Source organism: Flagellimonas yonaguniensis (assembly GCF_029193885.1).
Lineage (GTDB): Bacteria > Bacteroidota > Bacteroidia > Flavobacteriales > Flavobacteriaceae > Flagellimonas > Flagellimonas yonaguniensis.
Genome location: NZ_JARFVB010000003.1, coordinates 230,687 through 346,029, shown reverse-complemented (window position 1 = coordinate 346,029; position 115,343 = coordinate 230,687). Strand labels below are relative to the sequence as shown.

The 115,343-nt window shown below is 42.0% G+C and carries 108 protein-coding genes, 2 tRNA genes and 1 other RNA gene (2 of these 111 running past the window's edge); 57 read left to right on the top strand and 54 right to left on the bottom strand.

Going from position 1 to position 115,343, the window contains the following annotated elements:
• Window positions 1–1,710: the 5' portion of an aminotransferase class I/II-fold pyridoxal phosphate-dependent enzyme gene (locus PY092_RS07945; RefSeq protein WP_275615310.1), read on the bottom strand. Its footprint begins 696 nt before the window's first position; the window shows 1,710 of its 2,406 coding nt (coding positions 1–1,710); the start codon lies at window positions 1,708–1,710; its stop codon lies beyond the left edge, outside the window.
• A gap of 198 nt (window positions 1,711–1,908) precedes the next feature.
• Here PY092_RS07945 and PY092_RS07940 point away from each other — a divergent pair, with 198 nt between their 5' ends.
• From PY092_RS07940 to PY092_RS07925, 4 genes are all read left to right on the top strand, one after another.
• Window positions 1,909–2,307: a DUF7793 family protein gene (locus PY092_RS07940; RefSeq protein WP_275615309.1), complete on the top strand. Its 399-nt coding sequence runs from the start codon at window positions 1,909–1,911 to the stop codon at window positions 2,305–2,307.
• A 6-nt stretch (window positions 2,308–2,313) separates the two neighbouring features.
• The gene (locus PY092_RS07935) at window positions 2,314–3,240 is read left to right on the top strand and encodes a helix-turn-helix domain-containing protein (protein WP_275615308.1); all 927 of its coding nucleotides are present in this window, start codon (window positions 2,314–2,316) and stop codon (window positions 3,238–3,240) included.
• A gap of 96 nt (window positions 3,241–3,336) precedes the next feature.
• The gene (locus PY092_RS07930) at window positions 3,337–3,786 is read left to right on the top strand and encodes a MauE/DoxX family redox-associated membrane protein (protein ID WP_275615307.1); all 450 of its coding nucleotides are present in this window, start codon (window positions 3,337–3,339) and stop codon (window positions 3,784–3,786) included.
• Between the two features lie 58 nt (window positions 3,787–3,844).
• Window positions 3,845–4,090: a DUF6520 family protein gene (locus PY092_RS07925; RefSeq protein WP_275615306.1), complete on the top strand. Its 246-nt coding sequence runs from the start codon at window positions 3,845–3,847 to the stop codon at window positions 4,088–4,090.
• A gap of 116 nt (window positions 4,091–4,206) precedes the next feature.
• Here the strand turns inward: PY092_RS07925 and PY092_RS07920 are convergent, their stop codons facing one another.
• From PY092_RS07920 to PY092_RS07910, 3 genes are all read right to left on the bottom strand, one after another.
• A complete protein-coding gene (locus PY092_RS07920; protein WP_275615305.1) occupies window positions 4,207–6,525 on the bottom strand; it encodes a zinc-dependent metalloprotease in 2,319 nt (772 codons plus the stop codon).
• 82 nt (window positions 6,526–6,607) lie between these two features.
• Window positions 6,608–8,047: a RagB/SusD family nutrient uptake outer membrane protein gene (locus PY092_RS07915; RefSeq protein WP_275615304.1), complete on the bottom strand. Its 1,440-nt coding sequence runs from the start codon at window positions 8,045–8,047 to the stop codon at window positions 6,608–6,610.
• 15 nt (window positions 8,048–8,062) lie between these two features.
• Entirely contained in the window at window positions 8,063–11,092 is a 3,030-nt protein-coding gene (locus PY092_RS07910; protein WP_275615303.1) for a SusC/RagA family TonB-linked outer membrane protein, read from the bottom strand.
• A 769-nt stretch (window positions 11,093–11,861) separates the two neighbouring features.
• On the opposite strand from PY092_RS07910, the gene PY092_RS07905 reads away from it, so the two are divergent.
• The gene (locus tag PY092_RS07905; RefSeq protein ID WP_275615302.1) at window positions 11,862–12,341 is read left to right on the top strand and encodes a helix-turn-helix domain-containing protein; all 480 of its coding nucleotides are present in this window, start codon (window positions 11,862–11,864) and stop codon (window positions 12,339–12,341) included.
• A gap of 245 nt (window positions 12,342–12,586) precedes the next feature.
• Here PY092_RS07905 and PY092_RS07900 read toward each other — a convergent pair whose 3' ends face one another.
• The 3 genes from PY092_RS07900 to PY092_RS07890 are packed head-to-tail and all read right to left on the bottom strand — an operon-like array spanning window position 12,587 to window position 14,323.
• A complete protein-coding gene (locus PY092_RS07900) occupies window positions 12,587–13,381 on the bottom strand; it encodes an ImmA/IrrE family metallo-endopeptidase (protein ID WP_275615301.1) in 795 nt (264 codons plus the stop codon).
• Complete coding sequence (locus PY092_RS07895; RefSeq protein WP_275615300.1) at window positions 13,368–13,733, bottom strand: hypothetical protein; 366 nt, start codon at window positions 13,731–13,733, stop codon at window positions 13,368–13,370. Before PY092_RS07895 ends, PY092_RS07900 begins: the two co-directional genes overlap by 14 nt.
• A 2-nt stretch (window positions 13,734–13,735) precedes the next feature.
• A complete protein-coding gene (locus tag PY092_RS07890) occupies window positions 13,736–14,323 on the bottom strand; it encodes a hypothetical protein (RefSeq protein ID WP_275615299.1) in 588 nt (195 codons plus the stop codon).
• A gap of 85 nt (window positions 14,324–14,408) precedes the next feature.
• Between PY092_RS07890 and PY092_RS07885 the strand changes: the two genes are divergently transcribed.
• Genes PY092_RS07885 through PY092_RS07875 form a run of 3 tightly spaced genes read left to right on the top strand, consistent with a single transcriptional unit; the run spans window position 14,409 to window position 16,827 of the window.
• The gene (locus PY092_RS07885; protein WP_275615298.1) at window positions 14,409–15,368 is read left to right on the top strand and encodes a nucleotidyltransferase family protein; all 960 of its coding nucleotides are present in this window, start codon (window positions 14,409–14,411) and stop codon (window positions 15,366–15,368) included.
• Window positions 15,369–16,016, top strand: a complete 648-nt coding sequence (locus PY092_RS07880) for an SEC-C domain-containing protein (RefSeq protein WP_275615297.1) — start codon at window positions 15,369–15,371, stop codon at window positions 16,014–16,016.
• Window positions 16,003–16,827, top strand: coding sequence for a DUF6602 domain-containing protein (locus tag PY092_RS07875; protein ID WP_275615296.1), 825 nt, complete (start codon window positions 16,003–16,005; stop codon window positions 16,825–16,827). The genes PY092_RS07880 and PY092_RS07875 overlap by 14 nt, the downstream gene beginning before the upstream one ends.
• A gap of 202 nt (window positions 16,828–17,029) precedes the next feature.
• Here the strand turns inward: PY092_RS07875 and PY092_RS07870 are convergent, their stop codons facing one another.
• The 3 genes from PY092_RS07870 to ssrA form a co-directional block, all read right to left on the bottom strand.
• A complete protein-coding gene (locus tag PY092_RS07870) occupies window positions 17,030–17,266 on the bottom strand; it encodes a tyrosine-type recombinase/integrase (RefSeq protein WP_417958153.1) in 237 nt (78 codons plus the stop codon).
• Window positions 17,267–17,304: 38 nt separating this feature from the next.
• Window positions 17,305–18,546, bottom strand: a complete 1,242-nt coding sequence (locus PY092_RS07865; protein ID WP_275615295.1) for a site-specific integrase — start codon at window positions 18,544–18,546, stop codon at window positions 17,305–17,307.
• A 235-nt stretch (window positions 18,547–18,781) separates the two neighbouring features.
• Window positions 18,782–19,181, bottom strand: a transfer-messenger RNA (tmRNA) gene (gene ssrA / locus PY092_RS07860).
• Window positions 19,182–19,480: 299 nt separating this feature from the next.
• On the opposite strand from ssrA, the gene PY092_RS07855 reads away from it, so the two are divergent.
• The 5 genes from PY092_RS07855 (at window position 19,481) to PY092_RS07835 (ending at window position 22,976) form a co-directional block, all read left to right on the top strand.
• On the top strand, window positions 19,481–20,686 hold the full coding sequence (locus PY092_RS07855) for an NAD(P)-dependent oxidoreductase (protein ID WP_275615294.1): 1,206 nt from the start codon (window positions 19,481–19,483) through the stop codon (window positions 20,684–20,686).
• A gap of 80 nt (window positions 20,687–20,766) precedes the next feature.
• Complete coding sequence (locus PY092_RS07850) at window positions 20,767–21,036, top strand: hypothetical protein (RefSeq protein ID WP_275615293.1); 270 nt, start codon at window positions 20,767–20,769, stop codon at window positions 21,034–21,036.
• 139 nt (window positions 21,037–21,175) lie between these two features.
• Window positions 21,176–21,631, top strand: coding sequence for a COG2426 family protein (locus PY092_RS07845; protein ID WP_275615292.1), 456 nt, complete (start codon window positions 21,176–21,178; stop codon window positions 21,629–21,631).
• 93 nt (window positions 21,632–21,724) lie between these two features.
• A complete protein-coding gene (locus PY092_RS07840) occupies window positions 21,725–22,594 on the top strand; it encodes a DUF808 domain-containing protein (protein WP_275615291.1) in 870 nt (289 codons plus the stop codon).
• Between the two features lie 16 nt (window positions 22,595–22,610).
• Window positions 22,611–22,976 (top strand): DUF1801 domain-containing protein, encoded by a 366-nt coding sequence (locus tag PY092_RS07835; protein WP_275615290.1) that lies wholly within the window; start codon window positions 22,611–22,613, stop codon window positions 22,974–22,976.
• On the opposite strand, the gene PY092_RS07830 is transcribed toward PY092_RS07835, so the two are convergent.
• The 6 genes from PY092_RS07830 to kdsA all read right to left on the bottom strand — a co-directional run bounded on the left by PY092_RS07830 (window position 22,977) and on the right by kdsA (window position 29,270).
• Window positions 22,977–24,548 (bottom strand): PepSY-associated TM helix domain-containing protein, encoded by a 1,572-nt coding sequence (locus tag PY092_RS07830; RefSeq protein ID WP_275615289.1) that lies wholly within the window; start codon window positions 24,546–24,548, stop codon window positions 22,977–22,979.
• A 3-nt stretch (window positions 24,549–24,551) separates the two neighbouring features.
• Complete coding sequence (locus PY092_RS07825; protein ID WP_275615288.1) at window positions 24,552–24,851, bottom strand: hypothetical protein; 300 nt, start codon at window positions 24,849–24,851, stop codon at window positions 24,552–24,554.
• 3 nt (window positions 24,852–24,854) lie between these two features.
• Window positions 24,855–25,187: a hypothetical protein gene (locus PY092_RS07820; protein ID WP_275615287.1), complete on the bottom strand. Its 333-nt coding sequence runs from the start codon at window positions 25,185–25,187 to the stop codon at window positions 24,855–24,857.
• Window positions 25,188–25,189: 2 nt separating this feature from the next.
• Complete coding sequence (locus PY092_RS07815; RefSeq protein WP_275615286.1) at window positions 25,190–25,906, bottom strand: DUF4198 domain-containing protein; 717 nt, start codon at window positions 25,904–25,906, stop codon at window positions 25,190–25,192.
• A gap of 61 nt (window positions 25,907–25,967) precedes the next feature.
• Window positions 25,968–28,289 carry a TonB-dependent siderophore receptor gene (locus PY092_RS07810; protein WP_275615285.1) on the bottom strand — a complete coding sequence of 774 codons (2,322 nt, stop codon included), beginning with the start codon at window positions 28,287–28,289 and terminating at the stop codon, window positions 25,968–25,970.
• A 162-nt stretch (window positions 28,290–28,451) separates the two neighbouring features.
• A complete protein-coding gene (gene kdsA, locus PY092_RS07805; RefSeq protein ID WP_275615284.1) occupies window positions 28,452–29,270 on the bottom strand; it encodes a 3-deoxy-8-phosphooctulonate synthase in 819 nt (272 codons plus the stop codon).
• Window positions 29,271–29,343: 73 nt separating this feature from the next.
• On the opposite strand from kdsA, the gene PY092_RS07800 reads away from it, so the two are divergent.
• The 3 genes from PY092_RS07800 to typA all read left to right on the top strand — a co-directional run bounded on the left by PY092_RS07800 (window position 29,344) and on the right by typA (window position 32,445).
• Window positions 29,344–29,925, top strand: coding sequence for a hypothetical protein (locus PY092_RS07800; RefSeq protein WP_275615283.1), 582 nt, complete (start codon window positions 29,344–29,346; stop codon window positions 29,923–29,925).
• A gap of 65 nt (window positions 29,926–29,990) precedes the next feature.
• Window positions 29,991–30,548, top strand: a complete 558-nt coding sequence (locus PY092_RS07795) for a hypothetical protein (protein ID WP_275615282.1) — start codon at window positions 29,991–29,993, stop codon at window positions 30,546–30,548.
• 97 nt (window positions 30,549–30,645) lie between these two features.
• On the top strand, window positions 30,646–32,445 hold the full coding sequence (gene typA / locus PY092_RS07790; RefSeq protein ID WP_275615281.1) for a translational GTPase TypA: 1,800 nt from the start codon (window positions 30,646–30,648) through the stop codon (window positions 32,443–32,445).
• Between the two features lie 186 nt (window positions 32,446–32,631).
• Here typA and ppgK read toward each other — a convergent pair whose 3' ends face one another.
• The 6 genes from ppgK to PY092_RS07760 form a co-directional block, all read right to left on the bottom strand.
• Window positions 32,632–33,390, bottom strand: a complete 759-nt coding sequence (gene ppgK / locus PY092_RS07785; RefSeq protein WP_275615280.1) for a polyphosphate--glucose phosphotransferase — start codon at window positions 33,388–33,390, stop codon at window positions 32,632–32,634.
• 149 nt (window positions 33,391–33,539) lie between these two features.
• Window positions 33,540–34,211, bottom strand: coding sequence for a pirin family protein (locus PY092_RS07780; protein WP_275615279.1), 672 nt, complete (start codon window positions 34,209–34,211; stop codon window positions 33,540–33,542).
• Window positions 34,212–34,222: 11 nt separating this feature from the next.
• The gene (locus PY092_RS07775; protein WP_275615278.1) at window positions 34,223–35,023 is read right to left on the bottom strand and encodes a dioxygenase family protein; all 801 of its coding nucleotides are present in this window, start codon (window positions 35,021–35,023) and stop codon (window positions 34,223–34,225) included.
• 99 nt (window positions 35,024–35,122) lie between these two features.
• The gene (locus PY092_RS07770) at window positions 35,123–35,806 is read right to left on the bottom strand and encodes a LytR/AlgR family response regulator transcription factor (protein WP_275615277.1); all 684 of its coding nucleotides are present in this window, start codon (window positions 35,804–35,806) and stop codon (window positions 35,123–35,125) included.
• Window position 35,807: 1 nt separating this feature from the next.
• On the bottom strand, window positions 35,808–36,890 hold the full coding sequence (locus PY092_RS07765) for a sensor histidine kinase (protein WP_275615276.1): 1,083 nt from the start codon (window positions 36,888–36,890) through the stop codon (window positions 35,808–35,810).
• 116 nt (window positions 36,891–37,006) lie between these two features.
• Window positions 37,007–37,690, bottom strand: coding sequence for a cell division ATP-binding protein FtsE (locus tag PY092_RS07760; protein WP_275615275.1), 684 nt, complete (start codon window positions 37,688–37,690; stop codon window positions 37,007–37,009).
• Window positions 37,691–37,837: 147 nt separating this feature from the next.
• On the opposite strand from PY092_RS07760, the gene PY092_RS07755 reads away from it, so the two are divergent.
• The 4 genes from PY092_RS07755 to PY092_RS07740 all read left to right on the top strand — a co-directional run bounded on the left by PY092_RS07755 (window position 37,838) and on the right by PY092_RS07740 (window position 45,478).
• On the top strand, window positions 37,838–40,861 hold the full coding sequence (locus PY092_RS07755) for a tetratricopeptide repeat protein (protein ID WP_275615274.1): 3,024 nt from the start codon (window positions 37,838–37,840) through the stop codon (window positions 40,859–40,861).
• Window positions 40,862–40,873: 12 nt separating this feature from the next.
• Entirely contained in the window at window positions 40,874–42,619 is a 1,746-nt protein-coding gene (locus tag PY092_RS07750) for a TonB-dependent receptor (protein WP_275615273.1), read from the top strand.
• A 225-nt stretch (window positions 42,620–42,844) separates the two neighbouring features.
• The gene (locus tag PY092_RS07745; RefSeq protein WP_275615272.1) at window positions 42,845–43,816 is read left to right on the top strand and encodes an OmpA family protein; all 972 of its coding nucleotides are present in this window, start codon (window positions 42,845–42,847) and stop codon (window positions 43,814–43,816) included.
• Window positions 43,817–43,858: 42 nt separating this feature from the next.
• Window positions 43,859–45,478, top strand: coding sequence for an amidohydrolase (locus PY092_RS07740; RefSeq protein ID WP_275615271.1), 1,620 nt, complete (start codon window positions 43,859–43,861; stop codon window positions 45,476–45,478).
• Between the two features lie 111 nt (window positions 45,479–45,589).
• On the opposite strand, the gene PY092_RS07735 is transcribed toward PY092_RS07740, so the two are convergent.
• Entirely contained in the window at window positions 45,590–46,123 is a 534-nt protein-coding gene (locus PY092_RS07735; RefSeq protein WP_275615270.1) for a DUF2911 domain-containing protein, read from the bottom strand.
• A 240-nt stretch (window positions 46,124–46,363) separates the two neighbouring features.
• On the opposite strand from PY092_RS07735, the gene asnB reads away from it, so the two are divergent.
• The 3 genes from asnB to PY092_RS07720 all read left to right on the top strand — a co-directional run bounded on the left by asnB (window position 46,364) and on the right by PY092_RS07720 (window position 51,315).
• Window positions 46,364–48,034 carry an asparagine synthase B gene (gene asnB / locus PY092_RS07730; protein WP_275615269.1) on the top strand — a complete coding sequence of 557 codons (1,671 nt, stop codon included), beginning with the start codon at window positions 46,364–46,366 and terminating at the stop codon, window positions 48,032–48,034.
• A gap of 257 nt (window positions 48,035–48,291) precedes the next feature.
• Window positions 48,292–50,232, top strand: coding sequence for a DNA topoisomerase (ATP-hydrolyzing) subunit B (gyrB, locus tag PY092_RS07725; RefSeq protein ID WP_275615268.1), 1,941 nt, complete (start codon window positions 48,292–48,294; stop codon window positions 50,230–50,232).
• 72 nt (window positions 50,233–50,304) lie between these two features.
• Window positions 50,305–51,315 (top strand): DUF6588 family protein, encoded by a 1,011-nt coding sequence (locus PY092_RS07720; protein WP_275615267.1) that lies wholly within the window; start codon window positions 50,305–50,307, stop codon window positions 51,313–51,315.
• 77 nt (window positions 51,316–51,392) lie between these two features.
• On the opposite strand, the gene PY092_RS07715 is transcribed toward PY092_RS07720, so the two are convergent.
• A complete protein-coding gene (locus PY092_RS07715; protein WP_275615266.1) occupies window positions 51,393–51,764 on the bottom strand; it encodes a hypothetical protein in 372 nt (123 codons plus the stop codon).
• A 245-nt stretch (window positions 51,765–52,009) separates the two neighbouring features.
• Here PY092_RS07715 and mdh point away from each other — a divergent pair, with 245 nt between their 5' ends.
• Window positions 52,010–52,936 carry a malate dehydrogenase gene (gene mdh / locus PY092_RS07710; protein ID WP_275615265.1) on the top strand — a complete coding sequence of 309 codons (927 nt, stop codon included), beginning with the start codon at window positions 52,010–52,012 and terminating at the stop codon, window positions 52,934–52,936.
• A gap of 224 nt (window positions 52,937–53,160) precedes the next feature.
• Window positions 53,161–56,127, top strand: a complete 2,967-nt coding sequence (gene secDF / locus PY092_RS07705) for a protein translocase subunit SecDF (protein ID WP_275615264.1) — start codon at window positions 53,161–53,163, stop codon at window positions 56,125–56,127.
• 70 nt (window positions 56,128–56,197) lie between these two features.
• On the opposite strand, the gene PY092_RS07700 is transcribed toward secDF, so the two are convergent.
• The 8 genes from PY092_RS07700 to exaC all read right to left on the bottom strand — a co-directional run bounded on the left by PY092_RS07700 (window position 56,198) and on the right by exaC (window position 63,455).
• Window positions 56,198–57,661, bottom strand: coding sequence for a glycosyltransferase (locus tag PY092_RS07700; RefSeq protein ID WP_275615263.1), 1,464 nt, complete (start codon window positions 57,659–57,661; stop codon window positions 56,198–56,200).
• 264 nt (window positions 57,662–57,925) lie between these two features.
• Window positions 57,926–59,176 (bottom strand): ATP-binding cassette domain-containing protein, encoded by a 1,251-nt coding sequence (locus tag PY092_RS07695; RefSeq protein ID WP_275615262.1) that lies wholly within the window; start codon window positions 59,174–59,176, stop codon window positions 57,926–57,928.
• 30 nt (window positions 59,177–59,206) lie between these two features.
• On the bottom strand, window positions 59,207–59,731 hold the full coding sequence (locus PY092_RS07690) for a GNAT family N-acetyltransferase (RefSeq protein WP_275615261.1): 525 nt from the start codon (window positions 59,729–59,731) through the stop codon (window positions 59,207–59,209).
• Window positions 59,732–60,223 (bottom strand): DUF192 domain-containing protein, encoded by a 492-nt coding sequence (locus tag PY092_RS07685; RefSeq protein WP_313790212.1) that lies wholly within the window; start codon window positions 60,221–60,223, stop codon window positions 59,732–59,734.
• A 4-nt stretch (window positions 60,224–60,227) separates the two neighbouring features.
• The gene (lgt, locus tag PY092_RS07680; protein ID WP_275615260.1) at window positions 60,228–61,190 is read right to left on the bottom strand and encodes a prolipoprotein diacylglyceryl transferase; all 963 of its coding nucleotides are present in this window, start codon (window positions 61,188–61,190) and stop codon (window positions 60,228–60,230) included.
• Window positions 61,191–61,258: 68 nt separating this feature from the next.
• Window positions 61,259–61,480, bottom strand: coding sequence for a membrane protein insertion efficiency factor YidD (gene yidD / locus PY092_RS07675; RefSeq protein ID WP_127139112.1), 222 nt, complete (start codon window positions 61,478–61,480; stop codon window positions 61,259–61,261).
• A 63-nt stretch (window positions 61,481–61,543) separates the two neighbouring features.
• On the bottom strand, window positions 61,544–61,930 hold the full coding sequence (locus tag PY092_RS07670; RefSeq protein WP_275615259.1) for a DUF779 domain-containing protein: 387 nt from the start codon (window positions 61,928–61,930) through the stop codon (window positions 61,544–61,546).
• Between the two features lies 1 nt (window position 61,931).
• Complete coding sequence (gene exaC / locus PY092_RS07665) at window positions 61,932–63,455, bottom strand: acetaldehyde dehydrogenase ExaC (protein ID WP_275615258.1); 1,524 nt, start codon at window positions 63,453–63,455, stop codon at window positions 61,932–61,934.
• Window positions 63,456–63,667: 212 nt separating this feature from the next.
• Here exaC and PY092_RS07660 point away from each other — a divergent pair, with 212 nt between their 5' ends.
• Window positions 63,668–64,576: an AraC family transcriptional regulator gene (locus PY092_RS07660; RefSeq protein WP_275615257.1), complete on the top strand. Its 909-nt coding sequence runs from the start codon at window positions 63,668–63,670 to the stop codon at window positions 64,574–64,576.
• Here the strand turns inward: PY092_RS07660 and cysS are convergent.
• Together cysS and folE are read right to left on the bottom strand one after the other, a co-directional pair.
• The gene (gene cysS, locus PY092_RS07655) at window positions 64,573–66,054 is read right to left on the bottom strand and encodes a cysteine--tRNA ligase (RefSeq protein WP_275615256.1); all 1,482 of its coding nucleotides are present in this window, start codon (window positions 66,052–66,054) and stop codon (window positions 64,573–64,575) included. The genes PY092_RS07660 and cysS overlap by 4 nt on opposite strands.
• A gap of 15 nt (window positions 66,055–66,069) precedes the next feature.
• Window positions 66,070–66,753 carry a GTP cyclohydrolase I FolE gene (folE, locus tag PY092_RS07650; protein WP_275615255.1) on the bottom strand — a complete coding sequence of 228 codons (684 nt, stop codon included), beginning with the start codon at window positions 66,751–66,753 and terminating at the stop codon, window positions 66,070–66,072.
• 133 nt (window positions 66,754–66,886) lie between these two features.
• Here folE and PY092_RS07645 point away from each other — a divergent pair, with 133 nt between their 5' ends.
• Both PY092_RS07645 and PY092_RS07640 read left to right on the top strand, forming a co-directional pair.
• Window positions 66,887–68,689: a T9SS type B sorting domain-containing protein gene (locus PY092_RS07645; protein ID WP_275615254.1), complete on the top strand. Its 1,803-nt coding sequence runs from the start codon at window positions 66,887–66,889 to the stop codon at window positions 68,687–68,689.
• Between the two features lie 113 nt (window positions 68,690–68,802).
• A complete protein-coding gene (locus tag PY092_RS07640; RefSeq protein WP_275615253.1) occupies window positions 68,803–70,239 on the top strand; it encodes a T9SS type B sorting domain-containing protein in 1,437 nt (478 codons plus the stop codon).
• Between the two features lie 139 nt (window positions 70,240–70,378).
• Here PY092_RS07640 and PY092_RS07635 read toward each other — a convergent pair whose 3' ends face one another.
• The gene (locus PY092_RS07635) at window positions 70,379–71,881 is read right to left on the bottom strand and encodes an OmpP1/FadL family transporter (protein ID WP_275615252.1); all 1,503 of its coding nucleotides are present in this window, start codon (window positions 71,879–71,881) and stop codon (window positions 70,379–70,381) included.
• Window positions 71,882–71,929: 48 nt separating this feature from the next.
• A complete protein-coding gene (locus PY092_RS07630) occupies window positions 71,930–73,171 on the bottom strand; it encodes a hypothetical protein (protein ID WP_275615251.1) in 1,242 nt (413 codons plus the stop codon).
• A gap of 94 nt (window positions 73,172–73,265) precedes the next feature.
• On the opposite strand from PY092_RS07630, the gene proS reads away from it, so the two are divergent.
• From proS to rpsT, 4 genes are all read left to right on the top strand, one after another.
• Window positions 73,266–74,741, top strand: a complete 1,476-nt coding sequence (proS, locus tag PY092_RS07625; protein ID WP_275615250.1) for a proline--tRNA ligase — start codon at window positions 73,266–73,268, stop codon at window positions 74,739–74,741.
• An 81-nt stretch (window positions 74,742–74,822) separates the two neighbouring features.
• Window positions 74,823–74,894: transfer RNA gene (locus tag PY092_RS07620), tRNA-Glu, on the top strand.
• Between the two features lie 71 nt (window positions 74,895–74,965).
• Window positions 74,966–75,037 (top strand) — tRNA-Glu (locus PY092_RS07615).
• A gap of 35 nt (window positions 75,038–75,072) precedes the next feature.
• Window positions 75,073–75,324 (top strand): 30S ribosomal protein S20, encoded by a 252-nt coding sequence (gene rpsT, locus PY092_RS07610; RefSeq protein ID WP_127141287.1) that lies wholly within the window; start codon window positions 75,073–75,075, stop codon window positions 75,322–75,324.
• A gap of 63 nt (window positions 75,325–75,387) precedes the next feature.
• Here the strand turns inward: rpsT and PY092_RS07605 are convergent, their stop codons facing one another.
• The 4 genes from PY092_RS07605 to rho form a co-directional block, all read right to left on the bottom strand.
• The gene (locus tag PY092_RS07605) at window positions 75,388–76,074 is read right to left on the bottom strand and encodes a hypothetical protein (RefSeq protein ID WP_275615249.1); all 687 of its coding nucleotides are present in this window, start codon (window positions 76,072–76,074) and stop codon (window positions 75,388–75,390) included.
• 87 nt (window positions 76,075–76,161) lie between these two features.
• Window positions 76,162–76,560, bottom strand: a complete 399-nt coding sequence (locus PY092_RS07600; RefSeq protein ID WP_275615248.1) for a hypothetical protein — start codon at window positions 76,558–76,560, stop codon at window positions 76,162–76,164.
• 299 nt (window positions 76,561–76,859) lie between these two features.
• On the bottom strand, window positions 76,860–77,525 hold the full coding sequence (locus PY092_RS07595; RefSeq protein ID WP_275615247.1) for a hypothetical protein: 666 nt from the start codon (window positions 77,523–77,525) through the stop codon (window positions 76,860–76,862).
• Window positions 77,526–77,655: 130 nt separating this feature from the next.
• Window positions 77,656–79,263, bottom strand: coding sequence for a transcription termination factor Rho (gene rho / locus PY092_RS07590; RefSeq protein ID WP_275615246.1), 1,608 nt, complete (start codon window positions 79,261–79,263; stop codon window positions 77,656–77,658).
• 189 nt (window positions 79,264–79,452) lie between these two features.
• On the opposite strand from rho, the gene PY092_RS07585 reads away from it, so the two are divergent.
• Window positions 79,453–79,863: a DUF4293 domain-containing protein gene (locus tag PY092_RS07585; RefSeq protein WP_275615245.1), complete on the top strand. Its 411-nt coding sequence runs from the start codon at window positions 79,453–79,455 to the stop codon at window positions 79,861–79,863.
• Window positions 79,864–79,934: 71 nt separating this feature from the next.
• On the opposite strand, the gene PY092_RS07580 is transcribed toward PY092_RS07585, so the two are convergent.
• Entirely contained in the window at window positions 79,935–80,891 is a 957-nt protein-coding gene (locus PY092_RS07580) for an MBL fold metallo-hydrolase (RefSeq protein ID WP_275615244.1), read from the bottom strand.
• Between the two features lie 2 nt (window positions 80,892–80,893).
• Window positions 80,894–81,388: a metallophosphoesterase family protein gene (locus PY092_RS07575; RefSeq protein ID WP_275615243.1), complete on the bottom strand. Its 495-nt coding sequence runs from the start codon at window positions 81,386–81,388 to the stop codon at window positions 80,894–80,896.
• Between the two features lie 88 nt (window positions 81,389–81,476).
• Between PY092_RS07575 and truA the strand changes: the two genes are divergently transcribed.
• Together truA and PY092_RS07565 are read left to right on the top strand one after the other, a co-directional pair.
• On the top strand, window positions 81,477–82,232 hold the full coding sequence (truA, locus tag PY092_RS07570; protein WP_275615242.1) for a tRNA pseudouridine(38-40) synthase TruA: 756 nt from the start codon (window positions 81,477–81,479) through the stop codon (window positions 82,230–82,232).
• Complete coding sequence (locus PY092_RS07565; protein ID WP_275615241.1) at window positions 82,216–83,988, top strand: ABC transporter ATP-binding protein; 1,773 nt, start codon at window positions 82,216–82,218, stop codon at window positions 83,986–83,988. The genes truA and PY092_RS07565 overlap by 17 nt, the downstream gene beginning before the upstream one ends.
• Here PY092_RS07565 and PY092_RS07560 read toward each other — a convergent pair whose 3' ends face one another.
• The 3 genes from PY092_RS07560 to folP are packed head-to-tail and all read right to left on the bottom strand — an operon-like array spanning window position 83,989 to window position 86,434.
• The gene (locus tag PY092_RS07560; protein WP_275615240.1) at window positions 83,989–84,771 is read right to left on the bottom strand and encodes a DUF3667 domain-containing protein; all 783 of its coding nucleotides are present in this window, start codon (window positions 84,769–84,771) and stop codon (window positions 83,989–83,991) included.
• Window positions 84,768–85,556 (bottom strand): diadenylate cyclase CdaA, encoded by a 789-nt coding sequence (cdaA, locus tag PY092_RS07555; protein ID WP_275615239.1) that lies wholly within the window; start codon window positions 85,554–85,556, stop codon window positions 84,768–84,770. The genes PY092_RS07560 and cdaA overlap by 4 nt, the downstream gene beginning before the upstream one ends.
• 44 nt (window positions 85,557–85,600) lie before the next feature.
• Window positions 85,601–86,434, bottom strand: a complete 834-nt coding sequence (folP, locus tag PY092_RS07550) for a dihydropteroate synthase (RefSeq protein WP_275615238.1) — start codon at window positions 86,432–86,434, stop codon at window positions 85,601–85,603.
• Between the two features lie 95 nt (window positions 86,435–86,529).
• On the opposite strand from folP, the gene PY092_RS07545 reads away from it, so the two are divergent.
• The 8 genes from PY092_RS07545 to PY092_RS07510 all read left to right on the top strand — a co-directional run bounded on the left by PY092_RS07545 (window position 86,530) and on the right by PY092_RS07510 (window position 91,306).
• Complete coding sequence (locus tag PY092_RS07545; RefSeq protein WP_275615237.1) at window positions 86,530–87,075, top strand: DUF1599 domain-containing protein; 546 nt, start codon at window positions 86,530–86,532, stop codon at window positions 87,073–87,075.
• Between the two features lie 27 nt (window positions 87,076–87,102).
• A complete protein-coding gene (locus PY092_RS19665) occupies window positions 87,103–87,297 on the top strand; it encodes a four helix bundle protein (RefSeq protein WP_313790210.1) in 195 nt (64 codons plus the stop codon).
• Window positions 87,267–87,443: a four helix bundle protein gene (locus PY092_RS07535; protein ID WP_289623235.1), complete on the top strand. Its 177-nt coding sequence runs from the start codon at window positions 87,267–87,269 to the stop codon at window positions 87,441–87,443. The genes PY092_RS19665 and PY092_RS07535 overlap by 31 nt, the downstream gene beginning before the upstream one ends.
• A gap of 55 nt (window positions 87,444–87,498) precedes the next feature.
• A complete protein-coding gene (locus tag PY092_RS07530; RefSeq protein WP_275615236.1) occupies window positions 87,499–88,593 on the top strand; it encodes a BT_3928 family protein in 1,095 nt (364 codons plus the stop codon).
• Between the two features lie 64 nt (window positions 88,594–88,657).
• Complete coding sequence (gene tpiA, locus PY092_RS07525) at window positions 88,658–89,407, top strand: triose-phosphate isomerase (RefSeq protein WP_275615235.1); 750 nt, start codon at window positions 88,658–88,660, stop codon at window positions 89,405–89,407.
• Between the two features lie 3 nt (window positions 89,408–89,410).
• Complete coding sequence (prmA, locus tag PY092_RS07520) at window positions 89,411–90,244, top strand: 50S ribosomal protein L11 methyltransferase (protein ID WP_275615234.1); 834 nt, start codon at window positions 89,411–89,413, stop codon at window positions 90,242–90,244.
• Between the two features lie 22 nt (window positions 90,245–90,266).
• Window positions 90,267–90,542 (top strand): ATP-dependent Clp protease adaptor ClpS, encoded by a 276-nt coding sequence (locus PY092_RS07515; protein ID WP_127139138.1) that lies wholly within the window; start codon window positions 90,267–90,269, stop codon window positions 90,540–90,542.
• 155 nt (window positions 90,543–90,697) lie between these two features.
• The gene (locus PY092_RS07510) at window positions 90,698–91,306 is read left to right on the top strand and encodes a hypothetical protein (RefSeq protein WP_275615233.1); all 609 of its coding nucleotides are present in this window, start codon (window positions 90,698–90,700) and stop codon (window positions 91,304–91,306) included.
• Between the two features lie 19 nt (window positions 91,307–91,325).
• Here the strand turns inward: PY092_RS07510 and pdxR are convergent, their stop codons facing one another.
• A complete protein-coding gene (pdxR, locus tag PY092_RS07505; RefSeq protein ID WP_275615232.1) occupies window positions 91,326–92,804 on the bottom strand; it encodes a MocR-like pyridoxine biosynthesis transcription factor PdxR in 1,479 nt (492 codons plus the stop codon).
• Window positions 92,805–92,891: 87 nt separating this feature from the next.
• On the opposite strand from pdxR, the gene PY092_RS07500 reads away from it, so the two are divergent.
• The 7 genes from PY092_RS07500 (at window position 92,892) to PY092_RS07470 (ending at window position 102,592) form a co-directional block, all read left to right on the top strand.
• Entirely contained in the window at window positions 92,892–93,125 is a 234-nt protein-coding gene (locus PY092_RS07500) for a hypothetical protein (RefSeq protein WP_275615231.1), read from the top strand.
• Entirely contained in the window at window positions 93,118–96,198 is a 3,081-nt protein-coding gene (locus PY092_RS07495; protein ID WP_275615230.1) for a SusC/RagA family TonB-linked outer membrane protein, read from the top strand. Before PY092_RS07500 ends, PY092_RS07495 begins: the two co-directional genes overlap by 8 nt.
• Window positions 96,199–96,219: 21 nt before the next feature.
• Complete coding sequence (locus PY092_RS07490) at window positions 96,220–97,824, top strand: SusD/RagB family nutrient-binding outer membrane lipoprotein (RefSeq protein ID WP_275615229.1); 1,605 nt, start codon at window positions 96,220–96,222, stop codon at window positions 97,822–97,824.
• Window positions 97,825–97,842: 18 nt separating this feature from the next.
• On the top strand, window positions 97,843–99,006 hold the full coding sequence (locus PY092_RS07485; RefSeq protein ID WP_275615228.1) for a hypothetical protein: 1,164 nt from the start codon (window positions 97,843–97,845) through the stop codon (window positions 99,004–99,006).
• Window positions 99,007–99,052: 46 nt separating this feature from the next.
• The gene (locus PY092_RS07480; RefSeq protein ID WP_275615227.1) at window positions 99,053–100,390 is read left to right on the top strand and encodes a fibronectin type III domain-containing protein; all 1,338 of its coding nucleotides are present in this window, start codon (window positions 99,053–99,055) and stop codon (window positions 100,388–100,390) included.
• Between the two features lie 109 nt (window positions 100,391–100,499).
• Entirely contained in the window at window positions 100,500–102,056 is a 1,557-nt protein-coding gene (locus PY092_RS07475) for an N-acyl-D-amino-acid deacylase family protein (RefSeq protein WP_275615226.1), read from the top strand.
• A gap of 95 nt (window positions 102,057–102,151) precedes the next feature.
• Window positions 102,152–102,592 carry a DsrE family protein gene (locus PY092_RS07470; protein WP_275615225.1) on the top strand — a complete coding sequence of 147 codons (441 nt, stop codon included), beginning with the start codon at window positions 102,152–102,154 and terminating at the stop codon, window positions 102,590–102,592.
• 262 nt (window positions 102,593–102,854) lie between these two features.
• Here PY092_RS07470 and PY092_RS07465 read toward each other — a convergent pair whose 3' ends face one another.
• The gene (locus PY092_RS07465; RefSeq protein WP_275615224.1) at window positions 102,855–103,499 is read right to left on the bottom strand and encodes a porin family protein; all 645 of its coding nucleotides are present in this window, start codon (window positions 103,497–103,499) and stop codon (window positions 102,855–102,857) included.
• Window positions 103,500–103,767: 268 nt separating this feature from the next.
• On the opposite strand from PY092_RS07465, the gene PY092_RS07460 reads away from it, so the two are divergent.
• The 4 genes from PY092_RS07460 to PY092_RS07445 all read left to right on the top strand — a co-directional run bounded on the left by PY092_RS07460 (window position 103,768) and on the right by PY092_RS07445 (window position 106,909).
• Window positions 103,768–104,778, top strand: coding sequence for a sensor histidine kinase (locus tag PY092_RS07460; protein ID WP_275615223.1), 1,011 nt, complete (start codon window positions 103,768–103,770; stop codon window positions 104,776–104,778).
• 6 nt (window positions 104,779–104,784) lie between these two features.
• Window positions 104,785–105,549 (top strand): LytR/AlgR family response regulator transcription factor, encoded by a 765-nt coding sequence (locus PY092_RS07455; protein WP_275615222.1) that lies wholly within the window; start codon window positions 104,785–104,787, stop codon window positions 105,547–105,549.
• 153 nt (window positions 105,550–105,702) lie between these two features.
• Window positions 105,703–106,146 carry a DUF6515 family protein gene (locus PY092_RS07450; RefSeq protein WP_275615221.1) on the top strand — a complete coding sequence of 148 codons (444 nt, stop codon included), beginning with the start codon at window positions 105,703–105,705 and terminating at the stop codon, window positions 106,144–106,146.
• Window positions 106,147–106,165: 19 nt separating this feature from the next.
• Window positions 106,166–106,909 carry a hypothetical protein gene (locus PY092_RS07445; RefSeq protein ID WP_275615220.1) on the top strand — a complete coding sequence of 248 codons (744 nt, stop codon included), beginning with the start codon at window positions 106,166–106,168 and terminating at the stop codon, window positions 106,907–106,909.
• Window positions 106,910–107,119: 210 nt separating this feature from the next.
• Here PY092_RS07445 and PY092_RS07440 read toward each other — a convergent pair whose 3' ends face one another.
• Genes PY092_RS07440 through PY092_RS07415 form a run of 6 tightly spaced genes read right to left on the bottom strand, consistent with a single transcriptional unit; the run spans window position 107,120 to window position 112,778 of the window.
• Window positions 107,120–107,965 (bottom strand): DUF6268 family outer membrane beta-barrel protein, encoded by an 846-nt coding sequence (locus tag PY092_RS07440; protein WP_275615219.1) that lies wholly within the window; start codon window positions 107,963–107,965, stop codon window positions 107,120–107,122.
• 50 nt (window positions 107,966–108,015) lie between these two features.
• Entirely contained in the window at window positions 108,016–108,696 is a 681-nt protein-coding gene (locus tag PY092_RS07435; RefSeq protein WP_275615218.1) for an ABC transporter ATP-binding protein, read from the bottom strand.
• Between the two features lie 3 nt (window positions 108,697–108,699).
• Entirely contained in the window at window positions 108,700–109,947 is a 1,248-nt protein-coding gene (locus PY092_RS07430; protein WP_275615217.1) for an ABC transporter permease, read from the bottom strand.
• A complete protein-coding gene (locus PY092_RS07425) occupies window positions 109,944–111,047 on the bottom strand; it encodes an efflux RND transporter periplasmic adaptor subunit (RefSeq protein WP_275615216.1) in 1,104 nt (367 codons plus the stop codon). Before PY092_RS07425 ends, PY092_RS07430 begins: the two co-directional genes overlap by 4 nt.
• The gene (locus PY092_RS07420) at window positions 111,037–112,389 is read right to left on the bottom strand and encodes a TolC family protein (protein WP_275615215.1); all 1,353 of its coding nucleotides are present in this window, start codon (window positions 112,387–112,389) and stop codon (window positions 111,037–111,039) included. The genes PY092_RS07425 and PY092_RS07420 overlap by 11 nt, the downstream gene beginning before the upstream one ends.
• Window positions 112,371–112,778, bottom strand: a complete 408-nt coding sequence (locus PY092_RS07415; protein ID WP_275615214.1) for a DUF2147 domain-containing protein — start codon at window positions 112,776–112,778, stop codon at window positions 112,371–112,373. Before PY092_RS07415 ends, PY092_RS07420 begins: the two co-directional genes overlap by 19 nt.
• 292 nt (window positions 112,779–113,070) lie before the next feature.
• On the opposite strand from PY092_RS07415, the gene PY092_RS07410 reads away from it, so the two are divergent.
• From PY092_RS07410 to PY092_RS07400, 3 genes are all read left to right on the top strand, one after another.
• Window positions 113,071–113,430, top strand: a complete 360-nt coding sequence (locus PY092_RS07410) for a hypothetical protein (protein WP_275615213.1) — start codon at window positions 113,071–113,073, stop codon at window positions 113,428–113,430.
• A gap of 87 nt (window positions 113,431–113,517) precedes the next feature.
• A complete protein-coding gene (locus PY092_RS07405) occupies window positions 113,518–114,537 on the top strand; it encodes a sensor histidine kinase (protein ID WP_275615212.1) in 1,020 nt (339 codons plus the stop codon).
• 7 nt (window positions 114,538–114,544) lie between these two features.
• Entirely contained in the window at window positions 114,545–115,318 is a 774-nt protein-coding gene (locus PY092_RS07400) for a LytR/AlgR family response regulator transcription factor (protein WP_275615211.1), read from the top strand.
• Here PY092_RS07400 and PY092_RS07395 read toward each other — a convergent pair whose 3' ends face one another.
• A protein-coding gene (locus PY092_RS07395) for a zinc metalloprotease (protein WP_275615210.1) crosses the window boundary here: on the bottom strand, window positions 115,319–115,343 show its 3' end. 902 nt of this gene lie beyond the right edge of the window; the window shows 25 of its 927 coding nt (coding positions 903–927); its start codon lies off the right edge, out of view — the gene reads right to left on this strand; its stop codon occupies window positions 115,319–115,321.

Below are 115,343 nucleotides of genomic sequence, written 5' to 3'. Positions count from 1 at the left end.
TTTTTCCATAAGTTCCAATAGGCCATCCCTTGCAGCACCTCCCAGTTCATGGGATTTGTCCCAGTACAGGTGGTCCCCCTCCGTGAACAGGCAACCCAAGGACAGTACCATGGAGGTCAAATGATAGGGATTTTCTTTCCGTTCTCGTTCCATGGCGGCAGATATTTCTGCTTGGGCGAGCATGTCATCCTTCCAAAGGGATAGGGTCACAAAGGTCATCAGGATGGGAGTGTCATTGGAATCCTTGATGATCACATATCGGAACAACCAATTGTGTTCCTTACAAGCGTTTCCTTGAAATGCCTCTTCCAAAAATTGAAGCCCCTCGTAATCATAAACACCTTGTCCTCCCATATAGCGGTTCCACTGTTTATCATCTACCTGATCGATGGTGTTCAAAATTTCAATCTCCAGTTCGGTTGTCACCTGCGGTTCGCTTTGGACCTTGGGTTCCAATTTAAAGGCGTGGAAGACCCTTTCGGGATTCGTTTGGGTGTCTTCCAGGGCCAATGGAAAATGATGTTCCATCGCTTCCACCAACCCTTTGATTTCGTTCTTTTGGTTATGTCTTGATATGGTGATCCGAACCCCGGTGTTCTTGACCGGTACTGCTGGAAAGATGCCCAGATTGACATAGTAACCTTCACGCATCAATCGGTTCACAAAATTATAGCCGGTCTTGGGCATCCCGGTCCCAATGTAAAATACAGGAGATTCGTTCTGATCAATCAATGGCAGCTCTGTAGTGGAAAGGCATGCATTAAAATAATCGATGCGTTCCCGCAATTCTTGCTGAAGATCATAAATCTCTGGAGAAAGATGGATCTTGGCCGATGCAATGGCCGCACCGACTGAAGCCGGTTCCAATTGGGCCGAAAAGGTCAGGGGGCCACCAAAGGTCTTAATCTTATCATACACTTTTGGGTTGGAACAGGCCAACACCGCACCACTGGCCCCAAAGGTCTTGCTCAGTGTACCGAAGAGAAGAACATTTTCGGGTAGATCACCCAATTGTTCCAATACATATCCCGTTCCCCTTTTGCCCACCCAACTCATTCCATGTACATCATCAAAATAAAAATGTAATTGAGGATATTTCTGGGAAAGTGCCATTAATTCCTTTACTGGGGCATAGTCCCCGTACATGGAATAGATACCATCGGCCATATACCAGATGTGTCGTTTGGAATGTTGATACTTCTTTATCTTGTCCTCCAACATTTCCAAATTATTGTGGCGAATCATTTCGATGGGAACGCTCCTTGTCTTGAGCATCTTGGCGGCATTTTGTACACTCCAATGCACCTGATGGTCCAAAATAATCACATCATTATCATCCACGGCACTGGGGATGACACCCAAATGTCCCAGTGTACTGTTCTTGGTAATGACGATGGGCTGATCATACATCTCCCTGATACAATCTTCGAGTTCCCTGTAAAGGGGGTTGGAGATATAGGACTTGGAGAGCGGAAACTGGGTGCCGTATTTTTCTATGGCATCTATGGCAGCAGTCTTCAATCGGGAGTCCTGCTCTAGGCCCAAATAACCCGTGGTGCCGAAATGGTACAGTTCCTTTCCGCTGACTTCTATGGTCCTACCTGAAAAGGACTCGCCCCCGGCATAAAGGTGGAGTACCCCGGCTTGTTTTGCATCGGTAAATACTTCATGTACGGTGTTCAAAAAATTGTGGTGTTTGATCTTGGCCATTTTATTTGATTTTATTTGTGATAAAAAGAAACGGATTTTGTCAGTCAATGTGGAATGAAAACTTATATTAATCCCTTTCAGATAACAAATACTCCTTTTCAGATAACGATGTTCCCCTTATAAAATGGGGTTTTACCATTACAATTAATTGAATTGCAATATTTTTGTAAATTGACCGTGCTAACCAGTTTTCAGGAGATGAAAGAAACACATGAAAACACCTATGCCATATATCTGTTGACCGAAGATTTGTTACATATCATTTACAAGAAAGTGCCCTGTATCAATCTTAAGGCAGCACAACTGATTGTCAAGGATCGGATGGAATTACAAGAAGGCAAAGCGATGCCCGTGCTCTGCGATATACGGGAGGTCAGAAATATTGATAAGGCTGCCAGGGACTATTTGGCCTTGGAAGGTTCCCTTTGGGTAGAGAAACTGGCCTTTTTGATAGATCCGCCGGTTACGGACATGATCAGTTCCATTTATCTGGACACCCATGCCCAAAAGGTACCTACTCGACCCTTTACCAAAAAAGCGGAGGCACTGGCCTATTTGGGCATTAAGGAAACAGATGACAATGGACCCATTAAATAAAACTATATGCCAAACAGTGATGACTTTAGGGTGAAGCGAATACAAAAGATGCTCTTGGAAATGGCCAAGGGCAATTTCTTCTATTCCATTGAACCTTCGGACAAAAATGACAATATTGCCTCTTTGGTGGTCATGCTGAACATGGTCAATGAGGAAATAGGGGCCGCCTTTATTCATCAAGGTTTTGCCAACGCGCACAACACCCCTCAATGTGTCATCCAACTGTCCCTTATCTTGGATGGCCAAGGTCGAATTGAATTGGTCACCAACGGAACCTGCTCCCTATTGTCCTGTATGCTCAAGGACATTATTGGAAAACATATTACTGAATTCATGACCGAAAGGTCCCGAGCAAGATGGAACAAGAAGATGGCCAAACATTTGAAGCGGGAGCGGTCTGAAACGGTATTGCTCCTGGAATTCAGTACGAACGACGGTCTTTTGCTGGCCAAGGATTGTCAAATATCGGTCTACCAAGCATTGGACGGGAGCGGTCAAAAAATCCTCTTGAACTCCGTCTTTTTTTCCAAGGGGGAACCTTTTGAAACTGGACTTCCCAAAAATAAAATCAAAGTGACCAAGGGGATCAAGCAGTATAAGGTTACGTTGACCCCGGAGGACATCCAAATCATCAGGGATGTCCGTGACATGATTCTCAACAACTTGGACAAGGACCTTCCCACCTTGAAGGATTTGGCGCGTCAGAAGGGCACCAATGAGTACAAGTTGAAATATGGGTTCAAACAAGTATACGGTACGACCATTTTTAGATTTCTGATCAGGGAACGTCTTCGAATGGCAAGGACCCTGATCCAGCACAGCACCCATACCATAAAGCAAATTGTTCAAATGACAGGCTTTAAGAGCAAGACCCATTTTTCAAGGGCATTCAAGGATAAATATGGAATGTCTCCTACTGATTTAAGGTCATAAAAACCTAAAAATCATACATTTAATCCGTTTGAGATAACAAATACTCCCTTAGAGATACATTAGACTCCCGAACTTTGTCATATCAAATCAAAAGATATGTCAAACAAAGGAATCCACACTAAACTTGCTACTCTGTCCAGCCTTTTGCTGACCATCCTTTTCGTGTATACAGCGGTAAGCAAATTGGTCCATTTGGATCTCTTTCAATGGCGTCTGGAGCGGATGCCCTATGTTGCACCCTATGCTACCTTAATCTCATGGGGGGTGCCCTTTCTGGAGTTGGTCATTACTGGTCTATTGTGGTTTCGTAGATATCGAACCATGGCATTTTATGCCAGTTTTATTCTTTTGGGGCTGTTCACCATCTATATCATTATAGTTCTTAGGTACAGCGACTCCATCCCCTGTTCTTGTGGCGGGGTCATATCGGCCTTGGGATGGAAGGATCACATACTATTGAATATCACTTTTATGGTCTTTGCCTTATTGGGGATCCTGTGGTCGAAGAAACAATACAACATGCAATCACATCAAAATACTACGTAGTCACAGGGGAAGCCGAAAACCTAAAAAAGAGTAGGCATTAATTTTAATACCAAGTATTATGAAATCTTATTTTTTAAAACTTGTTTTACCGGCCTTCGCCATTTTGTTGGCGGTTGGTCTGGCCTTTGCCACCGAGAATGAACGGGTGGCTCAAGAGGCTCATTATTTTCTTCCTGGACAGGGTTGGCAAACGGTCATGGTTGAAGATGACTGTGGTGCATCAGGTAACGAAGCCTGTGAATACAATGGCATCCAGTTGTATTCAGAACGTGATTTTGGCAGTATTGCCCTGCGCAAACCTTGATTGGTTTTACACTCCATTAACCGAAAGGTGCCCCTTCCAGGGCACCTTTTTTGACTAACTCAAACATCTCCCATGCATTAGTGTTGGTATACTTTGCTAAGGGAAAACTCTTCAACTCAAGGGAGGATTGTGTTGATTTTTTGAAGGCATAAAAGCCAATGCCCATTCACTTGTGTTCGCCGTCCTTTGTTTACTTTCTTTTCCAATTTGGTTTTTAGTTCCAACAATCGCTCTGACAATAGTCCTTTTGCATAATCGGTATAGTCTATCAGCTGTGCATCTGAATTATAGACCGAAGTTTCGATATTTAGAATGGCACCCAATCTTTCAATATAGGCCATTTGGAGTTCCTGCATCCGTGGGGAGAGGTCCTTTTCGTTGTCCAGATTTGTGAATAGGCCTTCCTGTACTTTTACCAGAAACTGCTCCAATAGATTGTTGCCCATCAGCCCTTGCATATATTCCAATCGTTTGAGCCTTGGGGCCAGCAATAATTCGGTCATTAACTTGATTTGGTATTCTGAGACCTTATCAGGAAAGGTGGTATACCTCACCTTTACCATAAAATCGGGATCGGTCAACCACTTTGGTGGTTGGAATGCATTTTGAATCAAAAAATCAATGGCTTTTTCCTGCTTGCTCCATGCAATGGGGTCGAACATATTTCCAGGCTGCCCCAAGGATTTATATTGCAAGTCATAGCCACCGATGACCGAGGCAACATGCTTCATATGATCGTACCATAAAACAACGGATTTGTTGTACAGACGGAACAATCTTGCGTTGCCTTTTTCATTCAAGGTGGCACTGTGTATCATGGTGATGGCGCGCTCCACATTCCGCAGAGCCATGGAGGTACTGCGCACGGGATCGTGGGTCTCGACCACTTCATCTGTTCTGGCGGGGCCAATGACCTCAAACTGTGAGTCATTATAACGATACCAAGGAATCGAATCCTGTGAACGAATCATTGCCTCCAAAAGTTGAGATTCTTCCTCTTTGGTAGTACCTGATGGAAACTCCCGATAACCCCATGTTATGGAATAATGATCTGCAGGACCGACCTTGGGAATCAATAAGTTCGGAGGGATATTGTCCTTGGGTTGTGGAATACTATTGTGCCTGGTATAGTTCATGACACTTGGGGTATGGCCCATAGTGGTCAACCAGTTCGGATCAGTTACTTGATCGACACTATAACTGTACTCTCCATAATTCCCATCTTTAAGACCTAGGGCGTGTCCTGTTTCATGGGCTGTCAGTGCTTGGAACAACCGTCCGGTCAATTCATCAGGGAAGGGAAAGCTTCGAGCCCTTTTATCCAAGGGAGCTGCCCGAATAAAATACCTTTCCTCCAGGGTCTCTCGGGAAGCGTTCAAAAAAACATCCCCTTTTAAAATCTCGCCTGTTCGGTCATCTATTACCCATCGTACAGTACCACCGTACTCTTCTCCATCAGGGTTCCTGAAATATCGCTCCTGTCCCCAATAAACTATATTGGTATTAACACTGTATTTATCCCATTCACTTAAACTATCGGTTTCTATCACCCGTATAGCATCATTGAAGCCTGCAGTCTCAAATGCAGGCAACCATTCCTCGATTCCCGCTTTTACATAGGGGCGCCATTTTTTAGGAATTTCAGGAGACAACAAAAAGGTAATGGGTTTGATGGGGACACTGAGGTTTTTGTCTCTATATTTTTTATTCAGTCGCCACCTGATGATATTGGCCTTGCTATTATGGGTCCCCCTAACGTGGATGCCTTGAGGGATGCCCATGTAATCCTCATTGAAGTAACCCATTCGATAATCATGCGTTCTTGATTTCATGGGTTCGGGCAACGCTGAAAAGCCAAAATACATGGGAAAGGATACCTTTTCTTTTTTAGAGACCATTCCTCTTCGAACTTTGATGATTACCTCGTTGTCACGGTCTTTGCTATCCTCTACAAATGAGATATCAGGAATGGAGGGGCCAAAGGATACGCCAAGATTTTGGGGCCATTCGACAATCTTGTTCAAGATTAAATCGGTGATATCGATGCGGTATCCCTTGGATTCACTTTGTTGCTGTTCCAAGGGAAAAATAGCCAGTACATTGTCCATCAAGGTCCTGTCCGTTACCACGGGCAAAATAACCCCTGAAGTAGATGGAACACTAAGTGACTTTAATATGATATTATCCCTATGACGGGTCCATGCTATTTGCATATAGCTGTAGGACCTTCCTTTATTGCAGTTGAACAGTATGGGTTGGTCCAATAGATTATCGGGAATATTGAGGAATAATTGCTCCCCTACGATTTCCGTGGTAAAAAAAACAGGGCTGTGATCACTATCTAGGTTTGTTTTGATTTCCAAATTAATCGGGGAAGCCTCAAACTGCCCAAAGAATAGGAATAACAGCATAAGGGGTAACTTGATATGTTTCATCCTACATTATGTTTTACTATTGAATTGACCATTGAACAGGACCGTGTTGGAAGACAAGGTCCTGTTATTGGTGTTTTTTGTTTTAATAGCCTGCATTTTGCGGCAGTAGATTTGGATTGAGTTCCAATTGGGATTCTGGTATGGGTAGTACTAGATTCGTTTCATTCCAATTGGGCTTGATGGCTCCCAATAGGGTTCCCGCATTTCCGGTGCGTTTAAGGTCGAACCAACGATGTCCCTGTTCTGTAAATAGTTCCAGCTGCCGTTCTTTTAGGATAGCTTCCAACAGTTCAGTCTGGGTGTTCGCTTGCGTGGCAGCAAGACCTGCCCGCTCCCTGATACGATTGAGATCGTTGGCGGCCCCAATGAGATCTCCCAGACGGGCCCTTGCTTCTGCCCGGATCAAATACTGTTCGGCCACTCGGAACAAAATGGAATATTCCAAGGATTCCGTTTCATTGTAATCGGCCTTGTATTTATGGGGGTAGTAGAAGGTAATGGTGTTGTCCGTATCCGAGATGGGTTCGGTCCATTCCTCATACCTAAGGTCATTTTCTTCAAAAGACGACAACAGCTGTTCTGTAAGGGCATAGGTCTGACCCGGCACCAACTCAATGGTCAATGTGCCTCCTTCACTTGTATTGATGGGAAATTGATCATCGGCCTGTAGCTGCCAAATGGTTTCTGATGACGCTTTTAAGAATACACGGTCCAGATCCGTTTCCAATTGAAAGTTCTGTATGAGATCCGTTGCATAGGATACAGCCTGTGCCCAATCCCCGACGTACAAATGCATTCTGGCCAATAGCGCCTTGGCCGTATAGGCATCCGGAATGACCTTGTTGGACGTAACAGGTTCTTGGCCTTCCAAGAGCCCAACGGCTTCTTCCAAGTCCATAATGATATGGTCGTACACCGCAGATTCAGGCAATCGCGAAACCCTATTGTTCTCTTGATAATCCGTGGTCTGGATATAGGGCACGTCCCCAAATAGCCCAACCAATTGACTGTGCATGTAGGAGCGAATGAAAAGGGCCTCTCCCTTGAACCTGTTTCTTTCGGAATTGCTCAAGGCTTTGGATGACTCCTCGCCTTCAATGATGGCATTGGCGCCGTAAATCAGGTTATAGGCCTGGTTCCACCAAAGCTCCACTCGATTGTTGGTGGCAATGATATTGTGATTGTAGAATTGGGCCAGATCCACATTGAATCCATAATAGTCCAGTTCATCGGTATAAATGCCAAGGGTAGGGGTCAGGCCAAAGTTTCCCGATACCATGCCCTGCTCCCTCATGTTAAAGTACAGATTGGCCATTGCGGATTCCACCGTGGCAGAGTCCTCAAATACAGTCTCGGCTATGAGAATGTTCTGTGGCGGATCTACTTCCACAAAATCAGTGCATCCCGAAAGCAACATGCATTGCAGGATAAGGATGTGATAGGGTCTAAAGAAAATAGTGTCTTTGATAAGGGACTTTATCGTTGTCCTTTTATGATATGTTGTTTTATCTATTTTTTTCATCTTGAAAGGATTTGATTAAAAACTGATTTGTAGGCCTAAAGTGAGTTGTCTTAGCGGGGGCAAGCGCGTGCTTGAGGGTTGTTCTGGATCTGGCCCGTAGTAATTGGTCAAGGTCCATAGGTTTTGCCCCTGCAGGTATACATTGATATCCAACCCATTCTCCATGGTGGGTAGTTTGTAGTTCAGCGCAATGTTTCTGAGACGGAGAAAGGAGGCATCGGAGACCGCGGCATTGCTACTTTGCTGGCGGGCACCCAGATCCTCGACCGTTGTGAAACCACTGGAAGAACGCTGATAGGTCGCGATATCCCCGGGCTGTTGCCATCTGTCCAATAAGGCAACTGGGATATTGCCCTTGAACCCGGGAGTGGCATCAAAACGAACCGCATTATAGGCCCTTTGCTTTTTGAACTGGAAGAACACATCCAAGCTCAGGTTGCCCAAACTGAAAGTGTTACCCATACCTCCATACCATTTTGGGGCCAGATCTTCAATCCATTCCAAGTCGCCCGGATTGCTGACCTCCCCATCTCCATCATAGTCCTCAAATTCATAGATGCCCGTTTCTGGATTGACACCTAGGGCATTGTAGAGTTTTACGATGGTCAAGGGCTCTCCAATAACATACCGATTGGCAAAAGTGGATGATTCAAGGTTGTCGAACTCGACCAACTTATTTTTGGGAACGGTCAAATTGAGGGTCGTGGACCATTCAAACCTTTTGGAACGGATATTGACCGTTCGCAGGTCCACTTCAAGTCCTGTGTTCTCGACCACAGCATCAAAATTGCCCGTTAATTGGGAAAAGCCAGTGGTGGCCGCCAAGGGAATCCCCACCAACTGATTGGAGGAACGGTTTCGGTACCAAGAGGTGTTGAGGAAAACCCGGTCGTTGAAAAAACCAAGTTCCAGGGCGGCTTCCAATTTTCGATTGGCTTCCCAGCCAAACTGTGGATTAAATATGCCTGAGGGTTCCAAAAGGGTAGTGCCTGCGTAGGATTCCCCGGAGACATTGTAGGTGTCCAAATAACGATAGTCCCCAATATTGTCACTTCCCGTGATGCCATAACTGCCCCGAAGCTTTCCATGGCTCAAAAAGGAGCTTTCCTTAAAGAGGGCTTCCCTTGAAAAGATCCAGGCAAGGCCCACGGCACCAAAGTTTCCGAACTGCCTTCCCGGACCGAAGCGGGATGACCCGTCGCGACGGCCCGTAAGGTTCAGGATATATCGGTCATACAGCTTTAGGTTGATGCGACCGAAGAGCGCACTGTAGCGATAATCGGCATCGGAGGTGGAAAAGATTTCCAAGGACTGGGCAGCGGCCAAATTCTTGATCAATCCATTGTTGGGAAACCCCCTGCCCCTAAGTACCAATTGACTGGAACTTTCTTGTTGGAAGGTGGTACCTACCAGTATATCCAGCGAAAGTCTGTCCCATTTCTTCTTCCAGTTGAGTTGTGGCTCCACAATCCATGATTCCCGCTCTGAGGCATTGGTGGTCAGGTTGGAGAAGTTTTGGGGTGTGAGTCCCAGACCTGGGTTTCTGGCCGTGTTGGGATTGGTGGCATAGGAGTCCAATCGATAGCGGGTAAAGCCCAAACTGGACTTTAGTTCCAAATTGGGCGCTATGGCATAAGATAAAGTTGCATTGGAGATAATGGTATTCGTAGCAGCTACAAATTCCTCCTCCAATGCGGCCAAGGGATTGTCCCAAGTATTGTTCTCCCAGTTCAGGTTGCCCTCCTCATCGAACAGGGCAGGGGCATTGGGCTCCAAGGAATAGGCTTGCTGGGTAAAGTCTGCTCCAGGCAACTGGTTGTCCTCTCGGGTGTAACTGGTCGAAAAGTTGATTTTGAACTTCCCATTGTTGGATCGGTGGGACAGATTACTGTTCAAACTCGCCTTTCTGTAATTGGCATCCCCGGGAAATACCGTGGTCTCCTTTAAATAACCGCCACTGACCAAGAATTGGGTCAGCTCATTGCCCCCGGAAACGGAAAGCTGTGCGTTCTGGCGATAGGCGGTACCCCCGATCAATTCCTTTTGCCAATCCGTATAACGATTGTTGTCCCATACCGTAATATCGGGCCAGAACCCGTCAAGGGCGGGATTTTCCAATAGCGGGGTAAGCCCATCATTGTCAATGCCTTCCCTACGGATTTCCAAATATTGTTGGCTGTTCATCAAGTCCAGCAAATTGGAAACCCCGCTCAATGTGGTGCTCAAATGGGCATCAAAGCGGGTTTTGCCTGCCTTTCCTTTTTTGGTGGTAATCAATACCACTCCATTCGCCCCACGCGAACCGTAGATGGCGGTGGCATCAGCATCCTTCAATACCTCAATGCTCTCGATATCATTGGGGTTGATGGCGTTCAGGGGACTGATGTTCCCGATGATTTCCGTGGAGACACGAGGGGCCGCCAATGACTGGGAACCGTAAGGTACGCCGTCCACGATGTAGAGGGGGTCGGTAACTCCGTTAAGGAAGTTGCGGCCGCGGACCTCTACCGAAAAGCCACTTCCGGGCACCCCTGTGGTCTGGACAATGTTGACGCCCGATAGATGTCCCTGCATGGCCGCCAGTGGATTGGCCACAGGCTGTTTTACCATGATTTCTGATTTGATGATGGCGATACTTCCTGTCCGTTCCTTTTCGGAAACGGTATAATAGCCAGCATTGAGGACCACTTCGCCCAACTGGGTGACATCCTCTTCCATTTGGACATTGATGGTATTTCTTCCATCGATGGGGACTTCCAAGGTCCTAAAGCCTATTATGGAAAAGACCAATAGGTCATTGGGGCCAGCTTGAATGCTATAGGTGCCGTCCATATCGGAAATGGTTCCTCGGTTGGTGGATGGTACCCTTATGTTAACACCAGCTAATGGCGACCCATTCATATCGATAATGGTACCAGAAATGGCATTTTGTGGTAGGTCAAAGGTTCCTCCAGCTACTAGTTTTTGGTGGAGTAGGGGAGCTAAGAGGAGATATAGGAACAGGAACAGTTTGGTCCTGTTTAGATGTATTGATGAGTTCTTCATTGTTTTGAGTTCTTTTGATTAAAGCGTGAGTTAGATATTGCTTTTTCCTATGGGCAATACTTAGGCCCATAGGTTTTTAGCCACACTGTCCAAAAAGTCAGGATAAAGCCGTAACTTCCTGAAGGGCATTAAGGTTCGGACATAGGCTACCCTGTCCAAGTAGCATAGGCTCTTGGAAATCGGATTCCTAAATGGAAAATGACTATGATATTGTATTAGGGCCGGTTGCCCTTAAAATGGATGTGGTAAGCTATGGGACAAAGGATATCGTGAACCGGAAAAGTGTTTCGTGTATCCCATAACTATAGTCATGAATGGATCAAATGGGATTCTTGGGCTTTTTCTTAAAGAGAATATCAAATAGGGTCAGGCCCGCTCTAGAACTGGAACTGACCGATGATAAATGCTCTATAAAAAAAACAAGCCCTTTGTTTCCCATAAACCATTGGTTGGACGATGCCTCGAAAAGCAAAAGAAATCAAACGCTAAGAAAAAGTTGGGCGTGAAAACTCAACTTACCCGCTAGCGGTACTGGTATACCTTGCACTGATAAGAAGAGCTCACGCCCGGGTCGTGAGCCAATCTGCTTATCATCTCTAGTGCAAAAATTACCAGTTTTCTAGCGAGAGATTCAAAGCGATTGCTTCAAATGTTTTACACGAAGTATCGCAAATATATTTCTAACTCCAAACATAAACAATTGGAATTAAAAGACAAAATTATATTATATGTAATTTTTTGTCTCTGATTCTATTGCTCACTTTGACTTATGTCTAGATATAAGAAGACAAGTGCACTAAAAGCAATAGGTAAACGGTTAAAAAAGCAAAGGGAGAAAGAAAAACTCCAAATTGAAGATGTTGTTGAAATGACCGGATTTACTTATAAAAAAATTTCGGATGTAGAATCTGGGGAAGAAACTTCTTTGTCTTATTTTATTGAAATATGTCTAGCAATCAACATTCAACCTAAAGATGTTCTTGATTTTAATGTTGGATCTAAGCCCAGATTTGGCCTTTCTTCAACAAGAAAGGAAAAAACAAGATTAACATCAAGGATTATTGAATCCATAAATCAAGGTTTTTTTAAAAAACCAAGATATAACAGTGAAGTCGTTATCAAATTAAAAGAAGATTTTGGTGTAGTATCATCTTCATCAAATGTTTCAGCAATTCTAAGGCGGCTGGTAGACGAAGGCAGTTTAGAAGTAATTAAGGTCAATAATCGCAATCAATATTATAAAAAATAACGATTATATCTTTTGGCACTTCCTGATTTTTTAGAAAATTATTGCATTTAGAAACACCTCCAAACTTTATTGAACAAAAAAGCTATGCTTTTTCATTTTACTGAAAAACTTGTGCATAGCCGACCAAATTGGCGGTATACGCTGAATAAAGTTAGGTATATAAACGGGTTGTATGTCATTACCACCAAAAAACCAAAATTGGAAACCTTTAAATCGCAAATTTCTTGAGTATTAGTTTTGATATTTTAATCCTCCCAAATAACACTTATAGTTAGATTGGTTCCGGAATGAACTAGACAATACTCATAAAAAGTATCATCCGCATATTCCTCTTTAACCTCCAACCACGTCGACTTTGATATTTCCTGTTTTGATTCATTTAACGGATATATTGTGCCATCATCAAAAAATTCCGCTGCAACTGAATCATGAGGAGGGGGAATTCTGGTGCACTCTTTTATTTTGAAATTGAAATCCTTTGACCTTTTCCAATAACTCACTTTGTTATCCTTTGTGTAAAATACGCAGATTGGATGATTACCCATTTCAACAAATCTGTATATTATGGAGGATCGACTAACGTTGTATTTATCAGATATGCTTCGAATTAAATTAGGGTCAAATGGTTGCTTATATACCTCTTCTGTAAACAAATGAGTGGGGAGCAAAATTTCTGCTGCAAAAGTATTAGCTTCTATTTCCTGTTGGGAAATCTTTGTTTTGTTTTTAGTATCAAACCAAGCTAATGAAGCCGAATCATCCACATGTTGTATAAGATCATTTCTGTGCATAAGGTAATGTCCGAGCTCATGGGCTAAAGTAAAGTTACGTCTTGTCTCAAAATCAATACTGTCATTTATGACAATTAATGACTTTCCCTCACCATGGATAATTCTTCCATCACAATTCGTAAGTTTTGAATACTTCAATGGAATATTAAGTGCGTAGATTACATCTTCAATGGTTACATCCCTTGGGTTATCAATTCCAAAGTTAGTCAATATTTCCAGCGCTAATTTCCTAGGGTTATTCTTCATCATTCAGCTCATCCAACATATAAAGATCTTCTAGTATCTCTCGCAGTTGATTTTCATCAAGTTTTTCAAGATTCCTGAACTGAAAATTTACATCTCTTTGCTTTATCAATGTCAAAAGAGCTTCAGTTGAAAGATTCTTTAACGCTTCTATCTTTTCCTTAGCTGCATCACTAACGCTATTGAGGAGAATAGCGTACTTCTCTCTATTCAACTGAACCTTCTGCTGGAACTTTTGTCGTCTTATAAACATGATGCTTCTAACATTATCAAATGTCTCCAATTCACTAACGGGCATTTTTTGTGCTGCTTCAACCTCCAGAGAGGATATAACATTTAGTATCTTCTTACCTTCCATGTCTATATGTCATGATTAGTCAAGCATTTGGTCTTAGCGTGATAGATCAGTTTTTCGTTCTGCCTGTATACATAATTAACCGGCTTTTCAATAATTTCCGCAATTTGGCTGGACTTTAATCCTTCCTTTATAGATTCCCAATGCATCTGCAGAAACTCATCCCCTTCTTTCACTATTCTCTCAATGCAGTCTAAGAGTTCGTCAATACCGGCGTCATAAACCTCATCAAATAAATCATAAGCCATGTCATCGTTATATTCTGTTTCAACTAATCCGTTTTCTGCTTTTCGTCTATACTTGTCAACCTTTTTTGATATCAAGCTACCTGCAATTCTCATTACTTGTTGGACAATCGTGTACTTCTCAAACTGCCACTCCCATTCAAAAGCAAATATTTTTGATACAGCCTCTTCAAAGTAATAATCAATTGCGGGTACACCAAGCTCTTTTTCTGAATGAGCTCCAAAGCTGGTTTTATTGAACAACTTTTTTTTAAGAAAAGATTTACATCGATTACATATCTCTTCCCACTCTTGTTCTGAGATCTTATCTAATTCGACCTGTATTTGTCTTTTTCTAATAAAATCCACTTTGTTTTCCGGAATAGTGAAAATGTTCGGTTAATACCAAAATAGAGATAAGTATTAAAATTAAGTCAAAAAAAAAGTAAAAAAGATGAGTTTAAACAAAAACAACTACCTCCAGCAAGTGCTGGAAAGTTACAAGATGAAACATGTATCTGATCTGATGGAGAATTACATTGAGAAGAGAGAAATTGTAAAAGACGCGTTAGCTGAGAAGTTTAAGGATCAAATTGTGACAAGAGCGATTAACTCCGGATCATACGCAAAGCATGATGCAATTAATACCAAATTCGACTTAGATATATGTCAGCCATTTAAACGCAATGCCTTTGATACATTGGAAGAAATGGCAGATGCCGTCTTTGATTTTTTCAATGAAGAATTTGAAGATGATGATTTGGTGGCGTATGCCACGCGAAAGCAACGAGTATCAACAGGTATTACATTCTTCATTGATGGTGACGAGATTCAAATGGACATTGTTCCAGGAAGAGAATTGAGTGCCGAAGATTATTTGGACACCCACAGACTGAATTTATATGTGCGTCCAAAATTGTTGGAACCTGCGAGTACCACCCAAACCAATATCCAAAAGCACATTGATCTTGTAAAAGGCAAGAGTTCCGAAAGAGAAATCATCAGACTGTTGAAGGTTTGGAAATCAAATAAGAACAAGAAAAGAGTAAAATCATTCTTTGTAGAACTTATTACAATTAAGGCTTTTGAAAAGTGTTCTGACGTCCCTAGTGATATTTGGGAAAAGCTTGAAATGGTATTGGAATATATCAGAGATAATATACAAACCATCCGTCTGGAGGATCCTGCAAACTCAAACAACGTGGTGTCCAATACAATGACAGATTCAGAAAAGGAAGACTTACAGCGGGATATCAAACAGATGCTCGAAATGATTGAATCATCTGGTGACAATCTCAAGTCCTACTTTCCTGTGAATGATGAGTTTTTTGAAGAAGATGAAGAGGAAAGAACTGATGCTGCCTTGGACATTGCTAGATCGGGAATAATTCAAAAACCATGGTGTCATTTCTAAATGAGTAGAGTCATTAAAGATATTGATGCTGCCCTAAAATCATACCCGTATTTACAACGGGTGACGGAAGATGGATACGTACGCGTTAGGGGTAAGATTCCATTGATCCATCCTGAAAAAGGAGAAATTGATCGGTATGAGGTGTTGATTAAATTCCCAGAATCGTTCCCAAGATGTTTCCCAAGCGTAATCGAAACGAGTAATAAAATTCCAAGGATTGCCGACAGACACGTCAACCATGACAATACATTATGCCTAGCCGTCCTTCCAGAAGAACGTGTAGTTTCCAAGAACGGAATATCGTTCAAATTCTTTCTGGACAAAGTACTGGTTCCGCACTTGGCCCGTGAAACCTACCGTGAAAGAAAGGGATTTTACCCTGATGGAGAATATGCACATGGATATGAAGGAATATGGGAATACTATGAAGTAAAACTTGGTCTGGATGATCGCACGAAAATTATTGAGGAGCTGGAAATGATTGCCCGCTCTAAATGGCCTGAAAGAAATCACAAATGCCCTTGTGGTAGCGGATTGAAATTCAAGAAATGCCACAATGAAAAGTGGAACGAAATAATTAAACCTGGACACGATTACGTGCATAAGATACTAATACTTTTAAAAGGAAATTTAAATGAAACGAATTGATATCAAGTCTCTTTTTACTGGGCTTCAAACCCAAATGAATGCAACGTTAAATACAAACCGTGATTTTATCACACACCCTGGTTCCAAGGGGGACTCTCTTGAAAATGCATGGATAGAATGGTTAAGGAAATACTTGCCCAACAGATATAGTGTGGACAAGGCAATTGTTATTGATCACGAAGGAAATACAAGTCATCAAATTGATGTGGTTATCTACGATAATTGGTTTACTCCATTTATTTTTTCGCAAAATGGTTTTCACTATATACCGGCCGAGGGGGTTTATGCAGTTTTTGAAGTAAAACCTGATATTGGAGATAGTTCAGATGGCAAGTCAAATATTGAATATGCAGGGGAAAAAATTGAAAGTGTAAGAAGGTTACTAAGGACAAGCACCAACATGATTAATTCGGGACGAAAGTTTGACCCAAGACCATTGACAAAAATTATTGGAGGAATTTTGTGCAGCGCTAATTCTTACACGCACAAAAATAATAGGACGATAGAAGGTCATCTCAAGGCACAAAAAGGGCTTAAAAGTATTGATATTGGTTGTATAGCGGACTATGGGGCTTTCTTTGTTGATTATGAACCTTCAGAAGAAATAAAAGAAACTGGTCAGGATAAATATCTCGAATTCTATGAGAATAGAAAGTTCCGTGAATTACGTTTTAGCAAAGAGGAAAATTCGTTAGTAACGTTCTTTATGCAACTGACTAGATACTTACAACAAGCTATTGGTACGGTTCCAGCGATCAACCTTCAAACTTACTTAGATAAAATTGATGAAACTATTGATGAGGAAATCTAATTGATATTCATACTATTCATTTTTTGATAAGAAGTAAAATTTATCAAAATAAAATGTGTTGGATTAGTCGCGAAACAAAAAATAAACAAACGGAATACAATAAAACCTATTCGCAATGCCCTTCGGGAGGACACAGCGCATAGACAAACCGTTGGGCGTCATTAAAGAATGTAAACTTACCCATCTGAGGACATAGTTAAATTCATATTGATTTAGCCAATTCCAATAAGCTAGGGTCATTTTTCAATTTTTCCATATCATCCGAAATTTTACTGTCCAATACTTTGGTATAGATTTGGGTCGTCTTCAAATAGTTATGGCCAGGAATTTTGCTCACCGATTCTATGGGTACCCCACTGGAAAGGGTTACGGTGGTTGCGAAAGTACGTCTGGCCAAATGCGTGGTCAATGTCTTTTTGATCTTGTATGCCGTTGCAATTTCCTTAAGGTAAGAATCGCCTCAATGATAATCAGAATCTACATCTTTTCAATTTTAGCCGTACTTTGATTTCCTAAAATGTCTTTCAATGCGGCCATATCCTCGCTCACCTTCCTATCAATGATCTTGGCGTAATGTTGAGTAGTACGAAGGTTTTTATGTCCCAGCATTTGCCCCACGGTTTCTATGGGAACTCCATTGGAAAGTGTGACGGTAGTTGCAAAAGTGTGTCGCGCTAAATGGGTGGTCAAATTCTTTTTAATCCCGCAGAGATCTGCAATTTCCTTTAAATAAGCATTGGATTTCTGGTTGCTTAAAACAGGCAATACACAATCTCCATTGACAACTTTAGGGTGGCTTTGGTACTTTTCTATTATTGCTAATGCTGTCGGGAGTAGGGGAATACCCAATCTGGATTTGGTCTTTGTCCGTTTGGACTTTATCCATAGACTTCCATCAATATGGGTTACGATGTTGTCTGGATGTAGTTTCTGAATATCAATATAAGAGAGGCCGGTATAACAGCAGAATACAAACATATCCCGGACTACATTTAGACGTTCTCCACTAATTTTCTTGTCTACTAAGGCTTGTAGTTCTTCCTTGGACAAGAATTCCCTTTCCACTGTTTTGAACTGTACCTTATAATTGTAGAAAGGATCTTTGCTTACCCATTCATGGGCAACTGCCATGCGGATAATCTTTTTGAAATTGTTGATGTATTTCAAAGCCGAGTTGTGGTTGCACTCTTTGGCTGTTTTCAAAAAGTATTCAAATCCTTTAATGAATTTTAAATCCACATCTCGGACCGGGATATCTGATTTTTTGAATTCAGACTTAACAAACTCAGCTACATGGTTCCTTGTGGTGTGGTATCTTTTATAGGTGCCTAGGGCGAATTCAATATCAATCAGCTTCTTCATTTGCCGGTTATGTTCATCGAAGAGTTCTAACAGCATCTTAACCCTTTTGTCGTTGCCTAAAAACTTATCCTTTACATCGTGTACGGTGAAAAACTCTCCTTCTTCTACCAATTCGTGGTGAATCTTATTGATCTTATGGCGTACGGTGGCCATAAATCGATTCAATTCTTCGGCTTCAACTCCCTTTCCTTTCAATTTGTTCATTCTAGAATCCCATTTTTCAGGGTCAATTTTTCGATGAAGACTAATTACAGAGCGTTGGCCATTTACCGTTAATCTTAGGTATAGTCCGGCCTTTCCGTTCTTGTCGAGGCGTTTGTCCTTAGGGTAAAATAAGACGGCGAAGGAATTTGACATATTTTGGGTATCGATTTATGTCAATAAAGGTATAAAAAATAACTTATTAGAGTTTTATAAAACGTTAAAAAAGAATAAATTACAGAGAAATCGATACCTATTTTTGATTTTTAAAATAGGTATCGATTTGGTGCCTTTAAAACTGATTTTAATTGAGTTTAAATGAAACTAAATAAAATAAAAAAACCTGTAAATAAGTAATTTACAGGTTTAATGTGTTGTTTTGATAGTGATTTAGTGGAGCCGGAGGGATTCGAACCCTCGTCCAAACAAGCAATAACCATGCTTTCTACATGCTTAGTATCTGCTTGATTTTCGATGTATGCCTGACCAGATACTGCCTAACATACACTTATCTTCTTAAGGTTTTAGAGGTGTCGCCAAAGCGAGCGGACACCCTTGTGTTGACTTTTTTGGTGCTCCTAAACGAATCGCCGTCAACAAGGGCTATTCAGGAACATCTCGCTTCCCTACCTTGTAGGAACGAGGCAAATCCTACTATAATTCAGATTATGCGGCAAGAGCGTAATTATTTTCGCCAATTAAAAGTGTGAAATATGAGATTAACGAGCTATATCCCAGCGCTCGACATGCTTACATCGCCATTGGTCTTGCTGTCAAAACCGGTCGGCCCCGTAATGAGATAGCAAATTTCTAATTTGCGCGATTGAATTATGCCCTGAGCGAAGTCGAAGGGCCTAAACGCATTCTCATTTTTTTATCAAAGAACTTGGCCTGCACCGAGTGCAGTCAAAGTGTGGGCGTTACCAAAATATTGCTTCGCAATATCTCGGTCGGGCTATCGGCCGTACACGGTACCTGCCTCTATCCCTAACGCGGTCGGCAAAGGTAACGCATATCCATCAAACAATAAAAAGTTTGCTTACCCTGCCTATTACTCTTATTTTGGTCAACAATTATACCAAAATAATCTATGAAGTTCGGAATCATCAGGGAACGCAAAAATCCGCCCGATCGCAGGGTGGTACTATCACCAGAGGAATGTCAAAATGTCCTATCCAAATTTCCAAAAGCCGAAATTTTAGTGGAATCGTCTCCTATTCGGGTTTTTTCTGATAAAGAATACTCCGATAATGGGCTACAAGTGGTCTCTGATATACAGGACTGCGAAGTACTCTTGGGCGTAAAGGAAGTTCCCATTGATGCATTGATTCCCAATAAAAAGTATTTCTTTTTTTCCCACACCATAAAAAAGCAACCGTACAACAGGGAATTGCTCCGAGCCATACTGGACAAAAATATCGAACTGTACGATCATGAGGTCATTACCAACGCCAAAGGGGGCAGATTGGTGGCTTTTGGTCGCTACGCTGGTATAGTAGGGGCCTACAATGGTTTAAGGACGTATGGTTTAAAGTACAATTTGTACCAATTGCCCAAAGCGGAATCTCTTTTGGACCAACAAGCTTTGATTGCCGAGCTTAAAAAAATACAACTGCCCAACATTAAAATACTGCTCACAGGAAAAGGGAGAGTGGGCAATGGCGCCAAGGAAATGCTCGATGCCATGGGGTTGAGGCACGTTTCTCCCAACGAATATTTGTCCAAAGCCTTCAACGAGCCCGTATATTGTCAAATTGATGTGTCCCAGTATGTCAAGCGAAAGGATGGGAACAAGGGCAACAAAGCTGACTTTTTCGAGAATCCAGAAGATTACAAATCCGACTTTTTCAGGTTTGCCAAGGTAACCGACTTTTATATTGCAGGACATTTTTATGGCGACGGCGCTCCTTATCTGTACACACGGGATGATGCAAAACAGCCTGACTTTAAAATAAAAGTAGTGGCCGATATCAGTTGTGATATCGATGGCCCCGTAGCTTCAACCATTCGTCCGTCCACCATTGCAGAGCCCATTTATGGTTACGACCCCGAATCCGAAACAGAGACCGATTTTAAGGCTGAAAATGCCATTGCCGTAATGGCCGTGGACAACCTGCCTTGCGAATTGCCAAGGGATGCAAGCATTGGTTTCGGCGAAGCATTTTCCAAGCATGTGATTCCATCCTTTTTCGATAGCGATAAAGACGGTGTACTCGAAAGGGCCCGTATGACCCAAAATGGAAAATTGACACCACGCTACGCCTATCTTCAGGACTATGTGGACGGAAAAGAGTGACTTTAGGACTGAAAACAGCACTCAAAAGTTGGTAATGTGTTGTTTTTTAGTATATTGTATGTCCTAATTTTTGAAAGCAAGTGAAGTTCAATTGGATGTTTTCTGGAGATGACAATCCAGCAATGAAACGTGCCTGTATCGATTTGGAATACAGCCTCAGGCCAAGGATCATGCGATTCCTGTTGTCTCGATTGGATGTGGATGCTGACTTTTCCTCTTTTCACTTTGATGTCAATGTCGACAAACAATGGGTATCGATCTCGGAAAAGACTCCCAAGGAATACATCCGTAAAATATTGCCGGATTTTGATCAGGCCATCAATGGATCCCCGTTTTCCTCTGTTGCTTGATTTACTTTTCTTGAAATTTAACCTGTTGACCCCAAGGGTGTTTCAAAACCAAAAATCACAATTAATAAATATTTAAGTGTGAAAAGGGTTGCCGAATGCAAATTCCTTTCTAGGTTTGCCGGTTTAAAACCTCGATACTTTGCACATTGATTTAATAATAGCGGCATTGTGGAGCCTATCGCCATTTGGAGAGGCCAAAGTTGGCATTCCTTATGGGATGTACCAAGGGGTAAACGAGTACTTGGTGTTTATTGTGTGTTTTGTAGCCAACGTGCTGGTATTTCCGTTGATGATGTTCTTTTTGGAGTACATCAACCGTCATCTGATCAAATGGCGTTTCTATAAAAAATCCGCTGTTTTTGTTGGTCAAAGGGCCAAAAAAGGGTCTGGTAAAAAAATACAGCGTTTCGGTTTTTTGGGTATTGTACTCTTTGTGATGATTCCTCTACCGGGTACAGGGGTCTACGCAGGAAGTATCGCCGCCTATCTCTTCAAAATGAAAAAACGCGAAGCCTTTGCTGCAAATACCATTGGAATTTTCTTCTCCTCGGTAATTATTTGGGCAGCTACCTTAATGTCCATGGAAGGGGTTTAGAAATTTAGCCTGTATTTTGTTGCTTTTCGTGTTTGTTGTGATTGGATTTAGTTATTTTGCTTCCAACTTGATCACTAACTTTAAAAGATTTCTATGGCTTCAGGTTTTTTTGCTGTTTTGGACGACATTTCCGTATTGATGGACGATGTAGCTACCATGAGCAAGGTCGCAACAAAAAAAACAGCAGGTATTTTAGGTGATGACTTGGCCGTGAATGCCGAAAAGGCCACGGGTTTTTTGTCCAGCAGGGAAATTCCCGTGCTTTGGGCCATTACCAAAGGTTCTTTTTTGAACAAGTTGATCATTCTCCCCATTGCATTTCTGTTGAGTGCCTATCTGCCCGTGGCCATAACCGCTATTTTGATTTTGGGTGGTGTCTATTTGGCCTACGAAGGAGCCGAAAAGGTATATGAATATATTTTTCACAGGAATGGGGAAGGTCATGCGGAAGACCCTATGGATATTCCCGAAGAAGAGTTGCCCGAGCTGGAAAAGCAAAAGATAAAACAGGCCATCATCACGGATTTTATCCTTTCCATTGAGATTGTCATTATTGCGTTGAGCACCGTGGTCAATGAACCCTTGACCGTTCAGATTGTCACAGTATCCGTAGTGGCGTTATTGGCCACTGTTGGGGTATATGGCATTGTTGCCCTGATTGTTCGAATGGACGATTATGGCTATCGACTCATCAATCTCAATGAAGAAACGGATAGTTTCTCCGACAAAGTCGGTATGGTGTTGGTAAACGCGCTTCCCAAAATAATCAAGGGATTGTCCATTGTGGGGACCTTAGCGTTGCTTTTGGTATCTGGGGGTATCTTTAACCATAACATTGAATTTTTCCATCATCTGTTCCCAAGCCTGCCGACCTTGCTCAAGGATTTTATTTTTGGGTTGGTCATTGGTTTTGTTGCGCTTCTTTTGATGAAGTTGGTCAAAAAGATATTCAAACGTAGATAATGTATAAGCTGTTGTAATGAACCCAGCTGAAGATTATATCATCAATCAAGAAGAACCTTTTAAAAGCATATTGCTGCAATTGCAGGTTTTGGTGGAGACTTCGGTTCCCAACTTGGAACTGAAATATAAATACCGACTGCCATTTTATTATTTGAACGGGAAACCTTTCTGCTACTTCAATGCTTCCCGAAAAAAAGGCTACGTGGATGTTGGCTTTTGGAGTTCGGCACACCTTAGCGTTCATTTGGACAAAATGATCACCGAGGGCAGAAAAGTAATGCGTTCGCTCCGTTATCATACCCTGGATGATATTGATGCCGAAGTTTTTGTGGCGGTCATCAAAGATGCGGAATCCGTCAACCACAAGGGCTTTTGGCAATAATCAACCTTTGGTTGGAATCAGTTCGGACCTTTTTGTCTTCAGTTTAAAGAAAGCTATCCAGAGCGACACAATTCCCAAAATCAACCAAAGCAAATCCACCAAAAGGATGTGCTGATACCCATTTTGATAAGCTGCCCACATCCAATTGCCTGTTGCAATTCCGTTGGCAATCGGAACCAACAAACCCAAAATACCACCAGTAATCAAAGTCCACTTATTGGTAAAGGTAATATCCTTTTTAAGGATGAAGAACACTGTGGCCACCAACCAACTCGAAAAATACGTTTGGTATAGAAAGCCCATGTTCACTGTGGGAGCAAACTTTACGATAATGAATTCCAAAGCGGTAACAGGCAACATGGTAAGGCAGGTGGCCATATACCAATTGGCCACTTGTTGGTTGAACTTTCGGCGTTTTTCTGGAATGTTTTTTTTGTCACGTGCCACGAGCCAAATCATGATTCCGGACAGAATCACAAAACAGGAAACCAATCCCAGGATAAAGGAAACCACTCGTAACCCATAACCTGCGTAATCGCCAAAATGAAGGCGGAACATCATATTTTTCACTCCGTCCAAATAGGAGGTTTGGGCAATCGGCACTTTTTCTTGTGCAATGGAGCCATCGGCAATTTTGTAAATACGGTAGCCCAAACCATTCAGTTTGGTATCGTAACCGAGATATCCGCTAATGGCGGCGTGCATGTTTTGGTCGCCGTAGTTGAAAATGTGAGTTTCCGTGACTCTAAAATCGCCCCATTCTTCTTTCATATCCGAAACATATTGGTCCAAGTTGATGGCGATGTCCATTTTTTGATTCTGGAATTCGTAAACGGGGTGGTTGTACTCCAAATCTTCGTACAATTGATTTTGGTCGCCATCGTATAGCCCCATTACCATAGGAAGTACCAAAATACCTTTGAGTAGGAAGAAGGCTCCGGTTACGGCATATACAAACTGAAATGGAAATCCAATCACACCAAGTGCGGTATGGGCATCCGTCCACATGGTTTTGAGTTTGGCCCACGGCCTGAAGGTGTAAAAGTTGGAAATTATCTTGTTCCAATGCACCAAGATTCCCGTAATTATGGCAAACAGGAAAAAGAAGGCCACAAATCCCGCCAAGGTCCTACCATAGGGGTAGGGGATTTGATCTAAAAAGTGCAGGCGATAAAGGAATTCCCCTAAATGGTAATTGCTTGCATAATCGGTTGTTTTGGTTTTGGATTCCGGGTCCAAATAGAAAAATACGGGAGCTTTGCTCTCCTTCGATGCCAATGAATCTTTGGAAGCGCCCAAGTTGACGGAAATGCTTCTTTCATTGTAATAATGCCTCAGTTCCACATCCCGTCCATACAAATCGTACTCTTTGGAAAGGTCGTTAAGGTGCCTGTCCACGCTACCTGGCAATGCATCTTCCTGACTCACGGAATGTCCGCGTTGCCAATTGGCGATTTCATCCCTGAAAAAAGAGAAAGATCCTGTAAAGAAAATAACGTATAGGGCAACGCTTATAACTATGCCACTTACGGTGTGTGTATGGAACAATATATTGTAAATGCGATTTCCCATAGTTTAAACAAGTGGGTTGGTTTGGTTTCCAAAATAGAATATGACAAAGAGCACTGAACTGGCCAAAAGGTATATGCCCCAAACTTTCCAGCCATTTTTGCCCAAAAAAGCAACAACCATCAAAACGGCCCAAAGCACAAATGCTGAAAATGTGCTGGTAATGATGACCGCTACATGGTTGAACCAACTGGCCAAGGCCATATGGAACAACACAGTCACGATGAGACCACCCAAAATGGCAGCGGTTATTTTGGCAAATCGTTGCGAGATCGATGGGGTCAAATATTTTTTGTTGGCTGGCATAGGTTAAAACAATAAGGTTTCAAAAAGAATGGAACATAGAAAAAGGATCCCCAAAAGGCGATAGTTCAATAAGCGTAAAGGTGCCAAGAGAATTACCAAACTGGCAACTGTCATCAAAATGATGAAAAATGTGAACGTACCCGAGCCAATGCCCCAGTAAAAGCAGCTAAGCCCCAATGAAAAAATCATTAGGGCCAAACCGACATATTTTGAAGCTTTTCTGTGCGCACCGATGGGTTGCTCAAAACCAAGATTCCCCATTGTCGTCATTTTTTTTGATGAACAGTACAGCAGATAAAAAGCTATAAAAGCGAGGAGGGAAATTCCAGTAGCCATACTTATTGTTTTATGCAATAGGTGGCGCAATGCCAAATAAATTCATAATCCTCACCGTTGTAGGTGCCAGGAATTTCTTCCTTGGTCGTGGTTTCAACAATGTACTTGGTGTTCCATGGCAAGGCAAAGGAAACCTCGCCATTTTCATCAGTATACAAGGTTTTGGACCATAGGTCGGAAACATAGACCTTAAGTTCGTTTTTAGAGATGGGCTCACCTTTGTACAACACTTGAAGTTTGATTTCCTCTCCATCGTTCTCCAACTGCTTTACCACAATTCCATCAGGATTTACTGTTTTTGTATCGCCATCGGTTCCCACCTGAACTTTTGCGGTGGAATGATAATGTGTCTTGAAAATCCCAAAATCGTATTGGGTATAATCAATCACATCAATTTCATTGTTGTTCAAAGCAATGGTGTACACGCCATTTTGTAATGGGGTAAAGCTGGCCAAATAATGGTCTTCCTTGGCTTCAGTACCTAACTTGATCTTTGTGCCATCGGGAGCAATTACCCAAAGGGTAAATTTGGAAACCAAAGGGAAAGCTTCGCCATCCACTTTTTCAATCACACCATAAGTGTACTCTCCATAATGAACACGGATTTCCTGTGCTTGGCCCAAGGTTCCTGTACCGTAGGTCTCTATCCACAAATAATGGGCGTTGGCCGTAATTGCACTCAAACAAAGGAACAGTACAAATAATATTGTTTTTTTCATGTAATTTACTTTTCAAGGTCCTTGTATGTCCAAGGACCTTATTGATGAATTGTTCTATCTTTTAGAAGGAATAGCTTACGGTTAATCTGCCATTAATCCCAGGTTCGGATTGCCAGTACAGGTAGGTGCCGTAATTGGCTCCTGAATACAAGTACTCGTCCAAAATATTGTTGATGTTCAACTGTACCCTGAACTTGTCATTTTTCCAGGATAGTGCACCATCCATTCTAAAGTAGTTTGGCAGGTCCGATGTATCGTCCGCTGCCCATGCCCAAGTAGAACGGTCTACTTGATATTGGTATCCTAATGACGCACCGAATCCACGTAGTACGGATGTATTGGCAAAATTGTAGTTGACCCAACCGTTGGATACGTGCTTGGCAAACCCGGCCACAAGGGAACCGGATTGGTCCTCTACATTGGTGTTCGCATAGTTCAGAATAACGTTCAATTCCGGGGTAATCTGCCCTTGTGCGTCGAATTCGATACCCTTGGATTCAATTTCGCCCGAATACACGGAGAAGTTATCGTTAGGGTAAGCAGGGTCGCCTACAAGAATTTTGTTTTTATGGATTTTATAGACGCCCAAGGTGGTAGTAAGCTTACCATCAAAGAAATTAGCTTTTATCCCTCCTTCAACATCCTTCGCATCCACAGGGTCGTTCAAGATTTCACCTACGCTATTGATACCGCTTTGTGGCAAAAAGGATTGGTCGTACAAAGCATAAGCGGTAAATTGAGGGGATATGTCTACACTTAGACCAGCCCTTGGGGTAAAGACGTTATCGGTTTCTGTCTTACCGATGGTATAAAGGTTAGTGTATCTACCGGCCAGGGTAACCCTTATGTGGTTGTCCAAGATTCCTATCTCATCTTGGGCATAGTATGCTCTTACCGTATTGGCACCATAAGGTGTGCCACCATTTCTATACTGTACCGAAGTGGAGCGGTCAAAATTGGTTTCGGGACTGTCACCGTATACAGGGTTGTAAATATTAAATGGTGTTGTGGTATCCACTACAGAGGATTCAAACCAGTCCGCCCAATATTTTTTCTCACTATAGTCAAAACCTCCCATAACCTTATGGGTAATACTGGCGGTGTTGAACTTACCATAGATATAGACCTGTCCAAATTTACCTAACGAAAGGGCGTCCCATTTGGAAACATAACGGGTAGCATCTCCATTTTCTTCCAAGCCCAATAGCCAAGTGGAATTTCCTACTTGATCATATCTTAAATAGGCCAATTGACCTTCCACACTCCAGTTTTTGGAGAATTCGTGCTTTGCGTTCAAAAAGAAGGTAACTTCTTGAATATCCGTTACGGGATAGTCGTTGTTGGTGAATTTAAAATCTCTGTCCAAGCTAGCGTAGCCAGCGCTGGAAGGTGCAAATACATAAGCGGAACCTACATACGATTCGGCTTGTTGTAGATTCATTTCTGCGGTTACCGAAGTTTTATCGGAGAATTTATAGGTTAGGGAAGGAGCTATACCATATCTTGCAGCATCCTCATTTCCTCTGTGGCTATCACTGGTTTGGTACATAGCGTTGAATCGGCCCAATAATTTTCCATTTTCTGACAGTTTACCGCTGACATCAATGGTACCGCGATAAAAGTCAAAGCTACCTACAGAAAAAGATGCGTTGGCTATAAATTGTTCCGTTGGTTTTTTGGTTACCACGTTATAAAAACCTCCAGGTTCACCTGCGGTCATCATAAAACCTGCAGGGCCTTTTACAAATTCAATACGCTCAACGGTATTCATATCTTCAGAAAGTGGACCCCATGTATCTTGAACATTTACGCCATTTCTAAAAGCGGGCAAACGGAATCCGCGCATGTTGATGCGGGCAAAATGCCCCCAGTGCTCCAGCATGGTCACGCCGCTCACATTACGGATAACACCATCCATAATGCTAGTTGCCTGTTGGTCTTGCAATAGGTCGGCACTGATTACCTGTACATTCTGGGGCAATTCGGCAATATTGGTCTTTAATCGTAGTGATGTGGAAGGTTCTCTTTCCAAATATTTATTGTTCTGTCCTTCAACTACAACCTCGTTCAATTGTTCTTGTTGTGGGTTAAGGGCAACAACGGGTACATTGGTTGTCTGGTTGGCGTATACGGTTACGGATTTGGTTTGTGTGCCATACCCTACCATAGAAAAGGTAAGCGTGTAGGATCCAGGAGCCAAATTGTTGATTTGATAAGTTCCGGAGGTATTGGATGTAGCTCCCAAACTTGTATTGGAAAGTGCTACGTTAACATCGGATAGGGGAGCGTTGTTTTGATCGGTTACTTTTCCTTTTAGGTTTCCTGTTTGTGCTTGAGAAGTAAAAAAAGCAGCGAAACCAAAAATGAGTAATATGTGTTTCATGTTATTTGTAATTGGTCTAAATAAGATTCAAGTGCAAATGTATATTCCTGCACTCAATCAAACAAAAAATATTTAGACTAATTATAAATAAATCTAAAAATAGAATGTAACTTGTTTTAAATCAGTGATTTATTTTTATAAGATTTAAGGTTCTTGAAAAGCCTATAGTGAATTGATAGTCTTTCGGATGGCAGTTAAATCCGTCAATAATTTCTCCAATAAACTTAAATCCAGCATGTTGGCGCCATCACTTTTGGCATTGGCAGGGTCAAAATGGGTCTCCATAAAAAGTCCGTCCACACCTGCAGCGATTCCGGCCCTTGACATGGTACCGATCAATGCAGGTCTTCCGCCGGTAACTCCAGAAGACTGGTTGGGCTGTTGAAGGGAGTGCGTAACATCCAGCACCACGGGAGCATATTGTTTCATGGTGGGCACACCACGAAAATCCACGATCATATCCTGATATCCGAACATGGTTCCGCGATCGGTAATCCACACTTGTTCATTGCCTGAATCGGTCACTTTTTTTACCGCATGCTGCATGCTTTCAGGGCTCATAAACTGGCCTTTCTTCAAGTTGACGACTTTGCCTGTTTCGGCAGCGGCCACGACCAAGTCGGTCTGTCTTACCAAAAAGGCTGGAATCTGAAGTACATCCACATATTCGGCCGCCATGGTGGCATCGGAAATTTCATGAATGTCGGTGATCGTCGGAACTTCAAAAGTTTCCGAAACCTTTTTCAAGATTTTCAGGGCCTTTTCATCACCAATCCCTGTAAAGGAATCAATACGGCTACGGTTCGCCTTTTTAAAACTTCCTTTGAACACATAGGGAATGTTCAGCTTGTCCGTAATGGCTACAACCTTCTCGGCAATACGCATGGCCATATCCTCGCCTTCAATGGCGCAGGGGCCTGCCAACAAGAAAAAGTTGTCGCTGTCCGAGTGTTTTATCTGTGGAATTTGGGTAATGTCCATTTCTTAAAGTTTGCACAAATATAGTATTAAACGATGGTATCCTTTTTAGATTTATCAAACTAAACCATCAACTATGAAGGATAAAATTGTTTTGCTCGCCCTTGGTCTGTTGCCTGTGATTTCCACTGCACAATGGCAGGAACGGGGCGGTGCCTTTGATTTGGCTCATTTGGAGCGTCATCAGTTTAAATTGAACCTGTTGAGCCCGGGATTTACATACGAGCTGGGCCTTTTTAAAAACCAAAGTATATCCACAAACTTGGGTTTGGCCACCGCGACCTATGAGGAAGGCTACGTGTTCGGTTTGGCATCCAATAACCGGTATAGGTATTACCATAATTTTGATAGGAGGGAAAGACTGGACAAAAATACCTCAGGCAACTCAGGAAACTATATTGCAGCCGCCCAAGCTATCTTCTTTTCACAATTACGGATTTCCACGGATGTGGAAGGTCCAGACGATTTTAATTTGGGATTTTACGGAATGGTCTATGGTATTCAGCGTACCTATGAAAAAGGCTTCAATTTTAATCTAGAACTTGGCGCAGGATATTATAAAGGGGATGGTGTACCCGATGGTTATGGGCCGTTGATCAACTTTGCCTTTGGCTGGGTGGCGACCAAAAGAAAGAAAAAGGACCCTTATCTTGATTAAATATAGGCATCAAAACATACTATTTTAACGAAGTTGAGGTTATAATACTACCAAATTAACCTACAATGCGTCGCTTACTACTTTTGGCATTCTTGTCCGCAGGATTTTTTGTGCATGCCCAATACGGGACAAATTGCGAGGTTCGTCAGTTTAAGCTCAATGCTGTCAATCCTGGTATCGAGTACGAAATGGCGCTTGGCGTGAACAGCACTTTGGATATTCGAGTGGCCTACCAAGTGGCTTTGGAGCCTGCCAGTACCCAGCCACTGGAAGATTTTGATTTTTTTCCAGCTATTACTGTTCAAAACAGATATTATCACAATCTTAATGGTCGAGAAAGACGAAGAAGGTCCATTTATGGGAATTCAGGTAACTACTTTGCACCATCTGGAGCAGTTTTTTCTCCGGGAAGTCGTGTGGTCGAGGGGAGATTGGTAGATGGTATTCACGGTTACGGCGGTCTGGTTTATGGCATTCAACGCAGTTATGATTCGGGCTTTAGCTTTTCCATTGATGCAGGCGCTGGTTATTATGTGGGGCCGTTCAAAGGCACCATTCAGCCTGTGGTAAACCTGAGTATTGGATGGATTATCAGCGAAAAGCGTTGGTGTGTTGGTTTGTAAGATTGGAACTTCCACTAAATCAATAAGATAAAAATAACATTTAGGTGTGCCAACAAGTGAAAAATAGCAGTATCTTTGCGGGCTTAAAATTTAGGTTATGTCCAAAATCAAAAACATTGCAATCATTGCACACGTAGACCACGGTAAAACTACCTTGGTTGATAAAATTATGTACCATTGCCAGTTGTTCCGTGATAACGAGAACAAGGGCGACCTGATATTGGATAACAACGACCTGGAAAGGGAGCGTGGAATTACCATCGTTTCCAAAAACGTTTCCGTTGTTTACAAAGACACTAAAATCAATATTATAGATACCCCTGGTCACGCCGATTTCGGTGGGGAAGTAGAACGAGTGTTGAACATGGCCGACGGGGTTTTGTTGTTGGTGGACGCCTTTGAAGGGCCTATGCCGCAGACCCGTTTTGTGCTTCAAAAGGCGATTGATCTTGGTTTGAAGCCTTGCGTGGTGATCAACAAAGTTGATAAGGAAAACTGTACGCCGGAAGAAGTACACGAAAAAGTGTTCGATTTGATGTTTGAATTGGGTGCGGAAGAATGGCAGCTTGATTTCCCAACCGTTTACGGCTCTGCAAAGAACAACTGGATGGGCGAGGACTGGAAAACTCCGACCGAGAATATAGAGCCGTTATTGGACATGGTCATTGAGCATGTTCCTGAATTCAAACCTGAGGAAGGAACCACCCAAATGTTGATCACTTCATTGGATTACTCTTCGTTTACTGGGCGAATTGCCATTGGTAGATTGCAAAGAGGAACACTTCGAGAAGGACAACAGGTTTCTCTGGTAAAAAGAGATGGTTCCGTTGTGAAAACTCGAATCAAGGAACTTTACACTTTTGAAGGTTTGGGCCGTTTGCGCGTAGAGGAAGTGGAGGCAGGAGATATTTGTGCCATTGTTGGTATGGAAGGGTTTGAGATCGGGGATACCGTTGCCGATATTGAAAATCCAGAAAAACTGAAGACCATCGCTATCGATGAGCCTACGATGAGCATGCTTTTCACCATTAATGATAGCCCGTTTTTTGGTAAGGATGGAAAGTTTGTTACTTCCCGTCACATCAAAGAGCGTTTGGAAAAGGAATTGGAGAAAAACTTGGCGCTTCGTGTTCAAGAAACCGATAGTGCCGATAAATTTTTGGTGTTCGGTCGTGGGGTATTGCACCTTTCCGTATTGATCGAAACCATGCGTAGAGAAGGTTACGAGCTCCAAATCGGTCAGCCTCAGGTGATCATTAGAGAGATTGATGGCGTAAAATGTGAACCCGTTGAGCATTTGACTATTGATTTACCGGAAGAAGTATCTGGAAAGGCTGTTGAAATGGTATCCATCCGTAAAGGGGAAATGACCAGTATGGAGGCAAGAGGTTCCCGAATGGTTTGTGAATTTATTATTCCCTCCAGGGGAATCATTGGTCTAAGAAACCAATTGTTGACCGCCACGGCAGGTGAGGCCATTATGGCACACCGGTTTTTTGAGTATCAGCCATTGAAAGGGGATATCGCACAGCGATTGAACGGGTCTTTGGTTTCCATGGAAAATGGAACCGCAATTCCTTATTCCATTGATAAGCTTCAGGAGAGAGGTAAGTTTTTTATCGATCCAGGAGAGGATATTTACGAAGGTCAGGTCATCGGTGAGAACTCCCGTCAAGATGATATGACAGTGAATGTGACCAAGACAAAAAAATTGTCAAACGTGCGTTCTGCAGGGGCCGATGATAAGGCCAAGATTGTTCCTGCAATCAAATTTTCATTGGAAGAAGCCTTGGAATACATCCAAAAGGATGAATACGTAGAGGTAACGCCAAACCACTTGAGGATTAGAAAAATCTATCTAAAAGAGGTGGACAGAAAAAGAAACAAAGTGGTTTAATCAAAACAAGACTTTGTTGTTTAGAAAAGCGAGTGAGGGAATCTTCATTCGCTTTTTTATTGTAAAAAAGAGGTCTGTTTCATTCTGTGTTTCAACACGGAATCCATTTTTATTGAACGTAGAGATCAGATTCTTGAGATTCTTCACTCTCTTCAGAATAACAATGGAGGTCTTGTATCAAAAGTATTAATGCAAATGCCCATGGTGCTGTTCTCGTAGACATGCTACGGCAGCTCCAATAATTCCCGCATGGTTCATAAGTTCCGCTTTGACCACCTCGGTTTCAATTTTGATATGATGGCTGAACTCTTCCCACTTTTTTGAGGTTCCCCCACCTACAATAATGAGGTCCGGGCAAACGATGAGTTCCACCAATTTCAAAAATTTGTTGAAGCGCTTGCCCCATTTTTTAAAACTGAGGTCTTCGCGTTCTTTGGCTGAGGCTGCGGCCCATTTTTCAATCTTCTTGTACTTTTTGTAAGGAATTTGACCCAGTTCAAAATTGGGAATGAGTACGCCATTGTAAAAAGCGCCACTGCCCAATCCCGTTCCAATGGTAATCATGACCACCAATCCGTTCTTGCCTTTTCCCACGCCATAGTTCATGGAGGCATAGCCAGCCGCATCGGCATCGTTCAAGACGGTAAATTCGTGACCGGTGTATTCAGTGAACAATTCGTCGATATTGACGCCGACCCAACTGGGGTCCAAGTTACCGGGAGATTTGCAAACTCCATTTTTCACTATTGAAGGGAATCCACACCCCACGGGACCTTCATAGTTAAAATGCCCCACGATTTCGGCCACTACTTTGGCCATGTCTTTTGGTTTTTTTGATTTTGGAGTTGGAATTCGGAAACGTTCAGTCAACATTTCCCCAGTTTCGGCGTTTACAAGGGCACCTTTGATGCCCGAACCGCCTATATCAATACCAAGAATTTCCATATATAGGAAGCGAAATTAGTTTAGACAAAGTAACAAAAACTTTTTTTGGTTTGGCAATCACTCAAAAAAGCGGATATATCTTTAAAAAAATAAACCCAGAGCCTTTGAGGTGTCCGGGTTTATCTGGCAACAATAAATAAAAACCAAATTCAACATGTATTATTTTTTTCCAGAATCAGAATGATTGCATTTTCGGAGAGTGCCTCTATTTCCAATTCATCCAAATTTTTAAGGGCCAAACTGTCCCTAGATTCCAACAAGCGATTTTGGACCTCAAATGCTCCGTTGATCACAAAGGGGATGATTGAACTGTTTTTGTTCGAAAGAACCAAAGTTTCTTCCATTCGACCATCAAGCACCCCAAAATGTAGTTTTGCCGTTGTATTTTCAAAAAGAATGTTCAAGGCATTATGGCCATAATCGAAAAAGGAAATCTTTTTGTCCAAAACCTCTATTTTTATTCGGATTTGGAGATAGTTCGCCAAATTGTTTTGATGTGGATTTTTTATTGAAAAAGACATGCCTTTTTTAATCGATGCCACTTGTAGTTCTTCTGGGGCGATTTTGACGGAGTGACCTTTTTCCAGATTTCCATAGATAATGTTTCCAACCAAGGGTATCAATATAATTGCGGTGTCATTCTCTGGGGTAAAGAATTTGCTTTTTCCTGGGGCAAGGGTTTCATCAAAAAATTGAATATTGTCTTCCCTTGCCCAAGCAGCATCGATCAAGGTGGTAAAACAGCGATATTGGTTGGATTCGAATTTGTTCCGATTACCTGCCAAGAATATTTTGGCAGCTTGTTGTACCATGTTGCCCATAGGTTTTTTTGTTATGCATTTACATAAATATCGTGGGTCAAAGTGAAGCCTTCATCCACACTCCCGCTCACACTGGCCAGTTCTTCTTCGACCCCATCGCCAAAAACATTGTCCTGGGAATGGTAGGTGTAGCCGCTCATACCTTTGGTATATCCATAATCACTTGCCGCATTTACCCGAACTACTGCACTGTTCTCGCCTTCGGGGAATGCAATTTGGGTAACTAAAAGTGAGTTCCCACTGGCATCGTATATATGGACATGGATATGGGTTGAACGGCCATTGTACCATCCGGGGAAAATACTGGAGAATTCTACTAGGCCGTTGGAATCACTGGCTTGCCTTCCCCGAAGAAAATGGTTATTGGTATAATTGGTAGACTGCATTCCACTACCACCATATTCGGAATAATTACCATCCTTATCGCAGTGCCAAATGTCCACAATTGCCCCTTCCAGTACATTACAGCTATCATTGACATTTCTAATGGTGATGTTCATGTCCAAATCGATACCTGTGCGATCGCCAACAATATTCACTCTTTCATAATCTTCTGGATCGTGTGTGGGAAATGGTCCTTCTGTTTCGCTCGGGGTCACTTCACAGTCATCCACGGTATCGCTACTGGACGAGGTGTCTGTGCTGGTATCGGAAGATGTGTCCGTGGTCGTGTTGGAGGAAGAGTCTGAAGAGGATTCTTCTTCTTCCAGGAAATAGTCGTCACTATCACTTGAACAGGATCGAAATAGTGCCAAGCTTGTAACTGAAAGTCCTGCAAGTCCTACACCCTTTAAAAATTCTTTTCTTTTCATAGTTTTTTAATTAATTATCGTAAAACTATGTATGTCAGGGTATCGTATGTAATTATTGAGGTAAAAGCCCCTATTGTTGAGGTAAGTTAAAGGGAAAAGTTAAAGGTTTTTTAAAATATCTGCTTTGTACGATTTGCTCAATGGTACGGTAAAAGTTCCAATTTTGGCCGTATCCTTATAAATGCTACTTATTTTTTTTATTGATACGATATAGGAGCGATGTGCACGTAAAAATTGTGGTCCGGGAAGTTTATCCAAAATGCCCTTCATGGTCATTCTGGCCACAATTTTGTTCCCGTTTTCCAAATGGATCTGTACATAATCGTCCAAGGCTTCGATCAGGACAACATCCTCGAATGCAATCTGATGGAGTTTGAAATCGGCCCTTATGGAAAAATGCGTCTTTTCCTTGGAGTTCGCCAACTCCAAATCCAATTGGTTCTTTGCTTTTTCCACTGCTTTTTGAAAGCGCTCAAAAGAAAAAGGTTTCAACAAGTAATCGATGGCATCAACATTGAACCCCTCTATGGCATAGTTGTCAAATGCCGTCGTAAAAATCACCTTGGTTTTTTGTTTCAACGATTTGTATAGGTCAATGCCATTGAGCTCGGGCATTCTGATATCCAAAAAAAGTAGATCAACATCAAATTTATTAAGGTAGCGGATGGCTTTGCCTTGTTCGGTAAAGGTGTGGGTCAACTCCACATAATCGATTTGGCCACAATAGGCTTGGATGACATCTAGTGCCAAGGCTTCATCGTCCAATGCAACCGCTTGCATCATACTATACTAGGTTTATAAGAAGTTTTACAGAATAGAAATCCTTTCGATGGTCTATGTTGAGTTCGTATTTGTCGGGGTAAAAATAATCCAATCTCTTTTTAGTGTTCTTATTTCCTTCGTTTGTTTGTTCCACTAGTTCGTTTAACTTGACGGTAATCTTGTTTTGTACAAGGAGTTCCACACCTTTGGTGTCAATATTGATAAATATATCAATTTTTGAGGCTTCGTCTGGATTTACCCCATACTTAAAGGCATTTTCAACATAATTTACCAGTATAATCGGGGCGATTCTCTTGCCAGCAGGGTTGCCCTTGATTTCAAAAGTAAAATCTGTATGGTTGCCCATGCGTAGTTTTTGAAGCTCGATATAGTCGGAAATGTATTGGATTTCGTATTCCAAAGGAACTTTTTCTGAATGGCTTTCGGTAACTACATACCGCATCATTTCTGAAAGTCTAAGTACAGCCCAAGGAGCCTGATCGGATTTTTTTAAAGTAAGTGCGTAGATACTGTTTAAGGTGTTGAAGAGAAAGTGTGGATTTATTTGTGCTTTTAAGTAATTGACCTCGGCTTTTAATTTTTCGTTTTGTATTTCTTTGAGCTGATTGTCCAATCTAAGTAAAATGGATAGGATGGTCACTGTGATAAATTGAATCAAAAACGAATCCCGAATCTCAAAAACATTGATCAAGGGTTGTCTTCTTCCAAATTCCTCCGGTTTTGGTGGCCCGCCTTGATTTGGGGGAAGCATGCCTTTGCCTTCCGGTCGTCCTATTGAATCTTGAATTTGTGGAAAATCCAGGTTTTGGAACAACAGGTCTGGTACATAGGTAACCACAATAAAACAAAGAAGTAAGGCTCCCACATAAATAAAGCGCTTTTTTTTTGTGTAAAAATTGGGTACTAATAAATAATAGTTGAAATAATAGAAGACCAGGAGTAAAAAGTAGCCCAAAAAATTTCGTTGGAAACCAACCGCCTTGATCATCTCTTTGAATGAACTAAAGTCCGGGGAGGTAAGAATGGGAATGCTCAACAGTCCCAATCCAATAAGAAGGTTTACCCAAAGATTCCTGTTTTTCAATGTAATACTTTTGAAATTGGCCTAAAACTATGTAAACCAAGGTTAAAGGGTTAATAATTGAGGTGAATGACTCATTTGTTGCGGTTAAAAAAGATTGCTGTCAATTTAGCATTGGCCTATACCGCTTTTTGAATCACTTCAAAAACTTTACTGCCATCACATTTCAGGGTTTTGTGTGGATATTTCAAAATCAAGGCGTAGTCGTGTGTGGCCATAATGATGGTCCGTCCGTTCTGATTGATATCCTGCAAAACTTTCATTACCTCTACACTGGTCTGGGGGTCCAAATTTCCTGTGGGCTCATCGGCCAAAATAAGTTCCGGATCGTTCAGCAGGGCACGGGCAATGGCAATACGTTGTTGCTCGCCTCCGGATAGTTCGTGAGGGAATTTAAAACCTTTGGTTTTCATACCCACTTTATCCAAGACCTCCTCAATTTTGTCATCCATTTTTTTGGGGTCGGTCCACCCCGTGGCTTTGAGGACAAATTTTAGGTTGTTATTGATATTTCTATCGGGAAGCAATTTAAAATCCTGAAAAACAATACCCAGTTTTCTGCGCAGGTAGGGGATGTCTTTTTCCTTCATGGTTTTCAAATCAAAATCCACTACATTGCCATTGCCTTGTTTCAGAGGTAAATCGGCATATAGTGTCTTCATGAAACTACTCTTTCCACTCCCCGTTTTACCAATTACATAAACAAATTCCCCTTTCTTGACCTCAAGGTCAATATTGTTGAGAACCATGTTCTCGTTCTGAAATACGGCTACGTCTTGTAATTTTACAATGGTCTCGGGCATAACATCGCTTTATGGAATAAAGGTACTAAGTTCTAAAATTATTCATCATTATTACATAACCAAATGTTACAACTTTTAGGTGTTGACATACTTTGGCCTTAATTTTGACGTTATGAGTAAAGTCAATCGAGAAGAGCGTAGAACACTATGAATCGAAAAAGCCTCCTTTTACTTCCCATTTATATGGGAACTTTTTTTGTGCTTTCTGCACAGGAAACCAAAATATACACCCACGAAAACAAAGCCTATCAAGATGCTCTGGCGCTCTACAATAATGAGCAGTACCAAGCGGCGCAAAACATTTTTGAGTCGGTAAAGGCCAACACCAAGGATGGGGAAACCGAAGCCAACAGTGCCTATTATGCTGCCAATGCCGCCATTCGACTGAATCAACGTGGAGCGGATAAAATGATGGAGGATTTTGTGGAGCGCTACCCTACATCCACCAAACGCAATTCAGCATTTTTGGATGTGGCCGACTACTATTTTGAAACGGGAAAATACCCCTATGCCTTAAAATGGTACAAGAAAGTAGATGAAAATTCGATGCCGTATTCGGAGCGCGACCGTTTTAACTTCAATAATGGCTACGCTTTATACGCATCCAAGCGTCCGCAAGAGGCCGAGCGTTATTTGAACAAGGTCACCACCTCTCAAAAATATGGTTCGCAGGCCAAATATTATTTGGGATATATCGCTTACGAGCAGGACGATTACAATTCTGCCAGTGCGCGTTTTGACCAAATACAAGACCCCGAATTACTTGATGAGAAGCTAACCTACTACCAAGCCGACCTGAATTTTAAACTCGGTAAGTTTGAAGAAGCCATCGCGTTGGCCAAAAAACAGTTGCCCAAATCCAACCGTCAAGAAGTTTCAGAATTGAACAAGATTATAGGTGAAAGCTATTTCAATTTGGAACAATACGCCGAGGCCATTCCATATTTGGAAGAATACAAGGGCAAACGTGGCAAATGGAACAATACCGATTTCTATTTGCTCGGATATAGTCATTATAAGCTAGGTGATTACCAAAAAGCCATTCAGCAGTTCAACAAAATTATAGGGGGCAGCAATGCCGTTTCCCAAAATGCCTACTACCACTTGGCCGAGTGCTATTTAAAATTGGATAAAAAATCCGAAGCCCTGAATGCGTTTAGAAATGCTTCGCAAATGGAGTTTAGCCCAGAGATCCAAAAAGATGCATGGCTGAACTATGCCCGTTTGAGCTACGAAATCGGTAATGCATACGAGCCTGTTCCACAAGTATTGACCACCTATTTGGAAACATATCCTAAAGATGGGCATCAAATGGAAATTCAAGAGCTTTTGGTGGACTCCTACATAACCTCGCGTAATTTTGAAGGTGCGATGCAGCTTTTGGAAAAGAACCAGAACTATGCCAGCAAGGAAACCTATCAGAAAGTGGCTTACTACCGTGGGGTGGAACTTTTTATAGATGGAGATTACGAAGGTGCGTGGGAGCGTTTTGATAAGTCACTGAAAAGTGCGGAAAACCCCAATTTTGAGGCCCGTGCCCTGTATTGGAAAGCAGAGTCGGCTTACAGATTGAACCGTTTTGAAGATGCCTTGGTGGATTTTGTACGGTTTCAGAACTCGCCAGTAGCCAAATCGCTTTCAGAATATGGTCAGTTGGATTATAACTTGGGCTACTCATACTTCAAACTAAAAGATTACAACAACGCCATATCCTATTTTAAGAATGTGGTGAGCTCCAATGCCATAGATGACCAAAGAAAGAACGATGGTTATTTGCGCTTGGGAGACAGTTACTTTGTGAACAGCAAATACCAATTGGCCAAGAGCGCTTATGATGCTTCATCAAAGATGAACGGTCCAGAACGTGACTATGCGGCCTTCCAAAAAACACTTTGTGATGGTTTTTTGGGTAACAATTCATCAAAAATCGATGGTTTGAACGAATTCTTGAGAATGTTCCCAACATCATCATTACGGGATGATGCCCTGTTTGAGCTGGGCAATACCCTCATCAGTAATAATAAAGAAAATTTAGGGCTTCAGACCTACGACCGCATTGTGGACGAATTCCCAGGAAGTAAGTTTGCACCTCGTGGATTGTTGCGATCAGGCTTGGTATATTATAATTCTAGCCGTAACGACCAGGCTTTGGATAAACTTAAGGAAGTGGTCCAAAAATATCCGAATACGCAAGAGGCCAAACAAGCAGTGGCCACGGCCAAATTGGTTTACGTGGACGAAGGTCGGGTAAGCGAATATGCCGCTTGGGCCAGAAATCTGGATTTTGTGGAGGTAACCGATACCGAATTGGACAATGCCAGTTTTGAATCCGCCGAAAGAAAACAAATTGAAGGTAAAACCGCAGCCGCAATCCGTGGCTATGAAGATTACTTGAACGAGTTCCCCAACGGACTGCATGCACAGAACGCGAATTTTGCATTGGCACAACTTTACTTTGCTGATGGCGAGAAGGACAAAGCTTTGCCAAAATACAAAGCCGTTGCCGATGGTGGGAATGGAGAGTACACCGAACAGGCCCTGACTCGCGTTTGTGAAATCTACGTGGATAAGCAGGATTATAGTAGCGCCATTCCCTATCTGAAAAGATTGGAAAGCACAGCGGACATTTCGGAGAACAAAACCTTTGCCCAATCCAATTTGATGAAAGGGTATTACGGCCAAAAGGATTATTCACAGACCATCGCTTATGCCGAAAAAGTGTTGAATGCTCCTAAAATTGATGATCGCATCAAAAGTGATGCGCAGATCATGATCGCGCGTTCCGCCATTGCCACGGGCAACGAAAATTTAGCAAAAACGGCCTACCAAGATGTTAAACAGATTGCATCTGGAGAGCTCGCTGCTGAAGCGTGGTACTATGATGCCTATTTCAAGAATAGGGAAGAGGCTTTTGAAGCTTCCAACGAGTCCGTTCAAAAGTTGGCCAAGGATTATGCAGCGTACAAGGAGTGGGCAGGAAAAGGCTTGGTGATCATGGCGAAAAACTTCTACAATTTGGGAGATGCCTTCCAAGCAACCTACATTTTGGAAAGTGTCATTTCCAATTTTTCCGAATTTGAGGAAATCGTTTCGGATGCAGAAAGTGAGTTGGCCACCATTAAGGCCAAAGAAGCTGAGAGCAATTCATCCGTAGATCCCAACGAAAACTAAACGAGACACAAGATGCAAAAGAGAACCTATATATTTTCATTACTTTTTTTGAGCCTTTGTGGAATGGTTATCGCCCAGGAAGAGGATAACATTGGTACGGAAACGGTAACGGTGGTTAAACCGTATTCCCCGACCGTTTCGGATGCCTTTAAAATCAAATCGTTACCTAGCTTGAACGATTCCATTGTACTTCAGAAGAAAAAAATCAATTACAGTATATTTTCCGTACCAGTGGCATCCACTTTTACCCCGGCAAAGGGAAAGGCTTCGGGAGTGGAAAAAACACCACCGCCCACTTTGTACAATTCGTATGCATCGGTAGGTTTGGGCAATTACAACAATGCCTTGGTGGATTTTTATACCAGCAGGGATTTCAACAGGGGTGAGGACCTGTTGGATTTTGGCCTTACCCACAACTCATCCCGTGGTGATTTGGACTCCACACCCTTGAAAACTGATTTCTACGACACCCAATTGAACGCATCCTATGCCAAAAAGGATCGCTATATGGATTGGGGTGCGGCCATTGGTCTGCAACACCAACTTTACAATTGGTACGGCATCCAGAGTGAATTGTTCAGTGAGGATGAAATCAATGCCATGGATGAGACCCAAAACTATTTCAATGCGGAAGCCAAGGCCCATTTTAATATGGAGGACTCTTATTTTAAGAGCGGGAATGTTTTGTTAAGGCGCTTTTGGGATGCAACCGAATCCGCTGAAAACCGTGCATTGATCAACCCAACTTTTGAACTCCCCATTACCGAGGAATTGATTATTATTTCAGCCAAGGTCGATTATGTTGGAGGTAGTTTTCAAAATGGCTCCATTTCCGATGCGGTAAATGAAGGAGAGAAAAAATACAGTAATCTACAGGCTGGGGTAACCCCAAGCTTATTGATTTTGCGTGATGATCTTACGTTGAACTTGGGTGCCAATATCGTCTACGGATTGGATATGGAAAACAGTGAGAACAACTTTTATATTTATCCAGCTGTGACGGCATCGTACCGTGTGATGGACGAAAATGTGATTGCCTACGGAGGAATAGAAGGTGAGCTAAAGCAAAATTCCTATCACGATTTTGTGGATGACAATCCTTATGTGTCCCCTACATTGGACATTGTTCCGACCGATCAACAGTATGAAGGGTATTTGGGACTGAAAGGTCAGTTGACCTCCAATGTGGGATACAACATCAAAGGTTCTTATATGGCAGAAAACAGGAAACCCTTGTTCTTTCATAATCCCATCAATACAGTTAGAGATGATGAAAAGAGCTATTTCTACGGCAATTCCTTTCAGGTGTTTTATGATGATGTAAAAACCTTGGGTGTGTTCGGCGAAATCAATGTGGATGTGAACCGTAACTTTTCCTTGGGTATCAACGGTGAGTTCTACGACTATGACACCGAGACCGATAATCCAGCGTGGAACCTACCATCCATAAAAGGGTCGGTATTTATGGATTATCAAATTACCGATCAATGGTATATGGGTGCCAATTTGTTCTATGTGGGTGAAAGGGATGATTTGTTGTCCCAAGTCGACCCACTTGATTCAGAATTGCTATTCCAACAAGTGACCTTGGATGGTTTTTTTGATGCCAATGCGCACGTAGGATATCGGTTCAATGAGCAACTCTCCATTTTTGTAAAAGCATCCAATATTGCCAATAACAATTACCAGCGTTGGGCCAATTTTAGGGTCCAAGGATTCCAGGCTTTGGCAGGGGTGTCCTATAAGTTTGATTTCTAGTCTGTGGGAGAATAAGCAATAAGTCGTTAAAAATACCGTTCATTATTTTCGGTTAACTTATTGAAGATCCAATGGTTGGCCGTTCCCATTTAAATGGAAATAATGCAACCAAGACCAATACATACGCTGCTTCTCCATCTGTTTTTGATGATTTTTTCCTTTGGATTTAGTCAAAATTTGGTGCAAAACGGTGGTTTCGAAGATTTTGTCTCATGCCCTATTAAAATGAGCAACCTGAATAAGGATGCAGCGCATTGGAGTGCCCCAACCTTGGGAACAACCGATTATTTTAACGAATGCAGCCGAACCAAACTTGGTGTGCCGATGAACTTTAAGGGAAAGCAGGAGCCTTACGAGGGTGCCGCTTATGCAGGACTCTATCTCTTTGCACCCCGTGATTACCGTGAATATATTCAAGTGCCTTTAACGGAAACACTCGAAAAGGGAAGCCGATACCGATTGACTTTGTTCATCAGTCTTTCCGAGAAATCGGATGGGGCCGTTATGGATATGGGCGCCGTGTTTTCAGAGAAACCACTTTCGGTACATACCAAACGAGAACTTTCACAAAGGGAACTTATGGAAGCTTCTACTCAAACGACGCACATCAAACAGTTTCCTGTTACGAGCTATTATCAAGATAAGCAGCATTGGATGGAATTGAGTTTTGATATGGTGGCCAAAGGATTTGAGAGCTATTTGATTCTTGGGAATTTCAAAAGTAATGCGGGCACTTCCTATCTGGATGGCCAAAATCCATCAAGAAATGAGGAAGGCTATGCCTACTATTATTTGGACGATATTTCGTTGACCTACTTGGGACCTGAATACAAGACCGATGAAGTGTATGTACTCGACCATGTCAATTTTAATTTCGACCGTTTTGATCTTCAGCCCAAAGCAGAGCAAAGTCTTCGGGATGTGTATGAGCATCTAAAGAAAAACCCCAACCTAAAGGTTGCCATTAACGGACATACCGATGATTTGGGATCTGATGAATATAATGATATCCTCTCTCGAGAACGTGCGAGCTCGGTTGCACAATATTTGATCAATCTCGGATTGGATAAAAACCGTATTACCTCCAAAGGATACGGCGATAGCAAACCATTGGACACGACACTTACCGATGAAGCCCGTAGAAAGAACCGTAGGGTGGAATTTGTAATGACAAAGTTTGAGGACGAAAACCCTTAAACATATCCCTGCTTTTTCTATTTTTGATGGAAACCATCAGAAATGAAAAAGTTCCTTTTAATTGCCACAGTCCTTCTAGTTTTTTCGTGCACCACTAAAGAAGAGGTGGACCTTGTCGTTACCAATGCGAACATTTACACGGTAGATGCTGATTTCTCCAAAGCGTCCAGTATAGCCATCAAAGATGGAAAATTTATTGCCGTTGGAGATTCCGATGAAATTTCCAAGAAATATAAAGCCCAAGAGCAGTTGGATGCCGAGGGTAAGACCATTGTTCCAGGCCTTATTGATGCCCATTGCCATTTTTATGGATTGGGACAGAATCAGCAAGTGGTGGATTTGGTCGGCACCCAAAGTTTTGATGAAGTAGTGGAAAGAGTGGTGGCCTTTCAAAAAGAACGTCCGTCCAACTTTATTCAAGGCAGGGGATGGGATCAAAACGATTGGGAAGTAAAGGAATTCCCGACCAAGGATAAATTGGATGAGTTGTTTCCGGATACACCGGTGGCATTGCGCCGTATCGATGGCCACGCCCTTTTGGTCAACCAAAAAGCATTGGACATGGCAGGCATTACTGCTGATACCGAAACCGAAGGTGGTGAAATCGTGAAGGAGGATGGAGAACCTACCGGAATTTTGGTGGATAACCCCATGGGACTGATTAGTGCTATTGTGCCCCCATCCACCAAAGCACAAAAAATACAAGCCCTCAAGGATGCAGAGGAAATCTCTTTGGATTACGGATTGACCACGGTAAACGATGCGGGATTATCCAGGGAGGTCATTGAGCTAATCGATAGTCTACAACAATCTGATGAAATGGCTATCCGAGTATATGCCATGGTGGCAAATTATCCCGAGAATCTGGATTACTTTTTGGACAAGGGCATTATCAAAACCGAGGAGTTGAATGTCCGTTCCGTAAAAGTATATGGCGATGGTGCCTTGGGTTCCCGGGGAGCTGCGCTACGAGAGCCATATTCTGATAAACCAGGTCATTTTGGGGCCATGGTAACCCCCGTGGACCAGATTGAGGCCTTGGCACAGCGCATTGCGGCCAGCGATTACCAGATGAACACCCATGCGATTGGCGATTCCGCCAATATTGTGGTGCTAAGGGCTTATGAAAAAGCTTTGGAGGGTAAAACGGACCGTAGATGGAAAGTGGAACACGCACAGATAATTTCACCATCCGATTTCGATTATTTTGAAAAAGGTATCATTCCGTCCGTTCAACCGACCCACGCTACAAGTGATATGTACTGGGCTGAGGATAGATTGGGCCCTGAGCGTGTAAAAGGCGCTTATGCCTACAAAGACTTATTGGATAAAGCAGGGCTAGTTGCTTTGGGAACTGATTTCCCAGTGGAGCAAGTGAATCCATTTTTAACTTTTTATGCCGCGGTGGCCCGTCAAGATGTGGAACAATATCCCGAAAGTGGTTTTCAAATGGAGAATGCCCTAAGTAGGGAAGAAACTTTGAAGGGTATGACCATTTGGGCGGCCTATTCCAATTTTGAAGAGGGCGAAAAAGGTAGCATTGAGCCGGGTAAATTTGCTGATTTTGTGATATTGAGCAATGATATTATGACGATTCCATCTGAAGATATTCCCAATGTAACGGCAGAGCACGTTTTCTTGGGCGGCAAGAAAATGAAATAAGGGATGTCATTCTGAACAAAGTGAAGAATCTACTCAAGTCTTTTTTGAGTAGTGAAAGAAATAAAAAAAAGCCCCATTTAGGGGCTTTTATATTGTAAAAACTATAGCTTTCTAGTAGTTGATAGGCAAGGTAACCCTTGTGGTTCCCCAACCCATGACCAAGTTTCCATCATCATCGAAGGCCATTCCAAAAGCTTCCAATGCTTCACTGTCGGTAGAGGCTTTGGCAGTGGCACGAACCACATCGCCATCGCTATCATATGAAAAAGAGCCCCATTGGTGCAGGTTGTTGTTCAGGATTACGGTCCATTCATCTTCACCAGGAATGGTAAACAAAGCGTAAGAGCCAGCTTTAATGGTTTTGCCGCCAACGGTGGCGTCCTTGTAAAATGTGATTTCGGTAGCTTCGTTTGCACCAGTTCTCCAAACTTTTCCAACGGGAGCAAGTTCTACAATGCTGCGCCCTTTTAATTGTGGACGGCTGTAGATAACACGTGCAGCTTTATCAGTTTCTCTGGAGCTGGCAGGGTAATAAGCAATATCCGCAGGACTTTTGTCAAGTCCGCTGAATTTCTGGGCCGTAGCTTCGGTGGTAAATACCAAACTGGTACAAAGTACTAAAAGTAATACTGTTAATTTCTTCATGATTGTGATTTAAGTTCCTTGTAAAACTAGTTAATTATAATGTTGTTATGCATATACAGACGAGAAAATTAAGCAACCTTACAAAGCGTTCAGGTTAAAATCAGAAAAGATAAAATAGATTACATTATTTATACTTATTTATTAAAAAAATGATAAAATGTAACTTAAAATAATTTTAGGGTTTTATATATTAATCTTTAAGTTCATTTTTGTTTCGAAATTGTTATTAAATCTATTTTTATGTGTGGTATAGTATGCGCATTTGATGTGAAGGAAAGTACGGAAGTACTTAGGCCCCAATTGTTGGAGATGTCGAAGAAAGTAAGGCACCGTGGGCCCGATTGGAGTGGTATTTACTCCGATGACAAAGCTATTTTGGCCCATGAAAGATTGGCCATTGTGGACCCTGCTTCAGGAAAGCAGCCATTGTTCAGTGCAGATGGTAAATTGGTTTTGGCCGCCAATGGTGAAATATATAATCATCAAGAGTTGAGAAAGCAGTTTGATGGGAAATATGATTTTAAAACCCAATCGGACTGTGAAGTTATTTTAGCCCTATATCAAGAAAAAGGTCCGGCCTTTGTGGATGAAATGAACGGAATCTTTGGTTTTGCCATTTACGATTCCGAAAAGGATGAGTATTTCATCGCCCGTGACCATATGGGAATCATTCCCTTGTATATTGGTTGGGACAAGAATGGAACCTTTTACGTGGCTTCCGAGTTAAAGGCTTTGGAAGGAACTTGTTCCAAAATCCAACTATTCCCTCCAGGACACCACATGCACAGTTCCGATGGCGAATTTGTGAGATGGTACCAGCGCGATTGGATGGAATATGATGCTGTAAAGGAAAACGAAACCAGTATTCAAAAAGTAAAGGACGCTTTGGAGGCTGCTGTACATCGTCAGTTGATGTCAGATGTGCCTTATGGCGTATTGCTATCGGGTGGGTTGGATTCTTCCGTTACTTCCGCAATTGCCAAAAAATATTCTCAAAAACGTGTGGAGTCCGGTGATACTGTCGATGCATGGTGGCCGCAATTGCACTCTTTTTCAGTAGGATTGGAGGGATCGCCCGATTTGGCTGCAGCTCAAAAGGTGGCCGATCACATCGGAACGGTGCATCATGAAATTAAATTTACCATTCAAGAGGGCTTGGATGCCATTAAGGATGTGATCTACAACTTGGAAACTTACGATATCACAACCATAAGGGCTTCGACTCCAATGTATTTAATGGCTCGAGTGATCAAATCCATGGGAATCAAAATGGTTCTTTCTGGTGAGGGGGCGGATGAGCTTTTCGGTGGATACCTGTACTTCCACAAAGCACCAAGTGCAAAGGATTTTCATGAAGAGACAGTAAGGAAATTGGATAAGCTCCACATGTACGATTGTCTCAGGGCCAACAAATCCTTGGCTGCTTGGGGTATTGAAGGACGTGTTCCATTCTTGGACAAAGAATTTATGGATGTGGCGATGAGCATCAATCCAAAAGATAAGATGATCAACGGGGAACGCATGGAGAAATGGGTGGTAAGAAAAGCCTTTGAGGATTATTTGCCCGAAAGCGTGGCCTGGAGACAGAAAGAACAATTTTCGGATGGTGTTGGATATAGTTGGATAGATACCTTGAAAGCTTTGGTGGAAGAGGAAATTACGGATGAGCAATTGGCAAATGCCCATTTCAAATTCCCGATTCAAACCCCAACCTCGAAAGAAGAATATTATTATCGTTCAATTTTTGAAAGTCATTTCCCATCGGATGCGGCAGCATTGAGCGTACCACAGGAGCCATCGGTGGCCTGTAGTACCAAGATTGCCTTGGAATGGGATGAAGCTTTCAAGAACATGAACGACCCATCGGGAAGAGCTGTGGCTAAGGTTCATACCGATGCGTATGTGAAATAACCCCCGTTTAAACCAACCAAACGATATGAAGCAGAATTTCTAAAATTAGTTTCATTTTTAATTAGTCCGAAAAGCCCCTTGCCCAAGGGGCTTTTTAGTGGTTTGAAGGGAAGTGGCCGAACCCGTGTTGAATCAGTCTGTTTTCCACAGGATTTGTTGATAACTTAAGCTGTTCAATGGGCTCTTAGAGGGCATTTGCACGGGGTATTGATTATATTTGTAAGATTTGAAAAATTGAGGCAAATACTTAAAAATATATGAGCGAAGAAGCGAAAAAGAAACAATACTCGGCGGATAGTATTCAGGCCCTTGAGGGAATGGAACACGTACGTATGAGACCTTCCATGTATATTGGGGATGTAGGGGTCAGGGGATTGCACCATTTGGTGTACGAAGTAGTGGATAACTCCATTGATGAGGCCATGGCCGGGCATTGCGATAAAATCGATGTTGTCATCAACGAGGACAACTCCATAACCACCCAAGATAATGGTAGGGGTATCCCCGTGGACTTGCACAAAAAAGAAGGCGTTTCTGCATTGGAGGTCGTTATGACCAAGATTGGTGCCGGTGGTAAGTTCGATAAGGATTCCTATAAAGTTTCCGGTGGACTTCACGGTGTGGGTGTATCCTGTGTGAACGCTTTGTCATCAAAATTGAAAGCCACTGTTTATAGGGATGGAAAGATTTGGGAGCAGGAATATGAGAGGGGAAAGACCCTTTACCCTGTAAAAAGTGTTGGTGAGAGCAAGGAGACAGGTACCATCGTAACTTTTGTTCCGGACAATACCATTTTCACACAGACCACCGAATATAGTTATGAGACCCTTTCCAACAGGATGCGTGAGCTTGCCTATTTGAACAAAGGGGTGACCATAACGCTGACCGATAAAAGAAATAAGGACGAAAAAGGGGAATTCATTTCAGAGACTTTTCATTCAAATGAAGGTCTTAAGGAATTCATCAAGTTCTTGGATGGTACACGGGAGCCATTGATTCAGAATGTCATCTCCATGGAAGGGGAAAAGAACGGCATTCCGGTGGAAGTCGCCATGGTGTACAATACAGGTTACACCGAGAACTTACATTCCTATGTGAACAATATCAACACACACGAAGGAGGTACACACCTTTCCGGTTTTAGAAGGGGATTGACATCAACCCTTAAAAAGTATGCCGACAACTCGGGAATGCTGGACAAGGTAAAGTTTGAAATTTCAGGAGATGATTTCCGTGAAGGACTTACCGCCATTGTTTCCGTAAAAGTGGCGGAACCACAGTTTGAAGGACAGACAAAGACCAAATTGGGTAACCGTGAGGTGACCAGCGCAGTGAGTCAAGCCGTTTCCGAAATGTTGACTGATTATCTGGAGGAAAACCCAGATGATGCCAAGCAAATCGTGGAAAAGGTGAAATTGGCAGCACAAGCAAGGCATGCCGCTGCAAAGGCCCGTGAAATGGTCCAGCGCAAGAATCCAATGAGTGTCGGTGGATTGCCTGGAAAATTATCGGATTGTTCCGAGCAAGACCCGACCAAATGCGAAGTGTTCCTAGTAGAGGGTGATTCCGCAGGGGGTACGGCCAAGCAAGGTAGAGACAGGAATTTCCAGGCCATTCTTCCGTTGCGTGGTAAAATCCTCAACGTGGAAAAAGCCATGCAGCACAAGGTTTTTGAAAATGAGGAGATCAAGAATATTTACACTGCCTTGGGTGTTACCATAGGAACTGAAGAGGACAGTAAAGCTTTGAACTTGGAGAAACTGCGTTACCATAAAGTAGTGATCATGTGTGATGCGGATGTCGATGGTAGCCACATTGAAACTTTGATTTTGACTTTCTTCTTCCGTTATATGAGGGAGTTGATTGAGGGAGGTCACGTTTATATTGCCACACCGCCACTTTATTTGGTGAAGAAGGGAGCTAAAAAGCGTTATGCTTGGAATGATAAGGAACGTGATGAGATAAATAAAGAGATGAATGGGGGAGCAAGTATCCAACGATACAAAGGTCTCGGGGAGATGAACGCCGAGCAACTTTGGGATACTACGATGAACCCGGAATTCAGGACATTACGTCAGGTAAGCATCGATAATGCCACGGAATCAGACCGAATATTCTCTATGTTGATGGGTGACGAAGTGCCGCCACGACGTGAATTCATAGAGAAAAATGCCGTTTATGCAAATATAGATGTATAGATAACAGGTGTTTCACAACAAAAACTCGCCCTTCAAAGGCGAGTTTTTTAGTTTTGGGAAAAATCTCACATCATGAAAAGAATAATTTTAATAGTAGCACTGGTTTCCGTGACCATGGGAAAAGCCCAAGACCTGAACGATATTTTTGTGTCAGGTGTAGCGGATGCCGAACGATTTGCCAATGCATATTTGTCGCCTGTTTCAGAAGGTGCCATTTACAGTATTTCCAACGGATGGTACAATACTGCAGATGCCAAACCTTTGGGAGGATTTGAAATCTCCATTATTGGAAACATGACAGGGTTTAAAAATAAAGACGATAAGAAAGCTTTTTTGCTGGACCCTGCTGATTATGAGAACTTGGATTTTGTAAATAATCCCGGTCAAGCCAGAATGGTCTCTACCGCTTTGGGGGATATCGAAGGGGTCGAAGTTTTTGTGGAGGATGAAATCAGTTTGTTCCGTGAAGAGTTTGAACTCCCTACGGGTCTTTCTGCCGAAAATCTCAACTTTATCCCATCAGGATATCTTCAAGGGAGCGTAGGTCTGATAAAAGGACTTGAAGTAAAGGCACGTTTTTTACCAAAAATCAAATTTGATGATGATGCAAAAATAGGACTCTTCGGAGCTGGATTGCAATATGACTTTACCAAGATGTTGCCAGCGGACAAGGTGTTGCCCGTAGCTATCTCAGCGGTCATAGGGTATACCAATTTAAATGGAGAGTACGATTTTACAGATTCTGATTTTATAGATGGTAGCAACCAACGAATCGACGCAAAATTCAAAACATGGAACTTCAGCGCTGTAGTTTCCACAAGGAATATCCCTGTCATCAACTTTTATGGGGGTGTTGGATATATTACAGGTAAATCCGATATTGATATGCTGGGTACTTATGAGGCCAATGGACCATTCTTTTCAGAAACCGTTGTAGATCCATTTTCCGTTTCCGAGAAAGCAAGTGGGGTTTCCGCCAATTTGGGTACAAAATTAAAACTGGGCTTTTTTAGGCTCAATGCAGAATACAATATCTCTGAATTCAGTACTTTTACCTTTGGTGTCAACTTCGGGTTCAGGTAGAAAAAGACCAAATCAATCAACCAATAAAGAAGGCCCCGATTATGGGGCCTCCTATTTTCATATATGTAGTCTTCACGTCATTCCCTGGTGGCGAAGACCGAGCCATTGTCCAGGGTCAATTGTTCTGGTTCTTTAGCTTTTTCCAAGCTTACGGTAATATCCGTTACTTGAGGATCCCCATAGGTAATGGAATAGGTTCCTTTTTCTTGGGACCATTTAAAATCAGTGTAAAAAATTAATTTGGAGTCGGAATATCTTTGATACCTGCCCAGATATACATCGTTGAAAATCCATTCTTCACGAACAGTACTGGTGCTTTTACCTTCAATACTGGAAGATTCGGTTTTGGCCCAGATACCAAGAATGGGGTCGTGGTTCTCTGGTACGCTTGTACAGTTGCTTATGGCAATTATGCCAACAATGGACAACAATGAAAAGAGCTTTTTCATAGGTCAAGTAGGTTAAAATGATTTTGGGACTAATAGAACGTAAGTTTGTAGGAATCTATTGCGTAAAAAGGATAAAAAATTTGTGTTTGGTTTACACCCCTGTTCAATCGAAATGTTTCCATGCATTTTTTATGTATATCAACTTTGCATGATTTGGTTAAATAAGGCCTCTAAAACTGGTAAAAGTCAGCCTTTTTCTGAGTCAAATGCCTTATTTTTGATGTCTAAAATTTAAATCTATACAAATGAAAGTTACCGTAGTTGGAGCAGGCGCAGTGGGAGCAAGCTGTGCTGAGTACATAGCAATGAAAAATTTTGCATCAGAAGTAGTTTTATTGGATATCAAAGAAGGATATGCCGAAGGAAAGGCCATGGACTTAATGCAAACGGCATCCTTGAACGGATTTGATACCAAAATCACGGGAAGCACCAGCGATTATAGCAAAACTGCAGGTAGTGATATTGCAGTGATCACTTCGGGAATACCACGTAAACCGGGTATGACTCGTGAAGAATTGATCGGGATCAACGCTGGAATTGTAAAAACCGTGGCAACTAGCCTTTTGGAGCATTCTCCCAACGTGACTATTATCGTGGTGAGCAACCCAATGGATACCATGACGTATTTGGTGCACAAAGCAACTGGGCTACCAAAGAACAAAATTATTGGTATGGGCGGTGCTTTGGACAGTGCACGTTTCAAGTATAGATTGGCCCAGGCCTTGGAAGCGCCAATATCAGATGTTGATGGTATGGTAATCGGTGGGCACAGTGACAAAGGAATGGTTCCTTTGATAGGGCATGCTACCAGAAACAGTGTCAAAGTTTCTGAATTCTTGTCCGAGGATAAAATGAACTGGGTGGTGGAAGAGACCAAAGTAGGTGGGGCTACCCTTACAGGTTTGTTGGGAACCAGCGCATGGTACGCGCCCGGTGCCGCTGTATCCGGTTTGGTGCAGGCCATTGCTTGTGATCAAAAGAAAATGTTCCCATGTTCCTCACTTTTGGAAGGAGAATACGGCTTGAACGACATTTGTATCGGTGTGCCAGTGATTTTGGGCAAAAACGGAATCGAAAAAATCGTTGAGATCGAATTGTCTGATGCCGAAAAAGCCAAAATGCAGGAAAGTGCCGAAGGTGTTAAGAAAACCAACGGACTACTGGACGTTTAAAATATATCGACAATAACCAACTGAATTGTCATTTCGGACGTGACCTCGAAGAGATAGACCATCAATTTGTGTGGAAATTTCTGGGTTTGTCCGGAATGACAATTTCATTTTAACAGCATAACCGTCAACTGTAATTGCAATTACATCAATTTCTATTGTCAAATCTTATCGGAAATGATATATTTGCACGCTGTTTAAGAAAACTTCTAAAAAATTAACAATCAATGCAGAATAAAGGACTTATAAGGCTTTTCGCTATCCTTTTTGGCTTGGTGAGCATCTATCAGCTGTCTTATACTTTCATCACTAACAAGTTGGAGGGAGACGCTGAAGCTTATGCAGTTAGCCAAATTTCGGAAGCTGAGGAAGATTATGTTGCAAAGCGTGAAGCTTTAGGGGCATCGTATTTGGACTCCATCAGTGATAACACTGTTTTGGGCTTTACGAGCTATGAGGAAGCCAAGACTAAAGAGTTGAACAAGGGATTGGACCTTAAAGGAGGGATCAACGTTACCTTGCAGATTTCCGTGAAGGATATCTTGAAAGGCTTGGCCAACAATACCAAAAATCCAGTTTTCAACAAAGCATTGGCCGATGCCGATGAAGCATCAACCAATAGTGATGATACTTATTTGGAGCTGTTTTTTGATGCCTTTGACAATATTAAAGGAGATACCAAACTGGCCTCCCCTGATATTTTTGCAAATAAGGGACTCAGCGATGACATCAATTTCCAAATGACGGATGATGAGGTAAAGCCTATCATCAGAAGAAAGATTGATGAATCCATTGTTTCTGCATTTGAGGTACTTCGTGAGCGTATCGACGGCTTTGGAGTAACCCAACCAAACATCCAAAGAGAAGGGAACTCAGGAAGAATCGTAGTGGAGCTTCCCGGTGCAAAGGATATTGCACGAGCCCAAGAGTTGTTGTCCAGTACAGCACAATTGGAGTTCTGGGAAACATATCCACAAAGCAACCAAAGTATCGGAACCTTTTTGGTAAACGCCAATGAGCGTTTGAAAGAGATTTTGGAGCCTGTGACCACTGAAGAGGAAGTTTCCAAGCCAGAATCCGAAATTGATTCCCTACTTTCCGATGTGTCCCAAGACTCTTTGGACATGGCAGAGAATGTTAACCCGATATTGGGAAAATTGATTCCTGCCAACCCCGGTACACACGCCATCGCCCGTGCCATGGTTTCCGATACTGCCGAGTTGGGCGAGTATTTGAGAATGCCAGAGATCAAAAGGTTGTTGCCGAACGATATTCAATTTACCAAGTTCCTTTGGGAGCGTCCGGGCAAAGATGCTGAAGTGGCGGATTTGTACGCACTGAAATCCAATAGGGAAGGTACTCCAAGAATAAGTGGGGATGTGGTTTCCGATGCACAGGACACCTTTGACCAATTCAACAAGCCAGCGGTAAGCATGACGATGAATACGCGCGGTGCGAAAGAGTGGGAGGAATTGACAGGTGATGCCTATAATAACCAAACGGGTATTGCCATTGTTTTGGATAACAAGGTGTACACCGCACCAGGTGTTTCTTCAGGACCTATTTCTGGAGGACGTTCCGAGATTACAGGAACATTTACCGTAAATGAAACCAAGGATATTGCCAACGTACTGCGTGCAGGTAAACTTCCTGCCTCTGCTGAGATCATCGACTCCTTTGTAGTTGGTCCATCATTGGGTCAAGAAGCTATCGACAGCGGATTGATGTCTTTTGTGATAGCGATGCTGTTTGTATTGGTATGGATGATCTTCTACTACGGTAGAGCAGGGGTATTTGCTGATATCGCGCTATTGTTCAACATTCTATTGATTTTTGGTGTGTTGACCAGCCTTGGAGCCGTATTGACGTTGCCAGGTATTGCGGGTGTCGTATTGACCATTGGTATGTCGGTGGATGCCAACGTACTTATTTTTGAAAGGATAAAAGAAGAATTAGATCGTGGTAAAGGAAAAGCCCAGGCTATCGCCGATGGTTTTGGTAACGCATTGTCATCTATCTTGGATGCCAACATTACCACAGGACTAACTGCGATCATTCTGTTCATATTTGGGTCAGGACCTATCAAAGGTTTTGCCACTACTTTGATGATTGGTATCGTAACATCCTTGTTCACGGCCATTTTTGTGACTCGTTTAATGATCAATGCATATACGAACAAGAAAGGCCGTCGATTGGATTTCTGTACTGGAATTACCAAAAACCTGTTCAAAAACTTGAGCATTGATTTCTTGTCCAAGCGTAAAGTAGCTTACATTGTTTCTGGTATCTTGATTGCTGTGAGTGTCTTCTCATTGGCTACCAAGAGCCTTCAGCAAGGTGTGGATTTTGTGGGAGGTCGTTCCTATCAGGTTCGATTTGAACATGCTGTGAACCCTTCGGAGATCGCTGCGGATTTGAATTCGGTATTCGGAAGCGGAACCAACGCCAAAACGTTTGGTGCTGCCAATCAAATTATCATCACAACGAATTATAGGTTTGAGGAAAACGGACCAGAGGTGGATACGGAGATTTTGAACGAAATGTTCACGCATCTTCAAAAATACTTCCCCGATGGAACCAGTTATGATGACTTTAAGCCAGGAGGAACTGCAGAGGATTTGGGAGTGTTGAAATACCGAAAGGTGGGACCAACCATTGCCGACGATATTAAAAAGAGTGCCGTATTGGCCATTATTGGCTCATTGGCTGTTGTTTTCCTGTATATCCTGTTGCGATTTAGAAAATGGCAATTCTCTTTGGGTGCCGTTATTGCGGTATTCCACGATGTAATGATCGTATTGGGAATCTTCTCTTTGACAGGGGACATCATGCCCTTCAACATGGAAATCGACCAGGCCTTTATTGCGGCCATCCTGACAGTAATCGGTTACTCCCTGAACGACACGGTGGTCGTGTTCGACCGTATTCGTGAAATTACGGGATTAAAAGGTTGGGATAATGGTAAAAATATCAACTTGGCGTTGAACAGTACTTTGAGTAGAACATTGAACACCTCGCTTACCACATTGATTGTGTTGTTGGCCATCTTCATCTTTGGAGGTGAGAGCCTAAGAGGATTCATGTTTGCAATGATCGTAGGTGTGATTGTGGGTACGTACTCTTCGGTATTTATCGCAACACCTGTGATGTTCGACTCATTAAAGAAGAAAATTGCTGCTGCTACAGGAGCATAGTTTTTCGTTTTTTTATATTACACTTTATAATAAAGGCCCTCAAAAAAGGGCCTTTGTTTTTTTTGATGGTTTATGTTCTGTTGGCTGATAACGTCTCCAACCACGATAATAATTGACTGAACAAGGTAAAGTTCTGAATCACTCTGAGCTGGCCATTAAAACCCCATTTGTCCCTTTCTTTGGGATGATTGAGCATATAAGCCAATGTTTTGGACAAATTCTCAATATCTGTAGGGTCGGGATTTATTTGCCCTGTTTTGTTATGAACCACTTGATATTTGAGTCCAGCCGCATTTGACACCAGTACAGGCTTTCTTTTCCACATCGCTTCCGTTGCCGTAAGTCCAAATCCCTCTTGAATGGAGTTTTGTACAATGATGCTCGATGTGCGCTGAAGCGCATTTACAATCAAAGCATTCTGTTTTGGATTGTCCAGAGGTAACAGCAAAATGGCAATATCGTTCTGCATGCTTTTATCCACCTTCTTGTAGGTTTCCGTCAATTCCTTTAAAACCTCTTTGCCTTCTGGGTCATCGGACACAAACGCAGGGTCAGGTCCGCCCATAACCAGAAGGGTCATTTCTATGCGTTTGTATTCCAGGCTTTTTGGGTCTCCATTTTTACGGTTGTCCAACTTCATTTTAATGAATGCCTCCATCAACTCCTTGAAACCTTTGAGCCTGTCCCATCGTGAGATTTCGGTCACTATGGGCCGATATATCAAATCCAAGTTTTGATCGGCATCCAACACATCAAAAGAGCCATCGGGCATTACTTTTCTGACCAAATGCTCGTATCTGTGGTAGAGTATGGCTTTGTGGTCGTCCAAAATCCCAGATTGATACAAAATACCAATACACTTGTGCAATTGCAGTTCACGGTTTTTATGGCTCAAGGGATCAATAGCGGGAGGAATAATGGAAGTTCTGTTCTTTAGGGGCTTTGGGACATAAGAGGGAAGACTGAATGCGAAATGGTCATAATCATTTGTGTAGGGCTCCAAAAACTTCCATACGGCATCGGTAACCTCAGTATCCTCTTCCAAACCGATATGGCATCTCCAAATAATGGAAACCCTCTTTTCCTTTTTGATCATGGCAGCCAAGGGCATAGGTTGAGGATCGTGAACCACCACAATATCACCATCTTTGATCAATTCCAATGCCTTGGGAAGGTTGTTTCGGTTGACTTCTTCATAAATCTTGCGATCTTCTTCAGTGAAAACACCCTTGCCGCTTCCATGGATTGCATTGTGGATGCGTTTGGTCAAATCAAAAAAGGCTTCTTTTTTTGCTTCGATCACGAGCCATTCAATGGATACCCCGAGCTCGCGTAGAATACGCATTTGACTGGGGAGCATTTCAGCAACTCCACCTCCAATGGCGGTGGAATTTATCATCCAAATGGTACAGTCTTTTAGTGTGTCAATAGGTTCTTTGGACTGTTCCATAAAATCCAGAACAGAGGAGTAGAGGGAGCCATATGCCTTGTAATCCACAAGTTTGGCGCCAGGCTTGACGTTAATTTTTTGCATGTGCGGGAATAGTTAACAGTTGAATTCCCTTTAAGATAGCAAAAAAACAGATGAGTTGGTTAAATGGTTGTGTTTGAGTAAATTGATATTTCCTCGTTGTGTGTTTTTTAAGGCTTCTTATGCAAAACCCGTCAATTCGAGTAAAATTCCCAAAGGATTTTGTATCGAGAATCGGTTTTGGCTTGAAATTCTGGTTCTCGATACGATTTTTCATTTCTCAAAATCACTCGAACTGACAAATTTCAATCAAATTACATGACTAGCTTAAGATTGTATTTTGATACCTGTTGAGCCTGATTTTGATGGGTGGAGCTCAAATATGTGTTGAGGAGTCAAATGAGGTTCTTTTCTGTGCGACACAAAAACAATGGCTGTATGACTTTCTTTGGCGATTTTATTGACCAAGGTCACAAAAAGATTGGCGCTGGCATCATCCAAACCGGCAGTGGGCTCATCCAAGATAAGAAGTGGCGGATGTTTTACCATGGCACGGGCCATCATTACCAAGCGTTTGTCCCCAACGGAGAGGTCACGGAAATAATCATTATTTCTATCGCTTAGTTGTAAAAGGTTCAGCCATTGGTTGGCCAGTTGTTTTTCGCTATCGGTTGGTAATACATAAAGCCCAATGGAATCATGTAGCCCTGAGATTATCATATTTTCCAGTGTGTGATAGCCTCGAAACTTGTTGGTAACGGCAGGGGTGTAGTAGCCGATTTTCTGTTTGAGGTCCCAAACACTTTCGCCACTCCCTTTTTTATGCCCGAAAATGGTCAGATCTTGGCCGTAACCTTTGTGGCTATCTCCTGTGATCATGGAAAGGATGGTGGATTTTCCGCTTCCATTGGGGCCAATCAGTTGCCAAAATTCACCTTTGTTTATGGTCCAATCAATTTCGTCAAGTACTTGGCGGCCATCATAACTGACGGATACCTTTTTTAGACTGACCAATTCTTCAATTTCGACATCGATTGGAGATAATGGGGCTGGTATTGTACCATCAAAACCATTGGAATCGTGCTCATTTTCATTCCAAAAAGCATCTGGGGATTCATATTGATGCAATGTATCGCCATCCAGTTTGAAAAAGTTTGTTGTGTTGGGCAATATATCATCCAATCTGCTCACTAATTGCACCAAGATCTTGCTGGAAGCAATATCGATGAGTTGTCCTTTTAGTAGGGATTGTGTGGCAACGTCCAAATTGTCAAATGGATTTACCAATACCATAAAACCGGGGTCTTGTCGCAGTAAATAGTTGAGCAGTGCCTTTTTTTGTTCCCCGCTGCTCATCGTTTTTAAGGGTTGCTCGCTATTCTTGGTCAAAATTTTGATGTCGTGACGTTCCTCTTCGTCCATGTACCGATTGATTTCCGAACGTGAAAAAAGAAGTCCATTCAACGGTTGAAGTTCACTCAACCCTTCGACAGGATGTTTCTTGAGCAGGTTTTGGATCAATAGCTGGGTATTGGAATTGTTCTGTGTGAGGATAGCATAGCATTTGGGTCGTTTCATGAGGCAAAAGGTATTGCTTCAAAAATACGATTATCCTTGGTTCACTCTAAAAATATGAACTGGATTATCCTTGTAGGTAGTGGTTTTGTCCAAATGCATGCCGTTTTTTAGTGCCACCTTTTGAGATGGGACATTATCCACATGGATGATGGAGATCAATGAATTTGCGAAGTTGTTTTCGAACGCGTACTCTTTACATTTTTTGGCCGCTTCGAATGCATAACCTTGCAACCAAAATTCGGGAAGTACGGAGTAGCCGATTTCCAGTTCTTGCATGTCGTCGACCGTTTGGACGAGCAAACCACAAATACCGACCAACTCTCCCGATGCTTTTGAAACGAGAGCGTTCATCCCACCCAAATCGTTTTCATAGCGTTCAAAAACCCTATCAAACTGTGTTCTACATGCTACAATGGGGTCTGAGGGAAGTCCTTCCCAAAACTGTGTGGATTTCGGGTTGTGGTAAAAGGGCAACCAATCATCAAAATCAGATGGTTTCAGTCTGCGAAAGACCAATCGTTCCGAAGTCTGATTTTCCAGAAGGTACTTTGACATTTAATTACGGGAAAATGAGATGCTGTCCCCTACTTGTAATCCCAATTGTTCCGAAAGCCCAGCATTGATCTCCAAAACATATTTTGCCGGAGCGTTGGAGGGTAGGCTACTCTCGTTGTAAGGTTGGGCATCTTTTTGAAAGCTGACGATTTTTTGCCCCTCGTCAATGTAAATGATGTCCAATGGAAATTCGGTGTTCTTCATATAAAAGGAACGGGCACTTACATCAGGAAAAATAAAGAGCATACCACGTTTTAGTTGCATGGATGGACGATACATGAGCCCCGTTTGCGTCTCGTACTCCGTCTCGGCAATTTCAATATCGAAATGGGCCTTGGCCCTAATGGAATCTGCTTCTGTGGATAGGATGGAGAGTTCCCCTTCTTTTGTGAAGGATATGGTTTCTGTTTTAATTGCCTTTTTTGATTCGGTTTTGCATGAACCCAATACCAAGATAAAGACCAAAAGCACTATTTTTTCAAGCTTCATCATGCCATTACAGTTCAACGGGTGCAGGTTTTACCATAAAATATATTCCGATAGCTATCATGGGAACACTGAGCCACTGCCCTGTGGAGAGCACTCCCAAAGCCTCTTCGAATCCACCTTGGCTCTTTTTGTAGAATTCGACAAAAAATCGAACCAAGAACAAGAGTGCCATGAACAATCCAAAAAGAAAGCCTGGTTTATCTTTCCAATCCGTTTTCCAGTATATGAGATATAGGGCAATGAACACGAATATATAGCAAATCGCTTCATACAGTTGTGCGGGATGGCGGTAGGGAATGGATTGTAGTATTTCGGAGAATTCCGGATTGTGTTGAATGGCCTTGTAGGCAGCGTTCGGGGTTTGTTCCTTGGTAAGAGCCATGGCCTGATAGGCGGGCATGTCGTCCGAATCGCGAATAAATCGTGTGGCCAAAAAATAAGATTTGTCCACTACTTTTCCATTGATTTCGGAGTTGAAAAAATTCCCGAATCTTACAAAAGCTGCTCCAATGGCTGAAGGAACAACTAACCTGTCCAATAACCACAGCATTTTGATGTCCTTCCATTTACGGGTGTACAACCAAATGCCGATGATGGCCGCTATGGTGGCTCCGTGGCTGGCCAAGCCCGTGAAACCGGTAAACTCATACCCATTGATGATACCAAAAAGAGAGCTGTCGGCACTTTCGCGAATGGGCAGGAGGATTTCGGCCAAATGATCCTTGTAGTAGTCCCAATCATAAAAGAACACATGTCCCAAACGTGCTCCGAGCATAATGGAAACCACGGTGTAAATGAATAGGGAATCCAGTTTTTCCATGGATTTCTTTTCATTCAGGAAGATTTTCTTCATGATGAACCAGCCAAGTACAAAGGCTGCTATCCATAGTAGATTGTAATATTTTATTTGTAAAAAACCCAGTTTAAAGAGGGTTCCTTCGGGGTTCCAGTCAAATCCTAGAAAGTACATTTAAATAAATTTTGGGACTAATATAACGACTTTGAACGGTTGCAGGATGTTAATTAAAGTTCAATTTTTCAGGGAACAGGGTCATAACCGCTTCCTCCCCAGGGGTTACAGCTGACGATACGCTTGATGGATAGCCATCCTCCTTTAAAGAGTCCGTGCTTTTTTAAAGCTTCCAAGGTGTATTGCGAGCAAGTGGGGGAATAGCGACATGTGGAGGGAAACATAGGGGATATAAAAAGCTGGTAAAATCTTACCAACAAAACAAATGGCGCTATCAAAATTTTCTTCATGTTGTCTATGGTGTGAAACAAAGAACAAGGTATGAAAAAGCCCCGAATTTGTCGGGGCTTGGGTTAAACTTCTTCAGCGGGCTGCACGGCCTCCAAATGTTCACGTTCCTCGTCCGTGTACAATCGCGACTTGATGACAAAACGTAGTCCCAACGGAATTTCCAGACTAAAACTGGCACCACGTCCCGTAGTCACATCGACCGTAAGCTGTGTGTGTTTCCAGTATTCGAACTGGTCCTTGCTCATAAAAAAATCACATCCATGGATGGTGCCCAATTTCACATCGTTCTCATTGAGCATCAACTCACCTTTTGGGAAGCACATGGGGGAGGAGCCATCACAACAGCCTCCACTTTGATGAAACATCAATTCGCCATGGCGTTCCCTTAATTGGTCAATGATTTTTATGGCATTGTCCGAAACCATTACACGTTTTATCAATTTTTCCATCCTAGAAAAAGCCCAATTTGTTCTTGTCGTAAGAAATCAGCATGTTTTTGGTCTGTGTATAATGGCTGAGCATCATTTTGTGATTTTCTCTTCCAATACCTGACTTTTTATACCCGCCAAATGGTGCATGGGCTGGATAGTTGTGATAGCAGTTTACCCAAACTCTACCTGCTTCTATCTGTCTCGAAATTTTATACGCTTGGTGCATGTCGCGTGTCCAAACCCCAGCACCCAATCCATACAGGGTGTCATTGGCGATTTCCAAGGCTTCGGCTTCATCTTTAAAGGTAGTAACGCAGACAACCGGTCCAAAAATTTCTTCTTGGAACACACGCATCTTATTGTTTCCTTTCAAAATGGTGGGTTGAATATAGTATCCACCTTCCAGGCCTTCATTGTAGGCAGCTTCACCTCCTGCAAGAACCTCGCACCCTTCCTCTTTTCCTATTTGGATATAGTTCAGGATTTTCTCGTACTGATCATTGGATGCTTGGGCGCCCATCATGGTGGTTGGGTCTAATGGATGTCCCAGTTTGATGGCTTTGGTGCGCTCCACAACACGCTCAATGAACTTGTCATAAATGCTTTCCTGAACCAATATTCTGGATGGGCAAGTACAGACTTCGCCTTGGTTCAAGGCAAACATAACCGCACCTTCCAAACATTTATCGAAGAATTCATCATCCGCATCCATAATGCTTTCGAAGAAAACGTTAGGGGATTTACCGCCCAATTCCAAGGTCACAGGAATGATGTTCTTGGAAGCATATTGCATGATCAATTGTCCTGTGGTGGTCTCTCCCGTGAAGGCGATTTTTTTGATTCGTGAACTGGAAGCCAATGGTTTCCCTGCTTCCAAACCAAATCCGTTGACTATGTTGAGCACACCTGCTGGTAGAATATCCTCGATGAGTTCCATAAGGATCAGGATTCCCACAGGGGTCTGCTCTGCAGGCTTGAGCACCACACAGTTACCTGCGGCCAAAGCGGGGGCCAATTTCCAAGCGGCCATCAAAATAGGGAAGTTCCAAGGGATGATTTGACCTACCACGCCAAGTGGCTCCATAACGTTCATGGAAACCGTGTTGCTGTCCAATTCGCTTACGGAACCTTCTTCCGCACGGATTACTCCTGCAAAATACCTAAAGTGATCAATGGCCAATGGCATATCTGCGGCACGGGTTTCCCGTAAGGCTTTACCGTTGTCCCATGTTTCGGCACGGGCCAAAACTTCCAGGTTATTTTCCATGACATCAGCAATCTTTAATAATAAGTTGCTTCGGAAGGTCGCTGATGAATTGTTCCATTCAGGTGCGGCGGCCCAAGCTGCATCAATGGCCTTGTCCACATCCTCTGCTGTTGATCGTGCAATTTTGGTAAATGCATTTCCATCAACGGGTGAAATATTGTCAAAATATTCTCCCTTGGTCGGTGGGGTCCATTTTCCACCGATGTAATTTTCATACTGATCTTTGAATTTTGGTTTTTCCAAAATACTGCGCTCAGTAGTTTGTACATTGCTCATAATATTCGTTGTTAAAGTTAATTTTATGTGTCGGACAACCTTTGTCCAAGTGACTGATTCTAAAAGTATTGATTTTGAATCCCTAGCATCTGACGAATTCTATTAAAGATATGACCAATTCTCTTTGTTTTTATATTTTTAACAAAATATCATGTCATATTTTTTATATTTAGTAGGTATTTATATAATAAATTAAGGAGTAGATATTTTATATGCAGCTGCCAGAACGATTCTTTAAGGAAAGAAAACTTGAGCATTTGGTTGAGAACCAAACATCATATACGCTGAATAACGCCTCGATGCATGTTTTTGAGACGCATTTACAGGCTGAAAAAGTGCTCCTCCAGTTTGACCAACCTGTGCTGGCCTCTATGCTGATCGGTAAAAAAGTGATGCATCTAAGGGATAAGAAATCATTTAATTTTCTTCCAGGTGAATCTTTGATACTTCCTTCCAACGAAGTTATGTGCATTGATTTTCCTGAAGCTAACGAAGGCAATCCGACACGTTGCCTGGCCATGGCCATTTCCGATGAAAAAATCAATAAGGTCATTAATTTGATGAACGAAGTAATGCCCAAACACGATGGAACCGAATGGGCTTTGATGGATTACAACTACCACTTTACAAACGATGCCAGTATTTATGGCATCATCCAGCGATTGTTGTACTTGTTCACGGAAAACCATCCGTCCAAGGACTATTTTGTGGATAATATGCTCCAAGAGTTGATTATTCGCATTTTGCAGGGCAATACACGTGAAAAATATACCCAAAACGCGTCCAAATTAAGTTCAAACAATAGGTTGGCCTACGTAATCGAATATATTAACCGGCATTTGCACGAACCCCTGTCCGTCAGTGATTTGAGTAAGAAAGCCTGTATGAGTGAATCGCACTTTCACAAGACTTTTAAGGAAGAATTGGGGGTAACACCGATTGACTACATCAATAGCGAACGCATAAAAATGGCCATCAACCTATTAAAAGATCCAGATAGGAAAATAAAGGAGATTTATTTGGAATGTGGATTTGAAAACCGTTCTTATTTTAACCGTTTGTTCAAGCGAAAAATTCACGTTTCGCCAGGGCAGTACCAATCAAAATTTGTGAAGCACTAGTTTACGCTGAAGGTAGTTCCGTCCTTTCCATCTTTAATCTGAATGCCCAATTCAACCAATTGATCTCTGATCTTGTCAGAAGTGGCAAAATCCTTTTTGGCGCGGGCTTCGTTTCTGATATCGATCAATAATTCCATCACTCCATTGAGTGTATTGGAATCATCTTTGGTCATGGACTGATTTTCAATGCCAAGCACATCATAAACAAAGGCTTTGAGTGAACTTGCCAGATCCTCTTTATCTTCCGTGGATATGGTTTCTTTATCCTCTTTGATCAAGTTGATGTGTTTTACGGCCTCGAACAATTGCGCAATCAAAATCGGCGTATTGAAGTCATCGTTCATGGCATCGTAGCATTTTTGCTTCCAGACAGCCACATCAAAATCTGATTTATCGCCTGTTTTCAATTTATCGATGCTATCTAGGGCATCCATCAAACGGTTATATCCTTTTTCGGATGCTTGCAAGGCTTCATCACTAAGATCCAAAATACTGGTGTAGTGGGCCTGCATCATAAAAAAACGGACTACTGCTGGGGTATAGGGCTTGCTCAAAATACTGTTGTCGCCGCTAAAAATCTCTGCAGGATAGATATTGTTGTCCGTGGATTTGGACATTTTTCTACCATTGAGGGTCAGCATATTGGCATGCATCCAGTAATTTACCGGAGATTTTCCTGTGCTGGCCTCTGCTTGGGCAATTTCGCACTCGTGGTGGGGGAATTTCAAGTCCATTCCTCCGCCGTGAATATCAAAGGTCTCGCCCAAATATTTGGTGCTCATGGCAGTACATTCCAAGTGCCATCCAGGGAAACCGTCCCCCCAAGGGGATGGCCAACGCATAATGTGCTGGGGTTCCGCTTTTTTCCAAAGAGCGAAATCCTGTGGGTTTCTTTTTTCGTCCTGTGCGGTAAGCTCACGGGTGTTGGTGATCATATCTTCCAACTTTCTACCGCTTAACTTTCCGTAATCGTGGTCTTCATTGAACTTGACCACATCAAAATAAACAGAACCGTTAGCCTCGTAGGCCAATCCTTTTTCAAGGATTTCCTTGATGATCTCTATTTGTTCTATAATATGACCAGTGGCCGTAGGTTCGATACTTGGGGGCAAAAGGTTGAATTGTTGCAAGGTGTTGTGGAAGTCCACCGTGTAACGCTGTACCACCTCCATCGGCTCGATCTGCTCCAGTTTGGCCTTTTTAGCAATTTTATCCTCCCCTTCGTCGGCATCGTTTTCCAAGTGTCCAGCATCTGTAATGTTACGGACGTAGCGCACTTTGTACCCCAAATGTTTGAAGTATCGGAAAATCATATCAAAAGACATAAACGTGCGGCAGTTCCCCAAGTGTACGTTGCTGTAAACGGTGGGGCCGCAGACGTACATGCCTACGTGACCTTCGTTTATGGGTTCGAATACATCTTTTTTTCCAGTAAGTGAATTATGGATTCTTAAGGTTTGGTCTTTATACAATTGCATTTAAACAGTCGGTGTTTAAAATTCGGTATCCAAGTTGATGTAGTCCAAAAACTCTCTTCGTACTCCTTCATCTTTGAACTTACCGCCGTATTCGGCGGTTACCGTGCTACTTTCAATGTCGCGTATTCCCCTGGAATTAACACAAAGGTGCTTTGCATCAATCACACAGGCAACATCTTCTGTGCCCAATACTTTTTGGAGTTCTTTTACAATTTGGATGTTCAAACGCTCTTGTACTTGGGGCCGTTTTGCAAAATAATCCACAACACGGTTCATTTTGGAAAGACCAACGACTGTTCCGTTTGAAATATAGGCGATATGCGCCCGCCCAACAATAGGGAGTAAATGGTGTTCACAAGTGGAGTAGACCACAATGTTTTTCTCGACCAACATTTCACCATACTTGTACTTATTGTCAAAAGTTGATGATTTTGGCTTTCTGTCAGGATGCAATCCTCCAAAGATTTCCTGTACATACATTTTGGCCACTCGTTTAGGTGTGCCTTTTAAACTATCATCATCCAAATCAAGACCAAGGGTAAGCATTATTTCCCTGACGCTTTTTTGTATTCTTTCGATTTTTTCTTCATCACTCAATACGAAAGCATCCTCCCTCATTGGAGTATCCGTGGATGAAGACCCAACGTGGTCGTTTCCTCTTTCTTCGTATTGCTCTTCCAAAGTCTGTTCAAGTTTCATAGCTACTGCTTAAGGAGAGCAAAGATATACATTAATGACCGATTTAACATCTGGTATCGGAGGTTTGACAACATAAATTATTGTTAAGGCCAATGCCACGGTACTTTTATAATGCCCAAACCTACAGTCTTTTATGTTTAAACTCTTTTTAAAGACCTTATTAATACTATTGTTTTGGCAGGCTGCGCAAGCGCAGGTTGTACAAGATTGTGTGGATGCAATTCCCATTTGTAGCAATACGCCCATAAATGGCGGTACCAATGGTTTTGGCGCTGATGATTTTTATGGAGCTGCGTCCAGTGGATGTTTGGAGCAGACCACTACGGGCGCCATAGAATCCAATTCGGCCTGGTATCGATTTAGAACAGCCCAAGCAGGGCAATTGGGGTTCAATATTGGGCATAACAGTAATGAGGATTGGGATTTTGCGCTGTATCGTGCAAGTGATTGCAACGATTTAGGGGAACCTGTCCGTTGTAACTTTTTTGATAATAGTGAGAACACCAGTTTCATTGGGGTAGGGGAAGACCCTACGGGCGAAGGGGATTCGGTGCACTACGAGGATTGGCTCCAAGTGGAAGCCGGGGAGGATTACTACCTCTTCATCAATAATTTCAGCAATGTAAATTCTGGATTTTCCATTCAGTTTACGGGAAATATTTGGGTGGATCATCCCAATAGTGCTTTGGATTGTTCCATTGTCAGTAATTTATTGGGTCCGCCCATTGCCGCTTGTGAAGGCGATAATGTGGTTTTGGATGCCACTAGTTCTGGGACCATCAATTATGAGTGGTATAGCGATACGGGAAGTGGATATCAACTGATTGCCGGTGCCAATGGTGCTACGCATAATGTTCAAAATACAGGGCAGTATCGTGTGGTGGTTACCACATCTGTCGGAAACATTGTAAGTGATGTGCAAGTAGGGTTCAATGAAGTGCCGATTACAGGTGTGCTTACGGATGAGATCTTATGCTATGAGGATGATATGGCTTTTGATTTGAACGGTAAAAACACCGAGGCACTAAATGGTATGGATCCTGATGATTTTGTGGTCAGCTACCATAGTTCACAAACCGATGCGGATGCAGGGATTCATCCGTTGGAAAAGCTATATGTATTGGCAGTGGGTTCGGAAACCATATATGTTAGGACGACTTCTCTGGCCAATCCCGATTGTTATGATGCATCCCAAAGCTTTGTGCTGAACGCTATTGAAACCCCTGTTTTGAGTTTTGACGGACAAGTGGTTTTTTGTGAAGCTGCAGGGAGTTTGGAAATTGGTGAGATGCAGTCCAACCCACATTATACCTATCAATGGAGCACAGGGGCACAAACACCTTCCATTATGGTTACGGAAGCGGGTGAATATACATTGACGGTAACCCATCAATCTAATGGGATGACTTGCGAGGCCAGTAGGACGGTATCAGTGGAAATTTCCAATATGCCCCAGATTTCAAGTGTCGATATTGATGATATGAGCGTCAACAATACAGTGACCATCAATACGGAAAGCCATGGCATGTATGAGTTTAGCTTGGATGGGGTGGATTTTCAAACGAGCAATGTTTTTGAAGGTGTCCCTCCGGGAGTGCATACGGTAAGTATGAGAGATCCCTACGGGTGTGGTGTGGTCGAAGAGGACATTGTTGTGGTTGGATATTTGGCCATTTTCTCACCAAATGGCGATGTAATGAATGAAACTTGGCAGGTTGATGGGCTTTCGACCTTGAATTCACCCATTGTAACCATTTATGATCGTTATGGTAAACTCATCAAGCAGATGAACGAGTTTGATGCAGGTTGGGACGGAAGCTTTCAGGGCAAGCCATTGCCATCCACCGATTATTGGTTCAAACTATCCTATGTTGATGATGATGGCAACCGGACGTATGCCAAGTATTTACAAAGCCATTTTTCATTGCGACGATAATAAATTGGCCGTTTGTCGATTAACTGCAAATTTCTTCGATAAACATATACTAAAAGGGTATTACAAAGAGTTATAGGGGATGTAAGTAGCATAATCATTAGCCCCAAAACTCTATGAGAGCTCTATTCAGCGCTATCTGTTGTCTCTTTCTATTACAAATAGTAAGCGCACAAAACTCCCCGGATTGTAGGACAGCCATACCTGTTTGTGCCGATGGCCCCATTATGGGCACCACCGATGGAAGTGGTGATATCGATGATTTTGACCCAGAGGTCATTACCCAAACAGGCTGTTTGGAAAAAGGAAGTGTGAGTTCTGCCAATATTGAGAACAACACGGGGTGGTATGTGTTTAGGGCTGGAACGGATGGACAAATTGGTTTTGATCTTGAAGCATTGCCCGTTACCCCTGGTAGTCCAATTACTTCAGAATGGGATTTTGCGTTATACGGACCTTTTGATGAAACTTCGAATGAAAATTTCTGTACCATAGTGGGCAATGGTACAGCACAGCCCATTCGGTGCAACTATGAGTACAACGAGACGAATTTTACGGGAATAGGAGTGAATCCAGTTGATGGTCGTGAAGGTGCGCCTTTTGTAAAAGGAAGCCAGAACACTTACGATGAATGGTTGAATGTGCGGCAGGGGGAAATTTACTATCTGTACATCAATAACTACAACACCAATTTTGATGATGAGGCAGAGTCTTTTATGTTGACTTTTACCGGTTCTTCAGTGGATGAAGATCAAGATAATGCCTTGGATTGTACGCTAAGAGATGAATTTTTAGGGTTTGATATCGTTGCTTGCGAAGGCGATCCGGACATCACTTTGTCAGCTTTGAATTCGCCAGCTGGTCCGAACATTGCCAATGTGACTTGGTCCGTGGATTGGGATGATGATGGGACAATAGATCAGCCGTTGGCCACAGGGGTAACGGAATATACGGTCTCGAGTCCGGATTCAGGAAGATATTATGTTTCGATTGAAAATAATCAGGGGCAAATCATTTCAGATGATGTATTGATTACTTTTTACGGCACTCCAGAGCTGGATGAAGTTCGGGTCATCGATGATTTGGTGCACAGTGATCAGACCGATCCATACAATGTGGAGATTGTTCCCGTAGGGGATGGTAATTACGAATATGCCATCAATGGTGGGGAGTTTCAGGATGACCCTGTTTTTAGGGATGTTCCTCCTGGGATAAACACGGTGGTCATCAATGACAAGAACGGTTGTGGAACATCCGAGCCCGAGGAGTTTTTGGTGGTGGGGTATCCAAAGTTCTTTACGCCCAATAGTGATGGTTTTCACGACAATTGGACGGTTTATGGTGTAGAGGAATTAGGGAACCCAGTGGTTTATATTTTTGATCGTTTTGGGAAGTTGTTAAAACAGATCAATGTGAATGTTGGTTGGGACGGTACCTTTAATGGGAGGGACATGCCTTCTTCGGATTATTGGTTCCGTTTGGAATACGAGCGGGAAGATGATGGTGTTTTAGTGGCCAAATCCGTTCGACGACACTTTTCTTTGGTTAGATAAAAAAGTAGCAAAAGTTTGAATTTGTCAAGTTGAGCGCAGTCGAAACTAATTTGATTGTCGTCAATATGTTTTAGGTTCTCGACTCCGCTCGAACTGACAGGCAATGAGCTTTTCAAACAGGCTCTTCTTTTTATAGGTTTTAGAATTTTAAAGTATATCCCAACGAAATATTAGTGTTGATTCTATTGATCAGTACAGCACTATCGATACCTCCATCAAATAAATAAGAGTTTACATCTTGCTCCGTTCTACTGTAGGCCAAATCCAAACGGCTTGCACCAAAATTATAGCCGACACCTGCAGAGAATCCGTTAAGGTCGCCTACAAAATCACTGTCGGCATAAGGGCTTTCCTCAAAACGGTATCCAGCCCTCAGACTTACTTGTTCTATACGGTATTCGCCTCCCAAACGATAGGAGTTTACCGCACCAAGTGTGCTGGTGATAAAATCATTTTCTGCAGCAAAGTTCGGGTCGGAGGTAGGCCTGAGTTCTGCTTTGGACATGTCTTGGTAGGAGTAATCCAAACTGATGAGCCCATCTTGTCCAAAAACCAATGCCATGCTGCCCGTGAATTTTTCAGGTGTTTTTATCCTGTATTCATCATACAGGTTCACAATGCCAAAATTGATGTAATCAATATCGGAAACCGCCAAATTGGAATTGATTCGCTGTGAGGTGTCATCTGTCAAGGTATACCATGTTGGTGATTGGTAGCTACCGCCCACGCGAATGGATTGGTTGAGTTTGGCAATGGCTCCCAAGCTAAAGGAGAAACCATACCCTTCTGTGTGCAATAAGTTGTCAAAGGAAGCATACTGGATTGGCGATTCGGCATCGTAACCCTGCTCGTCCAAATAGGTAGTCCTATCATACAATACGTTATGGAAGTTTACGGAAGCCCCTAAGTATAAGTCGTCTTGATATTGGGTGGCAAAATTAAGAGTGAATTTGCTGTTGTAGCCGGATGTATTCTGTAAAAACCTTTGGTCAACACTGCTGTATTGTGCATTGGAAAAATAGGAAGTGTTTTCATCAACGTCATCAATTGGTTCAATGATTCCTGCTTGGAAGCCAAGAAAGGCCTGCTGTGCGGAATAACCGAGATTGGCCCCGATATCCAAATATGCATCTTCAATATATTCGCCCTGTTGTGTGCGCAACGGCCCCAAAGGCTCTCCTTGCGCAAAGTTCAAAAAGTAATTGTCTATTCCTACAGAGGTATTGCCCGATGCAACGAATTCGTCATCGAAATTCCGTACCAAATCGTAATTGATGGCCAATGCAATTTTTTTCCAGGGGCTATCAGTTGATGAGTTGAACACGAATACTCCTCCCACCTGATTAAAATCCAAGGAATTGGAGGTGGTGTTCCTTAAAGTATTTCCATAGAGTGCATCGTTGTTTCTGTGGTAATTGGAACCGGTGATGGAGATTTCACTAAAATTAAAGACCGCTGAACCTGCCGGATTAACATTCAAGGCGGATAAATCACCGCCCAAAGCTCCAAATGCACCGCCCATAGCCTGAAACCTTGCGGTTCCCTGCAGATTTTCGGTGCTATAGCGAAGTACATCATCAATGGTCTGTGCACTTGCGAAAGTGCATGCCAATACCATTATGAAAGTCAAGATTCTTTTCATTTCTTATGATTTAGATTAATCAATATAATTATAGGGATTGTCGGATTATTATCTGCCGCCTCTACCGCTTCGGCCTCCTCTGCTTCCGGAAGACCTGCTCACACCGGAACTTCTGGAACTGGAACTGCTTCTGGAGCTTCTTACACTGCTGGAACTACTGTTTCTCGAAGTTCCGCTACTACGGTAGCTTCCAGAACTTGACCTACTGGAAGAACGGCTATAGTTTCTACTTGGCGCGGTACTTCTTGATTGATAGCTCCTAGTGCTCTGTCCAGAACTTCTATAACTCTTGGAAGAAGAGCTGCTTCTGGTCGATGGTGTTGTTCCATACGAACGGCGGTAGGTTCTTGAACTTCCACTGTAATTAGGGGAAGTCCGTGTGGTTCTACTGGTTCTGTAGTCTCTATTTCTGGCAACAGCATCTGCGCTGATGGATCTTCTTACATTTGACCTATTGCTATAGCCTCTTGAGCTTCTGTTTGCCAAATTATTGTTGTTTCGGCTTAGTGTGGCATTGGAACGCCCACTATTATTTCTGAGCCTGCTGGAATATCCGCTGGTTCTGGAAGTTAATGTGGTTCCAGGGATGCGAGAGGAATATCCTCTTCTGCCTGACATGTAGGCATAGTCTCTTCCATAGTATCCTCTATTGTAATATGGATGGTTCCAGTAACCGCCGTAGTAGCCACCCCAGCCATAGTATCCACCGAAGCCGTAGTATCCGGCCCAGCCCCAGCGATAGGAGCCATAGATGCCCCAACGATTATATCTCCAAGGGTTGTTCCATCCCCAACCCCAACCGTAGTAAGGATAGTTCCATCCCCAACCCCAAGAAAGGTAAGGGTCGTACCACCCATAATATCCGCTCCATCCCCAGCTGTTGTTATATACATTTATGGATAAACTTGTAGGATTATCGCCCCAACCAGGGTTTCCGTTGTAATTGTTATTGTATGCAAAGTAATCGGTTTGCTCACCATAGGGAATGGTGTCGTTTGGCATTTGGCTGGAGTAACTGTCGATGTCGGTAAAAACCTCGCTGTCCAAGATCTCGCCATATTCGTTTGCTTTGTCTCCAAAGTAATCCCCGTAGATGTTACTTTCTTGCTCCTCGATTCTTAGAGCTTCGGCATTTTTCTTTTCAACACTAAGAACACGGTCGTTGGCGGAGTAAATGCCATCATCGTAATAGGAAGCTTGCTGATAGGAACCACATGAAACCATAAAGAGGGCACTGACCATCAATATGGAGGCGGTTCGTAGTTTATTGTGAAGTAAAGACTTTAACATGGCGCAATTTTTATTGTTGAACATACTAAAAATAATTAGTTTTACCCAATCATTTCATGATTAAAGTCACAAGTTTTGTGCCAAACTAAAATAGATGGGTAAAAATTTAACGAGTAGAGCGGAAGATTATTCCAAATGGTATAACGAGCTGGTTGTAAAGTCGGATTTGGCTGAAAACTCCGGCGTTAGGGGATGTATGGTAATCAAACCTTACGGGTATGCGATATGGGAAAAAATGCAGGGACAATTGGACAAAATGTTCAAGGAAACAGGGCATGAGAATGCTTATTTTCCATTGTTCATCCCAAAATCATACCTGAGCAAAGAAGCCAGTCACGTAGAGGGGTTTGCAAAGGAATGTGCGGTTGTTACCCATTACCGATTGAAGAATGCGGAAGATGGCAGCGGTATTGTTGTGGACGAGAATGCGAAACTTGAAGAGGAGCTCATTGTTCGCCCAACGTCAGAAACCATTATTTGGGATACTTTTAGAAAATGGGTGCAGTCGTACAGGGATTTGCCGCTAAAAATCAATCAGTGGGCCAATGTGGTGCGTTGGGAGATGCGAACACGTCTGTTTCTTAGGACTGCTGAATTTTTATGGCAAGAAGGGCACACGGCACACACCACACGAGAGGAAGCTTTGGAAGAGGCGGAGCTTATGATGAACGTATATGCCGACTTCGCTGAAAAATATATGGGAGTTCCCGTAATCAAGGGAACCAAAACGGAGAGTGAACGATTTGCTGGTGCCGAAGAGACATATTGTATCGAAGCTTTGATGCAGGACGGAAAAGCGTTGCAGGCGGGTACTTCCCACTTTTTGGGTCAGAATTTTGCAAAAGCATTTGATGTCAAGTTCGCTAACAAAGAAGGTGAGCAGGAGTACGTATGGGCAACCTCTTGGGGTGTTTCCACCAGATTGATGGGGGCCTTGGTCATGACCCATAGCGATGATAATGGTTTGGTATTGCCTCCTCAATTGGCGCCTATCCAAGTGGTAATTGTACCTATTTATAAAGGGTTGGAGCAATTGGATGCTATTTCGGAGAAAGTGGAGCCCTTGGTAAAGGAGCTACGTGCCAAGGGACTTACCGTAAAATATGATACCCGTGACACCCACAAACCAGGATTTAAGTTCAATGAATATGAATTGAAAGGTGTTCCAGTACGTTTGGCGGTCGGGCAGCGCGATTTGGCCAACGGAACATTTGAAGTTGCCCGTAGGGATACCTTGACCAAGGAAACCGTTGGTGCTGATGAGGTAGTGGGGAAAGTGGTGTCATTGATGGACGAGATCCAAGAGAACATCTTTCAAAAAGCACTGGATTATAGAAAAGAACACATTACCGAGGTGGATTCCTATGATGAGTTTAAAAAAGTTATCGACGGGAAAGGCGGTTTTGTTTCCGCTCATTGGGATGGGACCACTGAAACGGAAGATAAGATAAAAGAAGAGACAAAAGCCACTATTCGCTGTATTCCATTGGATGCAGAAAAGGAAGAAGGCAAGTGTATTGTAACGGGAAAACCATCCAATAAGAGGGTATTGTTTGCAAAGGCCTACTAGACAGGGTGCAAAAAATAAAAAATACTGTTGCAAGACTTAAAAATAGTTGTATTTTTGCATCCGCAATTATGCAAGCATAACGGCCCGTTCGTCTAGGGGTTAGGACGCCAGGTTTTCATCCTGGTAACAGGGGTTCGATTCCCCTACGGGCTACAAGACAAGGTTTAAGCAAAAAAATGCTTATTTTGGGCTAGTAGGCTTTTAAACTTTGAGATTGAGATAATGGCCCGTTCGTCTAGGGGTTAGGACGCCAGGTTTTCATCCTGGTAACAGGGGTTCGATTCCCCTACGGGCTACAAAAAAAGGATTTAGAAAGAATTAATTTTAAGCAATGGCAAACCATAAGTCAGCATTAAAGAGAATCAGAAGAAACGAAGCAGTACGTTTGCGTAACAGGTATCAGCACAAAACTGTGCGTAATGCCATCAAAAAATTGCGCAACGAGGAAGACAAAAAAGCTGCTGAAGCTTTGTTGCCCACTGTAGTTGGTATGATTGATAAATTAGCAAAGAAAAACATCATTCATAGCAATAAGGCAGCTAACCTTAAGAGCAAATTGATGACGCAGGTTGCAGCAATGTAAACCTTGTGAAATCGACAATATTTTAACGCCTCCAACCTGGGGGCGTTTTTATTTGCATCAATTTTACCTAAAAGCCCTTCGCTTGTGAACAAGTACTCCCACAAGAAAGGAGCCGTACATCATCAGGATCAATATCCTTAGGATGGTTCTAAAATGATAATCCACCCAAATTTTCGGTGCTTCATACCCAACCCAAAACAAGAAGGGGAAAATCGAATAAAAGATTACCAATCCCATACTCATCCAATACATGAGATTGTGTCTGTTGGGGTAAGGTGTGGGTTTGCTCCTTTTTTCTTTTAAATAAAGCCAGATATTAAAAAGTAAAATAAATGAAGCAATCATATCGGCATAGTAGAGGTTGCTGTAGAATGGATTTTGAAAAAATAGACTTATGGTGTAACCTAAAATACTTGCCGCAGCCCCTAATTGTATCCACTTTTTATGTTTTCTACCTTGAACCATCCGCCAGTAGATATAATAGAAGAACAAAAATGAAATCACGGAATAGATGTTGAATATGACAACATTGTACCAGCTATACTTTTCAATATCCACTACTTGGAATTCATCAAAATGTTTAATGAAATATCCCAGCAATTCATTTAGAAAAGTATACATCAGGTATATGGGGTAGTATTTCAGGGGAGTATCAAAGTAGGTGCCATAACGGGCCATGGCCACAATCCATACGATAAGATAAAACGGAAGAATGTACTGTTCACTAATAAATATATAAAACTCCTCCATTGTAAATCGAGTGGGCGAATGATTTTCTAAAGGTTAAAATAACAAAAAAAGCCTCCATGGTAGGAGGCTTTTTTTTAAAAGGTCGATTTACCGAAATGCCTTTCTCTGTCCCAATAAAAGCCCTAGCATATAAAAACCATACATTATGGCTATAAATACAAACAATATTTTTTGAAAGTGGTAATCATACCAAACATGGTCATCTATGGATCCCAACAAGAAAATATATGGGGTTGCCAAGTAAAAAATGAATGAGCCCATGCTAACCCAAAAAAGTAAATTTTTCCATTGTGGATAAGGGGAAAGCTCCGTCTTCTTTTCTTGAAAATAGAATATGATGCAAGCCAATAGTGTCCAAGATCCAATAAGTTCTGCATAGTACAGTCCTCTATACAATGGGTTTTGGAAAATCATGTTTGCCACATATGCCACAACGGTAATCAATGTCCCGTATTTTACCAATTGCTTGTGTTTGGACTTTTGCAAAGTTTTGAAATACACCCAATAGAAAAATAGATAGGCTGCAAATTGGTATATATTGTAAATTACGATGTTAAGAGATGCGTATTTGCCCTCTGAAAAGAATTGAAAGTTATTATCGAATTTGATGAAATATCCTAATAAGTCGGTAAAAAACGTGTAGGCAATGAAAATTGGGAAAAATTTTAACGTAGTGTCAAAATACTTTCGATACGTCAACACCGATATAATCCAAGTCACCAAATAGGTAAAAAGGAAAAATTGCTCTTTAAGAAAAGTGACCAAGTCTTCGATTGCCGTAGGATTTAATCATCATAATCGCCGTTGGGTGGTGGTGACGAATTGCCTTTATTTAAAACTAAGCTTTCATCGTCATCTGCAAATACGGCCGGGGCAAAACTTGCATTGGACATGTCTTTCTCTCCATTTGGACCAATTTCAGAACCGCCAACTGCATTTTTGATCAATTTGGCTTTGCCATCGGCCCCAATGTAAAATCCATATTCTTCTCCATCAACCATCATGGTGGGCACAATAAAAATAGAGTTTTGTCTTGGATGCACTATTTTTTTTCCATCGGGAAAGTCTGGTTTGTCAGGGTAATTTGCGAAGTATAGGCGGAAGGAGGCGATTTTCACTCCGGCTTTTTTGGCTTCTTGCTCAACATAGGCAGTATAGTTCTTTATTTTGTCAAAACTGAAAGAGGTAAATCGAGATGGAATAAATTTTTCATCTGGATTACGTTCAGTTTCTTCGAACTGCCGTATCATATCCACCCTGTTCTTGGTATAGTTGTCATAAAGTGATTTGGATTCTTCCAGGGAAATGATACCTTCAGGAGGTAAAACTTCTTTTTCTTCTTCTTGTTTAGGGCTGGTTGATTCTTCTTTTTTTTGCCCTTGCTGACAAGCTCCCAATAGCAAAAATGAAGCTCCAAAAAAAGCAATTACGGCTTTTCTGTTGTTTTTCATAGTTAACGTGTTAAAGTTTAGTTTTGAGGAAACTGAAATAAAGATATACCTTTTCTATAAATTGACTAAACAAAAAGCCCTTCAAAAATTGAAGGGCTCGTAATCTTATGGTGTAGAGTGCTGTAAGTTTTTACTCGTTCATAGTGAGCAAAAACTCCTCATTGTTCTTGGTCTGTTTTATGCGTTGCTCCATAAATTCCATGGCTTCTACAGGGTTCATGTCAGCCAAATATTTGCGCATGATCCACATGCGTTGAATGGTGTTTTCGTCCAATAACAAATCGTCTCTTCTTGTAGATGAAGAAATAAGGTCGATGGCAGGGAAAATTCTTCTGTTGGAAATTCTTCTGTCCAACTGAAGCTCCATGTTACCTGTACCCTTGAATTCCTCAAAGATAACCTCGTCCATTTTGGAACCAGTCTCCGTTAAGGCCGTGGCGATAATGGAAAGCGAACCGCCATTTTCAATATTACGTGCCGCACCAAAGAAACGTTTTGGCTTGTGCAGTGCATTGGCATCCACACCACCACTCAATACTTTACCAGAAGCTGGCTGTACGGTGTTGTAGGCACGGGCCAGACGGGTAATGGAATCCAAAAGGATCACTACATCGTGACCGCATTCCACCAATCGTTTTGCTTTTTCCAAGACAATGTTGGCAACCCTTACGTGCTCTGTTGCTTCCTTGTCAAAAGTGGAGGCAACTACTTCGCCACGTACGTTACGTTGCATATCGGTAACCTCCTCAGGACGTTCATCGATCAAGAGGATGATTTGGTATACTTCTGGGTGGTTGGCGGCAATGGCGTTGGCGATATCCTTCAGCAACATGGTCTTACCCGTTTTGGGTTGGGAAACGATCATTCCCCTTTGTCCTTTCCCGATAGGAGAGAACAAATCCATGATTCTTGTGGAAATGGTACTTTGTTTTTCCGCCAATTTGAATTTTTCCTTTGGAAACAATGGAGTAAGGTGCTCAAAAGCTACCCTGTCTCGAACCACTTGGGGGTCGAGGCCATTGATTTTGTTCACTTTGATGAGCGGGAAATATTTTTCACCTTCTTTTGGTGGACGAATGTTGCCCAGAATGGTATCCCCTGACTTGAGTCCGAACAATCGAATCTGTGATTGGGAAACATAAATATCATCTGGAGAAGAAAGATAGTTGTAATCAGAAGACCTTAGGAACCCGTAACCATCCTGCATGATGTCCAACACGCCTTCACTCTCAATAATGCTATCGAACTCGAATTCAGGTTCTTTGTACCTGTTTTTTAAGTCCTTGTCAAAATTACTGCTCTTTTTATCGTGGTGGGACTTGTTGTGCTGGTTGTTTCTCCTATTGCTATTTTGGTTCTTTTGAGAACTGCTGCCTTGTGACTTATTGTCCTGCGGCTTGTCATCCCTTTTTTGAGGCTTGCCTTGAGGTTTGGTATCCTCTTTGGCTCTGGCCTCTCTTTTTTGAGGTGTTTTTGTTGGGGCATCCCCTTCTGCTTTCTTGGTCTCCGTGGCTTTAGGGCGTGGAGTTCTGGCTTTTCTTGGTTTTGGTGCTGGCTTTTCGTCTGCTGTTGCTGTAACTGTTTCCGCTACAGCCTTGGGATTGGATGCTTGAAGGTCCAGTATTTGGTATACCAGATCCAATTTTTTCAATGATTTGAATTTGGGAACATTTAGACCCTTTGCAATTTCTTGCAACTCAGGAAGCTTTTTAGCTTTTAGATCTGAAATCTCGAACATTAAGTAATGGAATAAGTTAAACTTGTGTGATTCTAAATTTGAAGTAAAGTTATTTATGGGTGCTACTGGAGAAAGAATTCCGAGGTAGGTGCTAATAATAACATGACAATATTACAAATTATTTTTTAAGAATAAGGCCTTATTTATCAAAAAGACGCCTATTTTTGCGATTCCAAATCGATTTGAACAATGATTCAGCGGATACAAACGTTATTTTTACTTATAGTGGGCCTTATTTCGGGCGTACTACCGTTCTTTCTCAATCTATGGGTAGAAGTGGGAGGTAAAGAGGTTTTTGCGCAAGATCAAGTTCTGGTAAGCCTTGTTTTTTATGTGGCGACCGTGCTTGCCGTGGTATCGATTTTAATGTACAAGAAAAGACAAAATCAATTTGTGGTAAACAGATTGAATATGATATTGAACCTTTTTTTACTAGGATTTTTCGTTTATCGATCGCTAAGCTTATCCGGAGAAACTGTGGTTTCCGAGAAGGGTATTGGGATGCTGATTCCTGTATTTTCTATCGTTTTTCTTGTCCTGGCCAACAGGGCTATCAAAAAGGATGAAGATCTTGTAAAATCTGTTGATCGCTTACGTTGAACCTAACATCTTAGTAGTATTAGTGCGAAAAAACCCTGGCTTCGGCCGGGGTTTTTATGTTTGTAAAGTCTCTACAAACTTATTTTTTGATCAAAAGCCGACACCCTAAAGCCGGCCTCCAGAACTTTTTTATAGGAATCACTGTTCTGATTCAAAAGTGCGTTGGTGTGATTGAAATGGATAAAGTGGACTTTGGATTTTTCGCCATCAGGAAGGTTGTGGAACAATTCCATGCTTTCCACCACAAAGGGGTGGGGTATTTCAGCGATATTTCTTGAGTTGATTTCGGGACCATCGAAAAATGTGGCGTCCAGAAAAGCATAATCCACACGTTGTATTTCTTTCAAAATATCCTTCTCCCATTTGGACCACTTATCAATATCAGGAATGAACAATGCTGATTTGTTTGGTCCAATAATCCGATAACCTACGGTTTCTGAATATTCATCCCTGTGTGGTACAGTAAACGGAACAACTTTGATGTTTGGGGTAAGTTGAATGCCTACTTCATTTTTTATGGGTCGTATATCTATATTTTTCAATGAGACAAGTTGTTCCCAAGGTCCATTGGTCTCCAAAAACTTTTTCATTCGTGGCATTGCATACACAGGAATGTTTTTTCCGCCCAAGGCTTCCCTGCCTAAATACATCAAACCAGTGTAATGTCCAATATGGGCATGTGTGACAAAAACACCATCGGGTGTTTCTTTGTTTTGTCGTGAGTGCTCCTTTAACAATTTCAATTGAGAAGTCATATCTGGAGTGGCCTCAAAAAGATAGCTTTTTTGATTTTGATGGTCCACCAACCCTAAGGAAACCACCTTTCGGGTAGGGTCCGGGTTGTTGAAGAGCTCTGCACAACACGATTTTTGGCAACCTACGTGGGGACTGCCCCCATCTTGAACAGTGCCCAAAATATAAAGTGCGACTGAACTTTGTTCGGGTTGCGAAGGGGAGTCCGCATTTTTAGAAGACTTGGTTGAACACGATGCCAAGAAAATTACCAGTATGATCACATAGTGTTTCATTTTTACCTTTTTCCCAATTCAATAACCTCCAAATCCGTGATCTTTTCCCCATCTATAACAAAGCGCAACATAGTCCGAATTTGATGAAAACCATGTTTCCCACATGCTCCGGGATTCATGTACAATAGCCCCAACTTTTTGTCATGCATTACCTTTAAAATATGGGAATGCCCGCAAATAAACAATTTGGGCGGATTGTTCCTGATTTCTTCACGCACTCGAATATTGTACCTATTGGGGTATCCGCCAATGTGCGTGATCCAAACATCGACCCCTTCGCACATAAACCTGTTGTTTTCAGGAAATTCTTTTTGGATCACATGGTCATCAATATTGCCATGTACCCCTCTTACAGGATTTAGGGCTTCCAATTGGTCGGTTACGGATAGACTCCCAATATCGCCCGCATGCCAAATTTCATCGGCCTGGGCGGCATACTTTAAAATGGTTTTGTCCATGTGTCCGTGTGTGTCGGAAAGCAATAAGATCTTCGTCATTTCGCTAAAAATATGCTAAAAACTATCCGTTGGATTTATCTTGGAAAGGATTGAATTATCTTTATCGACTTAAAAGTAAGGGATCCCATTGAGATATTTTATCCAATTTTCTTATTTCGGAAAAGCATACCACGGATGGCAGAACCAACCCAACGCCATAACGGTGCAAGAGGTTTTGCAAAAAGCCCTATCCACACTTCTGAGAAAAACCGTGGAAGTGGTGGGGGCTGGAAGGACCGATGCAGGGGTGCACGCCAGACAAATGTATGGTCATGTGGATGTTGATGCCATTTCTGACATTGATGATTTGGTATATCGATTGAATGCCTTTTTGCCCGATGATATCGCGGTGCAGGGAATCCATAAAGTTGTCGATGGTGCCCACGCCCGTTTTGATGCTGTGGAACGCACGTACGAGTATTGGTTGGTCAAGGAAAAGGACCCTTTTTTGTTTGATCATGCCCATTTTGTGAAGCATCCTTTGGATGTGGACGCCATGAATAAAGCTGCAAAGATGTTGTTGGAACACAGGGATTTTGAATGTTTTTCCAAGTCCAATACCGATGTGAAAACATTCAATTGTGATGTTCGAGAGGCGTTTTGGGCAATTGATAAGGAAAAATGGGTGTTCACTATCACTGCCGACCGATTTTTACGGAATATGGTCCGTGCCGTGGTAGGTACATTGTTGGAGGTTGGTATGGGAAAAATGTCCCCCGAGGATATTCACAGGATTATTGCAAGTAAAGATAGGGGAGAAGCAGGAGCCTCTGTCCCCGCAAAAGGATTATATTTGACCAAGGTTTCATATCCAAAAGAAATTTTTGATGAGCAAAAAGGATGATGTAGGAAAAGCGTTTGATTTTCGCCTGTTCAAGCGTGTTTTTTCACGAACCAGGCCTTACATGGGCATCTTTTGGTTGGTGGCCATCGTGGCCATTTTATCTGCAGCATTCGCCATAGGAATACCGTTGTTGGTCAAGGAAATCATCAACCAATCCCTGGAAAATAAGGATGCAGGACAATTGCTCAACAATGTGTTGTTGATGTTGGCCTTTTTGTTCGGTCAGGTAACCACCCAGTTATTGTTCAATTATTATGCGAACCTATTGGGCGAATCGGTCATCAGGGACATCCGAATAAATCTTTTTGAAAAGATGACCGGCTTTAAAATGACCTATTTCGATAATTCCTCCATTGGGGTTTTGGTCACAAGGGCGGTTGCGGATATGCAGCGTATCGGCGAGATTTTCAGTCAAGGCTTTTTCATGATCGTGGCCGATGCCCTTAAAATGTTGTCCGCAGCCATTATCATGGTGATCATCAACTGGAAATTGGCATTGATCGTATTTGCCATTATGCCAATTATTCTTATCGCTACGCGATTGTTTCAGCAGGCCATGAAAGTGGCTTTTGTTGAAGTGAGGGCCCAAGTGTCAAATCTTAATTCCTTTGTACAGGAACGGATTGCAGGAATGAAGATCGTTCAACTCTTCAACCGTGAGGAGATTGAAAAGGAAAAGTTCCGTGTCATCAACGAAAAGCATCAGAATGCATGGTTGAAAACGGTTTGGTACAACTCCATATTTTTTCCGATAGCGGAAATATCCAACTCCATAGGTATTGGGTTGGTGGTATATTTTGGTGTGATCCAGAACATTGAAAATGTGGGGATGGACAACAAAGGTGCCATTGTTGCCTTCTTTTTCCTGATGGATTTGTTGTTCCGACCACTTCGTCAGATTGCGGATAAGTTCAATACGCTTCAAATGGGGATGGTGGCTGCCAACCGCGTGTTCAAGATTTTGGATACCGATAGCCATATTGATGATAGTGGAAAAGTTGAGAAAAAGGATGTAAAAGGAGATATCGAATTCAAGGATGTACATTTTGGCTATGTGCCCGATGAAGAGGTGCTTCACGGCATATCGTTCCAAGTGGAAGCAGGGGAAACCGTTGCCATTGTCGGTGCCACGGGGGCAGGAAAATCGACCATCATCAACCTGCTCAATCGATTCTACGAAATCAATTCGGGAAAAATCTTGGTGGATGGTGTGTGTTTGGACGATTTCACATTACGATCACTCCGTTCGCACATTGCGATTGTGTTGCAAGACGTTTTCTTGTTTGCCGATACCATTGCACACAATATTTCGCTTCGTGATGAATCCATTACCACGGAACAAATCGAAGCAGCTGCAAAGCAGATTGGCGTGCACGAATTTATTTCGAGCTTGCCAGGTGGTTACCGATACAATGTAAAGGAACGTGGAACCATGCTTTCCAGTGGTCAAAGGCAATTGATCGCTTTCTTGCGCGCCTATGTGAGCAATCCTAGCATTTTGATTTTGGATGAGGCCACGTCATCAGTGGATACCTACTCCGAACAATTGATCCAACAAGCTACGGATAAGATTACCGAAGGGAGAACCTCGATTATCATTGCACACCGCTTGGCGACCATCAAAAAGGCTGATAAGATCATTGTAATGGATGCTGGTAAAATTGTTGAAATTGGCACCCACAAAGAACTATTGGAAAAAGGTGGTTATTACAACGATTTGTACACGGCCCAATTCTTGGCCGAGGAGGTGGCTTGATTATTTTGGAGGAGCTGGCATTAAATCTTGCGGGCTTATTTCTCCCAGTAAAAGCATAATGATCGGAACAAGTGTGGAAGACAACAAGAAGAGAATTCCAAAAATCATAAAAAATAAGAGTAATCTTGCCATGAGGGAAATACCTTTGGAGTTGCTGATTCTTACAATAATGTAAACGGTATATACTAACATTGCCAGAAAGCCGATCATGGAAAACGACATGTAAATTTCTGGGTTAAACAATAGTATCACTAGCGAGGGAACAAAAATGAAAAGGCTATAATGGGCGAGTGTGTATGTGAAAATAATGGTCCGTTCCGCAAAATTGTATTTCTTTTCATCAAAACATAACCACCCTGAAATGGCCATCAAAGGAATGTAAAATATGAATATCAGTGCTTGATAATCCAAAGTGAAGGACATTAATTTTTTTTGGTAAACCGTTTGTGTTCCAGTGTCCAACAAATCAAAATTCATAGAGTCCAATGATTTGGACATTATGAAAACAATCAATCCGGAAAGTGTCAACGCTATACCGATATAACTTATGGGGTTTAGGTATTTTCTTCGAAGCCCTTGCAGATACCCTTCAATGACCACTTCTGGTTTTGTAGTTAAATGAATAATGGTCTTGATGAACGAATTGTCCAAATTAAAATATCGTTCCAGGACATCCACCCAAAGATTCTTAATGGTAATTCTGTTGCGAATCACTTTTGCTCCACAAGCTGGACAATAAAGAAAATCCGTTCGTAGTCTTGCTTCACAATTTTTACAGATCATTGCTCTAGGTCCTTTTTAATGCGTTTTACCAATTCCTCCCTATTTTTAAAAGGAATAAAGTCCCCATTTTTTATGTAGGATATAGACCCTGTTTCCTCACTGACCACCAAGCACAATGCATCGGTTTTTTCTGTGATTCCCACAGCTGCTCTATGTCGTAACCCGAAGCGGAGAGGAATGTTACGGTCGTTGGAAACAGGTAGAATCACTCTAGTAGCTGTGATGAAATTATCCTGAATCACGATGGCGCCATCGTGCAGTGGACTGTTCTTGAAGAAAATACTTTCTAAAATGGGCTGGGTCACTTTAATGTTCATGGCATCCCCGGTGGATTTTACAAAATCCATGGAATTGTTACGTTCGATAACGATCAATGCCCCGGTTTTGGAAGTGCCCATGCGCTCACAGGCCCCAATGATGGCTTCAACATCGGTACTGGTGGAAATGGCTTCTTGCCTTAAGAATTTGAAATGTTTGAAAATGTTGCGCTTGGAAGCGAAGTTGGTGGATCCGATCATCAATAAAAATTTTCGAATCTCTTGCTGGAATACAATAATCAAGGCAATCAGACCAATGTTCATGAAACCACCGACCATGCTACTTATCATTTTCATTTGGAGCAACTCGGTAAGTTTCCAAAGGGCCCAAACAATCACAATGCCGATAAAAATATTGATGGCCACCGTGCCTTTGACGAGCTTGTAAATGTAATACAGGAGTGCGGCCACAAGGACTATGTCGATGACATCCGTAATCTTGAACTCTAGAAAATTTAAAAAATCCAACCGCAGCGTTTTTGTAAAATTAGCAAAAATAGGAGAACCTCGAATTAGAGGGCATGCTCTTTTAAGGTCTCTACAAGTTTAACACATTCTGAAGCTTCTTTTACATCATGCGCCCGAATAATGTTGGCGCCTCTTAGGAGCGCAATGGTGTGTAGGGCCGTTGTGCCGTTCAAGGCTTCTTTTGGGGATGATTCCAGCACTTTGTATATCATGGACTTTCTGCTCAAGCCTATCAAAATGGGCAAACCAAACGTTTGGAACATGTCCAAATGGTTCAAGAGCGTGTAGTTTTGTCCCGTTGTCTTCGCAAAGCCAAAACCGGGATCTATAATGATGTCGTTGATTTTTTTTGAAGTGGCCTCTTTCACTTTCTCTGAAAAATAATATCTGATGTCGTTGACCAAGTTGTCATAAGTCGCTTCTTTCTGCATGGACTGTGGAGTGCCTTTCATGTGCATCATAATGTATGGTACTTGATATTTGGCCACCGTGGCAAACATGGCTTCGTCCAGATTTCCTGCTGCAATATCGTTGATGATGGCCGCACCGTGTTCAATACTTTCGGATGCTACTTTACTTCGAAAGGTGTCCACGGAAATCAAAGTATCAGGAAACTTTTTAAGGATAAGATCGATAACGGGAACCATCCGTTTCAACTCTTCATCTTCTGGGACGTGTTCTGCACCTGGTCGGGAGCTGTAAGCACCCATATCTATAAAAGTGGCCCCATGGTTGAGCATAAATTCAACTTGACCAAGGATGGAAGCTTCGTCCTTATACTTTCCGCCATCAAAAAAAGAGTCGGGGGTAAGGTTGAGGATGCCCATGACTTTGGTTTTTTTTAAGTCTACAAGATTGCCTTTACAGTTTATGGTCATAAAAAATATATGCTTTGTTGGGTTTCATTATCTTTGGCAAAGTGCTTTTGGGCACAGATAAGTTGGACGAAATTTACGCAAATTAGCAACAATACATGCAGCAGACTTCCCAACAATACGATGCGGTGATACAAACCTGTCGTGAATTGTTTTCAAAAAAGGCCAAGGATTATGGCACTGCTTGGCGAATCCTTAGGTTACCCTCTTTAACGGATCAGATTTTTATCAAGGCACAGCGCATTCGTGGCCTTCAACAGAACGATGTGCGAAAAGTGGACGAAGATGAGCGTTCCGAGTTTATCGGAATCATCAATTATTCCATTATGGCACTGATTCAGATTAAAAAAGGAGTGGTGGAACAGCCAGACCTGACAGCCGAGGAGGCCATAGCACTTTATGATGAGCAAGTTGCCATTACCAAAAGATTGATGGAGGACAAAAACCACGATTATGGGGAGGCTTGGCGCGATATGCGGGTCAGCTCACTTACAGATTTGATTTTGCAAAAGTTGCTGCGGGTAAAACAGATTGAGAACAACCAAGGGACTACCTTGGTGAGCGAAGGTGTGGATGCCAACTATCAGGATATGGTTAATTATGCGGTTTTCGCGCTTATACATTTAGACGCAAACTCCAAATGATAAAACCCAAATCACAACGAATTTAATTTGGAAAAGAAGTATGATTTAGAGGAAAGAACATTCAATTTTGCGAAGAATTGCAGAAAGTATGTCAAATCATTGAAAGTTTCTGTCCTCAACATTGAGGATGGAAAACAATTGGTTCGGTCCTCCGGGTCTGTAGGAGCAAATTATATTGAAGCAAATGAAAACTGGGAAATAAAGATTTTCAGTTTCGGATAAAAATTGCAAGAAAAGAGGCAAAAGAATCTGGTTATTGGCTGCGTCTATTGAAAGATGCTAACCCGAATAGTGATTTTGCTGAAAGTTTAATCGAAGAATCTGTAGAATTAAGAAAGATATTATCATCAATTTTGAAGAGGGTTTGATCAAAGAAAAATTGGATTTTGGCTTTTTAGGATTGGAAATTTATTATAGTAAAATATGAAATATTTGGTCTGGATATCCAGAATTATTGTTGGAGTGTTGTTCATCATCAGTGGACTGATAAAATTGAATGACCCCATGGGTTTTTCCTTTAAACTGGAAGAATATTTTAGCCCAGGGGTATTGGACCTTCCTTTTTTAACTCCACTTGCATTGGCCATTTCTATTTTTGTGGTCATTGTTGAGGTAATTTTAGGTGTTTTGCTTTTGATAGGGTTTAAACCCAAGTTTACGGTTTGGAGCCTTCTGCTTATGATTGTATTCTTCACTTTCTTGACTTTTTATTCTGCCTATTTCAATAAAGTGACCGATTGTGGATGTTTTGGAGATGCCATCAAACTGACACCGTGGGAATCCTTTACCAAAGATGTGATTCTGCTGGTATTTATTCTGATACTGTTTTTCGGCAAAAAATATATCACGCCTCTGTTCAGTCCAAAAACCAACTGGATTGTTGGAGGAGTGGCGTTGCTGGCGTGTATTTTGTTTGCCAATCACGTATTGGCCCATTTGCCTTCGGTGGATTTTAGGCCCTATAAAATTGGTGCCAACATTCAGGAAGGGATGTCCGTGCCCGAAGATGCCCCGAAACCCATTTATGAGTATGCGTGGCGTTTTAAGGTGGATGGGGAAGAACAAGTTTATGTGACCGAAGGTGATTATCCCACGGTTGATGGAGAATTTGTGGATGTGGAAACCACTCAAATACAAGCAGGATACGAACCGCCCATACACGATTTCACCATAGAGCAAGAAGGACAGGATTATGCTGCCGAACTACTGGAAGAGGATAAATTGGTAATGGTCATCGCGTACGATATGACAAAAAGTAATCTTGAAGCTTTTGAGGAAGTTGCCGAGGTAACTGCCAAGGCAAAACAAAATGGCTACAAAGTCATTGGTATGTCCGCTTCGAGCAGCGATATGGCGAATAAGATCATCGATTCCTACGGACTGGATTTTGAGTTCTATTTTACAGATGAAACAACTTTGAAGACTATTGTACGTTCCAATCCAGCTATTTTAGTGCTCAGCAAGGGAACCATTCAGCAAAAGGTGCATTACAACGATTTTGATGAACTTGGGTTCTAAATTATATTGAAATATAGAACAGTAAAAGGGAAACACCAAACAGTATAACATAACAGCAAATAACATGAGAACAAAGATCGTAGCAGGAAACTGGAAGATGAACAAGGACCTTCAGGAAACAGAGGGATTGTTGGCCGAGCTTTCCGCCAAACTACCCGATACCGATGCCGATGTAATTGTAGCGCCAACGTTTGTAAACCTTCAAGCGGCAAAGCAAGCGTTGCAAGATTCAAAAATACAAGTTGCAGCACAAAATATGCACTTTGCCGAAAGCGGAGCCTACACAGGTGAGATTTCAGCTGATATGTTGCTTAGCTTGGGTGTGGATGTTGTCATCCTAGGTCACTCTGAAAGACGTGCCTACTTCGGCGAAGATGATGAATTATTGGCCAAAAAGGTAAAAACTGCCATCGAAAAGAATCTAAAAGTGATTTTCTGTTTTGGTGAAGAATTGGAAGATAGAAAATCCGACAACCACTTTGCCGTAGTGGAAAGCCAGTTGAAGAATGCCTTGTTTGACCTTGACGCCAGTGCTTGGAGCAAGATTGTCCTGGCCTACGAGCCTGTTTGGGCCATTGGAACAGGGGAGACTGCCAGTCCAGAGCAAGCACAGGAAATGCACGCGTTCATCAGAAAAACCATTGCGGACGGATTCAATGCCTCCATTGCCGAGGATGTTTCCATTTTGTATGGAGGAAGTGTTAAACCTGCCAACGCCGCAGAGATTTTTTCCAAGCCCGATGTGGATGGAGGGTTGATCGGAGGTGCTTCATTGAAGGCAGGAGATTTCACGGATATTATCAAGGCGATTTGAACAATGTCATTGGTTTACCTCGAATACGATTTTAAAATAAACCCGCTCCAACCTGCAACAGATATTTTGATTGCAGAGTTGGGGGAATTGGGTTTTGAAAGTTTTGTGGAAAATGAAACAGGACTTTTGGCCTATATTCTTAAATCCGAGTGGCGGGATGATGTATTGGAGGATCTTTTTGTGTTTCAGAACCCAAACTTTGAAATCAGTTGGACCAGTAAGGAAATTGAACAGCAGAACTGGAACGCCGAATGGGAGAAGAACTTTCATCCCATAATTGTAGATGATAAATGTATGGTCCGAGCCCCGTTTCATGAAGCTGTTGAGGTGGATTATGATATTGTGATAGAACCCAAAATGAGTTTTGGAACAGGCCACCACGAAACCACCCACATGATGCTACAGCATATTCTGGACCATGATTTCGACGGAAAGTCGGTCTTGGATATGGGTTGTGGAACTGGTGTTTTGGCCATTTTGGCCAAAAAGCGGGGAGCCGGGGATACAGAGGCCATCGATATTGATGAATGGTGTTTTCTGAATACCCAGGAAAATGTGGAGCGTAATGATTGTTCGGACATCAAAGCTTTTCAAGGGGACAGTAGTTTGTTGAATGACAAAAAGTTTGATGTCATCTTGGCCAATATCAACCGAAATATCTTATTGGAGGACATTCCCGTTTACGTGGATTGTCTCAAAAAGGGCGGGACACTTTTTTTAAGTGGCTTCTATTTGGAGGATTTGGATGCAATTTCTTCAAAATGTGGTGCCTACGGTTTGGAATTTGAAAAAAATCTGGAGAAGAACAGTTGGGTTGCGGCAAAATATGTAAATTAGAAAGAAGTAAACTCCATTTGATATGAGTACTAGAGAAAAAGAGTTGGAAGATGTTCTTCTGGAGGAAGAGACCACCAATGAACATGAAATAGTTCTTTTTAATGACGATGTCAATACTTTTGATTACGTTATAGAAACTCTTATCAAGGTTTGTGAACATACTCCCGAACAGGCCGAACAATGCTCCCTGATTGTGCATTACAAAGGAAAATGTACAGTGAAAACAGGGGAGTATTCTTTCCTGAAGCCTAAATGCAGCAAACTGTTGCAAGCTGGTTTGAGTGCCGAAATTGTATAGTGTATCCAGTTCCATGTTTCATCTATCTAGAATTTAATATCCCTAAAAAAAAGTTCATGAATTCTTTACCTTGACATAGAGTGCCTTACCGTCCCAATTCTTTACATTTAGCCAAAATGATTAAAAGACCAACCAATAACCGCCCATTCTGAAAAATGAGTGAATTTTTTAAGGCCGAATTAAAAGATCGTTTTTTGGAATATGCTTTGGACCGAAGTGATTATTTTCAAATCCAAACCCTTTACGATGAGTTTTTGCGACCCAATTACAGCTTGGAATATGTCCAGAAATTGGTTCAGGAGATTTTAGCTTATGACACCAGCCTATTGGATGTAATGGGAGGGAATGGCTTGGATGTCTTTATGGTGGCCTCCACGCCGAGCACACAGGATTTTTTGTGCGACGAGGGCGGCTTTATGAACCTTTATGTAAAGGAAGAGGAGAAGTGGGATACATTTCTGGACCAGTTATCGGGAACCCCAAAACTGACCAAGGAGGAAAAAAAGCAACTGAAACGGAACACCTCTGATCTAAAACGCGAAAAACTGATGCTCGTGGGATTGATAGTAGCGGTTGCAGTAAGTTTTTTGTTTACGTTGATCAGTATTTTCAAAGAAACACTTTTGGAACCCGAGTATGTTCCCGCCGACGAATTTGAACGCAAAATGAATCAGTTGGAAGAACAATACATTTTGGAGAACCAAAGACTAAAGTTGGAATTGAAGGAAGCGCAACGGGTACTGGATTCGTTGGATAGGGAATAACACATTGTTTTCACGGGATTCAGATTTTTAGCTGCTCAATTACATTGCCCATATTTTGGATGGTCTCCTTTATCTGTTTTGGATTTACGGAGCAAAACCCCATGACCATGCCATTGGCACTATTGGGGCCTATGTGGTATTTGCTCAAGGCGTGCACCCGAATGTTGTGCTGTAGGAGTTTTTGTTCCACAAATGTATCGGTAGTGTTGAGCTTGTTGTGAGCAATCAGGTGGAGTCCAAGACTGTTGTGGTCCAACGAAAAGCTATCGCCCAGTACGGTGTTGAAATGGTGGACAAAAACCTCCTTTCTTTCTGTTGCCGTGTCGATTACCCTTCTCAAATGCTTGTTCAAGTAATCCTTTTCAATAAAGGTGCTCATTGCCTTTTGATTTTCTCTGGATGCAAATCTACTGGATTGTTTGTACAGTCCGATAACGGCGTCCATAAGCTGATCTGGAACAATCATGTAGCCCAACCGTAGTGATGGATGTATCAGTTTGTTGAACGTGCCCAAGTAAATCACTCGCTGTTGGGGGGCCATGCCATATAAAGATCCAAGTGGCTTTTCCCAATTACTGAATTCATGGTTGTAATCGTCCTCAATGACATAGGTTTCTTTTTGGGCGGCCCATTTCAATACGTCCCTGCGTCTTTTCATGCTCATTTTAATGCCCAAAGGATACTGGCATGATGGTGTAGTGTACACAAATTTGGGATGTTGACAGCAAATGGTGCTCAAATTGAGTCCTTCCGCATCAACCTGTGCAGTACAAATAGACGCTCCAAGACTTTTGAACAGGTTGTGTGCCATGGGGTAGGTGGGGTCTTCCACGATGACCTCATCATTTTGTTCCAATAGAACATTGGCAACCAAATAAAGGGAATGCAGGGATCCTGTTGTAATGATGATTTGATCGGGATGGCAATGAATGTCACGATAGACCCTCAGGTAGTGGGATAGATTTTCACGAAGGCATTGCAGCCCGATTGTATTGCAATAGGACAATTCCGATGGAGTAGTGTGTTTCCAGTATTCATCAATCAGTTTTTTCCATATCTGAACAGGGAAAATGTCCAAAGGGGGAAGACCTGGCCTAAAGGCCACACCTGTATTGTTATCCTCTACCATCCATTTGGCATTGTTGCCAAACGCCCTTCCTTTTTTGGAGAGGGTGGGGTAACCACCCTTTTTTTCGATAGCAGAGAAGTTGAGTTTGATCTTTTTATCCTGAGGTGGGCACACATAGTAGCCAGATCCTTTTTTGGAAACAACATAATTTTCCACCAAAAGGAGGTCTATTGCTTTTAAAACAGTACTTCTGGAAATACCCAAATCGTTTGCCAATACCCGGGAGGGCGGCAGTTTGGAACCGGTTTCAAGAGATCGGTTCAAGATAGCTTTTTTGAACGCCGTATAGAGGTTGATATAGATTTGAGGCCGATTTGCATCCAAAAAAAACCCATTCCTTATTAGAAGGCCTTTTAAGTTAAAATGCATAATTGGTATGCTATATCCGATAAGATTGGTATGCGGAAGGTAGCGGATTATCTTTTAATTTCCAGTTTTTTAACATAAAAGTTAAGCATGCAATTCCCAAATCGTACCAACAGAACTTTGTTGTCTTCACGTGGCCATATTCCAAATGCTGTACGTATTTCGGAAGAGTTGATAGCTTCGGTATCATGGATTGAAGACCTGTGTCTCATTGGAGGTTCAATCATTCTAAAAAGCTCTTTTGAAGCGGTTGCCCCAATAGATGTGCCCTATAGGAGAACAACATTTCCAACCCCTAATTTAAACCAACTTGCTTATGCATAAGAACCAATTAATATGCTTGTGTTTCCTTTTGATGCTTTCCTTTGCCATAAATGCACAAAGACAAATCACAGGTAATGTGAGTGATGCAACTGGACCTTTACCAGGAGCGAGCGTAATATTAAAAGGTACATCCGTAGGGACCATAACGGATTTTGACGGCAACTATGTAATTTCCCTTCAAGAAGGTTATGAAACCTTACAATTCAGCTATGTAGGCTATAAGACCGAAGAGGTGCAAGTCGGACAACAAAATGCCATTGATGTCGTCTTGGAGGAGAATACCGAACTTTTACAGGAAGTGGTGGTTACCGCACAAGGAATCAAAAAATCCAAAAAAGCCTTGGGATATGCGATTGCCAATGTAAGTCCCGAAGAAGTGGAAAAACGTCCAGAGGCAGATTTGGCACGGACACTACAAGGTAAGGTGGCTGGGGTGGCAATTACCCCGGCCGATGGACAGACGGGATCATCATCCACTATTCGAATTAGAGGAAATATTTCGATTACAGGATCAAACGCTCCCTTGATTGTGGTCAACGATGTGCCTTTCAATGGTCTTTTAAGGGATTTAGACCCCAATGACATTGCCAGTATCAGTGTGTTGAAAGGATTCAATGCTGCCGTGCTGTATGGTAGTGAGGGGCGGAATGGTGTGATCCTTATCCAAACCAAGAGCGGTTCTGCAACTATTGGAAAAGCACGTACTACCGCAACATATTCAACAACGGTCTATACCAACACCGTTTCCCAATTACCTGAATTTCAGAACACCTACTCCAATGGACTGGAAGGTGTTCAATTTGGCTCGACCATTTATTCCAACTTCGGCCCGGCATTTTCTGAGATGGATGAAGTGCTTCATCCCTATGCGCAGTTAGGGGATGTTTTTCCCGAATACGCCGATAAAATGATTCAGATAGAGGCCAAACCAAATAATGTAAGGAATATTTTCAGGATGGGCATCGGAACCAATCACTCCTTTACGTTTGCCACTTCCAAAGAAAATGTGGGGTTCAATCTTTCAACAGGATATACCGATGAATCGGGAATAATCGATCACAATGATCTAAAGCGCTTTAATTTAAGTTTGGGAGGTAGGGCCCGTCTTGGAGAAAAACTGAATATCTCCGCGAACATCGGATATTCCACCAGAAAGATAAACCTGATCAATGATGAAGACATATTCAATCGGATTTTTTATATACCTCGTTGGATCGATCTCACGGAATTGCCCTATCAGAATCCTTTAACGGGGGAGTCCGTTTACTATAGGAACAGTACCAACCCTTTGTGGATGCTTCATAATTCAGGTAATTATGATGATAAAGTCCGGGTATTTGGCAATGTTACCGCCGACTATCAGCTTTCCAATGCTTTCAACCTAACTTATCGAGCAGGTTTTGACAGTGAAAGTTACACAGGTTTTGACTATTCCAACAAAGGAGGAGAGGAAGATGATAGCTATAGGATAGGGTATTTAAACTTGGGGGATAGTAAAGAAGTTGTCGTCAACCAAACATTGATTTTGGGTTTTAAAAAGGATGTGTTCAAGAATCTTAATCTTGAGGCTCAATTAGGGGTCAATAGCCAAATCACACGATATGCCGGTAATTCTTCCAATTCAGATGGGCAAATCGTATACGGTTTCCTGCGGCCCAGCAATTTTACGGCAACTGAATCCAGTTATACCAGTACCGATGAAAATTTGGCGGGAGCCTTTGGTCAATTTCAGTTCGCTTTTAAAAATTACCTGTACACAACCCTTTCAGGTCGTAATGATTGGGGAAGTACTGTGGAACGAGACAATCGATCTCTTTTCTATCCGGGAGGATCCATATCGTTCATTCCGACTTCCGCATTCAATTTTGGAGGAAACACCCTCAATTATCTAAAGCTGAGAGGGGCGTATGCCACTTCTTCGGGTTACCCCTTGCCCTATAGAACACGGAGTACGTTGATTATTGACCCTTTAAGGTTTGCGGCACCGGATGGTACTTATCCCGTGACCAATCGGTACAGTACCCGATATGCCAATCTGAATCTAAAACCAGAACTGCACAAGGAACTGGAATTGGGTATTGAAACCAAGCTTTTTCATAATCGGGTTACGTTGGAAGCCTCCGTGTACCAGCGGGTTTCGGAAGATCAGATTGTACAGGCCCCAGTTGCACCCGCTACGGGATATGATGATCAGTACATCAACTTGGGACAAATAGATAGTGAAGGAATAGAGGTGGATCTGGGTGTTGATATTTTTCGGGGAGACAAATTTAGATGGAACTTTAGAAACATACTCACGGCCAATGAATCCGTTGTTAGGGAAACCACTCCAACGGGAGCCGATATCAATATCCAAGAAGACAGGTTTGCCGTGGAAGGAGAACCTTTTGGAGTAATAAAAGGTGACTATGCCTTGCGTGATGAAGATGGAAACCTGCTTATTAGCGGAAACGGCTCGGCAACTCGGGTGGGAGAGGTAATTACCAGTAGCGATGTGGGGTTGGAAACCAAAGTCATTGGAGACCCCAACCCAGATTGGAGACTTACCTCCATAAATAGTTTCGGAATCAAAAACCTCACGTTCAGCGCCCAGTTAGAATACCGTCATGGAGGGGAGATTTACTCCTACGCAGTGAAGAATATGTTGGAACGTGGGGTTGCCAAGGAAACCGAGGATAGGGAAGGCTCTTTTGTAATCCCAGGCTTTTTGGCGGATGACGTTACTGGAGCCCCCTTGTTGGATGGTAACGGAGACCAAATCCCCAATTCCATCCAGTTGAATGGTGGTAGGATAGGCTATTCCAACTATTATAATGCCAACGACCTGGCCATGTGGGATACCTCCATTTTTCGAATAAGGGAAGTCGCCGTGGGGTACACGCTAAAACCTGAGAAAGTGGACAGGCTTCCGTTCAAGCGAATGGATTTTACCCTATCGGGTAGAAACCTATGGTACGTAGCCCCCAATTTTCCCAAATATGTGAACTATGACCCTGAGAGTGATGGGCTGGAAGGCGATAGCACGGTACCCTCCACTAAACGGTTTGCCTTTAGCGTATCGGTAACATTTTAACTCAAGCTTAAAACAAACATCATGCAGAGAATCATGAAACATTTTAAAACAGTGGCGTTGATGTCGGTAGTGTTGTTGGGTTGCGAGGTTTCCGACTTTGACCTGCAGGACAATCCAAACTATCTGACCCCAGAAAGCGCAGATCCAGAATACCTTCTCAATGAAATACAGTACCTATTTCAGTCTGTTATGGCACGTATGATATTGAATACGGATGATGTGATGCGGTATGAAGCTATGACCGATACCTACGCCGATGTGGTTTCGGTCAGTGTTTTGGATGGCGAATGGGAAAGTTACTATGAAGCATTGAACAATTCCAAAACAATTGAAGCTTTGGCAGAGAATGACGAAACCCTGCTCTTTCACAATGCCATTAATAAATTGTTGATGGGCTACCTTACTGTAACCATGGTGGATTATTTGGGGGCAATACCCTATTCCGAAGCTGCGATACCATCGGAATACCCAAATCCAGGTTTGGACAGCGGACCAGAGATTTATCAGCTGGTGCTGGAGGACATCGATCAAGCCATTGAGGATATAGAAGCATCTACCTTCAATTTTTCCACAGATTTGTTTTACGGAAGCGATAAGGATAAATGGATTGCATTTGCCAATTCCCTTAAACTTAAAATTTTGGTGCAAACAAGGTTGGCCAGCTCTGAAATCGGTGTTTCCGACCCCGTTCTAGAGATCAATGCGTTATTGGAAAAGAATTTGATTGATAAGGAAAGTGAGGATTTTCAATACACCTATGCCACGATTGAGGAACCCGAAAGCCGACACCGTTACTTTCAACGAGGATATGTAAGTGGTTTTGGGCAGTATATGGGCAATTATTTTATGTTCATGCTCAAGGATTACAAAAATATACGCGATCCAAGACTGCGTTACTACCTGTATCGCCAATCCGATTCAAACCCATTTGGTATACCACCTTATTCGACTTGCCCGCAAGAGTCCAATGTGGATTATTGCTATATAGGTGATTTTTACAGAGGATTGGATCATGGCGAAAATAGAACGGGTTATGGTGATAATGAAGAAAGGACCGTTTATGGGCTGTACCCGGGCGGAGGTACTTTTGATGAAGATCAGTTTAATGGAGCGCCCGATACCTCCACACATTTGGATGGAGCAGGAATATTGCCTTTGCTCACAACATCTTTTGTGAAATTTCTAAGGGCAGAGGCGGCCCTAATGCTCGGCACCAATGACAACCCCGAAATATTGCTTGAGGAAGCCATTCAAGCTTCAATGGACAAGGTGTTGGATTTTGGCAATGTAGACTCGGAATACGAGGCCACTTCCGAAGATGTGGAAGCCTATATGAATGAGGTGCTCTTCAATTACAACAACGTTGCCACGGATGAGCAAAAACTCGATATTATCATCACGGAGTATTATTTGGCCGCTTTCGGAAATTCAACGGAAGCCTATAACGCATACCGGAGAACTGGATACCCTTCCAATATACAAGTGCCCATAGATAATGATAATCCGGCATTTCCCAGGAGCTTCCCGTATTCGTCCAATGCAGTGGAAATCAATTCTTCCTTGACGCAAAAAAGGAATACCGAAAGAGTCTTTTGGGATAATAACCCTGAGGGATTCATTAAATAATTAGGAAAACAAGGCTTTATGAAAGGAATAAAACATTTGATTTTGGTACTTACATTGCTTGTGGGTTGTGCACATGAGAACAATACTTTGGAGGACATAACCTTTAGAGGAGGCTATGTCAAATTTTCTGAAGTTCCGAATCTTAGCTTTAATATATTAAAATTGGATACCGAGGTCTTTACCGCAACCTTGCAAGATCCCAATAAAAATGCAACCAGTTATACGTTGAATGCTATGTATGAAGATGGAGAAGCCATAGCTGAAAATTTGGTGGAGATAACCAGTTTCCCACACACCTTGGAGTTGAACATTGGTAAAGTTCTTGAAGCATTGGGGGTTACGGAGGATCAGATCGATTTGACTGACAGGATTACGTTTGTGGCCATTGTAACCACACCTACCGGAACGTTTAATGGTATGTCGCCTGATTATGATTACAACAATTTCAATCAAGGAGGGCAAACCACAGAACGTCTGAAGGAAGTGGAACATAATAATGCCATGGAGTTTTCACTGGGTTTCTTTCAACCTCAGGGCAAAAAAATACGTGGAACCTCATTTGAAGAGCTTTTGGTAGGTGGGGAAGAAGATACCTACGATAGAAATGGGGCTAACGATGAGACCCTGGATCTCATTAACGGCGATGCTCCGCCCTATGTGGACTATGTGGCAAAAGGAACAGAAGCTGATAACGAGCTTGGTTTCAACTCGGAATATGTGGCCATAAACAATATAAGTACCAGTAGTCTGGGGTTTTCTGCAGAGCGTATAGGTGTCATGTCCCTATTTGAAAATTATGAAGCATACCCAGATGGAGTGCAGGGATTCCATTCGGAAGATGCGGACGGGGCCATTAGAATCACATTCGATACAGTAGAGGTGCCAGAAGGACAGAACAATTCAGGTATTTCCTTTGAGGTCTTTTTCAACGATTCCAGTTGGGAAGAACTGGATGGAATCCATGCCTATGCGAACATCACAACCGATAATGGTGATGAGGTTCTGGAACTCATCAATATTTATGACGATGACATTGAAGCAGTAGCAGGACAGTGGTTCGAAGTCAATAGTGGATACCAAAAAGGAGTTCGCTCCTATCAATTGATTATTCAAATACAATCTGGGGCAACAGCAGAGTCTTTTGATTTGGACAATATTATTGTTTACGAAGCAGAAGATTGAATCCAAAAACCTACGTAACATGATTAAAATCAAAAAAAGAACAACTATGGATACAATTGTAAAAAGAAAATGTATTGTTCATGCTGAAATACTTTTTTGGAGTGTCATGCTGGTATTTGTGGTATTGTCGTGCACATCCGACAATGATAATGAAGAAACCACGATTGTCGATACGGAAGCACCTACAAAACCATCTGGTCTAGTGGCTGAAGATGTTACCCAAACCTCCTTGTATTTATTCTGGGACCCCGCGACTGACAATGTAAAAGTGAAAAATTATTCGTTGTACCAAGACAACGAGTATTTGGTTGGATCGGGCAAGGCCTCCTACTATTTGGAAGGTCTTGTCCCGGGAACCAACTATACATATCAAGTATTGGCAACTGATGCTGCGGGTAATTCTTCAGAGTTGAGCTCTCCGGTCAATGTGAATACTTTAGATCCACTTAAGGCTGAATTACAATACGCTTCAGGTAATTTGGAGGAATATTTGGGCAATCTATTGGATATGGTTCCAGGTATTTCGGCCAATAAATACAGAGTTCCTTCGGAAAATGATTTGGACCGATGGGGTGGTATCATCGATGCGATTTTGGATGAGAATATTACCGCAGCGGTAGATGAGGCTGTATATATGAACTACCAAATTGTGGAATTTACGGATACATACTCCACTCCCAACCAAGTATACTATATTTTAAAAGAGTATAATGTCCAATCTAATTATTGGGGTACCTACGTGTTTAGCAAAACCCCAAAAAGGGAAAATTTGGTATTGGCAGCACCGCACGTGCTTCACGATCAGAAAACCGGCTACCAGGCAGCTTACGTGTTTAGGAGAAATGTAGGCAAAGCGCTTTTTCTGAGTGGAGCCCATCGTTGTGATACTGATGAACCATCTTCCTGTGATGGTACCACTAAATCTTGTAGTTCATATTTTGGGGCATACAGGATATCGGATATGCCCCATAACGTAAATTCAATGTTACAAGTAACAACGGAAAACCTTTATGATGCTTTGCCGAACAGTGTTTTTGTGCAACTGCATGGATTTGGCAAAGAATCAACGGACCCCTATGTGATTTTAAGTAATGGAACCGATAAAACCCCGGCCAAGGATTACGTTGCTGAGCTACGGGATGCTTTGTATGAAGAGGATAATACGCTGACCTTCAAAATTCCGCACATAGATATCAATTGGACGCGTTACGCTGCTTTTGATAATACACAAGGAAGATACATTAATGGTTCCGCATCCCCCTGCAGTGTTCCAGCAACGGGAACCACAGGAAGATTTGTACATATGGAACAAGAGCGATCAAAACTTCGTGAGGATGAGTCGGGATGGCTAAAAGTGAGCAATGCATTGGGAAAAGTCTTTTAATGATTGATTCAGGTCTGGCTTGATCCACAATATTTTCAAGGTTTCCGATAACTTTTGTCCACATATAAGTTTAATTCTTTAATATTGATTGGGTCAAAAAAATAAGAGGATGAGCCATAATATTTCCTTCGGTTGTTTTGTCGCTTTTGTACTGTTGATGCTATCCTGCACCAAACCAAAAGTGGAAGCTGATATTTTGATTGAAAACGGAACAGTCTATAATGGTGTGGATGCTGAACCAAAAATGATGAGCATTGCCATAAAAGAGGATAAGATCATTTATGTAGGAAAAGCCGAAGATGTCAAAATTATGGCTTCCAGAACAATTGATGCCTCAGGTATGGTAGTATCTCCTGGGTTTATTGATCCCCATACGCATGCGACTCTGGATTTGGACAATCCAGAGCTATCGGACAATCGGCCCTTTCTCTTTCAGGGAGTTACCACGGTCACTGTTGGTAACGATGGAAACAGCCCGTATCCTTTACAGATATACCGAACAAAATGCGAAATCAACGGTGTTGGTACCAATGTGATTCTGTTGGTGGGTCATGGGACCATAAGAAATCGGGTAATGGGTATGACTGATCGCGAAGCCAGTGGGCGGGATATTCAAAAAATGGAAGAACTGGTTCAGCAAGAAATGAATGCAGGTGCCTTTGGGATGTCAACAGGGCTATTTTATGCCCCGGGAAGCTATTCCGATACCGAGGAAATCGTGGCTTTGGCCAAAGTGGTCGCTAGGAACAACGGTATTTATGACACCCACATGCGAGATGAAAGCACTTATTCCATTGGACTGATTCCGGCCATCCAGGAGACCATTGAAATTGGGCAAAGAGCACAGTTGCCCGTGCATATTTCGCATATTAAATGTTTGGGGGTCGAGGTTTGGAAGCAGAGCGACTCCATCATCAATATCATTGAAGATGCACAGAGAAAAGGTGTTGATATTACTGCGAACCAGTATCCATATGAAGCATCCGCAACAGGACTGCAATCGGCAGTGGTTCCCCGATGGGCGGAAAGTGGCGGCAAGGACTCTTTGTTCATTCGTTACCAAGATAGCAGATGGAGGAATCGAATACTTGAAGAAACGCAAAACAATATAGCCCGAAGGGGTGGCCCCCAAACATTGCTGATAGTCCAATCCCCAAACAAGGATTATGAAGGTAAAACCCTGCTGGAAATTTCGGAAACCTTGAATATGGGACCAGAAGAAACTGTCTTCAAAATTTTAGAGGAAGGCTACATCAAAATTGCCTCCTTTAACATGAATCCGTATGATATTGCCAATTTCATGGATGAACCATGGGTGGTCACAGGATCCGATGGTGGTTCGGGACACCCTAGGAAATATGGGACCTTCCCTAGAAAGTACCATAAATATGTAAAACAGGACAGTGTTTTGGATTTAGGTTCCTTTATCAAACAAAGCACCTCGGTTACTGCGGATATTCTTAGGGTTTCTAAACGAGGCAAATTATTGGAAGGCTATTTTGCGGATATCATCATTTTTAATCCCAATACCTTCGAGGACAAAGCCACTTACAATGATGCCTTTCAATTGGCCCAAGGCGTGAAGTACAGTATCATCAATGGGGAAATTTCCATTGATCAGGGAGAATATACAGGAGGAAGAAACGGGATTGTACTGAAAAAGTGATGGCTGAACCTCAATGAGCACTTTTTTGATTTTTTCCAGCAGGAATAGTTGTATTTTTATAAGGGCAATATTGCAGCAATAAATACCAAACCGTTATGAAACTATCCCGCTTTTTAATTCTCGTAAGCTTCTGGACCTTTATGACCGCATCCAATATGTTCGGGCAGGACAAACTGGATGCAGCGATTGTATCCGATTTACAAAAGACAACCCAGTATGCTTTTGGGGTCAGTGAAGAGCGTCACTTTAAAGGTGTTTTGGGTTTGTATGATAAACTCGTGGCCAGTGGAGTAGAGGTGGCCGATTACGAAATTGTGGTTAAGGGCAAAGTCGTGAAGCAATTGGTGAAAGGTTCCGAGTTGGAAATCTTATTTCAAAAATACAAGGGTAAAGTGCGGGTAGGTGTATGCAGTGTAGCTATGGAGAAACTGGGGGTTTCCGAAGACCAATTGATTCCTGGTATGGAACCCGTTGCAACATGGACAGTGAGAATTCTTCAATTACAGGCCAAAGGATATAATACCGTGACGTATTAGATATAGGTTTTAAGTGAAAATAAAAACGCCGAAGCTAAGCTTGGCGTTTTCTTTTTGAACCATTTATTCGTGACCATGGCAGGACAAAATTCAAATTTTTGAAGGACGATATTGAGATGATTATCAATTAATCATTTCATATCAAAAGTATTTTATTTTAATACATCAATAAGTTTTATGTCCAAAAAGGAGGGATGTGAGGGTTCCATTGAACTAATTTATGGAATACATCCTTGCCGAGTCCTATGCATAAGGTGCGGAGTCATCTAATATATCCTATGTAGGAGAAAGAGAAACTTTGGTTTTTGGCCCCTTCCAAGAATAAATATGCATTTCCATCCTTTGCGACATCACTTAGTCCATGGCTATATTTCAATACAATTTTACCATTTGGCATATTGATTCCAATCCCGGTAATTAAACCTAAATCCATTTTTTCAAACTGGTCATTGTCCAGTTCTCCATATCCGTAGTAATAATATGTGCTATAGTCAAAATTGGTATCGACCAAAAATCCCGTATAGCCTCCGATAATGATATCCACAACACTCTTAGTATGAATATTCAGCAACAATGGGGTTTCCAAATAGTGCAATTTGAATCGGACTGAACCTTCATAAAAATTATTGATGTAGTAATCCCCTTTCCCTCCTTTTCTTGAATACACCAACTGAGGCTCCAGAGAAAATCTTTTGCTTAATGGAAGGCTGAACGATCCACCTAAAAAAAAACCAAATTGAAATTCCGAATCATAAGAATCACTATGAAAGCTTGTGGCCTGTGGCCCAAATGTAATTCCAAAATGGGGGTCATGAATGCTAAACACTGGATAATAGCCCAAATTGTTCTGGGCTTGTACACCATAAATCATCATCGTTAAAATGGCAAATACTACTATTCTTTTCATAGTCTATAAAAAAAGGGTTGAAGATTATTTTTGCCAAAAGTATTTTGAGTGGGGCGCTCTATTGAAGAAAAATAATTTGAAACGGTGATTTTTCGGGCTCAAGGCACCCATTAGCCCCCTTAAGTGTTTCTATTGATTTTTAGCTTTTCGGAAACATTACCAACAATATTTTTGGTTCAACCTTCACTTGGGTTGTTTCATCCCAATATGTATCCGTTTCAGACAGCCATATCTTATTTTCAAATGGAGAGCACCTTAATTTCGCGACATGAAAAAAGTAAATTGGAGAGTCGGACTTCCGTTCACTGTGATAATTTCCATATTGGGATCGTTCCCCATATTATTACATTTTTCCACAAATGAACTGAATTTGTTCATACGGTCCACATGCTACAATTTGATATTGACCCAACTTTATTGGTATGCCTTTCACAAGGTCTTGGACAGTAGGCATTTGAACTTTTCCAAGGGCAAGGCCATCTATTTTATGCTGTGCAGCCTGATTGCCATATCCTTGGCATTTCTACTCAATTTCTTCTTGAACGCCATTGTCGGGCCTACCATAAAACCCCTTTTGGAACCCAATGGTACAAGATTTATACTACTGATTGCTTTTAGAGGACTGATGTTGGGCGGACTGATTGCGTTCATAGTAAATTATTTGGATGTGATCAGGGAAAAGCAGGCCAATACCTTAATTATTGAGCAGCTGAAACAAAAACAGTTGGAGGCCAACCTTTCTTCCTTAAAAGAACAAATGAGCCCACATTTTTTGTTCAATTCACTCAACTCGTTGATTTCAATAATAACAACTGATGGAGAGGGTGCCATAAATTTTGTCATCCGTTTGTCCGAGGTCTATCGATATCTTCTCCAACACAGGGAGCACCAAACTGTTAGTTTACATGAAGAATTGGATTTTATCCAAGCCTACATTTTTCTCCTCAAGGTCAGATTCAAGAACAACATTAAAGTAACCGTGGATATCCCAAGGCAATTTTTCCGTACAAGAATCCCTCCATTGACCTTGCAACTGTTGCTCGAAAATGCAGTGAAACACAATATCGCTTCTAGGACTAAGCCTTTGGAGATTGGAATTACCATAGAGAACAATATGATCGTGGTTGGCAATAACATTCAACCCAAGGTTTCATTGGAAACCTCCAACGGTTTTGGTTTAACGAGCATGGAAGAGCAATATCGAATGCTGGTACAGGAAAATATTGTCATCAAGTCTGAGAACCAAAGGTTCAAGGTGCTTTTACCAATTATTATTTAAAGAATTATGGATATTTTGATCATTGAGGATGAGCCAGGGACGGCAGCACATTTAGAAAACATGATAATTGCTCTGGATTCTAATCTACGGGTTTTGGATGTTGTGGACAGTATCTCCGTAGGACAGGTTTGGTTTAGTGAAAATAAACAGCCAGACCTTATATTGAGCGACATTCAATTGGCGGACGGCTTGAGTTTTGAACTGTTCAAAAGTGTGGAAATCAGTTGCCCCATAATATTCTGTACTGCTTATGATGAATATGCCATAAATTCATTTGAGACCAATGGTATAGATTACTTGTTAAAGCCCATTGATGAGAAAAAATTGTCTGAAAGTTTAAAACGCTACCACCTTTTGAGCAATCATTTTACCATGACCAGCCCATATCTGAACCAACTTTTGGAAAAAGTGGAACACCAGCTTCATACCTATAAGACAAATTTCCTGATAGCCTTTCAAAATAAAATGATTCCTATTGGAACAAAGGAAATCGCCTTTTTTTATACCGAAAATGGGAATACCAAGGTATATACCCTCTCAGGAAAAGGATATACGGTTTCTTTCACCTTGGAGCAATTGGAGCAATTGTTAGATCCTAAAATGTTCTTTAGGGCCAATAGACAATATATTATTTCGTATGGTGCCATCGGTTCTGTTGAGCCTTGTTTATCACGAAAAACCAGTGTGAACATTATCTCGGAAACACCTACTCCCTTATTGATCAGCAAAAAAAGGAGCCCCATATTTCTCAATTGGCTCCGCGAACGGTAAAGCTAATAGCTCCGGTCAAAATCATCCTTCAGCTATAAAAACTTCATAAGCCCTATGGGTAACTTCAGCCTGCTATTTGCCTGCTTGCGCTATTTCAACCTAATTTTTGAAGTCACGGAGGGGTAATATTGCTCAAGAAATAAAAACAAGATTATGAAAAGAAATTTTTCCACACCCAAATTGTTGGTTGCAGCACTATTATTCTTTGCAACCATGTATCAAGTGAGCGCGCAAGTGGTAGTTAGAAGACCAGTTGCAGTTGTACGTAGACCGGTTCCCGTGGTAAGACCTTATGCTCGGCCAGTGGTATACCCCGTTGTGGTAGCTCCGGTACCATTGCCGCGATATTATGTGCCCGTTTATTATGCTGGAAACCCCTACTACTATTCCAATGGTGTTTTCTATGTGAAAGTCGAAAATTCAGAGGGCTACAAAGTAGTACTTCCCCCTGTTGGAACCATAGTGCCAAGTCTTCCAAATGGAGCCAAGGAAACCGTAATTGATGGCAAGATCTATTATGAATATGAAGATGTGATCTATAAAAGTGTGGTCATCGAGGAAACGGTAAAATATGAAGTGGTGGGATACACCAAATAACCGATTGAAAAAGAGTACGATGAAAAAAAGAATTTTAACAGTATCCGTTTTCCCCCTCCTTTTTATGTTATTGGGCATTCTGCAAGGTTGTGAAGACGATGATGACGTCATTATCATAACCCGTTACTATGCCTATGAAGATGCAGAAGAAGCTATCGCAGTCTCCTTGTCGTATGGAACCTATGGAATGGTCTCCAATATGAACAGGGCCAGTGAAGAAATCCAGGAGAACAATGATTGCGATTCGCTATACCAGAAAACCGATTCATTCTATGATGAGACTTATACGGGTTATATCAGTTATGAATATGAATATCAAGAGGCATATATCTGGTCATGCGAACCAGATTCCAAAGTGGAATATGACCTGTCTGCCACCCAACATTTGGAAGTTGTCAGGGCCAATTATGATCATGAAATTGAACTTGATTTTGATATTACGGGTCTGGATGAGGCAAATGAGGCCGAAGCATATAGCGGGACCTATAAAAGGACCGGTGAATGGGAGTCCAACTATAACCAAGAGACCTACTCTTTTGAGTTTGATAGTACGCTCATTGAGACTTTGGTCTCCAAAGAATCCAATAAGATTTACGCTGGAACCGCCACCTTTACTTTAGTTCAGAACTACAGCTATTCAAATGTTACCTATACCTATGAGGGCACAGTTGAGTTTGTGAGCGATGAAGAGGCCAGGGTGGAGTTTGACAGTGGTGAGGTGTTTTATGTGGATTTGGGCAATATCAGTATTGCTGAAGACTGACATATAACGATTGTGATCCCCGCAATTTCCCCAATCCCGGGTGCTGTTCAATACAGTATCCGGGATTTTTATTGTGAAGCAAGGAAAAGGGGACCCAAATGAAAAAGCCCCAAGAAACTATATTTTCTCAGGGCTTCAGTAAATAAACCAAATAAAACTAACTTAAATTATAATTCTTCACATTCAGGCTTACTTCGATAAAACAATGAGCTAAAAAGAATAAAAAAGTCCTATCTGTAAGAGCGGACCATTACTTTCCAGCTCTTCCAGGGGATCATGCTGATTTGATAATGGTATGGTAACTATGGTCCAGCCATTGGAATCGTCCTTACTAAACCGTTGATATTTCTGTCCAATGACCCCTCCAAATAATTTTAAGTGCAATCCTTTGTAAAACTGATATTGGTAAAAAAGGCCGCTATTTAGATTCGAGTGTCTTATATATTCACTGTTATGGTCCTCTTTGGATAATCGAAAACTATTCACGCCAATGTTCCATTCAAATCCCAATGAATTTCTATGGTTCATTGACCAAGTCAGCTTACCTTCAATGGGGAACCTTCCATTAAAATGGATTTGCTCCTTTGGTTTGTAATCAAAATTGATAAAAGGCAATAACTGGTTCCCAAAAAGTTGATGGGAATACCCGAGACCCAGTCCCATGGAAAGTTTTTCGGAGATTTTTCTTTTTATCCCCACCCCTAGAGAAAAGGTGAGATCTTCACTGGAAATATGCTCCAAATCACTGCCCAAGGATACCCTTGAAACCAAGAAGAGATTATCCGTTGCATTTAGTTTCATTCGCAAACCGCTTGGCACTTCAATGGTATAAAGCCGCTTCCCAATGGTCAAGGGGAAATTTTCCAATGATTGACCATTATAATGAAGACCAGTGAACAGCATTAGCTTGTCATCCCTTAAAATGGGCAATACTATTTTGACATCCCATTGCGATATAGATCCATCCTCGACATTTTCCAGAGGGGTATGGCTATAGTTTATTTGTACAGGGCTCCCTTCTTCTTGACCCAAACAGGCCAAACTAATACTGGTCATGGTTAAACTGAACAGTCTTTTGATGTATTTTTGGTCCACTGGTATTCTATTTATTGAAAAATCAGTTTGCCATCCATTAATTCCAGGGTTCGGTCACAATTGTCGGCAAAATCATCATCGTGTGTTACCGCAATAATGGTCTGACCCCTTTCTGCAGCAAGCTCTCGGAAAATATCGAATACGATCCGCGTGTTTTTGGAATCCAGGTTGCCGGTGGGTTCATCCCCCATGATTATCGCGGGTTCGTTGATAAGGGCTCTAGCTATGGCCACCCTTTGCTGCTGCCCTCCTGAAAGTTTACTGGCCGATTTTAAAGCTTGGTCCTCTATCCCCAGTAGTTTTAGATTTTCCAATGCTTTTTCCTTTATTTCTTCCACAGGCCTTTTTTCGAGCTTCAAGGCGGGTAGCATTACATTGTCCAGGGCGGAAAATTCCGGGAGCAAGTAGTGAAATTGGAAAACAAAACCAATATGCTCATTTCTGAAGGCAGCCAACTCATTTTGTGGCTTTCCGGTCAGCACTTCTCCATTGATGGTCAATGACCCGTCGTATGCCGTATCCATGGTGGACAGAATGTACAGCAAGGTAGACTTGCCCGAGCCTGATTTTCCGGTCAATGCCAAAAACTCGCCCTTCTTGATATCAAATGAGATGTCCTTTAGCACATGGAAGGTTTGGGGTTCATAAAAGTATTTGTTCAAATTTTTCACGGATAGTGATAAGTCTTCCATATCTCAACCTCTTATAATTTCTACTGGATCCACTTGTGATGCTTTCTTGGAGGGTAGGTAGCCAGCAATAAAGGTGGTGATCAATCCAAAAAAGAACGCCATGATATAATCGCTGGTTCGATAAGTAATGGGCAAGGTTTCCAGAGAGGCGATTTTAAAGGGGATATGGTTGACCAACAATGAGACCAAATACCCCAGCACAATGCCTACAATACCACCCAAGATTCCAATGATCACGGATTGTGTCAGGAAGATTTGTATGATGTCCTTCCCATCAAAACCCATAGCTTTGAGAATGGCTATTTCCCTAATTTTCTCATTTACCGTCATGTTCATGATGTTGTAAATTCCAAAACCCGCCACAATTAGAATCGTCAAAGACACCGCGATTGCAATGATATTCCGAAGTTTGTTGGCTGCTTCCAACTGACCATTGGCTTCCTGCCAGGGTTCTACTTTGTATTTTGTCATCTTGCCCAGCGTTTTGGACAATTCTTGGGTATGGCTGTAATCATCAAGATTTATCTGGATATCGGTTACATATCCCATGTTCTTGGAAATCAATTGCCGTGCAAAACCAATCCTTATATAGGCCTTGGTATTGTCCACACTTGCCAGTGTGGTTTCCACAATACCAATGACCTTGTAATTTTTGGTTATTCCCTCTTCGGTAAGTACTACCACATTATCATTAAGGTTAAGGCTCAGTTTTTTTGCCAATCCGCTGCCCAATAAAATACCATCGCTCCTACGGTTGAGCTCCATCCAATCCCCTTCAATAACATATTGTGATGTGCCAAAAAGCTTGTCTTCATTAACCACATCAATGCCAGAGAGCATTCCATTGACCTTGGTGGCACCATTTCTAAAAAAAACGTTGATGTTCAATTGGGGCGTAATTCCATTGATTTCTGGAATGGTGTCCAACATGTTCAGAATCTTTGCCGAATTTTTGATGCCGTCGGTGTATTGAATCACTTTGGGATTTCTAACATTTACCAACGTGTTTTCATCCACATGTCCTGCAAAGAGATCGGTGTTGTCCTTGGGGATGTCATTATATATTCTGATGTGCGCCAAGGTACTGAAAGCCAACCCTGTTTGGGTATCGTTGACCCCTGTCATGAAACTGTTCATGAATATGTACATCGAAATTCCGAAGGTGACACTCAGAATGGCCACTAAGGTCTGTTTCAACCTTGAGGTAAGATGGGCATTGGCAATTTTGTAATTGGTCTTACTTACCCTCATTCTTTATTGTTTTTAGGTGCTTCAATCTCTGTATTCTCCTTTAGCCCTATCAGTACCTCCACCCAATCATCGGTCCTCACACCCAGGCGAATGGGGATTTCTACTTTGCTGTCCGCCAGAATTACCATACTATCCTTTACCAAATAAGACGTTGGGATTACCAGTGTCCCACTTATGTCCGCAATGACTATATTGGCTTGTAATTGGGTGCCCGTATAAAGGGATTTTGGTTTGTCGATAAAGGTGGCTTCAATGACAAAGGATTGCTCTGCCTCATCAAATGCAGGATATATTTTGTTTATCTCTGCATCAAAAATGGCCTCTTTTTCGGTGTTCAAGGAAATTTTCGCCTTTTGGCCCAAAGCCACTTTATCAATATCCTCTTCGGCCACGAACAGTTTTATAATATCTCCTCCCCCGCCAATTTTTGCGATGCTTTCCCCTCGTTTTACCAACTCCCCTTGTTCTTTAAAAACATTTAAGACCGTACCGCTTATTTGGGATTTAATAAAATAATCTTCATTGTTTTCCTGTTGAATCCTTAACTGGTTCCTTGCATTTTCCAAATTGAGTTGTAGCGATTGCTCCAGTTCTGACAGGGATTTTTTAAGTATATCCACTTGGGCTTTGGAATTGTCAAATTGGACCTTGGCCTTATCATAATCCAGTTGCGATACGGCATTGGTTTGAAGCAACGCCCTGTAACGCTCCATATTCTTCCTGTCAAGTTGTAGTTGGGTTTCCGCTTGATCGATTTGCAATCTCAACTGTGTCAATTGTGGAGAATTGGCATCCACTTTGGCTTTTGCATCCCTGAAGTTTGCCAAGGCATTCTCCAATTGGGCGGATTGTACTTGGTTGGACAATTGGAACAGATTATCACCAATATGGACCACATCACCCTCTTTTACCAAGGAATGATTCAGAAAACCTTCAGTATTGGCAGTGACCAAATACTCAGTTGTTTTGGCCAAATGACCACTGGCAAAAACCACATCAATAATATCCTTTCTTACTGGGGTTGTGGTGTTTTTGCCACTACATCCTAAAATCAAAATGCTTATGATCGAGATAAATGGAAAAGCTTTTTTATTCCTCATTGTCATTATTTCTGGAAAGAATTGTTGAATAGTAGGTATATACATTGGATAATGCGTTCAAATAATTGTTCTCTGCCCTTATGTAATCCTCAAAGACCTGGAAATAGGAATCAAGGGGTATTATTCCTTGTTGGTATTTTTGAAAAGCCAGCTCCAAATTATTACTGTAAAGCATAAAACTATCGTAAGTGGAAGTGCTTGTGTACAGACTGAGCTCATACTCCTTCAGTAAAAGGTCATCACGTAATGTGGATTGTTGTATTTCGCTCTCCAAATTCTTTTGGGCAATGGCATACTCGATTTTGGAAATCTTGGTTCTGGACCTATTGGCATTCCCCGTGAAAATAGGGACGGATAAATTCATCCCCAGATAGCTATAATCCTTCCAGGCCTCACCATCGAAGGACAGCGTAAAATCATCTTGAAATTGCTGTTGTCCGAAATAAGCATTGAATATGAGTTTTGGATAATACGCCGATTTCTCATCTTTAATTTTTAATCTTGACTGCTCCAATTGATATTCCAATACCGTAATGTTCCCATCCTTTGCCAATTCCTTTGGAATTGTAAATGTTTGGCTTGAATATTCGTAGTCCCCATCCAATATTAATGAAGCGCTAGCGGCAATTCCCAATAAACTTTTTAATTGGTAGAGCGACTTTTCCAAGGTACTTTGATTGGAAAAAACACTTTGTTCTATTGCATTTAAGTTGATGGAGGCATGGTTAAGTAACGACTTATCGATTATCCCCTTGTCAAACTTCTCCTTGGTCAGTACCCGGATGCTGTCAGCGATCACAAAATCCTTTTCATTGATTTGCAATGCTTTTTTGGCAATAAGAGCCGTATGGTAGTACAATGCAATCTGTTCGGTAAGCTTTTCTCCAAAAAGATCCGACTGAACCTCCGCTATATCCCTGCCCACTTTCGCTGTTCTCGATTTGATGATTTTTTGCCAGTCCAATACTGTTTGCGATATGGTTATTCCTGCATTGTAGTTGTAATCCTGTCCAAATTGAACATCAACAAGTTCCCCAGGTTGTCCAACAAGCTCCCCAGGAATTGGGGTAGTGGCCAGTTTAAGGTTATTTTGGGCTGAAAAACTTCCTGTAGCTGTGGGCAGCAGGTAACTTTTTGAAAGTTGGTGTTCTGTTTTTGCCTTTCCCTGTTGATACTCATGGATGGCCTTTTCAATGTTATGTTCATTGGCATATGCCAGGGCTTCCTCTACGGAGTGCAGTACAATGGTATCATTGCCTTCTTGGGAATGAACTAACATCAATTGGCCTAAAAACAGGGCTATGGACAAGAAAATTTGGGTTCTCATGGTATCCTTGTCCATTTAATACTGTTGGAAAACCAGAGTTTTGTAATGTTTAGGGTCAATACACCCTTGTCATCCGAGAGTTGGGCCTCGCAATTGACCTCCCTATCCTTTTTTGGCAAATAAAGGGTTCCTTTCTCCCAAATCCCACCATCAAAAACAAGATTGGAGATGATATCCATGCCCAATAGTTCCTCGAACCGTTTTGATTTTTCCGCACTGTCCGGGGTATCAGGTTGTTTCATCCAAATTATCTTTCCAAAAAAAGCACCCTCTTTTTGATATATCTCGATGTGGGCATTTTCCTTGTCATTAAGCCATACCCCAGTAATGTCGGGGCCTTTTACCTGACCAAAAGATTTAGGCAACAATAGCATAAGAAATATGGATGCCAATATTGGTTTCATAGATCTGTGTGTTTTCAATTATCCTACAAAAGTGAGTTAGGATCAAGAGGATATAAATCGGGAGCTGTTCGAATGACCCTATTTTATCATTGAAGTGGACATTAAAAGAGGTTAGCCATTTTCAAAGAGAATGCTGGACTTCTGAAGCCCCCAATCGATGAAAAAATGGCCACAACGTATCTCTACAGCCAAAAAGTAAAGCTTAAGCCACTGTTTTTGTCACTTCACCCAGATAGCTCAGTTCCAGTGTTGGGTCCTGACCTAATATTGCCTTAACTTTAAAATTGACATCATGAAAAAAATAGCTTTTGTATTACTATTGTTATCCGTGACTTTTGGATTTTCACAAGAAAGTGACGATGAATTATTTTCCACCGTTTTGGAGGAGCAAGTTGAAACCCTCGAGTTGAGTGGGGAAAAAAAGGAAGCCTTTGTTGCCGTTAGTACCAAGTACAACGAAAAAATGAAGGCCATTAGAGCCAGTGAGGGCTCTAAAATGTCGAAATTCAAGGAATTAAAGTCCTTGCAAGACGAAAAGAACAGTGAAATGAAAGAGCTCTTGAGCGATGAGGAGTATAAAGCTTTCAAGGAACTTCAGAAAGAAAACAGAAGCATGCTCAAGGATCGATATAAGCAAAGGAACAAATCATAACGAAGCAACTTTTTCATTCGTGATTCCAGGCTTTCTCGATCACTAAGTGTGGATTGGGGAAGCCTTTTGTATTTTTAATATATGGAAATGACAAAAGCAGAAAAAAGGGTATTGATACTAACCTCGGTGTTTGTGACCATTGCATTGAACATACATCGGTTGTTTGTCTTGCTTCCAGGGGAGGGCCGCAAAATTGGCCTCCCATGGGTGTTCAATGCCCCGGAACTCACTTATCAAGTATTCTTTCACTTTGGATTTTGTATGTTCTTTGGCTATTTAAATCTAAAATGGCTCAATTGGAACACCGATATGAACAAAAAAAGAAGGGTGAAAAATCTGCTGTCAAATACAATTTTCTTTCTTCTTCTTATGGGTTTTGCAAGTACCACCCAGTATTTCCTGTTTGAAAATGTACTTAATATCAGGCTTTTTCTTTTGGGTTACTTCTTCCGGTTGATCACAAGTTTGGGGCTCATCTCCATCCTTGTGAAAATAATGTTGCTCAATCGCACCCAAAAACGCAAAGAGCAAGAGAACGAACAATTGAAAATCGCATATTTTAATGCGGAAATAAAAAACCTAAGGGCACAGATAAACCCCCATTTTCTTTTTAATGCCCTGAGCAGTTTATCCGCTTTGGTTAGGGAAAACCCAAGCAAGGCCCAAGATTATATAACACATCTTTCCAAAGTATTCCGATATTCGCTCAGCAACCATCATGAGCAACTTATTGGGTTGGACAAGGAACTTGAACTGTTGGATTCCAACATTCAGCTTTTAAAAATGAGGTTTGAGGATGCACTGGAAATTCATATTGAAGTCCCCAAAACCCATGGCATACAATTGCCCCATATGTCGTTACAGCCCCTATTGGAAAATGCTGTAAAGCACAATTTTGTATCAAAAGAGATTCCTTTACGGATAGATATTTTTCAAGAAAATGGAGCTCTCCATTTCAAAAACACCTTAAATGAGGCCGTTTACAAAGAGCCCTCTACAGGTATCGGGCTATTGAATTTAAATGAGCGCTATAACATATTGATGGGCAAGTCCATCGAAATTGAAAAAACAAACACCCATTTTACGGTAAAATTGCCCTTAAACTAAACTGAATATGATCATTAACGTTGCCATTATTGAAGACGAGCCAGCCATTGCACGAAATCTGGAATTTACCTTAAAAGAATTGGAACCAAATATCACTGTCCTAAACAAAATGGACAGTGTACAAAGTTCCGTGACCTGGCTGAAGAAAAATATGGACAAATGCGACCTGCTTTTTATGGACATCAGGTTAACAGATGGTCTTTCTTTTGAAATATTCCAGACCATCCAACCGACCGTCCCCGTTATTTTTATTACAGCTTATGATCATTATGCTTTGGAGGCTTTTAAAGTAAATGGATTGGATTACATCCTAAAGCCCTTCCAAAATGAAGAGGTGGCCAATGCCATTCAAAAGTTTAAAAATACCCAGGGAAAAGAACCTGAAGAGAACAATAGGATCCAAGAGTTGTTGGATTATCTTCAGGCCAATGAAAACAAATCGTACCGAGAAGCCTATTTGGTACATTTCCAAAACAAGTTGATTCCTTTGCCCGTAGAAAAAATCAATTGGTTCTACACTGAACAGGAGGTGGTATATGCCCACACCAGTGATGGTAAAAAATATGTCATTGATTCTACTCTGGACAAGGTTTTGACCGAAATATCGCCTAAGCTTTTTTATAGGGCCAACCGTCAATTCATTGTACAGCGATGGGCCGTCAGAGATATCGATTTTTATTTCAATGGAAGGCTTATCGTCAATGTGGAGCCCAAACCCCAAGAAAAAATCATCGTGAGCAAGGCCAAGGCCCCGGAGTTTAAAAAATGGTTGGACGAATGATCAATATATAGGTTCCTGTCCAAAA

Excerpts from the sequence above, each read along its gene's own strand:
- PY092_RS07720 (WP_275615267.1), top strand. The coding sequence starts at position 50,305 with ATGAAAAGAATAATTTTAATAGTAGCACTGGTTTCCGTGACCATGGGA.
- PY092_RS07690 (WP_275615261.1), bottom strand. The coding sequence starts at position 59,731 with ATGTCAAAGTACCTTCTGGAAAATCAGACTTCGGAACGATTGGTCTTT.
- PY092_RS07795 (WP_275615282.1), top strand. The coding sequence starts at position 29,991 with ATGCGTCGCTTACTACTTTTGGCATTCTTGTCCGCAGGATTTTTTGTG.
- PY092_RS07575 (WP_275615243.1), bottom strand. The coding sequence starts at position 81,388 with ATGACGAAGATCTTATTGCTTTCCGACACACACGGACACATGGACAAA.
- typA (WP_275615281.1), top strand. The coding sequence starts at position 30,646 with ATGTCCAAAATCAAAAACATTGCAATCATTGCACACGTAGACCACGGT.
- PY092_RS07410 (WP_275615213.1), top strand. The coding sequence starts at position 113,071 with ATGAAAAAAATAGCTTTTGTATTACTATTGTTATCCGTGACTTTTGGA.
- PY092_RS07400 (WP_275615211.1), top strand. The coding sequence starts at position 114,545 with ATGATCATTAACGTTGCCATTATTGAAGACGAGCCAGCCATTGCACGA.
- PY092_RS07895 (WP_275615300.1), bottom strand. The coding sequence starts at position 13,733 with ATGGAAGGTAAGAAGATACTAAATGTTATATCCTCTCTGGAGGTTGAA.
- PY092_RS07565 (WP_275615241.1), top strand. The coding sequence starts at position 82,216 with ATGAGCAAAAAGGATGATGTAGGAAAAGCGTTTGATTTTCGCCTGTTC.
- PY092_RS07840 (WP_275615291.1), top strand. The coding sequence starts at position 21,725 with ATGGCTTCAGGTTTTTTTGCTGTTTTGGACGACATTTCCGTATTGATG.
- PY092_RS07910 (WP_275615303.1), bottom strand. The coding sequence starts at position 11,092 with ATGAAGAACTCATCAATACATCTAAACAGGACCAAACTGTTCCTGTTC.
- PY092_RS07515 (WP_127139138.1), top strand. The coding sequence starts at position 90,267 with ATGAGTACTAGAGAAAAAGAGTTGGAAGATGTTCTTCTGGAGGAAGAG.
- PY092_RS07545 (WP_275615237.1), top strand. The coding sequence starts at position 86,530 with ATGCAGCAGACTTCCCAACAATACGATGCGGTGATACAAACCTGTCGT.
- PY092_RS07445 (WP_275615220.1), top strand. The coding sequence starts at position 106,166 with ATGAAAAAAAGAATTTTAACAGTATCCGTTTTCCCCCTCCTTTTTATG.
- PY092_RS07750 (WP_275615273.1), top strand. The coding sequence starts at position 40,874 with ATGCAAAAGAGAACCTATATATTTTCATTACTTTTTTTGAGCCTTTGT.
- PY092_RS07740 (WP_275615271.1), top strand. The coding sequence starts at position 43,859 with ATGAAAAAGTTCCTTTTAATTGCCACAGTCCTTCTAGTTTTTTCGTGC.
- PY092_RS07560 (WP_275615240.1), bottom strand. The coding sequence starts at position 84,771 with ATGATCTGTAAAAATTGTGAAGCAAGACTACGAACGGATTTTCTTTAT.
- PY092_RS07900 (WP_275615301.1), bottom strand. The coding sequence starts at position 13,381 with ATGATGAAGAATAACCCTAGGAAATTAGCGCTGGAAATATTGACTAAC.
- PY092_RS07715 (WP_275615266.1), bottom strand. The coding sequence starts at position 51,764 with ATGAAAAAGCTCTTTTCATTGTTGTCCATTGTTGGCATAATTGCCATA.
- PY092_RS07920 (WP_275615305.1), bottom strand. The coding sequence starts at position 6,525 with ATGAAACATATCAAGTTACCCCTTATGCTGTTATTCCTATTCTTTGGG.
- PY092_RS07835 (WP_275615290.1), top strand. The coding sequence starts at position 22,611 with ATGAACCCAGCTGAAGATTATATCATCAATCAAGAAGAACCTTTTAAA.
- PY092_RS07755 (WP_275615274.1), top strand. The coding sequence starts at position 37,838 with ATGAATCGAAAAAGCCTCCTTTTACTTCCCATTTATATGGGAACTTTT.
- PY092_RS07930 (WP_275615307.1), top strand. The coding sequence starts at position 3,337 with ATGTCAAACAAAGGAATCCACACTAAACTTGCTACTCTGTCCAGCCTT.
- PY092_RS07935 (WP_275615308.1), top strand. The coding sequence starts at position 2,314 with ATGCCAAACAGTGATGACTTTAGGGTGAAGCGAATACAAAAGATGCTC.
- PY092_RS07630 (WP_275615251.1), bottom strand. The coding sequence starts at position 73,171 with ATGTTAAAGTCTTTACTTCACAATAAACTACGAACCGCCTCCATATTG.
- gyrB (WP_275615268.1), top strand. The coding sequence starts at position 48,292 with ATGAGCGAAGAAGCGAAAAAGAAACAATACTCGGCGGATAGTATTCAG.
- tpiA (WP_275615235.1), top strand. The coding sequence starts at position 88,658 with ATGAGAACAAAGATCGTAGCAGGAAACTGGAAGATGAACAAGGACCTT.
- PY092_RS07585 (WP_275615245.1), top strand. The coding sequence starts at position 79,453 with ATGATTCAGCGGATACAAACGTTATTTTTACTTATAGTGGGCCTTATT.
- PY092_RS07905 (WP_275615302.1), top strand. The coding sequence starts at position 11,862 with ATGTCTAGATATAAGAAGACAAGTGCACTAAAAGCAATAGGTAAACGG.
- PY092_RS07670 (WP_275615259.1), bottom strand. The coding sequence starts at position 61,930 with ATGGAAAAATTGATAAAACGTGTAATGGTTTCGGACAATGCCATAAAA.
- PY092_RS07500 (WP_275615231.1), top strand. The coding sequence starts at position 92,892 with ATGCAATTCCCAAATCGTACCAACAGAACTTTGTTGTCTTCACGTGGC.
- PY092_RS07925 (WP_275615306.1), top strand. The coding sequence starts at position 3,845 with ATGAAATCTTATTTTTTAAAACTTGTTTTACCGGCCTTCGCCATTTTG.
- PY092_RS07420 (WP_275615215.1), bottom strand. The coding sequence starts at position 112,389 with ATGGACAAGGATACCATGAGAACCCAAATTTTCTTGTCCATAGCCCTG.
- PY092_RS07580 (WP_275615244.1), bottom strand. The coding sequence starts at position 80,891 with ATGAAACACTATGTGATCATACTGGTAATTTTCTTGGCATCGTGTTCA.
- PY092_RS07455 (WP_275615222.1), top strand. The coding sequence starts at position 104,785 with ATGGATATTTTGATCATTGAGGATGAGCCAGGGACGGCAGCACATTTA.
- PY092_RS07490 (WP_275615229.1), top strand. The coding sequence starts at position 96,220 with ATGCAGAGAATCATGAAACATTTTAAAACAGTGGCGTTGATGTCGGTA.
- PY092_RS07800 (WP_275615283.1), top strand. The coding sequence starts at position 29,344 with ATGAAGGATAAAATTGTTTTGCTCGCCCTTGGTCTGTTGCCTGTGATT.
- PY092_RS07430 (WP_275615217.1), bottom strand. The coding sequence starts at position 109,947 with ATGAGGGTAAGTAAGACCAATTACAAAATTGCCAATGCCCATCTTACC.
- mdh (WP_275615265.1), top strand. The coding sequence starts at position 52,010 with ATGAAAGTTACCGTAGTTGGAGCAGGCGCAGTGGGAGCAAGCTGTGCT.
- PY092_RS07660 (WP_275615257.1), top strand. The coding sequence starts at position 63,668 with ATGCAGCTGCCAGAACGATTCTTTAAGGAAAGAAAACTTGAGCATTTG.
- rho (WP_275615246.1), bottom strand. The coding sequence starts at position 79,263 with ATGTTCGAGATTTCAGATCTAAAAGCTAAAAAGCTTCCTGAGTTGCAA.
- PY092_RS07855 (WP_275615294.1), top strand. The coding sequence starts at position 19,481 with ATGAAGTTCGGAATCATCAGGGAACGCAAAAATCCGCCCGATCGCAGG.
- PY092_RS07780 (WP_275615279.1), bottom strand. The coding sequence starts at position 34,211 with ATGGGCAACATGGTACAACAAGCTGCCAAAATATTCTTGGCAGGTAAT.
- PY092_RS07685 (WP_313790212.1), bottom strand. The coding sequence starts at position 60,223 with ATGATGAAGCTTGAAAAAATAGTGCTTTTGGTCTTTATCTTGGTATTG.
- PY092_RS07865 (WP_275615295.1), bottom strand. The coding sequence starts at position 18,546 with ATGTCAAATTCCTTCGCCGTCTTATTTTACCCTAAGGACAAACGCCTC.
- folP (WP_275615238.1), bottom strand. The coding sequence starts at position 86,434 with ATGACCATAAACTGTAAAGGCAATCTTGTAGACTTAAAAAAAACCAAA.
- PY092_RS07485 (WP_275615228.1), top strand. The coding sequence starts at position 97,843 with ATGAAAGGAATAAAACATTTGATTTTGGTACTTACATTGCTTGTGGGT.
- PY092_RS07595 (WP_275615247.1), bottom strand. The coding sequence starts at position 77,525 with ATGAAAAACAACAGAAAAGCCGTAATTGCTTTTTTTGGAGCTTCATTT.
- yidD (WP_127139112.1), bottom strand. The coding sequence starts at position 61,480 with ATGAAGAAAATTTTGATAGCGCCATTTGTTTTGTTGGTAAGATTTTAC.
- PY092_RS07425 (WP_275615216.1), bottom strand. The coding sequence starts at position 111,047 with ATGAGGAATAAAAAAGCTTTTCCATTTATCTCGATCATAAGCATTTTG.
- PY092_RS07480 (WP_275615227.1), top strand. The coding sequence starts at position 99,053 with ATGGATACAATTGTAAAAAGAAAATGTATTGTTCATGCTGAAATACTT.
- asnB (WP_275615269.1), top strand. The coding sequence starts at position 46,364 with ATGTGTGGTATAGTATGCGCATTTGATGTGAAGGAAAGTACGGAAGTA.
- lgt (WP_275615260.1), bottom strand. The coding sequence starts at position 61,190 with ATGTACTTTCTAGGATTTGACTGGAACCCCGAAGGAACCCTCTTTAAA.
- PY092_RS07760 (WP_275615275.1), bottom strand. The coding sequence starts at position 37,690 with ATGCCCGAGACCATTGTAAAATTACAAGACGTAGCCGTATTTCAGAAC.
- PY092_RS07885 (WP_275615298.1), top strand. The coding sequence starts at position 14,409 with ATGAGTTTAAACAAAAACAACTACCTCCAGCAAGTGCTGGAAAGTTAC.
- PY092_RS07510 (WP_275615233.1), top strand. The coding sequence starts at position 90,698 with ATGAGTGAATTTTTTAAGGCCGAATTAAAAGATCGTTTTTTGGAATAT.
- PY092_RS07940 (WP_275615309.1), top strand. The coding sequence starts at position 1,909 with ATGAAAGAAACACATGAAAACACCTATGCCATATATCTGTTGACCGAA.
- PY092_RS07415 (WP_275615214.1), bottom strand. The coding sequence starts at position 112,778 with ATGAAACCAATATTGGCATCCATATTTCTTATGCTATTGTTGCCTAAA.
- folE (WP_275615255.1), bottom strand. The coding sequence starts at position 66,753 with ATGAAACTTGAACAGACTTTGGAAGAGCAATACGAAGAAAGAGGAAAC.
- PY092_RS07820 (WP_275615287.1), bottom strand. The coding sequence starts at position 25,187 with ATGGCTACTGGAATTTCCCTCCTCGCTTTTATAGCTTTTTATCTGCTG.
- pdxR (WP_275615232.1), bottom strand. The coding sequence starts at position 92,804 with ATGCATTTTAACTTAAAAGGCCTTCTAATAAGGAATGGGTTTTTTTTG.
- PY092_RS07435 (WP_275615218.1), bottom strand. The coding sequence starts at position 108,696 with ATGGAAGACTTATCACTATCCGTGAAAAATTTGAACAAATACTTTTAT.
- proS (WP_275615250.1), top strand. The coding sequence starts at position 73,266 with ATGGGTAAAAATTTAACGAGTAGAGCGGAAGATTATTCCAAATGGTAT.
- PY092_RS07635 (WP_275615252.1), bottom strand. The coding sequence starts at position 71,881 with ATGAAAAGAATCTTGACTTTCATAATGGTATTGGCATGCACTTTCGCA.
- ppgK (WP_275615280.1), bottom strand. The coding sequence starts at position 33,390 with ATGGAAATTCTTGGTATTGATATAGGCGGTTCGGGCATCAAAGGTGCC.
- exaC (WP_275615258.1), bottom strand. The coding sequence starts at position 63,455 with ATGAGCAATGTACAAACTACTGAGCGCAGTATTTTGGAAAAACCAAAA.
- PY092_RS07810 (WP_275615285.1), bottom strand. The coding sequence starts at position 28,289 with ATGAAACACATATTACTCATTTTTGGTTTCGCTGCTTTTTTTACTTCT.
- PY092_RS07825 (WP_275615288.1), bottom strand. The coding sequence starts at position 24,851 with ATGCCAGCCAACAAAAAATATTTGACCCCATCGATCTCGCAACGATTT.
- PY092_RS07530 (WP_275615236.1), top strand. The coding sequence starts at position 87,499 with ATGAAATATTTGGTCTGGATATCCAGAATTATTGTTGGAGTGTTGTTC.
- PY092_RS07440 (WP_275615219.1), bottom strand. The coding sequence starts at position 107,965 with ATGACCAGTATTAGTTTGGCCTGTTTGGGTCAAGAAGAAGGGAGCCCT.
- PY092_RS07460 (WP_275615223.1), top strand. The coding sequence starts at position 103,768 with ATGAAAAAAGTAAATTGGAGAGTCGGACTTCCGTTCACTGTGATAATT.
- prmA (WP_275615234.1), top strand. The coding sequence starts at position 89,411 with ATGTCATTGGTTTACCTCGAATACGATTTTAAAATAAACCCGCTCCAA.
- PY092_RS07770 (WP_275615277.1), bottom strand. The coding sequence starts at position 35,806 with ATGATGCAAGCGGTTGCATTGGACGATGAAGCCTTGGCACTAGATGTC.
- PY092_RS07405 (WP_275615212.1), top strand. The coding sequence starts at position 113,518 with ATGACAAAAGCAGAAAAAAGGGTATTGATACTAACCTCGGTGTTTGTG.
- PY092_RS07775 (WP_275615278.1), bottom strand. The coding sequence starts at position 35,023 with ATGAAAAGAAAAGAATTTTTAAAGGGTGTAGGACTTGCAGGACTTTCA.
- PY092_RS07605 (WP_275615249.1), bottom strand. The coding sequence starts at position 76,074 with ATGGAGGAGTTTTATATATTTATTAGTGAACAGTACATTCTTCCGTTT.
- kdsA (WP_275615284.1), bottom strand. The coding sequence starts at position 29,270 with ATGGACATTACCCAAATTCCACAGATAAAACACTCGGACAGCGACAAC.
- cysS (WP_275615256.1), bottom strand. The coding sequence starts at position 66,054 with ATGCAATTGTATAAAGACCAAACCTTAAGAATCCATAATTCACTTACT.
- PY092_RS07470 (WP_275615225.1), top strand. The coding sequence starts at position 102,152 with ATGAAACTATCCCGCTTTTTAATTCTCGTAAGCTTCTGGACCTTTATG.
- PY092_RS07735 (WP_275615270.1), bottom strand. The coding sequence starts at position 46,123 with ATGAAGAAATTAACAGTATTACTTTTAGTACTTTGTACCAGTTTGGTA.
- PY092_RS07695 (WP_275615262.1), bottom strand. The coding sequence starts at position 59,176 with ATGAAACGACCCAAATGCTATGCTATCCTCACACAGAACAATTCCAAT.
- PY092_RS07815 (WP_275615286.1), bottom strand. The coding sequence starts at position 25,906 with ATGAAAAAAACAATATTATTTGTACTGTTCCTTTGTTTGAGTGCAATT.
- PY092_RS07875 (WP_275615296.1), top strand. The coding sequence starts at position 16,003 with ATGAAACGAATTGATATCAAGTCTCTTTTTACTGGGCTTCAAACCCAA.
- PY092_RS07465 (WP_275615224.1), bottom strand. The coding sequence starts at position 103,499 with ATGAAAAGAATAGTAGTATTTGCCATTTTAACGATGATGATTTATGGT.
- PY092_RS07475 (WP_275615226.1), top strand. The coding sequence starts at position 100,500 with ATGAGCCATAATATTTCCTTCGGTTGTTTTGTCGCTTTTGTACTGTTG.
- PY092_RS07700 (WP_275615263.1), bottom strand. The coding sequence starts at position 57,661 with ATGCAAAAAATTAACGTCAAGCCTGGCGCCAAACTTGTGGATTACAAG.
- secDF (WP_275615264.1), top strand. The coding sequence starts at position 53,161 with ATGCAGAATAAAGGACTTATAAGGCTTTTCGCTATCCTTTTTGGCTTG.
- PY092_RS07830 (WP_275615289.1), bottom strand. The coding sequence starts at position 24,548 with ATGGGAAATCGCATTTACAATATATTGTTCCATACACACACCGTAAGT.
- PY092_RS07645 (WP_275615254.1), top strand. The coding sequence starts at position 66,887 with ATGTTTAAACTCTTTTTAAAGACCTTATTAATACTATTGTTTTGGCAG.
- PY092_RS07495 (WP_275615230.1), top strand. The coding sequence starts at position 93,118 with ATGCATAAGAACCAATTAATATGCTTGTGTTTCCTTTTGATGCTTTCC.
- PY092_RS07880 (WP_275615297.1), top strand. The coding sequence starts at position 15,369 with ATGAGTAGAGTCATTAAAGATATTGATGCTGCCCTAAAATCATACCCG.
- PY092_RS07640 (WP_275615253.1), top strand. The coding sequence starts at position 68,803 with ATGAGAGCTCTATTCAGCGCTATCTGTTGTCTCTTTCTATTACAAATA.
- rpsT (WP_127141287.1), top strand. The coding sequence starts at position 75,073 with ATGGCAAACCATAAGTCAGCATTAAAGAGAATCAGAAGAAACGAAGCA.
- PY092_RS07915 (WP_275615304.1), bottom strand. The coding sequence starts at position 8,047 with ATGAAAAAAATAGATAAAACAACATATCATAAAAGGACAACGATAAAG.
- PY092_RS07745 (WP_275615272.1), top strand. The coding sequence starts at position 42,845 with ATGAGCAACCTGAATAAGGATGCAGCGCATTGGAGTGCCCCAACCTTG.
- PY092_RS07450 (WP_275615221.1), top strand. The coding sequence starts at position 105,703 with ATGAAAAGAAATTTTTCCACACCCAAATTGTTGGTTGCAGCACTATTA.